Genomic DNA, 113680 nt, shown 5'->3' on the forward strand with positions numbered 1-113680 from the left:
GGGGGGGCGGGGGGGGGGGGGGGCCGCCCGGGGGGGGGGGGCGCGCCGGCGGGCCCCCCCCCCCCCCCCCCCCCCCCCGGGGGGGGGGGGCGGCGCGCCCGCCCCCCCCCCCCCCCCCCCCCCCACCGCCGTAGTCTGGATTCCTACCGAAGAACCCCACGTCAGGGCCGCTCCAGAGCCGCAGCGCCCACCGCACCGCCTGCCCGTACGAGGAGCCGCACCTCCATGGCCGAACACCCCGCCTACCCGGTAGGCCTCCGCCTCGCCGGCCGTCGTGTCGTCGTCCTCGGCGGTGGCCAGGTGGCCCAGCGCCGGCTCCCCGCGCTCATCGCGGCGGGCGCCGACATCCACCTCGTCTCCCCGCACGCGACCCCGTCCGTCGAGGCGATGGCCGACGCGGGCGAGATCACCTGGACCAGGCGCCCCTACGAGGAGGGCGACCTCGCCGACGCCTGGTACGCGCTGATCGCCACCAGCGACCCGCGGGCCAGTGCCGAGGCCTCGGCCGAGGCCGAGCGCCTGCGCGTCTGGTGCGTCCGCGCGGACGACGCCGACGCGGCGACCGCGTGGACCCCGGCCACCGGCCACAGCGAGGGCGTGACCGTCGCCGTCCTCACCACCGACGCCAAGGGCCGCGATCCCCGCCACACCGCCGCGATCCGCGACGCCGTGGTCGAGGGCCTGCGCGACGGCACGCTCGTCGCGCCGCACCACCGCACCCGTACCCCCGGAGTCGCCCTCGTCGGCGGAGGCCCCGGCGACCCCGACCTGATCACCGTCCGCGGACGCCGGCTGCTGGCCGAGGCCGACGTGGTCATCGCCGACCGTCTTGGCCCCCGCGACCTGCTCGCCGAACTCCCGCCGCACGTCGAGGTGATCGACGCGGCGAAGATCCCCTACGGCCGGTTCATGGCCCAGGAGGCCATCAACAACGCCCTCGTCGAGCACGCGAAGCAGGGCAAGTCCGTCGTCCGTCTGAAGGGCGGCGACCCGTTCGTCTTCGGCCGCGGGATGGAGGAGGCCCAGGCGCTCGCCGAGGCGGGCATCGCCTGCACGATCGTCCCCGGCATCTCCAGCTCGATCTCGGTGCCGGGCGCCGCCGGAATCCCGGTCACCCACCGGGGTGTCGCCCACGAGTTCACCGTGGTCAGCGGTCATGTCGCCCCGGACGACGAGCGCTCCCTCGTCGACTGGCCCGCCCTCGCCAAGCTGCGCGGCACCCTCGTCGTCCTCATGGGCGTCGACAAGATCGGCAAGATCGCCGACACCCTCGTGGCGCACGGCAAGCCGGCCGACACCCCCGTCGCCCTCGTCCAGGAGGGAACGACCGCCGCGCAGCGCCGCGTCGACGCCACCCTGGCCACCGTCGCCGACACCGTGCGCGCCGAGGACGTGCGGCCGCCCGCCGTCATCGTCATCGGCGAGGTCGTCGACGTCGGCTCCGGACTTCCCGAGTAACCCCGGGTAACCCAACCCGTTCCCAGCCGTTGGCACCGCACCCAGGACAAGGCAGTATCACCCTGTGGCCGATCTCATCACCGTCGAGAACCCCGACGACCCGCGTCTGCGCGACTACACGGGCCTGACCGACGTGGAACTGCGCCGCAAGCGCGAACCCGCCGAGGGCCTGTTCATCGCCGAGGGCGAGAAGGTCATCAGACGGGCCAAGGACGCCGGCTACGAGATGCGCTCGATGCTGCTGTCCGCCAAGTGGGTCGACGTCATGCGCGACGTCATCGACGAACTCCCGGCACCCGTCTACGCGGTCAGCCCGGAGCTCGCCGAGCAGGTCACCGGCTATCACGTGCACCGAGGAGCGCTGGCCTCCATGCAGCGCAAGCCGCTGCCCACGGCGGAGGAACTGCTGCGGTCCGCGCGCCGGGTCGTCGTCATGGAGTCGGTCAACGACCACACCAACATCGGCGCCATCTTCCGCTCCGCCGCCGCGCTCGGCATGGACGCGGTCCTGCTCTCCCCGGACTGCGCCGACCCCCTCTACCGCCGCTCGGTGAAGGTCTCGATGGGCGCCGTCTTCTCGGTCCCGTACGCCCGTCTCGACACCTGGCCCAAGGGCCTGGAGTCGGTGCGCGACGCCGGGTTCAACCTGCTCGCCCTCACCCCGGACGAGAAGGCCAGGTCCCTGGACGAGGCCGCCCCGCACACGATGGACCGGGTCGCGCTGATGCTCGGCGCGGAGGGCGACGGTCTGTCCACCCGGGCCCTGATGGCGGCCGACGAATGGGTCCGCATCCCGATGGCCCACGGCGTCGACTCCCTGAACGTCGGCGCGGCGGCCGCGGTCGCCTTCTACGCGGTGGCGACGGGCCGGCCCACGAGCTGAGAGCCGCACCCCCCGGGGGTGCCGTGCGAGGAGTGCCGTCCAAGCGGTGCCGTCCACGGGGTGTCGTCAGGACCGGACCGGATCAGGACCGGTCCGAACGGCACCCCTAGTCGTCGTGAAGCGCGCTTCCGTACGGACGGGCGGTCGCGGCGTCCGCCGCCAGGGCCCCGGACACCGGCTGTTCGCGGTGTACGCCGCCACGCGGGCCGTCGTCGAGTCCCCGGGAGGGACCCTGGCACCCCTGGGCCGCCGCGATCCCCAGCGCGACCAGCAGCGTCACCACCACGAACACGAAGAGCCGCTGACGCAGCAGCCGCGGATTGGCGGGCCGCCGGCCGGTGCCGGTGGTGCGCGGACCGGGGCGTCCGGCGCCGCTGCGCGGGGCGGGACGGCTCCCGGAGCGTCCCGTGTTGCGGACGGGCGCCGGACGCGACCCCGACCGCGAGCCGCCGTTCGTCCCGCCGGTGCGCGGCGAAGGAGCGGTCCCCCGCGGGGGAGGAGTGGTGCCCCGTGGCGGGGGAGTGGTCCCCGGCCGCCGCTGGGTGCGCTGCTCGGCGTACTGCTCGGCCAGGCGTCCCGTCGGCCGGTCCGGGTCCGAGCGCGGCGCGGGCGGCCGCGTGTCCACCATGCCCTGGGCCTCGCGGGCCGCGATCTCCTTGAGCCGCAGCGACAGTTGGAGGGTGCTGGGCCGCTCCTCCGGGTCCTTGGCCAGGCAGGCCCGGACGAGCGGGGCGAGCGCGTCCGGAACGCCGTGCAGATGCGGCTCCTCGTGCACCACGCGGTAGAGCATCACCTCGGAACTGCCCTGACCGAAGGGTGAGTCCTGGGTCGCCGCGTACGCGAGGGTCGCCCCGAGCGCGAACACGTCCGTGGCCGGGGTGACGGCGATGCCGCGCACCTGCTCCGGCGCCAGGAAGCCCGGGGAGCCGACCGCCGTGCCGACGTGCGTGAGGGTGCTCGCGCCGGTCGCCCACGCGATGCCGAAGTCGATGATCCGCGGTCCCTTCGGGGACAGCAGGATGTTGGACGGCTTGAGGTCACGGTGAACCACCCCGGCCTCGTGCACCGCGACCAGCCCCTCGGAGAGGGCGGCACCGACCGCGGCCACGTCGGCGGCCGACAGCGGCCCCTCCTCGGCGACCTTGTCGTGCAGGGACGGGCCGGGCACGTACTGCGTGGCGAACCACGGACGGTCCGCCTCCAGGTCGGCGGCGACGAGCCGTGCCGTGCAGCCGCCCCTGATCCTGCGTGCCGCCGAGACCTCGCGCGCGAACCGGGAACGGAACTCCTGATCCTCCGCCAGATCAGGCCGGATCACCTTCAGTGCGACCCGCTGACCCCGCCGGTCGGAGCCCAGGTAGACAACACCCATACCCCCCGCGCCGAGCCGTCGGTGAAGCCTGAACGAGCCGACGACACGCGGGTCCTCGCGCCTCAGGCGCATCATCGCCATGTCCATCCCCGCTGCCCGGTCCGTTTGACGAGCCACAGCTTACGTTTCCGCGGCCGGGTGCGCGCAGAGGCCGCGCCCTCTCGTCCCGATCGATTGTCAGTGCCGGGTGGGAAACTTGAGAGGTGGTCAGGGAGCGTGCGAACAGTGCCTCCTTGACCTGCCCTTGATCCCAACCGTCCATCGTCGAAGGGGGATTGAGCCCGTGAGGGGTGACCGCGTGGAGATAGTCGTGGACGCAGGGGACACGACGCGTACGTACGAGGTGGTGGCGAGCAGGGCGGGTCGCCGGGTGGAGACGGCGGTGCGCCGAGGTGTGGTGGAAGTGAGCGAAGTCACTCGAAACGGAACAGTGGTACGGACCGCCCGCTTCATGGCGACTCGGGTGCTGGCACTCGTCGAGCAGCCGGTTCCCCGGGAGGACAGCTCGGAACAGTAGGGGCACATCGGGCGTCCCCTCCGGGAAGACCCTGAGACCTGGGTCCGCGTCTCCACCCACGGTAGTACTCAGCAGGTCACAGCTCATCCTCCGGGAGGCCCGGCAATCGGTACGAGGGCATGACGACCCTTCGTCGTCGCGCGCCTAGATTTGAGGTCAAGCGGCGGGTGCAGCACTCGTCCCCCGAGGTCAGACACCCGCCGCTGCCAGGCACAACAGAATCTCGGTCAGGAGAGGGACCATGGCCCACACGGCACCGCGGACGGAGCTCCGCACGCAGGGACGCAAGGCGTACGCCGCCGCGTTCGGCACGCGCCAGGGCCGGCGCCACCCCTTGGTGGCGACAGCGATGGTCCTTCCCCTGGCGGCCCTGCTCGTGGTCGTCTTCGGCGGCTGGGACGCGGTGGTCACACAGGCGTCGTCCGTGGGCGTGATGCTGGGGCGCTGAGCGGCGCCCCAGGCCCGGAAGAGCGGTCCGGGCGGGGACATCCGGCCATGAAACCCCGTGGGGACGGGGGTGCGGCGGACGGCAGGAAGATGCCCGCGCAGCTGGGGAGCTGCGCGGGCATCTCTTTGTCCCCGCTCGCCGCCCGACCCCCCTTGGGCAGCGGCGAACGACGCCGAGTCGGAGAATCCCCGCACCCCACCGATGACGGACAGGCCCCGACGCGCGGCCGCGCACGAGGCCCGGAACCTTCGAGGGAGCACGAAGAGCCGGCGAAGCTCCGGCGCCGCGGAACCCTCCCCTTCAAGCCGCACGCGCCTTGGCCCGCCGGCCCGCCGGCCTGTTGAGCCCGGGTCGCCTCGCTCGCTCGCACGCTCCGCCCGCTGGCCCCGCTGGGCCCGGTCGTTCTGCCGGGCCCGCCTGCCCGCTCGCCCCGGCCGACAAGGGCGCCCCGCCTCGGTGTCATCCGATCCGGACGACCGGCCGGGGCCCGGTGTCGGGGAGCCGGTTCGGGTGGTTACCCTCACCGGCAGGTGCCCGGGGTGGATGTCGTACGGGCCCGTCGTCCAGCTCAGGGGGATCCGTGACCGTACTCGGCCTGCCGGCCGCGCTCGGTGGTGCGGCGCGCGGCGCGGCGCACCACCCGGTGGCCGCCGTGCCCGGTCCCCGCGGAGCCTGTTCCTGCGGCGCCGAGGACACACTCCTCGCGGACCGCGACGACGGCACCGTGGTCCGCCACGGCGGCATCGTCGCCAAGGCCCACGCCCCGGACACGGAACCCGGCGCGCTCGCCCTCCGCGTCTCCGCGGCGGCGCGCCTCCCCGGCATCCTCCTGCCGCCGGCCGCCCCGGCCCCCGCCGACCTCCTCGGCCGCCGGGTGACCCTCTGGCCCTACGGCGCTCCCGTCGACCCCGACGCACCCGACGCGGCCCCCTGGGAGGCGGCCGCGACCCTGCTGGCCGGGCTGCACCGGGCCCCGGCTCCGGACGGGCTGCCGCCCATGCGCGGCCCCGTCAAGGCCGCCCGGGCGATCGCCCGGATGCGCGCGGCCGGCCCGCACCCGGCCGCCGCCCCGGTCCTGCGGGCCTGGGCCGCGCTGCCCGGCTGGGCGCGGGCCGAGGCCCCGATGCCGGACTCCACGACCCTGTGCCACGGCGACCTGCACCTCGGCCAGCTCGTGCGCCACCCCGCCCCGGACGGCCCCTGGCTCCTCATCGACGTCGACGACCTGGGCGTCGGCACCCCGGCCTGGGACCTGGCTCGCCCCGCCGCCTGGTACGCCTGCGGGCTGCTGCCGCCCGACGCGTGGTTCCGCTTCCTGGCCGCCTACCGGGCCGCGGGTGGCCCCGCCGTCCCCGCCGACGGCGATCCCTGGCCCGCCCTGGACGTCGCTGCCCGCGCCCTCACCGTGCAGACCGCCGCCATCGCGGTCGCCAAATCCGTTGCCGCGGGACGGCCGTTGGACGAGGTGCAGCAGGCCGTCGTCGACGCCTGTGACCGAATGGGTTCCGTCCCACCCGAGTTGACCCGAGGATTCGCGACGTAGGCTGCAACCGACCGAAGCCGGGCGGTGTCTGTCCTGGCGGAAGCAGTACCGACCGGCGAGGAGTTGAGCCGAGCATGCAGTGTCCGAAATGTCATGCGCCGATGCACACGTACAACCGCAATGGCGTCCAGATCGAGCAGTGCAGCGGCTGCCGCGGCATCTTTCTCGACTACGGCGAGCTGGAGGCGCTGACCCGCGTGGAGTCGCAGTGGTCCCAGCCCGCGCCGCCGCCCCAGGGCGCCCCGCAGGCGTACCCGTCCGCGCCGGCCCCCGCCTGGGGTGCCCCGCAGCACGGCGGCCACGGCGGTCACTACGGCGGCCACGGCGGTCACCACCGTCACAAGAGCTTCGGCCACATGCTCTTCTCCTCCTGAACGCCCGAAGGGGCCCCGTCCGAGTGGCGGGGCCCCTTCGGCGTGTCGGGACCCGCGTGGGTCAGGTCACACCGGACCGGGGCGGGTGGACCGGGGCACGTGGACCGGAGCACGACGAAGCCCCCGGTCGCCGATACGACCGGGGGCTTGCTTGTGCGCGATACTGGGATTGAACCAGTGACCTCTTCCGTGTCAGGGAAGCGCTCTCCCGCTGAGCTAATCGCGCAGGTCACGCGACCGAAGCCACGCTTGCTGCTGGTACTGCGTGCGCGATACTGGGATTGAACCAGTGACCTCTTCCGTGTCAGGGAAGCGCTCTCCCGCTGAGCTAATCGCGCGGGGATCCTCGCGGATCGAGTCCTTGCGGACCAGTGGACGATACTGGGATTGAACCAGTGACCTCTTCCGTGTCAGGGAAGCGCTCTCCCGCTGAGCTAATCGTCCTTGGAGGTGGAGACGGGATTTGAACCCGTGTAGACGGCTTTGCAGGCCGTTGCCTCGCCTCTCGGCCACTCCACCAGGAGTGCGGGGGTTCGGGAAGATCCCCCACGTTCCTGCGAGCGGACGACCAGGTTCGAACTGGCGACCTCAACCTTGGCAAGGTTGCGCTCTACCAACTGAGCTACGTCCGCTTGTCGTTTCCGTTTCGCTTGCGCGTCCCGGCGACGAGTTGAACTCTAGCGGATTCCCGGGCCAGCACAAAAACGCGTTTGTGCAGCGTGCTGCGGTCTGTCCCCCCGAGGACATGGCCAGGGCACTCGTGGGACACCCGCCCTAGACTCGTCTGCGTGCTCGACCTCCCTCCTCTCGCCCGCTTCGGCGGCCTCGTAGCGACCGGTCTCCTCGATGTCACCAGCGATCCCGCGGCCCTCGACTCGACCGGCTTCTGGGCCGTCGCGGCCGACTTCGAAGGCCGCCTGACCTGCGCCCGCTTCCGCGACGTACGAGAGGAGCCGGTCCCCGCCCCGGTGCCCGGACGGTGGCACGGCCCGGCGGCCGGCGACTGGACGTCGTCCCTCGACCACACCGCGTACACCGCCGGTGTGCGCCGCATCCGGGAGCACATCGCGGCCGGCGAGGTCTATCAGGCGAACCTCTGCCGCGTGCTCTCCGCGCCCGTCCCGGCCGACGCCGACGTCGACGCGCTCACCGCCCTCCTGGCCCGCGGCAACCCGGCACCGTACGCGGGAACGATCCGGCTGCCGGAACACGGCGTCGAGATAGCCACCGCCTCCCCGGAACTGTTCGTCCGCCGCGCGGGCCGCAGCGTCGAGTCGGGGCCGATCAAGGGCACCGGACGCACCGAGGCGGACCTCCTGGACAAGGACTACGCCGAGAACGTGATGATCGTGGACCTCGTCCGCAACGACATCGGCCAGGTCTGCGCCACCGGCACCGTGACCGTGCCCGACCTGTGCGTCGTCGAGAAGCACCCGGGGCTCGTGCACCTCGTCTCGACGGTCGCCGGCGAGCTGCGCGAGGACGCCGGCTGGCCCGAGCTCCTCGCCGCGGCCTTCCCGCCCGGCTCCGTCACCGGCGCTCCGAAGTCCAGCGCCCTGCGGATCATCGACGCCCTGGAGACCGCGCCGCGCGGCCCCTACTGCGGAGGCATCGGCTGGGTCGACGCCGACCGGGGCACCGGAGAGCTGGCCGTGGGCATCCGCACGTTCTGGATCGACCGCGCCGACGGCGCCCTGCGCTTCGGCACGGGGGCCGGGATCACCTGGGGGTCCGACCCCGAGGGGGAGTGGCGGGAGACCGAGCTGAAGGCGTCCCGGCTGCTCGCGGTAGCGTCGGGAACGTACGACGCGGGTGACGGGACCCTCACCGACTGACCTGATCCGGGGACGGCGCGGGGACCGGGGCCGGAACACCGTGCCGGCGACACACCCGGCACTTCACATGCGAGGTAGGACCAGTGAAGCTTTGGCTCGACGGCGGGCTGCAGGACATCGAGGCCGCCCGCGTCTCCGTCTTCGACCACGGACTGACCGTGGGTGACGGCATCTTCGAGACCGTGAAGGCGGTCGACGGCCGGCCCTTCGCGCTGACCCGCCACCTCGACCGGCTGGCCCGCTCGGCGCGCGGCCTCGGTCTGCCCGAGCCCGACGCCGACGAGGTGCGCCGCGCCTGCGCCGCCGTCCTCGAGGCCAACCCGATGCCGCTCGGCCGGCTCCGCATCACCTACACCGGTGGTCACGGCCCGCTCGGCTCCGACCGCGGAGAGCACGGTCCCACCCTCGTCGTCGCGCTCGGCGGCTCCTCCCCGCGCCCCGACTCCACGGCCGTCGTCACCGTCCCCTGGACCCGCAACGAGCGCGGCGCCCTGACCGGCCTGAAGACCACCTCGTACGCCGAGAACGTCGTCGCCCTGGCCCGCGCGCGGGAACACGGCGCGTCCGAGGCGCTGTTCGCCAACACGGTGGGCCAACTCTGCGAGGGCACCGGGTCGAACGTCTTCGTCGTCCTCGACGGTGAGATCCACACCCCGCCGGTCGCCTCCGGCTGCCTCGCCGGCATCACCCGCGCCCTCACGGTCGAATGGACCGGTGCCAAGGAGACCGACCTGCCGCTGGACGTCCTGGAGCGCGCCGACGAGATCTTCCTGACCTCCACGCTGCGCGACGTGCAGGCCGTGCACCGGGTCGACGCCCGTGAACTGCCGGGCGCGCCGGGCCCGGTGACGGCCAAGGCGATGCGCGTCTTCGACGAGCGGGCCGCGGACGACCTCGACCCCTGACCGTCCCCCGAGGGCCATCTGCCGCCGGTCGCCGGGCACTTCGGCCGAGCCGGCCGGCGGGTCCTCCGGCCGACGGGTCTTCCTGCCTGCGGCGGCCGGGCGACCGTACGGCCGTGGCCCGGTAATTCGGCTGACGAGGCGGTCGTGAGCGGGTACAACACCCCTGATGACGACGACCCTGCGGCCGACCGAGCCGCTCCATCGCGCCGCCGACGGGACCCGCTCACGCCGCTACCAGGTGTGCGTGAACAGCCGTCCCGTCGGCCGGGTACACCTCGCCACGGAACCCGGCTCGGGACCGCCCGCCGCCCGGATCCACGAGCTGAGCATCGACGAGCCGGACCGGGGCCGCGGCCGCGGCACCGTGGCCGCGCTGGCGGCCGAGGAGGTCGCGCGCGGATGGGGCTGCCGGCAGATCGTGGTGACCGTTCCCGGTGACGCCACGGGGGCCCTGGAGCTGACCAGGGTGCTCGGTTACGTCCTGCGCAACCGGATCATGGAGAAGGCGCCCGACGACTCCGCGCTCGTCCTGCCCCCGGGAAGCGCCGACCGTCCCATGACGCGGGACGAGTACGAGATCTGGGACCGAGCGGGCAGAGCGCGGTACGCCGAGGACTGGATCCGGCGGGGGCTGCCGGAGGCCGAGGCGCTCGCCAAGGCGGACCGCGACTTCGGCGGCGCACTGCCGCAGGGCCCGGCCACCGCGAACATGTGGCTGAGCGTCCTGGAGCACGAGGGCGTCCCCGTGGGCGAACTCTGGCTGGGGCGCCGGGGCGGACAGGCCTTCATCTACGACGTCGGGGTCCGCGCCGACCAGCGCGGACGCGGACACGGCCGGACGCTCATGCGGCTCGCCGAGGCCAGGGCGAAGGCCGCCGGAATGAACCGCATCGGGCTCAACGTCTTCGCGGGCAACACCCCGGCCGAGCGGCTCTACGAGTCGCTCGGCTACGAGACGACGGCCTACCACCTGTACAAGACGCTGCTCTAGGCCGGGCGAGGCCCTGTTCCGGGACTGGCTGCGCCGGGCGGGGCTCTGTCCGGGACTGGCTGGGCGCGGTGGAGTTCTGGGCGGGGCCGGTTCGGGTCAGGAGGAGGTGCCGTCCCGGCCAGGGGCATGTGCTCTCCTGGCCAGGAACGGGACCGTCCGGGGTCCAGGGGCAGGCCCTGTCCCCGGCAAGGAAAGCCTGGTCCGGGGCGGGTGAGGTTTCGTCGGGGCCGGCAGGTTTCGGGCCGGGCCCTGCTGCGGACGGGTCGGTGTCAGGCCTGTTCGGCGAGCAGCCGGTCGGCGATCTCCTCGATCCGCTCGCGCAGCCCGTCCTGGCTCTTGCCGCCGTCCAGACGCTCACCGCCGATGACGTACGTCGGGGTGCCGGTGACCCCGATGGCCTTGCCCTCGGCCTGGTCCGCGTCGACGATCAGGATGTGCCGCCCGTCGATCAGGGCCGTGTCGAACTCCTCGGCGTCCAGGCCGAGTTCCCGGGCGACCTCGACGAGGAACCCTTCGCCCCCGCGGTCCAGCTCCTCGACGCGGCCGAGTACGGCCTCCACGTACGGCCAGGCGCGGCCCTGCTCGGCGGCCTCCTCCGCAGCCTGCGCGGCGGCGAAGGCGTGCTTGTGCTTCTCCAGGGGGAAGTGCCGCAGCCGCAGGTCCAGACGGTCGCCGTAGCGGGCGCGCAGCGCGCTCAGGTCGGTGAGGGCGTCACGGCAGTCGGGGCACTGCAGTTCGCACCACACGTCCAGCACGACGGGGGCCGGGCGCGCGGCGGAGGAGCCGGAGAAGTCGTTCATGGATCCAGTCTCCCAGTCCGCCGGAGGGGAGGCGCCACCGGCGGTCCGGACAGGGGGAGGCTCCACCGGGACCTGAGGAGGACGTGACCCCGAGATGTCCCTGAGGTCTGCCCGGACCGTGGCATACCGGGCACGGTGCGGTGCAGGATGGGAGGGAAGAGGTACACGCCGCACCGAGCCCTGCCTGGAGGACCGGAATGATCGCAGAGACCGTCTGCTCCGCCGTCTCCGTAGCCGGCCTCGGCATCGCCGCGGTGACGGCCTACCGCAAGCGTTTCCTGGCGGCCGCGCGCATCGCCGCCTACTCCCTGGTGCCGCTCGGCCTGGTCATGACCGGAGTGGTCGGCTGGCTGTCCGACACCGCCTTCAGCCCGACCGCCTGGGCCGGTTTCGTGGTCCTCGGCGGCGCCTGGGCGCTGTTCATGATCACCCGTGCCGTGGAGCGGCGCGGCGGCGGGACCCGGAAGGAACGCAGGGCGGCCAAGGCCGCCGCGCAGCGTGAGGCGGCGGCGCCCACGGCCTCGGCCCCGTCGCTCGGCCCCGGTGCCGGGCCCGGTTCCCGGCCGGCGTCGGCACCACGGGCGACGGGCTCCGGGGACGACTTCAGCGACATCGAGGCGATCCTGAAGAAGCACGGCATATGACCGGCAGAAGCGACACAAGATCACAAGGGTGACGCAGGGAACGCGCGGAACCGTTCACGTTCGGGCGCGGCCGTCACATCATCCAGCGAACTCCCGTATATTCCGGGCGTGTTGATCGCGAAGCGGGTGCTCTCTGCGTCATCATCGCCCGCGAGATGCTGGACACAACAACGAGCGACACCGCTGCTCCGCCCGAGGAGCGGCGCGGTTGTCTCTTCGCGCTCTCCCAGCCGCCGCTGATGATCTTCCTTGCGGTGATCGGCTGTCTGCTGCTCATGGCTTCGCTGCACGACCTGCTGCTGCTCTGAGCTGTACACGGAGCCCCTGGCGTCACCCGCCGAGGGCTCCGTCAGTCCGACAGTCCGGCCAGGGGGCGCATGCCTCTTCGCGCGCCGGGTTCGTGTGCCGGCGCGGTCCGGTCAGCTCGCGGCTTCCTTGCGGCGTGCCCGGTAGGCGGCCACGTGGAGGCGGTTCCCGCAGGTCCTGCTGTCGCAGTAGCGGCGGGAGCGGTTGCGGGAGAGGTCCACGAAGGCGCGCCGGCAGTCCGGGGCCTCGCAGCGCCGCAGGCGTTCCTGCTCCCCGGCGACCACGAAGAAGGCGAGGGCCATCCCGCAGTCGGCCGCGAGGTGGTCGGCGACCGAGGCGCCCGGCGCGAAGTAGTGGACATGCCAGTCGTAGCCGTCGTGGTCCGTCAGCCGGGGCGTGGTGCCCGCGGCCGCGACCAGTTCGTTGATCAGCGAGGCGGCGGCCCGTGGATCGTCGGCGGCGAAGATCCTGGCGAACAGGTCGCGGACGTCCCGCACGGTGGCGAGATCACGCTCCGACAGCACCCCGACATCGCTGATGTCGTGCTTTCGTACGAAATCGGCGAGGGACGGCACGTCGGCGAGCCCGTCCGCCGTCTCGTCCTCCGGCGCGGTGTTCACCAGATCCACCACGGCGTCGAGTGCGCACCGGGTGTCGTGGGTGATCAGCACGTTTCGCTCCCTGGCCTGGGGGTCGGGCGAGGGCGCCCGCCCGATGCTGGCCGATCGTAGTGGCTTCCCGGCGCGACCGAGACGGGCGCGGGGCAGGAGCCTGTGCCTGGGAGGCGTGGGACGCGCGGCGGCGCCGCCACCGCGTACTTCCGCGGTGCCGACGCCGTCGCCTTCCCTATGCGGTTGTCTAGGCCCGAGCCGTCTCCCCGAGTGGACGGCGCCGGGCGGCTCTGTCGTGACGCGTCAGCTCTCGGCCAGGATGTGTGAGAGCTCCGTGTCGAGATCGAAGTGCCGGTGTTCCGTGCCGGGCGGCACGGCTGCGTCCGTTCGCTTCAGGAATGACTCCAGGGCCCGCGCGGGGGCTTCGAGCAGGGCTTCACCCTCCGGAGAGCTCAGGGCGATGCAGACGACGCCCTGGCCGTGGCTTCGGGACGGCCAGACTCGGACGTCGCCGGTACCGGTGGGCCGATGCAGGCCCTCGGCGAGGAGGTCGCGGGCGAACACCCACTCGACGGTTTCCTCGGCTCCGGTGTGGAAGGTGGCGTGCACGGCATAGGGATCGGCCGTGTCATACCGCAGTCCTGCGGGTACAGGCAGTGAGGACTCGCTCGACACAACGAGGCGCAGGTGCAGCTCGCAGCTGACCGTGGTGTTCATAAGCGCCAGGGCCTTTCGCTCAGTGTGCGCTCGGGGATTCGCACGTCGGCGAAATCGACATGCCACCTACGGTGCCGTTGTAAACCCCTCTGAGGGTTTTGCATGTCTTTATGTAACTCATCCGGCCGAGGGCGCGTTCTCCGGATAGGGCCATTCCGGTGACTGGTTTCTCTCGGGTAGGGTTTGGTCGTATGAATACGGGGAGTGACGAGGCGGGCGAAGTCGCCACGACGGGCGACGGGGCGGGCGATGAGCGAGCGCTCGGTTCGCGTGCGCCTCAATTCATCAAGGCTCGGCGTGCGCTGCACGTGAGCTGGCAGGTGGGTGTTTTCATCGTCGGGCTCGCGGTGGTCGCCGCGGGTGTGGTCATGCTGCCGTTGCCGGGGCCCGGGTGGCTGGTGATCTTCGGGGGCATGGCGATCTGGGCGACCGAGTTCGTCTGGGCGCAGCTCGTGCTCCGGTGGACGAAGCGCAAGGTCACGGAGGCCGCGCAGCGGGCGCTCGATCCCAAGGTCCGGCGTCGCAACATCATCCTCACCACGGTGGGGCTCGTGATCGTCGCCGTGCTGGTGGGGGTGTATCTGTGGAGGTTCGGGCTGGTGATGCCGTGGAACATCACTGAGTGACCGAGGCACCCCCTGACATGGGGTAATGTTCTTCCTGCGCCCGGGCGATTAGCTCAGCGGGAGAGCGCTTCGTTCACACCGAAGAGGTCACTGGTTCGAACCCAGTATCGCCCACACGTAGGAAAGACGGCTCCGGCCCACGACATCGTGGACCGGGGCCGTTTTCGTTGTTCGCGGTGCTGGTCGGGGTGGGTGCGGCTCCGGGTTCGGTCCGGTGGGTGGGTCGGGGCCGTGCCGGTGCATCAGGCCGTCGCTGTCGGGCGGAGAAGTGGCCGTTAGTGGCGACGGCCATCGATGTACCGGCACGTCCCCTCCCGCCGCATTCCGACTGCGGCTGCGCCGTGGTGGCCCGCCAGGCCCCCTCCATGCGTTGCCGGGTGCGGATGCGTCGTGGTGGCCCCAGGCCAGGCCGCGCCGCTGGATCCCGGCTGCGGGTGCGTCGTGGTGGCCTGCCCTTCGGCCCCTTCCGCCGGATCCCTGTTGCGGGTGCGCGTGCTGGATTCAACCCCGGCCGGCGAACGTCTCAGCCCCGGGCGGGGAAAGTTCCAACCCCGGCCGGGGAAAGTTCCAGCCCCGGCCGGGGAAAGTTTCAGCCCCTCCGGCGATTGAGGAGCGGGGTCTGGGGCGGAGCCCCAGGTGCGGGACGGGTAGGGGCGGAGGGGGCGAGAGGAGTCCCCGCGCTCACGCTCTGTTTCCGGCGGCTCCGCAGACACCCCGTCAGCACCCTTCACGGGAGTACGTTTTCGGCCGCGTCGGCGGATCGTTCCGGCTGGCAGGGAGTGTTCGGCGGGCCGACCGTGCGGGGCCCGACCTGCGTACTCCTGTGCGAATAGGTCGGAAGGCGTGCGGCGGCCGGCGTGACGGGATGAGAGCGCCCGGCGGCGATTCCTGTCCGAATCATTGACGCGCTCGGAGCGCCTCCGTACCTTGTGCCAGCAAGCGCTTACTTGAAACGATTCATGCAGGCGGTGGCGACAGTGCGGGGAGGCCTGGCAGTGGGGAACAACGGGAGTGTCGAGAGGCGGACGGTGCTCAGGGCGGCCGGAGCCTCGGTGGCCGCGCTGGGGCTGGCCGCGACGACGGGCTGCGGTGGAGGCGAAGGCGGCGCCGGGGACGGGACGGTGACGATCCGTTACGCGTGGTGGGGTGCGGACGAGCGGGCGAAGCGGATCAACCGGTCCGTCGCGCTCTTCGAGAAGAAGTATCCGAAGATCAAGGTGCAGACGGACTTCCAGGATTATGCGGCCTTCTGGGAGAAGTTCCAGACACAGGCCGCCGGCGGAAATCCGCCGGACGTATTCCAGAACGCCGTCGGATTTCTGCGGAAGTACGACAAGCGAGGGATCCTGCTTGACCTCAAGTCCCAGATAGACGCCGGAAATCTCAGCCTGAAAGGCTTCCGCGCCGGAGTCGAGAAGGTCGGTCAGGTCGACGGAAAGCAGCTCGGAATTCCCGTCGGATCCAACACCATGTCACTTGTCATAGACGAGAAGGTGTTCGAGAAGGCGGGCGTCACGCCGAAGCAGGGCTGGACCTGGGACGAGTACTTCGCCGCGCTCAAGAGGATTCACGACACGCAGAAGGTGGCGGGCGACACCGGCTACTTCGCCATCATGTACCTGTACGACCTCTACCTCCGGCAGAACGGCAAGGCGTTCTTCACCGAGGACGGACTCGGTTTCGACGAGGCCGATCTGACGGAGTGGTGGACCGACGGCTACAACCGTGTGAAGGCCGGCATCATCACCGATCCCAAGCGGGTCGAACAGGACAAGCCCAAGTCCTCCCTCTCGGCGGGTCACGCGGCCTCCGAGTTCACGTGGGACAACTTCACGGTCCGTTATACGGCCGAGGGTGACAGCAGTTACGGTCTGGCGCCGATCCCGACGACCGACGGCAAACAGACCGGCCAGTACCTCGCCTCGCTGATGCTCAGTGCTTCCGCGCGTACCGAACATCCCAAGGAGGTGGCTCAGTTCATCGATTTCATGGTCCACGACCCCGAGGTCGGCAAGATCATGGGATACGACCGCGGGATCCTCGCCACCACGGGGCAGTTCGAGGCGTTCCGGCCCTCCGACGCCCCCAGCAAGGCCATCGCGCGGTACGAGCAGGACGTCGCCGCGGCCGGCGTGCTGGGCACCATCACCCCGCACCCGGCAGGTGCGGACACCGTCGAAGCCGCCTTCCTGCGCATCGGCGGCGACATGTCGCAGGGCACCACCAAGGTCTCCGACGCGGTGAAGCAGTTCTTCTCCGAGGCGAAGTCCGCCCTCGCCGTCTGATGGGAACCGCCGTGACGCTCGTCAAGGACTCCCCGCCCGACGCGCCCCGACTGCGCGTCGCGGCCCCCGGCGCCGCCGGGCGGCGGCGACGCGGGGAGCATCTCGCCGGCTTTCTCTTCATGTCGCCGTGGATCGCGGGCTTCCTGTTCCTGACCGCCGGCCCGATGGCCGCCTCCCTCTACTTCGCGTTCACCGACTACAACCTCTTCGACGCGCCACGGTGGATCGGCTTCGACAACTTCACGACTATGTTCGACGACCCCCGGTGGCGGAAGTCCGTCGAAGTGACGGCCAGGTACGTCGTCATCGGGACGCCGCTCAAACTGCTGCTGGCGCTCGGGGTTGCCCTGCTCCTCGCGCAGAGCCGCCGCGGCCAGGCCTTCTACCGGGCCGCGTTCTACGCCCCGTCGCTGATCGGCGCGAGTGTCTCGGTCGGCTTCGTCTGGCGGGCGCTGTTCTCGGACGACGCCGTCGTGGACCGTACGCAGTCCTTCCTCGGCTTCTCCCCGGGAGGCTGGGTCGGTGACCCGGGCCGGGTTCTCTACAGCCTGGTGGCGCTCACCGTCTGGCAGTTCGGTGCCCCCATGGTCATCTTCCTGGCCGGGCTCAAACAGGTGCCGAGGGAGCTGTACGAGGCGGCAGAGGTGGACGGCGCGGGACCGCTGCGCAGGTTCTGGAGCATCACGCTGCCCATGATCTCCCCGGTCCTGTTCTTCAACGTGCTCCTGGAGACCATCCACTCGTTCCAGATCTTCGGTTCGGCGTACGTGGTCTCCAACACCACCTGCGGACCGGCCGACGCCACGCTCGTCTACACCTGCTACCTCTACCAGAAGGGCTTCAAGGAGTCCCAGATGGGTTTCGCCTCCGCCATGGCCTGGATGCTGCTCCTCGCCGTCGCCCTGGTGACGGCCGTCCTCTTCTGGTCCCAGAAGCGCTGGGTGCACTACGCGGAGGACGCCCGATGAGCGGCGTCACCGGCCGGCCGGCCGGCTCCACGGCGGCCCGGGGACGCGTACGGACACCGGGGCGGGGACGCGCCGGCTCGCTCGCCTGGCACGGCGGGGCCCTGCTGATCCTCGCGGTCGTCCTCTACCCCGTGCTCTGGGTCCTCGGCGCCTCCTTCAAGCCCGGCCGCGAGATCATCGGCAGCCTGGAGCTGTTCCCGGCCCGCCCGATCCTCGCCAACTTCAAGGGGCTGGCCGACGGCATCGCCGACATCTCGATCGCCACCTTCTTCCAGAACTCGCTCTTCTACGCCCTCGGTTCCGTCGCCGGCATCCTGATCTCCTGCTCGCTGACCGCGTACGCCTTCGCCAGGATCCGCTTCGCCGGGCGCAACGTGCTGTTCTCGCTGATGATCGGCACGCTCCTGCTCCCGTACCACGTGCTGCTCATCCCGCAGTACGTGATGTTCCAGAAGGCGGGGCTGGTCAACACCTACGTGCCGCTGCTGATCGGCAAGTACCTGGCCACCGAGGCGTTCTTCGTCTTCCTCATGGTGCAGTTCATGCGGAACCTGCCGCGCGAACTGGACGAGGCGGCGCGGCTCGACGGCTGCGGGCATCCGCGGATCTACTGGTCGATCGTGCTGCCGCTGTGCCGCCCGGCCCTCATCACCAGCGCCATCTTCACGTTCATCAACGCCTGGAACGACTTCATGGGCCCGCTGATCTACCTCAACGAGCCCGGCAAGTACACGGTCTCGCTCGGCATGATGATGTTCCGCGACCAGGAGGGGGTCGCGAACTACGGCGGCATGATCGCGATGTCCCTGGTGGCGCTGCTGCCCGTGCTCCTCTTCTTCCTCGCCTTCCAGCGCCATCTGATCGACGGTATGGCGACCTCGGGACTGAAGGGGTGAGCGTGATCGTTTCGCAGTCGCGGGCCCGTGACAGGGCGAAAGCCCGCCGGGCACCCCGTGAGTCCGTCCTCGCCGAGCCGTTCGCCCTCTTCGCGGAGTGTCTGCTGACCGGCGTGTGGATCGCGGTGGCCTCGCTGCCGCTCGTGACCGTTCCCGCCGCGTTCGCGGCCGGGGCGCGGCACCTTCGCCGCCGCACGGCTCATGTGGGCGGCGGACGGCGGGAGTTCGTGGCCGACTTCCGGGCGGCCCTGCGGGGCGGCTGGCTCGTCGGGGTCGCCGGATGGGCCGGGGCGGGCGCGGTCTGGGTGGACGTCCAGGCCGCACGTGCCGGAATCCCCGGAGGTCCGCTCGTGGGGGCCGTCGGGCTCCTCGCCCTGATCGGGGGAGCCGTCGCGGGACTGCGCGCGGCCGCGGCCTGGGAGCCGGGAGCCGCCTGGCGCGGGCTGCTCGCGGCCGCCGGCCGCCGGACCGTCCTCGATCCCGCCGGGTCCTTCCTGCTCGTCGGCGGGATGGCCGTGGTGGTCTGCTCCGCCGTGCTCGTCGCGCCGCTGGCGGTGCCCGTCCTCGGGGCGGTGGCCGCGGCGGCCGTCTCCGTCGAGGAGCGTCACCGCCGGCGCCGCTGACCTGGTACCTCCGCGGGCCGGAGCGTGAAGCGCCGGGCCCCGTTCCGCCGCACCCTCATGACTGTCATGCCCCTGACATTCCGTATGGAGAGGAAAGGCCATGTCGCCCATTCCCCGCAGGTCGCTTCTCAAGGCGGCCGCCGTCGCCGGAGCCGCCACGCAGTTCAGCTGGGCCCTCGGAACCCCGAACGCGCAGGCCGAGCCCGGAGCGGAGGCCGCCGACGCGGACCCCGTGAGCCTCGACTGGCTGGAAGACGGCGGCCTTGGTGCCGCCCCCGGCTCCACCGTCGGCGTGCCCTGGCCCAGGGGTGCCCACCGGCCCGACCAGACCTTCGCGCTCACGGCCGCCGACGGTACGGCCGTCCCCGTGCAGTCCTGGCCCCTCGCCCACTGGCCGGACGGCTCCCTCAAGTGGACCGCCCACGCGATGAGTTCGGACACGGGCCCGCTCACGCTGACCGCGGGGGAGGCAGCCGCGCCCGAGCGGAGGGTCAGCGTCACCACGAGCGGCGGAGCCGTGTCCGTCTCGACCGGGGTCATCACCGCGAAGCTCGGCAAAAGCGGCTCCGCGCTGGTCAGGTCCGTGACGCGCGGCACGACCGAGATCGCGAGGAACGGCCGTCTCGTCCTCATCCGCCGGCCGGAGATCGAGGACGGCGACCAGGGTGCCGTGAAGTCCGAGCGCTTCGAGAGCGTGATCTCCGCGACCGAGGTCGAACAGGACGGCCCGGTGCGGGCCGTCGTCCGTATCGACGGCAAGCACCGCAAGGGCGACCGCAGTTGGCTGCCCTTCTCGGTCCGTCTGTACTTCTACGCGGGCGCCGACTCCTTCCGCATGGTGCACACGATCACCTTCGACGGGAAGCAGGAACCCGGCAGGAGCAGCGGCGACTTCGTGGGCGGGCTCGGCGTCCGCTTCACCGTGCCGATGCGGGACGCCGCCTACGACCGGCACATCCGCGTCGGCGGCGACGGCACGGGCCTGCTCCGTGAGGCCGTCCAGGGCGTCACCGGACTGCGCCGCGACCCCGGAGCCGCCGTCCAGACGGCCCAGTTCGCCGGCGAGAAGCTGGCCGACCCGTCCACCTGGGACCAGCGGGTCACCACCCGGCTCCCGTACATCCCCCGATGGGGCGACTACACCCTCTCCCAGCTCTCCGCCGACGGCTTCACCCTGCGCAAGCGCACCGGGAAGGGGCACGGCTGGATCGCCGCGGGCGGCGGCCGGCGCGCCTCGGGCTTCGGCTACGTCGGCGGGCCGAGCGGCGGATTCTCCTTCGGGCTGCGGGACTTCTGGGAGAAGTTCCCCGCCCAGCTCGACATCCGCGACGCCCACACCGACGCGGCCGAGGTCACCCTCTGGCTCTGGTCGCCCGAGGCGCAGCCCATGGACCTGCGCTTCTACCACGACGGCATGGGCCAGGACACGTACGCGGAACAGCTCGAAGGCCTCAACATCACCTATGAGGACTACGAGCCGGGCTTCGGAACCCCGTACGGCATCGCCCGCACCTCCGAACTGCTCTTCTGGGCCAACGAGTCGACACCCACGCCCGAGCGGCTCGCCGAACAGATCGACGCCGTCCGCGTGCTGCCGCAACTCGTCGCCCCGCCCCGGCAGTTGATCAAGGCGAAGGTGTTCGGCCCGGGCCTCTACTCCGAACCCGACCGCTCGACACCCGCCAAGGCGAGGATCGAGGACCACCTCGACTTCCTCTTCACCTACTACAAGGACCAGGTGGAGATGCGCCGTTGGTACGGGTTCTGGGACTACGGCGACATCATGCACTCCTACGACCCGGTCAGGCACCAGTGGCGCTACGACGTCGGCGGCTACGCCTGGGACAACTCCGAACTGTCGCCCGACCTGTGGCTGTGGTTCGCCTATCTGCGCAGCGGCCGCGCGGACATCTTCCGCTTCGCCGAGGCGATGACCCGGCACACCGGCGAGGTCGACGTCTACCACCTCGGCCGATGGGCCGGCCTCGGCACCCGGCACGGGGTGCAGCACTACGCCGACAGCGCCAAGCAGCAGCGCATCGCCAACACCACCTACCGGCGCTACTACTACTTCCTCACCGCCGACGAGCGGGTCGGCGACCTCATGCACGCCAACGTCGACTCCGACGAGACCTTCCTCGCCCTGGACCCGCTGCGCAAGATCCGCACCGAGCCGTACACCCCCGACCGGCACGCGCTGTCGATCGGATTCGGCACCGACTGGAGCGGGCTCGTCTCGGCGTGGCTGACCGAGTGGGAGCGCAAGGGCCCGAAGTGGGAGAAGGCGAGGGCCAGGGTGCTGTCGACGATGGAGACGATCGCTGCGCAGCCCAACGGATTCGTCCAGGGCTCCGGTCTGTACGACCTCGACACCGGCCGGTTCGCCGTCGCGGACGCCCCGGTCGTCGGCGTCTCGCACCTGTCCGCCGTCTTCGGTCTGAACGAACTGTGCGCCGAACTCATCGATCTCGTCGACATGCCCGCCTTCAAGGAGGCGTACCTCGACTACTGCCGCTACTTCAACGCCACCAAGGCCGAGCAGGCGGCCCGCTACGGCGGCAACTTCGGCACCCTGCTGCTCTTCCAGGGCCATTCGCGCCTCGACGCGTACGCCGCCGTCCAGACGGGCGACGACCGCCTCGCCACCCGCGCCTGGGCCAAGTTCTACAACTCCGACGGCTACACCGAGTCCTCGCCCTGGAAGACGGAGAAGGTCGGCGGCCCGGTCACCTTGGTGCCGGGCACCGAGGCCGACTGGGTCTACACGAACGACACTGCGCTCTACGGCCTCGCCGCCATCGAGAACCTGGCACTCCTCGGGGACCGGATGCCCTCCTGACCGGTCCCCGAGGAACGCGCGACAGGCCCTAGCGCATCCTCCCCAGCACCTCCCGCACCCGCCGCGCGTCGCGGATCCGCTGCTCGTACGTGGCACCGAGCGCGAGCAGCAGCAGACCGGCGAGTGCGGGAGGTGTCCAGCGGGGGAGCGCGTCCACCACCTGCACGATGTACGGGGCGAGTTCGTGCAGCGCGTCCAGGACGAGCACCGCGCCGCCCAGCACCAGCGGAGCCTGGAGCCGGTGCCGGACACCCAGCAGGGTGACCGCGAGAGCCGCCGCGCCCAGCAGCAGCGGACGCGGCCACTGTCCGTCGCCCCACACCGCGAACAGGCTCGGCACGAGCGTCACGGACAGGCCCGGCGCGTACGCCGTCCACGAGGACACCGAGGTGTCCGAGCGGCGCCTGAACGCGCCCAGGAGCAGTGCCGGAACGGTCACCGGCAGGGTGTACGCCTCCGGGGCGCCGGCGCCCCAGGACGCGAGCCGCACCCAGGACGCCAGCACGAACAGGGCGACGGCCGCGTGTCCGACGGGGCGCCGGTCCTCACGTACTGCCGTGCCCGCGGCGATCACCCCGCACAGGGCCAGGACCGTGGCCAGCAGGGCCGGTTCGGCCACCGCGAGCGCGACGGCGAGCAGCCCGGCGAGGGCGCCGGCGACCTCGATCGACACGGTCGTCGGCACGTCCTCGGCGCGCGCGGCGAGCAGCGCGGCGGCCACGGGCACGAGCAGCACGAGCAGCGCCGTGTGCTCGGGCCGCAGGCCGAGGGAGGCGCCGGCCGCGCAGGCGAGGGCCGAGGCGTATGCGAGTGCCGCGGGCGCCGTCACCGGACGGAGACCGGGCCGCAGGCAGGCCGCCGCGAACAGGGCGGTCAGCGCGGCCAGCACCGTCAGGGTCGCGCCCTCGGAGGCCAGCGCGAGGAAGGCGAGACTCAGAGAAGTGAGCAGGGAGAGCACCAGTGCCGTCAGCCGGTGACCGGTCCGGCGGGCGTATGCGAGCAGGGCCGCCGTGACGAGTCCGTGGACGGACAGCGCGGCGGCGTAGGGGAGTTCGAGGGTCGCCGGGAGGACGAACACCGTCGCCCACGCCAGGGTCAGCGCGGCGGCCAGGGCGTGCGGACGCCAGGCGGCGGCGCGGACGGCCACCACCAGCACCGCGGCGACGAGTGCGAGCACGAGCGGCGCCGTGACCGCGTCGGCCGGCCAGGGCAGACCGTCGGTCACCGCGTCCCGCGCGTCGGCCGGAGCACCGGACCAGGCGGAGCCCGCCCGGCCGGCCGGTCCCAGCAGGGTGATCGCGACCACGGGCAGCGCCCAGGCCACGGCGAGCGCCCCCACGCAGCCGGAGGCCAGGGCGATCCCGCGGCGCACCGGCCCGGGAAGGCCCGCTCCGGCGACGGCGAGAAGGACGATGGCGCACACCAGATGACCGGGGACCGTCCACTCGTCGGGCAGGGACGTGCGCAGCAGCCCGCCGAACGCGACGACGGCGGTCAGCCCCCCGGCCGCCGCCACACCCGTCGCGGTGTGCGTGCCGAAGCCCGGCTTCGGGGCGGCCCATGCCGCCGTCAGCGCGATCGCGGCGGCGAGGAGGAGGAGCGCCGCCGCACGGGCGGCGGCGCTCGGGCCGGCGGACGTCCAGGACAGCCAGCCGGCCGCGAAGGTGCCCCAGCCGCCCAGACCGTACGCGCCGACGGCGGCCACGGCACGGACGGAGCGCACGGGCACGCGCACGGCGAGCGCCGTGTCGAGCGCCGCCGTGACCAGCAGGGCGGCCGTGACGGCGTGGGCGCCCGCGGAGGCGGCCACCGCCCACAGCAGCAGCGGCAACTGCGCGGCGGCCACGGCGGCGGGCAGCGGCAGCCGCAGCGAGGGAAGCGCACCGGGGCCGGCCGTCCGCGGCGGCGCGCCCAGCGCGAGTCCGTACGCCGTCCACACCGCGGCCAGCGCCGCCGAGGCGAGCGCCGCGTAACCGGCGCCGTCCGTGCCGGGGAGCGCCACCGCGTACAGCGCGTACGCGTCCAGGACCGTCAGGACGAGGCCGATGCCCGCCAGCGCCTCGGCCGTCGAGCGCAGCCCGCGCCCCAGCAGAGGCACGGGAGCACCGAGCGCGGCCAGCGTCACGGCGCCGAGCACCAGCGACCGTCCCGTGATCCCCATGTGCCCCCACCCGACCAGGGTGAACGCGATGGCGGCGACGGCCAGCAGGATGCCGCCGAGGAGCAGGAGCGCGTTCTGCACCCCGGGTGCGGTGGTCTCGGGGCGCCGGGCCCCGGGTGCCGGGGACGCGGTCCGTACGGGCGCCGCCTGGAGCGCGTGGACCAGCCAGGCACGGCGGTTCAGCAACACGGCGCGGCGCGCGTCGAGTTGCCGCAACTCGGTGTCCAGGAGCCGCAACTCGTCGGCCGGGGACGGGATCTGGGTCATGGTTCGGAGTGTGGTCCCCGTCACGCCCGCGGACATGAGCGCACGTACTCACGCCGTACTCAGATCCGCGGACACGCGCCGCGGGTACTTCCGGCGGACCCGGCGCCGTGGGCACACTCGGTCCATGGACTGGACCCACTACCGCTTCCACACCGCGTGGGAGCTGCCCGCGCCGCCGGCGGACGTCTACGCCGTCCTGGAGGAGGCCGGTAGCTACCCGCGCTGGTGGCCCCAGGTCCGCGAGGTGACCCCCGTCGACGAGGACGGCGGCGTCATCCGGATCCGCTCGGTCCTGCCGTACGACATCACCATCACCGCCCGCGCCGCGCGCCGGGACCCGGCGGCGGGCGTCCTGGAGATCGGCATGTCGGGTGACCTCGACGGCTGGGCACGCTGGACCTTCACCGCGGCCGGAACGGGAACCCGCGCACGGTACGACCAGGAAGTGCACATCACCACGCCCCTGCTGCGGCGGCTCGCCGTGCCGGGACGCCCCTTCTTCCGCGCCAACCACGCCCTGATGATGCGCGCGGGAGAGCGCGGACTGAGGGCTCACCTCACAACGGTTTGAACCGCACCCGCCGGGACCTGTATTGTTCAGTCCGTTCCCGGGCGATTAGCTCAGTGGGAGAGCGCTTCGTTCACACCGAAGAGGTCACTGGTTCGAACCCAGTATCGCCCACCCGGAGAAGACCGGTCCGTCTGCAGACGGACCGGTTTTTCGTTTCCCCGACACCATCGCGCCAGGTCGGGCCGCACCCGGTCAGGCCGCCGCCGGCAGGTCCGGGCGCAGCGGCCACGCCGGATCCACCGCCTCCGGCGAACCGCTGCGCGCGAACCAGGCCTGCAGCCCGCGCGCCTGCGCCGCGTGCCACACCGCCTGGAGCGTGTGCAGCTCGGACGGCGACAGCCGCTCCAGACGGGCCGCGAAGCGGCGCCCCACCGCGCGGACGACCTCCATCGAGGCCAGCGCGTCGGCCGCCGCGTCGTGCGCGCCCTCCAGCGGCACCTCGTAGTGCGCGCACAGATCGGTCAGGGTGCGGCGGCCCTTCCTGTACCGGTCCAGATGCTTGTCGAGGACACGGGGGTCGAGCACGCGCAGCGACGCCGACTCGAACCAGCGGTCGAGGGACGAGGCCCGATGCCTGCGCAACTCCCGGTCCAGCAGCGTCAGATCGAACGGGGCGTTCATCACCACCAGCGGCCGGCCCGCCGCGGCCTGTTCACTCAGCTCCCGCGCTATCTCCTCCATCACGGGCGACGGCCAGCGGCCGTTGCGCTGCAGATGTTCGTCCGTGAGCCCGTGCACCGCCGTCGCCCCCGCGGGCACCGGCACTCCCGGGTTCACCAGCCATCGGGTGACCCGCGGACGGGCACCCGGGGCGTCCTGGACGACGACGGCGGCCGACACGATCCTGTCGGTCTCGACGTCCACGCCCGTGGTCTCCGTGTCGAACGCGGCCAAAGGGCCCTCGTACCAGCACGTCATACGTACACAACTCCTCGTTCACCCACGGCAGCTGACGCACCGTCTTCTGCCCGTTTGGTGATACCCGGCCCGTTTGCGCCGTACGCCGGAAGGAGACAACAGAGGTACGGGTCTTTGCAGTTCAGCGACCCGTCGCGGGGATACATCACGCCTGGAAGGCTGTTGGACTCATGGCACTCGCGCAGCCCGAACGGGGCGGGCTGCTGCCCCAGCGGACGGCACCCCATCGCGGATCGCTCGCCACCACCGCCTGCATGGAGACCTTGCAGGTGGGCTACCTGCACGCGGTCGCGGCGGCCGCGGGCTGTTCGCTGTCCCAGCCGTTTCCCGACAACGGCATCGACTGGCACGTCAGCCACAGCGCCCCCGGGCACACGGTCGACGACGAAGTCACCATCAAAGTGCAGCTCAAGTGCACGTACCAGATCCCGCCCAACCCGCCGGGGCCCGCCTTCTCCTTCACGCTCGACAACGAGCACCTGGCGAAGCTCGCGCGCACCCCGGTCTCGGTGCACAAGATCCTGGTCGTGATGCTCGTGCCCAGATCCCAGGACGACTGGCTGCGCGCCAGCCACGACCGGCTCGACCTGCGGCACTGCTGCTACTGGATCAACCTCGCCGGACACGCCATCACGGGCCGGCGCCGGACCACCGTCCGGATCCCCACGGCCCGGATCTTCGACGACCGGGCCCTGTGCGAGATCATGACGCGGGTCGGGACGGGAGGCAGACCATGACACACCGCCCCATCGACGCAGTGCTCCGGCCGGTCAGGCCCCACCCCGCCGAAGCCTTCTGGAACGACCCGCCGGCCCCGGACCAGGTGGACCCTGCCGTGCTCGGCGCGCTGCTGCGGCGGCACGGCTGGCAGCGCCGCGGGGGAGCGGCCGGGCGGTACGGCAGATGGACCCCACCCGGGCCCGGGGGCGGCGGCATCAGCCTGCTGGTGCCGGAGAACCGGGCCTTCCCCGACAGCGACGACCTCCTCGGCGAGGCCCTCGTCGCGCTCTCCCGCAGCGGCTCCCCGGCCGCGCGGGACGTCCTCGTCGCCCTCGCCGTGCCCAGCGACGAGATCCGCTGGTGGCGGGACGTGCCGACCGGTCCCGTGGGCGCGGCGCCCTGGACCGTCGAGGAGCAGACACGCGGTGCCGCCCGCCGGATGCTGCTCGCCGGGGCGCTCGCCGCACGCGCGCGTGCCGGCTACTACGGCGCCCGGCACCGCAGGGCGGCCACCGCCTCCCTGGAGAACGTCCTGGTCGGCGCGGAACCCGGCGGCCGCGGCCTCACCGCCTTCGTGCCCGTCACCTCCGGCCGGCCCATCGCCGTACGCCTGCACGAGGCGCTGTGCGCGGCCCGCGAGGCCGTCGACTACCAGCGGGCCACCGGCGGCATGGACGCCTTCGACGCCGCCGTGGAGGCGGGCGTCAGCCATGAACTGACGGAAGCCCTGGTGGCCCTCGTCCGCGGAACCGAGGGTGCCCGCGTCACCGTGGAGTGGTCACCCGCCGCGGGCGTCCCCGAGGGCGGCGCGAACCCCGCCGAGCCCGTCGAGTTCTCGCCCGGCGACCTGCCCGTGCTGCGCGAGGCCGGGGCTCGCTACCTGCGGGAGGAGCCGTCCGTGCCGGTGCGGCTGACCGGTGCCGTGGTCCGGATGCGCAGGTCGGGTCCGCGCGGGGCGGGCACGGTACGGCTGCGGGTCATCGCGGGTGCCGACGTCCCGCACGTGCGGGCGACCCTCGACGAGGAGGCGTACCGGATCGCGGGCCAGGCCCATCTGGTGGGACTGCCGGTGCGGCTGCACGGCCGCCTGGAGAGCCGCGGCGGCTTCCGCAGGCTCACGGACGCCACCGGTGTCGTACCCGTCCAGGTGGACGAGGCCGAACGGGACCGGCTGATGAAGTCGCTCCAGGAGAACCTGGACTTCTTCGAGGAGGCGTGCAGCGAGGACTGAGGCACGCGTACGGGTGGGACCGGGGCGCGCCCGAGGGGTGGCCCGGGCGTATGTGACGGGTGGACCGGGCGCGCTCGAGGGGCGGACCGGGCGTGCCTGCGGCGGGGGCCCGGGACGCTGACCGGGCTGGTGTCGGGGCAGGGCCGGGGCGCTCTGTCCACAACCGTTTCGCGGAGGGGACCCCGGGCTCGGTAGGATTCGGGGCATTGCCATGCCATCCCGTATGTGGTGTGGAGCCCCTTCAGTCAGGAGAGACCGGTGTCAGACGTCCGTGTGATCATCCAACGCGATTCCGAGCGGGAAGAGCGCGTGGTGACGACGGGCACTACGGCCGCCGACCTCTTCACCGGCGAGCGCACCGTCGTCGCGGCCCGTGTCGCGGGCGAGCTGAAGGACCTCGCGTACGAGGTGAAGGACGGCGAGGAGGTCGAGCCGGTCGAGATCTCCTCCGAGGACGGCCTGAACATCCTGCGCCACTCCACCGCGCACGTCATGGCCCAGGCCGTGCAGGAGCTCTTCCCCGAGGCCAAGCTGGGCATCGGCCCGCCGGTCAAGGACGGCTTCTACTACGACTTCGACGTGGAGAAGCCCTTCACGCCCGAGGACCTCAAGGCCGTCGAGAAGAAGATGCAGGAGATCCAGCGGCGCGGGCAGCGCTTCTCCCGCCGCGTCGTCACCGACGAGGACGCCCGCGAGGAGCTCGCCGCCGAGCCGTACAAGCTGGAGCTCATCGGCATCAAGGGCTCCGCGTCCTCGGACGACGGCGCGGACGTCGAGGTGGGCGGCGGCGAGCTGACCATCTACGACAACCTCGACGCCAAGACCGGCGAGCTGTGCTGGAAGGACCTCTGCCGCGGTCCCCACCTGCCCACCACCCGCAACATCCCGGCGTTCAAGCTGATGCGCAACGCCGCCGCGTACTGGCGCGGCAGCGAGAAGAACCCGATGCTCCAGCGCATCTACGGCACCGCCTGGCCCTCCAAGGAGGAGCTGAAGGCCCACCTCGACTTCCTCGCCGAGGCCGAGAAGCGCGACCACCGCAAGCTGGGCAACGAGCTGGACCTGTTCTCCATCCCGGACCAGATCGGCTCCGGCCTCGCCGTCTTCCACCCCAAGGGCGGCATCATCCGCCGGGTCATGGAGGACTACTCGCGCCGTCGGCACGAGGAGGAGGGCTACGAGTTCGTCTACACCCCGCACGCCACCAAGGGGAAGCTCTTCGAGACCTCGGGCCACCTGGACTGGTACGCCGACGGCATGTACCCGCCCATGCAGCTCGACGAGGGCGTGGACTACTACCTCAAGCCCATGAACTGCCCGATGCACAACCTGATCTTCGACGCGCGCGGCCGCTCGTACCGCGAACTGCCGCTGCGCCTGTTCGAGTTCGGCACCGTGTACCGCTACGAGAAGTCGGGCGTCGTGCACGGCCTGACCCGTGCCCGGGGCTTCACACAGGACGACGCGCACATCTACTGCACCAAGGAGCAGATGGCGGACGAGCTCGACAAGACGCTCACCTTCGTCTTGAACCTCCTGCGCGACTACGGCCTCACCGACTTCTACCTGGAGCTGTCCACCAAGGACCCGGAGAAGTTCGTCGGCTCGGACGAGATCTGGGAAGAGGCCACCGAGACGCTGCGCCAGGTCGCCGAGAAGCAGGGCCTCCCGCTGGTCCCGGACCCGGGCGGCGCCGCCTTCTACGGTCCGAAGATCTCCGTGCAGGCCAAGGACGCCATCGGCCGGACCTGGCAGATGTCGACCGTGCAGCTCGACTTCAACCTGCCCGAGCGCTTCGACCTCGAGTACACCGGCCCCGACGGTTCCAAGCAGCGCCCGGTCATGATCCACCGCGCGCTCTTCGGCTCCATCGAGCGCTTCTTCGCCGTGCTCCTGGAGCACTACGCGGGCGCGTTCCCGGCGTGGCTGGCGCCCGTCCAGGCGATCGGCATCCCGATCGGCGACGCGCACGTGGAGTACCTGCAGAAGTTCGCCGCCGAGGCCAAGAAGCAGGGGCTGCGCGTAGAGGTCGACGCGTCCTCGGACCGGATGCAGAAGAAGATCCGCAACGCGCAGAAGCAGAAGGTGCCCTTCATGGTCATCGCGGGCGACGAGGACATGGCGGCCGGCGCCGTCTCCTTCCGCTACCGCGACGGCTCCCAGGAGAACGGCATCCCCCTCGCAGAGGCCATCGCCAAGATCGCGAAGGTAGTCGAGGAGCGCGCCCAGATCTGATCCGGCCGACTCCGATCGGGCAGCTCCGGTTCACCGGCTCCGGTCGGATGAGGCCGGCGCGGCTCGGCCGGGACACCAGCCCCCGGGAAGCTCAGCTTCCCGGGGGCTTCTCGTCGCCCTCGCGAGAGAACCGCTGGAGCAGCCACGAGGAGAACGACCCCGTCACGGCGCCGAGCAGCCCCAGACCGCACGCCATCATGGCGACCGCGATCGTGCGCCCTCGCGGCGTCACCGGCGTCACATCCCCGTACCCGACCGTCGCGAGCGTGGACGCGGCCCACCACACCGAGTCGCCGAAGGTGACGATCGTCGCGTGCGGCGCCCGGTACTCGGCCTGGTAGACGGCGAGGGCGCCCGAGAAGCCGAGCAGCAGGACCGAGATGCTCGCGTAGAAGATCACCCGCGCGTACAGCGGGAGCCGGGGCTCTCCGCGGCGCCGCAGCACGGAGTCGTAGAGCTTGACGACCCGCAGCGGCCGCAGCAGTGGCAGCACGAGCACCACGGTGTCCAGCACATGACGCCGGACGAACCGCCGGCCCTGTCCGCTCAGCCGCCAGCGCACCAGGTAGTCGGCGAGGAACACGCTCCAGACGGCCATGACCAACGCGAAGCAGGCCTCGCGTACGTCCTCGGGCAGACCGTGCCCCAGGACGTGCACGGCGTACCCGGCGAGGAACAGCAGCGACCCGATCGCCAGAGGTACCTCCGTGCGGCGCTCCCAGCGGGTCATCGGGCTGTCGTCGTCCATGGCCACAGCTTGGCCGCAGGCGCCTTTGCCCGGTACCCGCCGACACGCCGCGAACGGGCGAAGCAATATGCTGCAACACATGACGAGTGAGCCGGAGCAGCAGATCGGAGTGGGAACGCAGGACGCGTTCCAGCGCCTTTGGACGCCCCACCGGATGGCTTACATCCAGGGCGAGAACAAGCCCACCGGCCCGGGGGCCGACGACGGTTGTCCGTTCTGCTCGATACCGGCCAAGTCCGACGAGGACGGGCTGATCGTGAGGCGCGGGGAGCACGTGTACGCGGTGCTCAACCTCTACCCGTACAACGGCGGGCACCTCATGGTCGTGCCCTACCGGCACGTCGCCGACTACACGGACCTCACGGGGCCCGAGACCGCCGAACTCGGCGAGCTGACCAAGCAGGCCATGACCGCCCTGCGCACGGCCTCCGGCGCGCACGGCTTCAACATCGGCATGAACCAGGGAACGGTCGCGGGCGCCGGCATCGCCGCCCACCTGCACCAGCACATCGTGCCCCGCTGGGGCGGCGACACGAATTTCATGCCGGTCGTCGGCCACACCAAGGTCCTGCCGCAGCTGCTCGCGGACACCCGCAAGATGCTCGCGGACGCCTGGCCCACCGCTTAGCCGGTCCGGGGCGCCTCACGGGGCGCCCCGTCCGGCCCGCCCGCCGCGCGGTTCCGTACGGGACGCGCCATGAGGCGCCCGGCGCGAGGGACCCGGCGCGAGGCGTCCGGCTACGCGTCGTACACGTCGGCCTTGCGCGGTGAGGGATCCTGCACCGCCGTGCTGAGGAACGCCGAGCGGTTGCCGAACTTCTCCGTGTCGACGCCGTTCTCCTGGAGGACCTTGATCGCCGCCGAGTGCACCACGCGCAGTACGGGCGTCGCGGCCCGCAGCGCGTCGTCCGCCATGAAACGGTGCCGCCACGGCTGATCGGCCCAGGCGTGCCGCAGCCCGAAGGGCTCGGGCAGCCCCACGCTTCCGCCGAGCCAGTTCAGCAGCGGCGGATACCAGGTGAGCGGGGCCCGGGCCGCGAGCCGCACGACCTCGTCCGCGGTGACCAGCGGCAGACTCACCTTGCGGGTCTCCCAGAACTTGACGGTCTTCGCGACCTCCTTCGTGGGAGCCTCCGGCTTGCTGGTGAAGAGCGGGTTCACCGGTCCCAGCGCGTGCCCGGTCACCTCGATGCGCAGCGTCTGGTGCAGCACGGTCACCGTGATCATCATCGTGATGATCAACTGGCCGTCCCAGAGCGTCCACTGGACTCCGAGATAGTGCCGGTCACCGCTGCCGAACTGCTGCTTGTTGCAGATGTCCTGCACGGCGTGCGTCTTGATCGTGTACGCCTCGACATCCGTGCCGCCCGGCCGGGACACCGCGGTCGCCTTCTCGCCGATCGGGGTGACGATCCAGTGCTTTATCGAAGGCGCCGGAAAACCACCGGTGTTGAGCGGGCCGCGCTCCAGCATGCGCAACTGGTCGTGGATGTTGCGGATCACGTCCCAGCTCCGGAACGGATGGATCTCCTTCTTCTCGTCCAGCGCCACCAGGTCCTCGGCGAGCTGCCAGCTCCCCCAGCGGGTGCCCATGCCCAATATGCCCTTGGGGCCCGCGTAGAAGACCGAGTTGGACTGCTGCTCCGCGGTGAGCCGGGCGAGCGACTGGCGCAGTTGCTCCGCCGCCGTCTCACCGGGGCTGCCGGGGACCGCCTCGGGAATCTTGGCGCCGATGCCGCCGCCCGACAGCAGGCTGTCCCAGCGCTCCCGCAGATCCTTGGCCGTGCCCTCGCAGATCCGCTTCGCCCACAGCCAGCCCACGACCGGGAGGACCACCGCGGCGCGCGCGTACCAGGCCCAGAAGCCGGTGAACGGCATGCGGACGAGGAAGAGCACGGCCAGGGCGCCGACGGCGAACAGGAGCGTGGTGCCGAGCGCGGAGCCCCGCTTGTCCGTGCGCTTGGAGATCTGCGTGCGGATCTGGAAGGCCATCAGCCACACCAGCAGTCCGGGCAGGACCAGCAGCCCGCAGAGCACCATCACGGCGGAGAGCCAATTGTCGCGCTCCCGGCGGATGTTGGTGGCCGCGAGACAGTGCTCCACGACGACCTGCGGCTCGGTGCCGAACGACTGGATCAGCGGAGCGCGGCCCGCGCCCAGCATGCGGGCCGCGACGGCGCCCGCGAAGGCCTCGCCGAGATTCGGCGCGAACAGCTTGATCCGGCCCGCCTTGACCGTGGACTGGTGCCATTCGTTGTCGGCCTTGAGGATCTCCTCGATCGGGCTGTCGCGGTACGCAGCCGAGGCCAGGGCGAACGTCGCCGCCGTCTGTCCCGCGGAGCCCGTGAGCGGCACCTGCGCCCCGGGAGTGAAATCGAAACCGTCGAACGCCACTTCCGCCCCCATCGCCGCCGCACCCGCTCCTGCGGCCTTCCCGACTTCGGTGCCCCGCACACCTGTTGATCAGGTCTTCGTCTTGATCGGTTCTCAGAGTATCGGCCGCGGCCGACATTCGTCGGCGGACGGCCGAAGCCGCCCACCGACGGATGAAACCCCCGCGAAGTGCCCGGAGCGTCCCGGCTCTCAGATACCCGCCTCCTGCTCCACTCAGGTACCGGCCTCCTGCTCCTCTCAGGTACCGGCCCCCTGCTCCTCTCAGGTACCGGCCTCCTGCTCCCGAAGCCGCTCGGCGATGTGCTGCGGCATGGGTTCGTGCCGTGCGTAGGACCGGTCGAAGCGCGCGGTGCCGTGCGAGACGGACCGCAGATCGACGGCGTACCGCCCGATCTCGATCTCCGGCACCTCGGCACGTACGAGCGTGCGCCCGCCGGCCGCCTGCTCGGTGCCGACCACCCGGCCCCGCCGTCCCGACAGGTCGCTCATCACCGGGCCCACGTAGTCGTCGCCGACGAGGACGGTCACCTCCGCCACCGGCTCCAGGAGATGGATCGTGGCCTCCCGGGCCGCCTCGCGCAGCGCGAGCGCGCCCGCCGTCTGGAAGGCGGCGTCGGAGGAGTCCACCGAGTGCGCCTTGCCGTCCCGCAGCGTGACGCGCACGTCGATGAGCGGATAGCCGGCGACCACGCCCTTGGCCGCCTGGGCGCGCACCCCCTTCTCGACGGAGGGGATGAACTGCCGGGGCACGGCTCCTCCCACGACCTTGTCCACGAACTCGATGCCCGAGCCGTTCGGCAGCGGCTCGACCTCGATCTCGCAGATCGCGAACTGGCCGTGTCCGCCGGACTGCTTGACATGGCGGCCGCGCCCGGTCGACGGGCCGGCGAACGTCTCGCGCAGGGACACCTTGTGCGGGACCACGTCGACCTGCACGCCGTAGCGGTTGCGCAGCCGTTCCAGGGCGACGTCCGCGTGCGCCTCGCCGAGGCACCACAGCACGACCTGATGGGTGTTCTGGTTCTGTTCCAGACGCATCGTGGGGTCCTCGGCCACCAGCCGGCCGAGCCCCTGGGAGAGCTTGTCCTCGTCCGCCTTGCTGTGCGCCTCGATGGCGAGCGGGAGCAGCGGGTCGGGCATCTGCCACGGCTCCATCAGCAGCGGGTCGTCCTTGGCCGAAAGGGTGTCCCCCGTCTCGGCCCGGCCCAGCTTCGCCACACTGGCCAGGTCGCCCGCGATGCAGTGGGTGAGGGCGCGCTGCTGTTTGCCGAACGGCGCGGACAGGGCGCCGATGCGTTCGTCGACGTCGTGGTCCTCGTGCCCGCGGTCGGTCAGCCCGTGCCCGGAGACGTGCACCGTCGCGTCGGGGCGCAGGGTCCCGGAGAAGACGCGGACCAGGGAGACCCGGCCCACGTACGGGTCGGACGCGGTCTTCACGACCTCCGCGACCAGCGGGCCGTCCGGGTCGCAGGCCGCCACCTCCCGGGGTGCGCCCTCCGGTGTGGTCACGGCGGGCGCCGGGCGCTCCAGCGGGGTGGGGAAGCCGCCCGTGATCAGTTCGAGGAGTTCGACCGTGCCGAGGCCCTGCCGGGCTCCCTCGGCGGCGGGCGCGGCGGCCAGCACGGGGAAGAAGCTCCCGCGGGCCACGGCCCGTTCCAGGTCCTGCACGAGTGTCTTGAGGTCGATCTCCTCGCCGCCGAGGTAGCGGTCCATGAGCGTCTCGTCCTCGCTCTCGGCGATGATCCCCTCGATCAGCCGGTTGCGGGCCGTCTCGATGAGCGGCTGTTCCCCGGGCCCCGGATCCGCCTCCTTGCGCTCCCCGGACGAGTAGTCGAACAACTGCTGCGTGAGCAGGCCGATCAGGCCGGTGACGGGCGCGTGCCCGTCCGGACCCGCGGCGCCGTGCAGCGGCAGGTAGAGCGGCAGTACGGCGTCGGGGTCGTCCCCGCCGAACGCCTGCGCGCAGGTCGCGGTCATCTCCTCGAAGTCCGAGCGGGCCGATTCGAGATGGGTGACCACGATGGCCCGCGGCATCCCGACGGCCGCGCACTCCTCCCACAGCATCCGGGTCGAGCCGTCCACCCCGTCCGCTGCCGAGACGACGAAGAGGGCCGCGTCCGCCGCTCGCAGACCGGCCCTCAGCTCGCCGACGAAGTCGGCGTATCCGGGGGTGTCGATGAGGTTGATCTTGAACCCGTCCCAGTCGACGGGTACCAGGGAGAGCTGCACCGAACGCTGCTGCCGGTGCTCGATCTCGTCGTAGTCCGAGACGGTGCCGCCGTCCTCCACGCGGCCCGCCCGGTTCACCGCTCCCGCCGTCAGCGCGAGAGCTTCCACCAATGTCGTCTTGCCCGATCCGCTGTGGCCGACCAGCACCACATTCCGTACGGACGCGGGGTGGTCGGCCGCCGTAGCCCTGCCGGCGGCTCCGGGGTGTGCGTTCGCCTTGTCGCCCATGGCCTTGCCTCCCGTGCACGGTGAGGTCTCATTGGGCGCGGGACATGCCGGGGCCGCGTGCGGCGGCTCCGGTGACGCCCGCGGTCCTTCGAGCTTTGCACTCGCGTCACGGTGCGTCCATACAGAGGACGCGATCGCGCCGGGACGCGGGCGGCACGGGGCCGGGACACGGGGCGCGGGTGCCCGGCCATCGCACAAGCGCTCGCGTGGCTACGATGGGCCAGCCGACGGCCAGCAGGGGCCGCCCGCGACACCGACCCCTCGGGAAGGCCATGCTGAACAAGTACGCGCGTGCATTCTTCACGCGTGTCCTCACACCGTTCGCCGCGTTTCTCGTCCGCCGGGGGGTGAGCCCCGACACGGTCACCCTCCTGGGCACGGCCGGAGTCATGGCGGGCGCGCTGGTCTTCTTCCCCCGGGGAGAGTTCTTCTGGGGAACGATCGTCATCACCCTCTTCGTGTTCTCCGACCTGGTCGACGGGAACATGGCGCGCCAGCTCGGCCGCTCCAGCCGCTGGGGCGCCTTCCTGGACTCCACGCTCGACCGGGTCGCCGACGGCGCGATCTTCGGCGGCTTCGCGCTCTGGTACGCGGGCAACGGCGACGACAACGTCCTGTGCGCCGTGTCGATCTTCTGTCTCGCCAGCGGCCAGGTCGTCTCGTACACCAAGGCCCGCGGTGAGTCGATCGGCCTGCCGGTCGCGGTCAACGGTCTCGTCGAGCGAGCGGAGCGGCTGGTGATCTCCCTGGTCGCCGCCGGTCTGGCCGGTCTGCACACGTTCGGCGTGCCCGGCATCCAGGTGCTGCTGCCCATCGCGCTGTGGATCGTCGCCGTCGGCAGCCTCGTCACGCTGATCCAGCGTGTCGTCACCGTGCGCCGGGAGGCCGCCGAGGCGGACGCCGACGTCGCCGCGCAGAGCACCGAGGCCACCTCGTGACCAGCCTGCGCGACAGGCTGGTCGACGGCGCGTACGCCGCGGGCTGGAGCGTCGTCAAGAAGCTTCCCGAGCCGGTCGCCGCGGGCCTCGGCCGCACGATCGCGGACATCGCCTGGAAGCGGCGCGGCAAGGGGGTCCAGCGCCTGGAGAGCAACTACGCGCGCGTGGTGCCCGACGCGACGCCCGAGCGGCTCGCGGAGCTCTCCCGGGCCGGCATGCGCTCGTACCTGCGCTACTGGATGGAGTCGTTCCGGCTTCCCGCCTGGAGCGAGGAGCGGGTGACGAACGGGTTCGATCCCAAGGACGTGCACTACCTCACCGACGGGATCGCCTCCGACCGGGGCGTCATCCTGGCCCTTCCGCACATGGCGAACTGGGATCTCGCGGGCGCCTGGGTCACCACCGGGCTGAGGACGCCGTTCACGACCGTCGCCGAGCGCCTCAAGCCCGAATCGCTGTACGACCGTTTCGTCGCCTATCGCGAGGGCCTCGGCATGGAGGTGCTGCCGCACAGCGGGGGCGCCGCGTTCGGCACGCTGGCCCGGCGTCTGCGCGACGGCGGGCTGATCTGCCTGGTCGCCGAGCGGGACCTGTCCGCGTCGGGCGTCGAGGTGGAGTTCTTCGGTGAGACGACCCGGATGCCCGCGGGACCGGCCCTGCTCGCGCAGCAGACCGGCGCCCTCCTCCTGCCCGTGACGCTCTGGTACGACGACTCTCCCGTGATGCGCGGCCGGGTCCATCCGCCGGTCGAGGTACCCCTGTCAGGCAGCCGGCCCGAGAAGACGTCTGTCATGACACAGGCGCTGGCCGACGCCTTCGCCGACGGCATCGCCGAGCACCCGGAGGACTGGCACATGTTGCAGCGGCTGTGGCTCAAGGACCTCGACGCCGGGAAGGCTCCCCGTGAGGGGTCCGGCGCGCAGGATCCCGAGAAGAGGGCTTCGTGAGGATCGGCATCGTCTGCCCGTACTCCTGGGACGTGCCGGGCGGCGTCCAGTTCCACATCCGCGACCTGGCCGAACATCTCATCGGTCTGGGGCACGAGGTCTCCGTCCTCGCCCCCGCGGACGACGACACACCCCTGCCCCCGTACGTCGTCTCGGCGGGCCGCGCGGTCCCGGTCCCGTACAACGGCTCGGTGGCGCGGCTGAACTTCGGCTTCCTGTCCGCGGCCCGGGTACGGCGCTGGCTGCACGACGGCACCTTCGACGTGGTCCACATCCACGAGCCGTCCTCGCCGTCGCTCGGCCTGCTCACGTGCTGGGCGGCGCAGGGGCCGATCGTGGCGACCTTCCACACCTCGAACCCGCGTTCCAGGGCGATGGTCGCCGCGTACTCGATCCTCCAGGCCGCCCTGGAGAAGATCAGCGCGCGCATCGCCGTGAGCGAGTACGCCCGGCGCACCCTGGTCGAGCACCTGGGCGGCGACGCCGTCGTCATCCCGAACGGCGTCGACGTCGACTTCTTCGCCCGCGCCAAGCCCAAGCCCGAGTGGCAGGGCGACACCATCGGGTTCATCGGCCGCATCGACGAGCCCCGCAAGGGTCTGCCGGTGCTCATGAAGGCCCTGCCCGCGATCCTGGCCGAGCGTCCCCAGACCCGGCTGCTGGTCGCCGGGCGCGGCGACGAGAAGGAGGCCGTGGAGTCGCTGCCCGCCGAGATGCGCTCACGCGTCGAGTTCCTCGGCATGGTCAGCGACGAGGACAAGGCCCGCTTCCTGCGCAGCGTCGACCTGTACATCGCGCCCAACACCGGCGGCGAGAGCTTCGGGATCATCCTGGTCGAGGCGATGTCCGCCGGGGCGCCCGTGCTCGCCGCGGACCTCGACGCGTTCGCCCAGGTCCTCGATCAGGGCGCGGCGGGCGAGCTGTTCGCCAACGAGGACGCGGACGACCTGGCCGCCGCCGCGCTGCGGCTGCTCGCCGACCCGGACCGCCGGGCCGCCCTGCGCGCGCGGGGGAGCGAACACGTGCGGCGCTTCGACTGGTCGACGGTCGGTGCGGACATCCTGTCCGTGTACGAGACGGTGGCGGACGGCGCCGCCGCCGTGGCCACGGACGAACGCACGGGCCTGCGCGCCCGCTTCGGCCTGGCCCGGGACTGACGCCCACCGGGCCGACGCGACCAGGGCCCGCGGCGAGCCGGGGTTTCCGGTGAACGGGGGCCTTCGGTGAACGGGTGTCTCCAGTGAACCGGGGCCTTCGGTGGGCCAGGGGCTGTGGTGAGCCGGGGTCTCCGATGGACCGGAGTCTCTGGTGAACCAGGGTCCCCGGTGGATCGGGGCTTCGGGGGGACCGGGACTTCCGGGGCGTGGAGCCCGGAGGCATCGGCTTCGGCCTGGCCTGACCCACCCCGGCTCGGTCCCGGCCGGCCTCGGTCCAGGCCCACGCCGCCCCGTCCCGGCCGACCCCCGCCCCGGTCCCACCCGGCTCGTGTGCGGCTCCAGGGGTGGCTCGCCCTGTGCGTGGGCCCCGGTGGGGTGGTGATCGGCACGGGTAGCCTTGCCGCCCGTGACCGCAACCCTGATCTGGATCCTCGTCGGCCTCGTCGCGATCGGCCTCTACCTGAGCTGGACCGCCGGGCGTCTCGACCGGCTGCACGCCCGCATCGACGCCGCCCGCGCCGCGCTCGACGCGCAGTTGCTGCGCCGCGCCTCCGTGGCACAGGAACTGGCCACCTCCGGGGTGCTCGACCCGGCCGCCTCGATCGTGCTCTACGAAGCGGCGCACGCGGCGCGCCAGGCCGAGGAGGAGCAGCGCGAGGTGGCCGAGAGCGAGCTGAGCCAGGCCCTGCGGGCGGTGTTCGGGGAGACCCAGCAGGTCGAGGCGGTGCGCGAGGTGCCCGGTGGCGAGGAGGCGGCCGGCGAGCTGGCCCAGGCCGTGCGCCGGGTACCGATGGCGCGGCGCTTCCACAACGACGCCGTACGCGCCGCCCGCGCCCTGCGCCGGCACCGCAAGGTCCGCTGGTTCCGCCTCGCGGGCCACGCCCCGTTCCCCATGGCCTTCGAGATGGACGACGAGCCCCCGACGGCCCTGGCGGACCGCCCGACGAACTGACGTCCACGGGCGGGCGGAAGGATGTCCACAGGTGGACGGAAGCAAAACGATCCACCGCCTCCTCATTGGCCCTTGCAGTGGCCTGGTCACCTCGCGTTTCCTCAGAGCTGCAGAAATCCTCTTTCCCCGAGTGAGGTCAACCCGTGTCCAGCACCCTCCCCAACTCCGCCGAGACCACCGCCATCGGCACCGCCCGCGTCAAGCGCGGCATGGCCGAGCAGCTCAAGGGCGGCGTGATCATGGACGTGGTCAACGCCGAGCAGGCGAAGATCGCCGAGGACGCCGGCGCCGTGGCCGTCATGGCCCTGGAGCGGGTCCCCGCCGACATCCGCAAGGACGGCGGAGTCGCCCGGATGTCGGACCCGAACATGATCGAGGAGATCATCGAGGCGGTCTCCATCCCCGTGATGGCCAAGTCCCGCATCGGCCACTTCGTCGAGGCCCAGGTCCTGCAGTCCCTCGGCGTCGACTACATCGACGAGTCCGAGGTCCTCACCCCGGCCGACGAGGTCAACCACTCCGACAAGTTCGCGTTCACCACCCCCTTCGTGTGCGGCGCCACCAACCTGGGCGAGGCCCTGCGCCGCATCGCCGAGGGCGCGGCCATGATCCGCTCCAAGGGCGAGGCCGGCACCGGCAACGTCGTCGAGGCCGTCCGCCACCTGCGCCAGATCAAGAACGAGATCGCCCGCCTGCGCGGCTTCGACAACAACGAGCTGTACGCCGCCGCCAAGGACCTGCGCGCCCCGTACGAGCTCGTCAAGGAGGTCGCCGAGCTCGGCAAGCTGCCGGTCGTGCTGTTCTCCGCCGGTGGTGTCGCCACCCCCGCCGACGCCGCGCTCATGCGCCAGCTCGGCGCCGAGGGCGTCTTCGTCGGCTCCGGCATCTTCAAGTCCGGCGACCCGGCCAAGCGCGCCGCCGCCATCGTGAAGGCCACCACCTTCTACGACGACCCGAAGATCATCGCGGACGCTTCCCGCAACCTCGGCGAGGCCATGGTCGGCATCAACTGCGACACCCTCCCCGAGACCGAGCGCTACGCCAACCGCGGCTGGTAACCACATGAGCACTCCTGTCATCGGTGTCCTGGCCCTCCAGGGCGACGTACGGGAACACCTCATCGCCCTGGCCGCGGCGGACGCCGTGGCCAGGCCGGTGAGGCGCCCCGAGGAGCTCGCCGAGATCGACGGTCTGGTGATCCCCGGCGGCGAGTCCACCACCATCTCCAAGCTGGCGGTCCTCTTCGGAGTGATGGAGCCGCTGCGCGCGCGGGTCCGCGACGGCATGCCCGTCTACGGCACCTGCGCGGGCATGATCATGCTCGCCGACAAGATCCTCGACCCGCGCTCGGGCCAGGAGACCATCGGCGGCATCGACATGATCGTGCGCCGCAACGCCTTCGGACGGCAGAACGAGTCCTTCGAGGCGGCGGTCGACGTCAAGGGCGTCGAGGGCGATCCTGTAGAGGGCGTCTTCATCCGCGCACCCTGGGTCGAGTCCGTGGGTGCCGAGGCCGAGGTGATCGCCGAGCACGGCGGCCACATCGTCGCGGTACGCCAGGGGAACGCGCTCGCCACGTCGTTCCACCCGGAGCTGACCGGCGACCACCGTGTGCACGGCCTGTTCGTCGACATGGTCAGGGCGAACCGGACAGCGGCGTCCTAGTAGGATCTGGGGGTCCCCTCAGGCTCCGCGAGCCCGGGGGAGTTCGTCCAGGTTGGGTTACGCGAAGGAGACAGGCAGATGTCCGGCCACTCTAAATGGGCTACGACGAAGCACAAGAAGGCCGTGATCGACGCCAAGCGCGGCAAGCTCTTCGCGAAGATGATCAAGAACATCGAGGTCGCCGCCCGTACCGGCGGCGCCGACGTGTCCGGCAACCCGACGCTGTTCGACGCCATCCAGAAGGCGAAGAAGAGCTCGGTCCCGAACAAGAACATCGACTCCGCGGTCAAGCGCGGCGCCGGTCTCGAAGCCGGTGGCGCCGACTACGAGACGATCATGTACGAGGGTTACGGCCCGAACGGTGTCGCGGTGCTCATCGAGTGCCTCACCGACAACCGCAACCGCGCCGCCTCCGACGTGCGGGTCGCCATGACCCGCAACGGCGGCAGCATGGCCGACCCGGGCTCCGTGTCGTACCTCTTCAACCGCAAGGGCGTCATCGTCGTCCCCAAGGGCGAGCTGACCGAGGACGACGTCCTCGGTGCCGTGCTCGACGCGGGCGCCGAGGAGGTCAACGACCTCGGCGAGAGCTTCGAGGTCCTCTCCGAGGCCACCGACCTGGTCGCGGTGCGCACCGCGCTCCAGGGCGCCGGCATCGACTACGACTCCGCCGACGCCAACTTCGTCCCGACCATGCAGGTCGAGCTCGACGAAGAGGGCGCCCGGAAGATCTTCAAGCTGATCGACGCGCTCGAGGACAGCGACGACGTGCAGAACGTCTTCGCCAACTTCGACGTCAGCGACGAGGTCATGGAGAAGGTCGACGCCTGACCGAGGGCATGCCCCGAACGACGGGCCGACGGGACACCCCCGTCGGCCCGTCGTTCTGTCAGTGGCACCCGATAGCCTGCACGAACTGGGGAGACCCCCAGCGGTGAGCGGTGAGATCGAAGGAGGGCCCGGGTGCGGGTGCTGGGTGTTGACCCCGGGCTGACCCGGTGCGGTGTCGGGGTGGTCGAAGGAGTCGCCGGGCGGCCCCTGACCATGCGCGGCGTCGGCGTCGTGCGCACCCCCGCGGACGCCGAGCTCGGCCTGCGCCTGGTCGCCGTCGAGCAGGGCATCGAGCAGTGGCTCGACGAGTACGAACCCGAGTACGTCGCCGTGGAGCGTGTCTTCAGCCAGCACAACGTCCGCACGGTGATGGGCACCGCCCAGGCCAGCGCGGTCGCCATGCTCTGCGCGGCCCGCCGCGGCATCCCCGTCGCGCTGCACACCCCGAGCGAGGTCAAGGCCGCCGTCACCGGCAGCGGCCGAGCGGACAAGGCCCAGGTCGGCGCGATGGTCACCCGCCTGCTCCGGCTCGCCGAACCCCCCAAGCCCGCCGACGCGGCCGACGCCCTCGCGCTCGCCATCTGTCACATCTGGCGCGCCCCGGCCCAGAACAGACTCCAGCAGGCCGCCGCGCGCACCGGGCCCGACCGGGCCGTCGCGCAGAACAGAATCCAGCGGGCCGCGGCCGCGCACGCCCGGAAACCAGCATCGAAAGGCCGTACCGCATGATCGCCTTCGTCAGCGGCCCGGTCGCCGCCCTCGCCCCCGACTCCGCGGTCGTCGAGGTCGGCGGCATCGGCATCTCCGTCCAGTGCACGCCGGGCACGCTCGCCGGGCTCCGCACCGGACAGCCGGCCAAGCTCGCCACCTCCCTCGTCGTCCGCGAGGACTCCCTCACGCTGTACGGCTTCGCCGACGACGACGAACGCCAGGTCTTCGAACTGCTCCAGACGGCGAGCGGGGTCGGCCCGCGCCTCGCCCAGGCGATGCTCGCCGTGCACACCCCCGACGCCCTGCGCCGCGCCGTGTCCACCGGCGACGAGAAGGCCCTCATCGCCGTCCCCGGCATCGGCAAGAAGGGCGCCCAGAAGCTCCTGCTGGAGCTGAAGGACCGGCTCGGCGAACCGCTCGGCCCCGGCGGCCCGGCCATCGGCACGGCGGTCACCGCGAGCTGGCGCGACCAGCTCCACGCGGCGCTCGTCGGCCTCGGGTACGCGACCCGCGAGGCCGACGAGGCGGTCGCGGCCGTCGCCCCGCAGGCCGAGGCCGCCGAGGGAACCCCGCAGGTCGGCCAGCTCCTGCGCGCCGCGCTGCAGACCCTGAACCGAGCCCGCTGAACGGCCCCGGCCCCCGGGCCGGGCGCGCGCCCCGGTGCGGGCCGCGCCGGGCGCACCGCCGACCGCCCCACCACCACGAGACCGCGAGGCACCACCGATGAACTGGGACGACACGACAGACGAAGCCGCCGAGGGGCTCGTCGGACCCGCCGCGGAGCGGCTGGTGCGCTCGGTCGCCGACGGCGAGGACCAGGCCGTCGAGGCCGCGCTGCGCCCCAAGGACCTGGACGAGTTCATCGGCCAGGAGAAGGTGCGCGAGCAGCTCGACCTGGTGCTGCGCGCCGCCCGCGCGCGGGGCGCCACCGCCGACCACGTCCTGCTCTCCGGCGCCCCCGGCCTCGGCAAGACCACGCTGTCCATGATCATCGCGGCCGAGATGGGCGCCCCCATCCGCATCACCAGCGGCCCCGCCATCCAGCACGCCGGAGACCTCGCCGCGATCCTCTCCTCCCTCCAGGAGGGCGAGGTCCTCTTCCTCGACGAGATCCACCGCATGTCCCGGCCCGCCGAGGAGATGCTGTACATGGCGATGGAGGACTTCCGCGTCGACGTCATCGTCGGCAAGGGCCCCGGCGCCACCGCCATCCCGCTGGAGCTGCCCCCGTTCACCCTGGTCGGCGCCACCACCCGCGCGGGACTGCTGCCCCCGCCGCTGCGCGACCGCTTCGGCTTCACCGCGCACATGGAGTTCTACGAACCCGCCGAGCTGGAGCGGGTCGTCCACCGCTCCGCCGGCCTCCTGGACGTCGAGATCGGCGCCGAGGGCGCCGCGGAGATCGCCGGCCGCTCCCGCGGCACGCCCCGCATCGCCAACCGCCTGCTGCGCCGTGTCCGCGACTACGCGCAGGTCAGGGCGGACGGGATCATCACCCGTGACATCGCGGCTGCGGCCCTGAAGGTCTACGAGGTGGACGCCCGCGGTCTCGACCGGCTCGACCGCGGGGTTCTCGAGGCCCTGCTCAAGCTTTTCGGCGGTGGCCCTGTCGGATTGTCCACACTTGCTGTCGCTGTGGGGGAGGAGCGTGAGACCGTGGAGGAGGTCGCCGAGCCCTTCCTCGTACGGGAGGGACTCCTCGCCCGCACTCCCCGTGGCCGGGTGGCGACACCCGCGGCATGGGCACATCTCGGCCTCACACCGCCCCGCCGGTCAGCCGGCGGAAACGGACAAGAGGACCTGTTCGGGGCGTGACGGCGTGCGTACGCACCGGGGCAGGAACCCCGGTGCCATGCTGAGCGTTGTTCCCTGAGTGCGGACTCGCTTAGACTCCGCCGATGCCGCCCTTGTCGACGGCAGACACCCCCCATACATACCCCCATCCAGCAGGCCGCTCACCTGGTGCGGTCGAAGAAGGAAGTTCCGACCCGTGAGTCTCGTGACCCTCCTCCCGTTCATCGTGCTCATCGGGGCCATGTTCCTGATGACCCGGTCGGCCAAGAAGAAGCAGCAGCAGGCGGCTTCCATGCGCAACGAGCTGCAGCCCGGCTCCGGCGTGCGCACGATCGGCGGTATGTACGCCACCGTCAAGGAGGTCAACGAGGACACGGTTCTCCTCGACGCCGCCCCGGGTGTCGACCTGCTCTTCGCCAAGAACGCGATCGGCGCCGTCCTCACGGACGACGAGTACAACCGCATCGTCCACGGCATCGAGCACGACCTGAAGGCCGACGGCACCGTCGTGCCGGACGACGCCTCCTCCCTCACCGAGACCGACGAGCCCGCCGCCGACGCCTCTTCCGACGCCTCCGACGACAAGCCCCTCGACCTCGGCAAGAAGGACCTGGCCGACAAGCCGGCCGAAGCGTCGGTCGAGGCCAAGGCCGACGAGGCCGGCACCGACGAGGCGGAGTCGAAGAAGACCGACGGCGGGACCGAAGCGAAGTAGTCACGAACCGGGAGCACGGCGCGATCCGCTCGCGCCCCACACCTCCCGGGACGTGCTGTTCTCGCACGGAGTCCCGACACCATGGCATGGCCGTCCACGCGCTCACCCGGCGCAGGGCGGCCCGAGAGGGAGTACGAGAAGGTGGCAGCACCGAAGAAGGGCCGGAGCGCGAGCGCCCAGAGCAGGCCGGGGCGCTCGCTGGCCCTGATCCTGATCGCCATCGCGGCGCTCACCGGAGGGATGTTCGCCTCCGGCAACACCACTCCGCGTCTCGGCATCGATCTCGCCGGCGGCACGAGCATCACGCTCACGGCGAAGAACGAGCCGGGCCAGCCCAACGCGATCAACAAGACCAACATGGACACCGCGGTCGACATCATGAACCGCCGTGTCAACGGTCTCGGTGTCTCCGAGGCCGAGGTTCAGACCCAGGGTTCCGACAACATCATTGTCAACATCCCCAAGGGCACGAACTCTCAGCAGGCCCGCCAGCAGGTCGGCACCACCGCCAAGCTCTACTTCCGCCCCGTGCTGACCACGGACGTCTCCGGAGCGGCGGCCTCGTCCAGCCCGTCGCCGAGCGCGTCCAGCAGCCCCTCGGGCAAGGCCGGGGACAAGGCGACCTCGTCCTCCTCGTCCTCCCCGACGCCGTCGGCCTCCGCCACCACCCAGGGCCGCGCGGTCAGTGACGCCCTGAAGGCGGACTCCTCGCCGTCCGCGAGCGCCTCCACCAGCGCCTCGCCCTCCGCGAGCGCCAGCGTGGACCCCGCGACCGCCAAGCTCCAGGCCCAGTACGAAGCGCTCGACTGCACCGACAAGGCCGTCCGCGCCAAGGCCGGTTCCGGCGCCAAGCCGACCGAGCCGACCGTGGCCTGTGGCCAGGACAAGAACTCCTCCGGCCAGTGGCAGAAGTACATCCTCGGCCCGGCCGAGGTCGCCGGCACGGACATCAAGAAGGCCGGAGCGGTCTTCGACACGCAGAGCGGTGCGGGCTGGAAGGTCACCATGGACTTCACGTCCGGTGGCTCCAAGAAGTTCGCCTCCATCACCGGCAAGCTCGCGCAGAACCAGCCGCCGCAGAACCAGTTCGCGATCGTCCTCGACGGCCAGGTCGTCTCCGACCCCTCCGTGGCCCAGTCGCTGAGCGGCAGCGCCGAGATCTCCGGCAGCTTCACCCAGACCGAGGCCCAGGACCTGGCCAACATGCTGAAGTACGGCGCCCTGCCGCTCAGCTTCAAGGAGTCCAGCGTCACCACGGTCACCGCCGCGCTCGGTGGTGAGCAGCTGCACGCCGGTCTGATCGCGGGCGCCATCGGCCTCGCGCTGGTCATCATCTACCTGGTGATCTACTACCGGGGTCTGTCGGTCATCGCGATCGCCTCCCTGGGCGTCTCGGCGATCCTCACCTACGTGCTCATGGCGCTGCTCGGCCCGGCCATCGGCTTCGCGCTGAACCTCCCGGCCGTCTGCGGCGCGATCGTGGCGATCGGTATCACGGCGGACTCGTTCATCGTCTTCTTCGAACGCATCCGTGACGAGATCCGCGAGGGCCGCACCCTGCGTCCGGCCGTCGAGCGTGCCTGGCCGCGTGCCCGGCGCACCATCCTGGTCTCCGACTTCGTGTCGTTCCTCGCCGCTGCGGTGCTCTTCATCGTCACCGTCGGCAAGGTCCAGGGCTTCGCGTTCACCCTCGGTCTGACCACGGTGCTCGACGTCGTCGTCGTGTTCTTCTTCACCAAGCCGCTGATGACCATCCTCGCCCGCAAGAAGTTCTTCGCGGAGGGGCACCGCTGGTCCGGCCTCGACCCGAAGCGACTGGGCGCCAAGCCGCCGCTGCGCCGCACCCGTCGCGCGTCCGCCCCCGTCGACACGAAGGAGGCGTGAGATGTCGAAACTCGGCACCCTCGGCGCCCGGCTCCACCGCGGCGAGATCGGCTACGACTTCGTCGGCAAGCGCAAGATCTGGTACGGCATCTCGATCCTGATCACCATCACGGCCATCCTCGGCCTGACGGTGCGCGGCCTGAACATGGGCATCGAGTTCCAGGGCGGCGCCGTCTTCACCACAACCGGGAAGAGCACCGTCTCGGTGAGCCAGGCCGAGACGTTCGCGGAGGAGGCCTCCGGCCACGACGCGGTCGTCCAGGGGCTCGGCAAGGGCGGCCTGCGCATCCAGATCGCCGGCATCGACACCGACAAGTCCGACGCGATCAAGGAAAAGCTCGCCGCGGACCTGAAGGTCAACCCCGAGCAGATCAACGCCGACCTGGTCGGCCCGAGCTGGGGTGACCAGATCGCCAACAAGGCCTGGGAGGGCCTGGCGATCTTCATGGTCCTCGTCGTGATCTACCTGGCGATCGCCTTCGAGTGGCGCATGGCCATCGCGGCCCTGGTCGCGCTGATCCACGACATCACCATCACGGTCGGCATCTACGCCCTGGTCGGCTTCGAGGTCACCCCGGGCACCGTGATCGGTCTGCTCACGATCCTCGGTTACTCGCTCTACGACACGGTCGTCGTCTTCGACAGCCTCAAGGAGCAGACGAAGGACATCACCAAGCAGACCCGCTACACCTACAGCGACGTCGCCGACCGCTCGATCAACAGCACCCTGGTGCGTTCCATCAACACCACGGTGGTCGCGCTGCTCCCGGTCGCCGGCCTGCTGTTCATCGGCGGCGGTGTGCTCGGCGCCGGCATGCTCAACGACATCTCGCTGTCGCTGTTCGTGGGCCTCGCGGCCGGCGCGTACTCCTCGATCTTCATCGCCACGCCGCTCGTCGCCGACCTCAAGGAGCGCGAGCCGGAGATGAAGGCCCTGCGCAAGCGGGTCCTCGCCAAGCGCGCCCAGGCGGCCGCCAAGGGCGAGTCCCTGGAGCCGCAGGCCGCCGGGCCGGCGTACGAGGACGACGAGACGGACGACGCCACCCCGGCGGTCGTCGGTCCCCGCAACCAGCCCGCGTCCCGCGCCCGCGGCCGCGGCCGTCCCTCGGGGAAGCGCCGATGACCGGCATCGAGGAGCTGCTGACCAGCCGTATCCGTGACGTGGCCGACTACCCGGAGCCGGGCGTGATGTTCAAGGACATCACCCCGCTCCTGGCCGACCCGGCCGCGTTCGGCGCCCTGACCGGTGCCCTGGCGGACATCGCCGTCCGCACGAGCGCCACCAAGATCGTCGGCCTGGAGGCCCGCGGCTTCATCCTCGGAGCCCCGGTCGCCGTCCACGCCGGGATCGGCTTCATCCCCGTGCGTAAGGCGGGCAAGCTCCCCGGAGCGACCCTGTCGCAGGCGTACGACCTGGAGTACGGCTCCGCCGAGATCGAGGTGCACGCCGAGGACCTGAACGCGGCCGACCGCGTCCTCGTCGTCGACGACGTCCTCGCCACCGGCGGCACCGCCGAGGCCTCGCTCCAGCTCATCCGCAGGGCGGGCGCCGCGGTCGCGGGCGTCGCCGTGCTGATGGAGCTCGGCTTCCTGGGCGGCCGCGGCCGTCTGGAGCCGGCCCTCGCGGGGGCTCCCCTGGAGGCGCTGCTGACGGTCTGAGGACCGCGTGCGGCACCCGGGGCCACGCCCTGGCAAGGCCCCCGAAAGGCCTGAGGCACCCGTAGGACACCCTGGAGGCGGGCCCGGAGGAATCCGGTGCCCGCCTCCGGCGTTCTCCTTGTACGAGGCCGCCCGCGGCGGCCGACAGCGAGTCCGGCACGAAGGATCGCTACCATGGGGTTTCCGGAGCCTGACCGGGGGACCCGGATCGCGCACGAGGAGCCCTCTTGCCAGACGAGGCCCAGCCACTCGCCCCCAGCGCGGAACGCCTGGGGCGAACCGCCGCCACTCAGCCCGAGCCCGCCTCGGGCGCCGCGGAGAAGCCCGCACGGAACGCAGCGAGCGGGCAGGTCGAGCACGCCCAGTCCGCGCCCGACGGGACGGCGGCCGAGGCGTCGCGCCCCAAACCGGCCGCGCCCGAGCGCCCCGCGAACACCCCGGCGGTCCGGCCCGCGGCGGCGCAGCCCAGCCGCTCCGGTGGCTCCTCCAACCGCGTCCGGGCCCGCCTCGCCCGTCTCGGCGTCCAGCGCTCCAACCCGTACAACCCGGTCCTGGAACCGCTGCTACGGATAGTGCGCAGCAACGACCCCAAGATCGAGACGTCCACGCTCCGGCAGATCGAGAAGGCCTACCAGGTCGCCGAGCGCTGGCACCGGGGCCAGAAGCGCAAGAGCGGCGACCCGTACATCACGCACCCGCTCGCCGTCACCACCATCCTCGCCGAGCTGGGCATGGACCCGGCGACGCTCATGGCGGGCCTCCTGCACGACACGGTCGAGGACACCGAGTACGGCCTCGACCAGCTGCGCCGCGACTTCGGCGACTCCGTCGGCCTCCTCGTCGACGGCGTCACCAAGCTGGACAAGGTCAAGTTCGGCGAGGCCGCCCAGGCCGAGACCGTGCGCAAGATGGTCGTCGCCATGGCCAAGGACCCCCGCGTCCTGGTCATCAAGCTCGCCGACCGCCTGCACAACATGCGCACCATGCGGTATCTCAAGCGTGAGAAGCAGGAGAAGAAGGCGCGCGAGACCCTGGAGATCTACGCGCCGCTCGCCCACCGCCTGGGCATGAACACCATCAAGTGGGAGCTGGAGGACCTCGCCTTCGCGATCCTCTACCCCAAGATGTACGACGAGATCGTGCGCCTGGTCGCCGAGCGCGCTCCCAAGCGCGACGAGTACCTCGCCATAGTGACGGACGAGGTCCAGTCCGACCTGCGCGCGGCCCGTATCAAGGCGACCGTCACCGGCCGCCCGAAGCACTACTACAGCGTCTACCAGAAGATGATCGTCCGCGGCCGTGACTTCGCGGAGATCTACGACCTGGTGGGCATCCGCGTCCTCGTGGACACCGTCCGCGACTGCTACGCGGCACTCGGCACCGTGCACGCGCGATGGAACCCGGTCCCCGGCCGGTTCAAGGACTACATCGCGATGCCGAAGTTCAACATGTACCAGTCGCTGCACACGACGGTCATCGGCCCCAACGGCAAGCCCGTCGAACTCCAGATCCGTACGTTCGACATGCACCGCCGCGCCGAGTACGGCATCGCCGCGCACTGGAAGTACAAGCAGGAGACCGTCGCCGGGTCCTCCAAGATCCGCACCGACGTGCCCCGGGCGGCCAAGGGAAGCGCCGGCCAGGACACCGTCAACGACATGGCGTGGCTGCGCCAGCTCCTGGACTGGCAGAAGGAGACCGAGGACCCCAGCGAGTTCCTGGAGTCCCTGCGCTTCGACCTCTCGCGCAACGAGGTCTTCGTCTTCACGCCCAAGGGCGACGTCATAGCGCTTCCGGCCGGTGCGACACCGGTGGACTTCGCGTACGCGGTCCACACGGAGGTCGGCCACCGGACCATAGGAGCACGGGTCAACGGACGGCTCGTGCCGCTGGAGTCCACCCTGGACAACGGCGACCTGGTGGAGGTCTTCACCTCCAAGGCGGCCGGCGCGGGCCCCTCCCGCGACTGGCTCGGCTTCGTGAAGTCGCCGCGGGCCCGCAACAAGATCCGCGCGTGGTTCTCCAAGGAGCGCCGCGACGAGGCGATCGAGCACGGCAAGGACGCCATCGCCCGCGCGATGCGCAAGCAGAACCTGCCCATCCAGCGGATCCTCACCGGCGACTCCCTGGTCACCCTCGCGCACGAGATGCGCTACCCGGACATCTCGTCGCTGTACGCGGCGATCGGCGAGGGCCATGTCACCGCCCAGAGCGTCGTCCAGAAGCTCGTGCAGGCGCTCGGCGGCGAGGAGGCGGCCACCGAGGAGATCGACGAGGCCGTACCGCCCGCGCGGGGCCGCGGCCGCAAGCGGCGCAGCAACAACGACCCCGGTGTGGTCGTCAAGGGCGTCGACGACGTCTGGGTCAAGCTGGCCCGCTGCTGCACGCCGGTGCCGGGCGACCCGATCATCGGATTCGTCACCCGCGGCAGCGGCGTCTCGGTCCACCGCAGCGACTGCGTGAACGTCGACTCGCTCTCGCGCGAACCCGAGCGCATCCTCGAGGTCGAGTGGGCGCCCACCCAGTCCTCGGTCTTCCTGGTCGCCATACAGGTCGAGGCACTGGACCGGTCCCGGCTGCTGTCGGACGTCACCCGCGTGCTGTCCGACCAGCACGTCAACATCCTGTCCGCGGCCGTCCAGACCTCCCGCGACCGTGTCGCCACCTCCCGGTTCACCTTCGAGATGGGCGACCCCAAGCACCTGGGACACGTCCTGAAGGCCGTACGGGGCGTCGAGGGCGTCTACGACGTGTACCGCGTGACCTCGGCCCGCAGACCCTCCGACTCCTGACGCCCGCCGTCCGCCCGGCCACCGCGGCCGGGCGGACGCACGGAACGGACGGTCGCACGGCCACAGTGGCCGGGCGGCGGCGCGGACGGACGGCTGAAACACGCGAAGGGGCTCCCGTACGGTGCGTACGGGAGCCCCTTCGCGTGGGCGCGGCGGGTATCAGCCGCCGAACTCCTGAAGACCCTTCAGAGCCTGGTCCAGCAGCGCCTGACGGCCGTCCAGCTCCTTCTGGAGCTTGTCGGCCCTGGCGTTGTTGCCACCGGAGCGCGCCGTCTCGATCTGGCCCTTGAGCTTGTCGACGGCGGCCTGGAGCTGACCGGTCAGACCCTCGGCACGCGCGCGTGCCTCAGGGTTCGTCCGGCGCCACTCGGTCTCCTCCGACTCCTGGAGGGCCCGCTCCACCGCGTGCATCCGGCCCTCGACCTTCGGGCGGGCGTCACGCGGCACGTGGCCGATGGCCTCCCAGCGCTCGTTGATGGAACGGAAGGCCGCACGGGCCGCCTTCAGATCCTGCACCGGGACGAGCTTCTCGGCCTCCTCGGCCAGCTCCTCCTTGAGCTTGAGGTTCTCCGTCTGCTCCGCGTCGCGCTCGGCGAACACCGAGCTGCGCGCCGCGAAGAAGACGTCCTGGGCGCCGCGGAAGCGGTTCCACAGGTCGTCCTCGTGCTCGCGCTGGGCGCGGCCCGCGGCCTTCCAGTCCGCCATCAGCTCGCGGTAGCGAGCCGCCGTCGGGCCCCAGTCCGCCGAGCCGGACAGCGACTCGGCCTCGGCGACCAGCTTCTCCTTGGTCTTACGGGCCTCCTCGCGCTGCGCGTCCAGCGACGCGAAGTGCGCCTTGCGCCGCTTGGAGAACGCCGAGCGGGCGTGCGAGAAGCGGTGCCACAGCTCGTCGTCCGACTTGCGGTCGAGTCGCGGCAGCCCCTTCCAGGTGTCCACCAGCGCGCGCAGCCGCTCGCCGGCCGCCCGCCACTGGTCGCTCTGCGCCAGCTCCTCGGCCTCGACGACCAGCGCCTCCTTGGCGTGCCGTGCCTCGTCGGACTGCTTGGCCCGCTGGACCTTGCGTTCCTCACGGCGCGCGTCGACGGTCTCCACGAGCTTGTCCAGCCGCACCTTGAGCGCGTCCAGATCACCGACCGCGTGGTGGGCGTCCACCTGCTCGCGGATGTGATCGATGGCGGTCTGGGCGTCCTTCGCCGACAGGTCGGTGGTCTTCACTCGCTTTTCGAGGAGGCCGATCTCGACAACCAGGCCTTCGTACTTGCGCTCGAAGTAGGCCAGCGCCTCATCAGGGGTGCCTGCCTGCCAGGAGCCGACGACCTGCTCGCCGTCGGCCGTACGCACGTACACGGTCCCCGTCTCGTCGACGCGGCCCCACGGGTCGCTGCTCACAGCGCCTCCTCCACATGATGCCTGTGGGGGGCTTCGGAGCCCCCTGGCATCGTCCACAGTTTCGTCACGGCCAACATAGGCGACCGGCGGGGCGGCTGTCCGCATCCCGCGCGACCGAAATTCAGCAGCTGACGGTCAGGATTTCGTCACGGTCAGCTTGTTGACGACGACGGTCGCGTTCGGTGCGCCGTCGCCCTGGCCCGTGCTCTCACCGGCCGCCGCGATCTTCTTCAGTACGGTCATGCCCGACTTGGAAATAGTTCCGAACGGTGTGTAGCTGGGCGGAAGCTGACTGTCCTGGTACACGAGGAAGAACTGGCTGCCGCCGGTGTGCTTCTGCCCGGTGTTCGCCATGGCGATCGTGCCCGCCGGGTACACGTTGCCCTTGAGCGTCTTGTCCTTCAGATTCTCGTCCGGAATCGTGTAGCCGGGACCGCCGGAGCCCTGGGCCGTCGGGTCGCCGCACTGCAGGACGTAGATCCCGTTGGTGGTGAGGCGGTGGCACTTCGTGTGGTCGAAGTAGCCCTTGCCGGCGAGGAAGGCGAACGAGTTCACCGTGTGCGGGGCGGCGGCCGCCTTCAGAGCGATGTCGATGTCGCCGCACGTCGTCGCCATCTTCATGGAGTAGGCGGCGGACTTGTCGATGGTGACCGCCGGCTCCTTCTTCCATGTGAGCGACTTCACGGCGCCCTCGGCGGGCTTCTCGCACGGATCGGGCGCCTTGCTCGTCGGCGCCGCGCTGGGCGTCGCCTCGGCGCCCGCGTTGGTCTTCTTGCCGTCGCTCTTGAAGACCCCGGTCGCGTACGCCGTGGCACCGCCCGCGACCACCACGCCCACGACCGCCGCGATCACCGCGTTGCGGGTCTGGGTCCTCCGTCGAGCGGATGTGCGGCGCTGCTGCTGTCGCAAGAACTTCTCCCGGGCGAGCTGACGCCGCCGCTGTTCCTGGCTGACCACCGGAGTTCTCCTCGTGCGTCTCGTACGTCGAGTGGGACGCGAGCGTCGCCTGAGCCGACCGCCTGCGTGTGCCCCGTACCGTATATGGGTTCGCTGAGGAATCGGCAGCGCCGGTAGGCTCTGATCCACAGCCGCCCGCCCGTACGCCACTCGCGCGTACGCCACCACGAAGGACGATCGTGCTCATTGCCGGGTTCCCCGCAGGGGCCTGGGGGACCAACTGTTACCTGGTCGCCCCCGCCGCGGGTGAGGAGTGCGTGATCATCGACCCGGGCCATCAGGCCGCCCAGGGAGTCGAGGACGCGCTCAAGAAACATCGGCTCAAGCCCGTCGCTGTCGTCCTCACCCATGGACACATCGACCACGTCGCCTCGGTCGTCCCGGTGTGCGGAGCGCATGACGTTCCGGCCTGGATCCACCCCGAGGACCGGTTCATGATGAGCGACCCGGAGAAGGCGCTCGGGCGGTCCATCGGAATGCCGCTGATGGGCGAGCTGACCGTGGGGGAGCCCGACGACGTGCGGACGCTGACCGACGGCGCGGAGCTGAAGCTGGCGGGCCTCGATCTCTCCGTCGCGCACGCGCCCGGCCATACGAAGGGGTCGGTGACGTTCCGGATGCCCGAGAGCGCGGACATCCCGTCCGTGTTCTTCTCCGGGGATCTGCTCTTCGCCGGCTCCATCGGACGCACCGACCTTCCGGGCGGCGACATGGACGAGATGCTCGACTCGCTGGGCCGTGTGTGCCTGCCGCTCGACGACTCGACCGTGGTGCTGTCCGGCCACGGCCCCCAGACGACCATCGGCCAGGAGCGCGCCACCAACCCGTATCTGCGGCAGGTGGCGGCGAACCGCCGGGAACGCGGGGCGGACCCGACCTCCGCTCCACGACGAGGAATGTGACAAGACTTCCGTGAGCACCTTCAGGGCCCCCAAGGGCACGTACGACCTCATTCCGCCGGACAGCGCCAAGTACCTCGCGGTCCGCGAGGCCATCGCGGCCCCGCTGCGCAACTCCGGCTACGGCTACATCGAGACGCCCGGTTTCGAGAACGTCGAGCTGTTCGCCCGCGGTGTCGGTGAGTCCACCGACATCGTGACCAAGGAGATGTACGCCTTCGAGACCAAGGGCGGCGACAGGCTTGCGCTGCGCCCCGAGGGCACCGCCTCCGTCCTGCGCGCCGCGCTGGAGGCCAACCTGCACAAGGCGGGCAACCTCCCCGTCAAGCTCTGGTACTCGGGCTCGTACTACCGCTACGAGCGTCCCCAGAAGGGCCGTTACCGCCACTTCTCCCAGGTGGGCGCCGAGGCGATCGGAGCCGAGGACCCGGCGCTCGACGCCGAGCTGATCATCCTGGCGGACCAGGCGTACCGGTCACTGGGCCTGCGGAACTTCCGCATCCTGCTCAACAGCCTGGGTGACAAGGAGTGCCGTCCCGTCTACCGGGCCGCGCTCCAGGACTTCCTGCGCGGCCTGGACCTCGACGAGGAGACGCTGCGCCGCGCGGAGATCAACCCGCTGCGGGTGCTCGACGACAAGCGCGAGGACGTCCAGAAGCAGCTCGGCGGGGCGCCGCTGCTGCGCGACTACCTGTGCGACGCGTGCAAGGCGTACCACGAGGAGGTGCGCGACCTGATCACGGCCGCCGGCGTCTCCTTCGAGGACGACCCGAAGCTGGTGCGCGGTCTGGACTACTACACGCGCACGACCTTCGAGTTCGTGCACGACGGTCTCGGCTCCCAGTCCGCCGTGGGCGGCGGTGGCCGCTACGACGGGCTGTCCGAGATGATCGGCGGTCCCGCGCTGCCGTCCGTCGGCTGGGCGCTGGGCGTCGACCGTACGGTGCTGGCGCTGGAGGCGGAGGGCGTGGAGCTCGAAATCCCGGCGTCCACCAGTGTGTTCGCGGTGCCGCTCGGTGAGGAGGCCCGCCGGATGCTCTTCGGCGTGGTGACCGAACTGCGCCGGGCCGGTGTCGCCGCCGACTTCTCGTACGGCGCGAAGGGCCTCAAGGGCGCGATGAAGAACGCGAACCGCAGCGGTGCCCGCTTCACGGTCGTCGCCGGTGAGCGTGATCTCGCCGAGGGCGTCGTGCAGCTCAAGGACATGGAGTCCGGGGAGCAGACGGCGGTCGCGGCCGACGCGATCGTGTCCGAACTGCGTTCGCGCCTGGGCTGACCCGGTCTCTCCCGCCCCGGTGGGCCTCCCACCGGGGCGGGGGTGCCGGCCGTCCGCGTTCCGCGGACCGGCCCCGCGCCCGGACCCGGCGCCGCGCGCCGGCGCCCTGGGGCCTCAGTCCAGCAGCCCGTGGCGCATGGCGCTCGTCACCGCGGCCGTCCGGTCGTCGACCCCGAGTTTCCCGAAGGCCCGCAGCAGATGGGTCTTCACGGTGGACTCGCCTATGAACAGGCGGCGGCCGATCTCCGCGTTCGTGCAGCCCTCCGCCACCAGGCGCAGCACCGCCCGCTCGCGCTCCGACAGCCGTGGCCGTTCCGGCCGGGCGCGCAGCTGGTCCACCAGACGGGCCGCGACCGAGGGGGCCAGGACGGTCTCGCCCCGCGCCGCGGCGCGGACCGAGTCGGCCAGCTGGCCGCGCGGAAGATCCTTGAGCAGATAGCCCGCCGCGCCCGCCTCCACGGCGCGCAGGATGTCACGGTCGGTCTCGTACGTCGTGAGCACGATCACCCGGCACGGCAGCGCGGCCTCGGCCATCCGCACGATCGAGTCGACCCCGTCACCGCCCGGCATCCGCAGGTCCATCAGCACGATGTCGGGCCGGAGTTCGGCCGCGAGAGCCTCCGCCTGCGGACCGCTGGACGCGTCGGCCACCACCTCCAGGTCGGGCTCGGCGCTGAGCATCGCGCGCAGCCCCTCCCGTACGACGGGATGGTCGTCGGCCAGGACGATCCGGATCACCGGGTCTCACTCCTCGGGGTCGCGGGGACGGGCAGCGTCACCGTCACGGTCGTTCCGTCGCCCGGCGCGCTGCGGATCGAAGCGGTGCCGCCCGCCTCGGCGGCCCGGGCGCGCAGCCCCGCCAGACCGTACCCGTCGACCGGCGTGGCGGGGTCGAATCCGCGGCCGTCGTCGCGCACCGACAGCGCCAGCGAGTCGGCGGCGTACGCGAGGCCGACCGTGACGGCGGGTGAACTCCCGGCGTGCTTGCGGGCGTTGGCCAGAGCTTCCTGGCAGGAGCGGAGGATCACCACCTCGGGTCCTGCGGGCAGCGGGCGCACCGGGCCGGTCACGGCGATGCTCGCGTCGTGCCGGGCGGCCAGCCGCCGCAGCGCGTCGGGCAGGGTGGCGCCGTCCAGATCGGCGGGCGTGCCGCCGGTGACGAGGGCCCGTGCCTCGGCGAGGTTCTGCCGGGCGGTCTCGTCCATGAGGGCCAGATGGCGGCGGGCCTGCGGCAGATCGTGGTCGAGTTCGGCCTCGACGGCCTGGACCAGCATCAGGAGGCTGGTGAAACCCTGCGCGAGGGTGTCGTGGATCTCCCTGGAGAACCGTTCGCGTTCGGACAGCGCGCCGTGCATGGCCGAGAGCCGGGCGATCTCGTGCCGGCTGGCGTCCAACTCGGTGATGAGCTCCGCCCGTTCGCGGCTCTGTTCCATGATGCGGATGATCCAGCTCCCCAGAGCCGCCGAGAACACGAGCGTGACCGCCGCGAAGACCGAGTTGAAGAACAGGACCTGACCGGCGGGCCGCCACAGCAGGGCCCAGCCCGCCACCGGAGCGATGTTGATGACGGTCGAGGCGGTCAGGGCCCGGCGCAGCCGCAGCCCGATGAAGCACTGCGGGATGAGCGCGAAGGTCATCAGCCGGGTCTCGCCGACCAGCACGCCCGGCGGCAGGAACAGCAGGACCGCGCCCGCGATGTAACCGAGGGCGCGGCGCTCGTCGGGGACCTCGGCCGTGAGGACGGGACGTCCGACCAGCAGGTACCAGGGGATCAGCAGCAGGAGCAGCGCGCCCGCCGCGAGCCGGACGTGCCACCCCGGGTGCGCCGTGCCGAGCACGAACACCAGGGTGGCCACCCACACGACGGCGAAGTACCCGTCCCAGAGCCGGAACGAGAGCTCCCAGGTGTCCGCCGCCCGGGCCCCGCCCGGCACCGGACCGTGCAGGGCCCCGCCCGGCACCGGGGCGCGGCGCGCGGCCGGACTCGTCATCCGTCGCGCCGGTTCTTCCAGCGGAAGGTCAGCAGGCACAGCAGCAATCCTCCGACGCACCACGCCCCGAGCACCAGCGCGATCCGCCCGAACTCCCAGTCGCCCGCCTGCTCCAGGACCTTCGCGGAATCGGGCAGGAACACCCCGCGCAGCCCCTGGCACATCCACTTGAGGGGGAACAGCGCGCCGATGTTCAGCATCCAGTCCGGAATGGTGTCGATGGCGATGTAGACACCGGAGATGAACTGGAGGACGAGGAAGGGCAGGACGACCACCGAGGTGGCGCTCTTGCCCGACTTCGGGACCGAGCTGATCGCGATGCCGAGCAGGGCGCAGGCCGTGAGGCCCAGGACGAAGATCCAGCCGAAGTCCGCCCACTTGCCGGGATCCGAGGGCAGGTCGACGTCGTACAGCGTGGTGCCGACGGTGAGCAGGATCGCCGTCTCCAGGGCGCCGGTCACCAGGACCAGCCATATCTTGCCGAAGAAGTACGCGGCCGGCGGCATCGGCGTGCCGCGCAGCCGGCGCAGCACCTTCTCGTCCCGTTCGATCGCGATGGAGATGCCGAGGGACTGGAAGCTCGTCGACATGATGCCCGCGGCCATCATCGCGGGGACGTAGAGCTGGGAGGCGGTGATGCCCGCGCCCTTCACGTCGTTGCTGAAGATCGACGCGAACAGGAACAGGAAGACGACGGGGAAGGCGAAGGTGAACACCACCTGGTCGCGCTGGCGGAAGAACTGCCTCAGCTCCAGGCTCCCGCGGCGCAGCCCGAGTCCCCAGGCGCCGGGCAGCCGGCCGGACGCGTCCCTCGTGCCCTGCCGTACGTCGGTCGTGGTCATCGCGCGTCCTCCAGGCCGGTCAGTCGCAGATAGACGTCCTCCAGGGTGGGGCGGCTCACCCGCAGCCCCGGGATCTCCCCGTCGAAACGGCGGGTGAGCTCGGCGACCGTCTTCGTGGGGGTGTCCGTGCGCTCGCTGCGCGGGCTGCCGTCGGCCTCCGTCCAGGCGACCGTGGCCTCGCTGCCGAACCGCTCGCGCAGCGCCGCCGGTTCGCCCTCGGCGACGATCCTGCCCCGGGCGACGACCGCGAGCCGGTCCGCGAGGGCTTCGGCCTCCTCCAGGTAGTGCGTGGTCAGCAGGATGGTCGTGCCCTCGTCGGCCAGTCTGCGGATCAGCTCCCAGAACTGCCGTCGCGCCGCCGGGTCGAAGCCCGTGGTCGGCTCGTCCAGGAGGAGCAGTTCGGGCCCGCCGATCACCCCGAGGGCCTCGTCGAGCCGGCGGCGCTGACCGCCCGAGAGCGACTTGATGCGGCTGCCCGCCTTCGCCTCGAGACCGACCAGACCGATGACTTCCCCGGGATCACGGGGATTCGGGTAATAACGGGCGAAATGCCGCACGGTCTCCTCCACCGTCAACTCGGCGGGCGCGGATTCGTCCTGCCAGACGATTCCGACGCGTGAACGCCACGCGCGCGTGCCCGTCGCCGGGTCCGAGCCGAGCACCGAGACCTCGCCCGCGTCCCGTCGCCGGTTGCCCTGGAGGATCTCCACGGTGGTGCTCTTGCCCGCTCCGTTCGGTCCGAGCAGGCCGAACACCTCGCCCTGCCGGATGCCCAGATCGATACCGTCGACCGCGGTCACGTCCCCGTACTGCTTGCGCAGCCCCCGTACGTCCACCGCGAGCCGGTCCGCGTGTGTAGTCATGGGGACGAGCCTCTCCCCGAACCGAACCTTCCGGGGCGACCGTGCGTACCTTCTTATGTCCACCGAACGATGGACAGCCGGGCGGGTGCGGCACAATGAGCCTGCCCCCAGGCCCCTTCGAAGCTACGGAAACGGCGTGATGAACAAGACGACAGTCAAGGACGTCCCGACCGGTCAGGAACGCCCCGCCGCCGCCTCGCCGCGGACGGCCGGCGGCAGCCGCGCCCTCGCGGTGCTGCTGGTGATCACGGGCGCGGCCGGTCTCCTTGCCGCGTGGGTCATCACGATCGACAAGTTCAAGCTGCTGGAGAACCCGAACTTCGTACCGGGCTGCAGCCTGAACCCGGTCGTCTCCTGCGGCAACATCATGAAGAGCGAGCAGGCCTCGGCCTTCGGCTTCCCGAACCCCATGCTCGGGCTCGTCGCCTATGGCATGGTGATCTGCGTCGGCATGAGCCTGCTGGCCCGTGCGACGTTCCCGCGCTGGTACTGGCTGACCTTCAACGCGGGCACGCTCTTCGGCGTCGCGTTCTGCACCTGGCTCCAGTTCCAGTCGCTGTACCGGATCAACTCGCTCTGCCTGTGGTGCAGCCTGGCCTGGGTCGCCACGATCATCATGTTCTGGTACGTGACCTCGTTCAACGTCCGCAACGGCTTCCTGCCCGCCCCGGGCTGGGCGAAGAGCTTCTTCGGCGAGTTCACCTGGGTCCTGCCGACGCTGCACATCGGGATCATCGGCATGCTGATCCTGACCCGCTGGTGGGACTTCTGGACGAGCTGACCGTCCCGGGGGGATTGTCGGTGCGGTGACATAGGGTTCCTGACGTGGAGCCCGACCTGTTCACCGCCGCCGCGGAAGACCGCCAGGAGAAGGACCCGTCCAGCAGCCCCCTGGCCGTACGGATGCGCCCCCGCACCCTCGACGAGGTCGTGGGGCAGCAGCATCTGCTGAAGCCGGGCTCGCCCCTGCGCAGACTGGTCTCGCAGGCCGGCGGCGGCCCGGCCGGACCGTCCTCGGTGATCCTGTGGGGCCCGCCGGGCACCGGCAAGACGACCCTCGCGTACGTGGTCTCCAAGGCCACCGACAAACGCTTCGTGGAACTCTCCGCGATCACCGCGGGCGTCAAGGAGGTGCGCGCGGTCATCGACGGCGCCCGCCGCGCCGCGGGCGGCTACGGCAAGGAGACGGTCCTCTTCCTGGACGAGATCCACCGCTTCAGCAAGGCCCAGCAGGACTCCCTGCTCCCGGCGGTGGAGAACCGCTGGGTGACCCTGATCGCCGCGACCACCGAGAACCCGTACTTCTCGGTGATCTCGCCGCTGCTCTCCCGCTCCCTCCTGCTGACCCTCGAACCGCTCACCGACGACGACCTGCGCGGCCTGCTGCGCCGGGCGCTGGCCTCGGAGCGCGGTCTCAGGGACTCCGTGGCCCTGCCCGGCGACAGCGAGGACCATCTGCTGCGCATCGCCGGCGGTGACGCCCGCCGTGCCCTGACCGCCCTGGAGGCCGCCGCCGGTGCGGCGCTGGACAAGGGCGAGCCGGAGATCACCCTCCAGACGCTGGAGGCGACGGTCGACCGCGCCGCCGTGAAGTACGACCGCGACGGCGACCAGCACTACGACGTGGCGAGCGCGCTCATCAAGTCCATCCGCGGCTCCGACGTGGACGCCGCCCTGCACTACCTGGCCCGGATGATCGAGGCGGGCGAGGACCCCCGCTTCATCGCCCGCCGGCTGATGATCTCCGCCAGCGAGGACATCGGCCTCGCCGACCCGAACGCCCTGCCGATAGCCGTGGCCGCCGCCCAGGCCGTCGCGATGATCGGCTTCCCGGAGGCCGCGCTCACCCTCAGCCACGCCACCATCGCCCTCGCGCTGGCCCCGAAGTCCAACGCCGCCACGACCGCCATCGGCGCCGCCCTGGAGGACGTGCGCAAGGGACACGCGGGTCCGGTGCCGGCCCATCTGCGCGACGGGCACTACAAGGGCGCGGCCAAGCTCGGGCACGCCCAGGGGTACGTGTATCCGCACGACCTGCCCGAGGGCATCGCGGCCCAGCAGTACGCCCCCGAGGAGCTCGCGGACCGGGAGTACTACACCCCGACCCGGCACGGCGCCGAGGCGCGGTACGCCGACGCGGTGGAGTGGACCAGGAAGCGCCTCGGTAGAGGGCGCTCCTGAGCACCCTGTACGATGACTCGAAGCACTGCGTCCCGTGTCCGGCTCCGGCCGGCACCACCAGAACGGGACAAGCAGTCGGAGCCCCCGCCTCCACGGGGGGATTCCAGGAGCGTCGCGCACCGTCGAAGGTGTCGCGGGCAACCCACCACCACCCGGATCTCCGGGACCGGTCGGTGGGTCACTCGCGTGCTGCACGTATGTGCCCAGACCCAGGAGCGGCTGCCCGCCCCGTCCACGTGGATCTCCACGACGGCGAGGAGGGTTTCCCGGGCTGCGGATTGCGACCTCCCCTAACCCTGGTGAAGCCGTATTCGCATCAGAAACATGAGGTGTTTGGTTCATGGCGAACCAGTCCCGCCCCAAGGTCAAGAAGTCGCGTGCGCTCGGTATCGCGCTGACCCCGAAGGCTGTCAAGTACTTCGAGGCCCGCCCCTACCCGCCGGGTGAGCACGGCCGTGGCCGCAAGCAGAACTCGGACTACAAGGTCCGTCTGCTGGAGAAGCAGCGTCTGCGCGCGCAGTACGACGTGTCCGAGCGTCAGCTCGTCCGCGCCTACGAGCGTGCCTCCAAGGTCCAGGGCAAGACCGGTGAGGCCCTGATCATCGAGCTGGAGCGTCGTCTCGACGCGCTGGTCCTGCGTTCGGGCATCGCCCGCACGATCTACCAGGCCCGCCAGATGGTCGTTCACGGCCACATCGAGGTCAACGGCCAGAAGGTCGACAAGCCCTCGTTCCGCGTCCGTCCCGACGACGTCGTGATGGTCCGCGAGCGCAGCCGCAGCAAGACGCTGTTCGAGGTTTCCCGCGCCGGTGGCTTCGCCCCCGACGGCGAGACCCCGCGCTACCTCCAGGTGAACCTCGCCGCCCTGGCCTTCCGCCTGGACCGCGAGCCGAACCGCAAGGAGATCCCGGTGATCTGCGACGAGCAGCTCGTCGTCGAGTACTACGCCCGCTGATCTTCTTACAGCGGACGCGGTACCACCCAAGCGTCGGCGTCAGCCCGTCGTCTCCCCGCCCTTCGAGGTGGGCGAGACGGCGGGCTTTCGCACGTCCGGGGGCAGCCTGCGCGGCGAGGGCACCGCCCCGAGCTGCGGCACCCCGGCACCGCCCAGCGCCCGGGCGACCGCCGCGTCCTGCCCGAGCAGCGCACCGGCCCGTACGCACTCCTCGTACCGCTCGTCGCCCAGCTCCTGCCGGGAAAGGGCCGCACAGCGCTCGTGCGGCGCGTTGTAGTACGCCGAGCCGAACAGCGGCAGGCCCACCGACGGCCACATCCGCGACGCCGCGCCCTGGAGCACCGCGGCCTCGGCCGGATCGCCCTCCACCACCGTCACCAGCGCGAGCAGCTCCACCGCGAGCACGGCGCCGAGCAGATCGTGGAAGCCGTGCGCGATACCGAGGCCCTGCTCCAGCAGTCCGCGCGCCCGCGTCTGATCGCCCTCGGCCTGGGCCTGGTAGGCGAGGACGTACAGCGCGTACGCCAGCGCCCAGCGCTCCCCGTGGTCCTCGCAGACGCCGCGGACGTCCTCGCACAGCCTCACCGCGCCCGGCATGTCGCCCTGGAAGGCGAGCGCCATCGCCAGTTCGATCTGGCCCATCAGTACGTTGCTGTTGAGCTCGCCGATCTCGTGATAGCGGTCCAGCGCCGAGCGCAGCAGCTTCTCGGCGCGCGCCATGTCGTCCGTGACCAGGGCCAGGCAGCCGGTGCGATGCTCGGCGTACGCGACCGCGACGGCGTTCTCGCAGCGCTCCGCCTCGTCGCGGCACTCCTGGAGCGCGGACAGCGCGGGCACCGAGTCCCCCTGGAGGACCGCCACATAGCCGAGCACCCACAGGGCCTTCAGCCGTGACTGGTCACGGTCGCCGTCGAGTTCGACACTGCGCTCCAGCCAGTGCCGGCCCTCGGAGAGCCGGCCGCAGCCGACCCAGTAGAACCACAGGGCGCCGGCCAGATACTGGCCCAGATGCGCGTCGTCGGGTTCGCCGAGCGAATACTCCAGCGCGCACCGCAGGTTCGGCAGCTCCGTCTCGACGCGCACCGCCACCTCGGCCTGCCGCGGCGAGAACCAGTCCAGCTCGCACCAGGTGACCAGTCCCATGTACCAGTCGCGGTGGCGTCTGCGCAGCCGCTCGGCGTCGCCCGTGGCCGTCAGCCAGTGCGCGCCGTAGGCCCGGACCGTGTCCAGCATCCGGTAGCGCACGCCGGCCGCCGTCTCCTCGCGCGAGAGCACCGACTGGGCGAGCAGTTCGCCGAGCACGTCCAGGACGTCGTCGGCGTGCAGTCCGTCCCCGCTGCACACGTACTCCGCGGCTTCCAGGTCGAACTGCCCGGCGAACACCGAGAGGCGTGCCCACAGCAGCCGCTCTTCCGGTGTGCACAGCTCGTGACTCCAGCCGATCGCCGTCCGCAGGGTCTGGTGCCGCGGCGGCGCGTCGCGCACCCCGCCGGTCAGCAGCCGGAACCGGTCCTCCAGCCGGGCGAGCAACTGCGCGGGGGAGAGGGCGCCGACGCGTCCCGCCGCCAGTTCCAGCGCCAGCGGGATCCCGTCCAGCCGCCGGCACAGCTCCCGGACGTCGGCGCCGTTGCCCTCGTCCAGCGCGAAGCCGGGCACCCGGGCCGCCGCCCGGTCCGCGAACAGCTCCACCGCCTCCGTCTCGGCCAGCGGAGCCAGCGGGAACACCCGCTCGCCCGCGATGCCCAGCGGCCTGCGGCCCACGGCCAGCACCCGCAGTCCCGGCGCCCGCCGCAGCAACTCGCCCACGAGCGAGGCGCTCTCGTCGACCAGGTGCTCGAAGCCGTCCAGGACGAGCAGGAGACGGTGCCCGGCGACGTGGTCGAGCAGCACCCGGCGCGGCGGCTTCGCCGTGTGGTCCGTCAGGCCGAGGGCCTCGGCCACGGCGTACTCGACGAGTGCCGGGTCGTGCACCGCGGACAGGTCCACGTGCCACACCCCGTCGCACGGCTCCGTCCCCGCCGCCGCGTGCGTGGCGAGGCGGGTCTTGCCGACGCCTCCCATGCCGGTCACGGTGACCAGGCGGACCGCGTCCAGCGCCTCGGCCAGCCGCGCGAGCTCGGCGGAACGCCCCACGAACGCGTCGAGTTCCAGTGGCAGATTGCCGGGTGCGGCAGGACCGGAGTGTCGGGCGGGGTGAGAACGCTGCATGAGATACGGAGCGTACTGACCCGTTAGCGCTCCGTACAATCGGTTCCCGCAACTCCACACTCCGGAGCGGATAAATGCGGTACGGAGCCCCGGCCCCGGCGCGATAGGCTCGGGTGACGACTTTTCGATGTTCAGGCACACAGTCAGGGAGCGGGTGCACAGTGTCCGGTGGTGAGGTGGCCGGGATCCTGGTGGCCGTCTTCTGGGCGATCCTGGTCTCCTTCCTCGCCGTCGCGCTGGTGAGGCTGGCCCAGACGCTCAGGGCGACCACCAAGCTCGTGGCGGACGTGACCGACCAGGCCGTCCCGCTCCTTGCGGACGCCTCGGCGGCGGTGCGCTCCGCGCAGACGCAGATCGACCGGGTCGACGCCATCGCGTCCGACGTCCAGGAGGTCACGTCCAACGCCTCGGCGCTGTCGACGACCGTCGCCTCCACGTTCGGCGGCCCGCTGGTCAAGGTCGCGGCGTTCGGGTACGGCGTGCGCCGGGCCATCGGAGGCCGTCGAGACAATGTGCCCGACAAAGCGTCCCGGCGTACCGTGATCGTGGGCCGCACCGTCCCGTCCACGCGGCGGGGAAAGCGGAAGAAGGACTGACGCAGCGATGTTCCGCCGTACGTTCTGGTTCACCGCGGGCGCAGCCGCGGGTGTATGGGCCACCACCAAGGTCAACCGCAAGCTCAGGCAGCTCACCCCCGAGAGCCTCGCGGCGCAGGCCGCGAACAAGGCGATCGACGCGGGCAACCGCCTCAAGGAGTTCGCGCTCGACGTCCGCGACGGGATGGCCCAGCGAGAGGCCGAACTCGGCGAGGTGCTCGGTCTGAACGCGGACCCGGATCCCGAACTGCCGCCCCAGCGCCGTATCGCCGCGATCGGCGGCGGCGAGCGGTCCGGCAGCAACAAGCAGATCAAGTACATCGACAACACGACGTACACGTACAACCGGAATGAGGACCACTGATGGAGTCGGCTGAAATCCGCCGCCGCTGGTTGAGCTTCTACGAGGAGCGCGGTCACACCGTCGTCCCTTCGGCGTCGCTCATCGCGGACGACCCGACTCTGCTCCTGGTCCCCGCCGGCATGGTCCCCTTCAAGCCGTACTTCCTCGGTGAGGTCAAGGCCCCCTGGGCCCGCGCCACCAGCGTGCAGAAGTGCGTGCGCACGCCCGACATCGAAGAGGTCGGCAAGACCACGCGCCACGGCACGTTCTTCCAGATGTGCGGCAACTTCTCCTTCGGCGACTACTTCAAGGAAGGGGCCATCACCTACGCCTGGGAGCTGCTCACCTCGCCCCAGGACAAGGGCGGTTACGGCCTCGACCCCGAGCGCCTGTGGATCACGGTCTACCTCGACGACGACGAGGCCGAGACCATCTGGCGCGACAAGATCGGTGTCCCGGCCGAGCGCATCCAGCGTCTGGGCAAGAAGGACAACTACTGGTCCATGGGTGTCCCGGGCCCCTGCGGTCCGTGTTCCGAGATCAACTACGACCGTGGCCCCGAGTTCGGCGTCGAGGGCGGCCCGGCCGTCAACGACGAGCGCTACGTGGAGATCTGGAACCTGGTCTTCATGCAGTACGAGCGCGGCGAGGGCATCTCGAAGGACGACTTCGAGATCCTCGGCGAGCTGCCCAGCAAGAACATCGACACCGGCCTCGGTCTCGAGCGCCTCGCCATGATTCTGCAGGGCGTGCAGAACATGTACGAGATCGACACCTCCATGGCCGTCATCAAGAAGGCCACCGAGCTGACGGGTGTCGAGTACGGCGCCGCCCACGCCTCGGACGTGTCGCTGCGTGTGGTCACCGACCACATGCGCACCTCCGTCATGCTCATCGGCGACGGTGTGAGCCCCGGCAACGAGGGCCGTGGCTACGTGCTGCGCCGCATCATGCGCCGCGCCATCCGCAACATGCGCCTGCTCGGCGCCACCGGACCGGTCGTCAAGGACCTCATCGACGTCGTGATCGGCATGATGGGCCAGCAGTACCCGGACCTGGTCACCGACCGCCAGCGGATCGAGACCGTGGCCCTCGCCGAGGAGGCCGCCTTCCTCAAGACGCTGAAGGCCGGCACGAACATCCTCGACACGGCCATCACCGACACCAAGGAGTCCGGCGGCACGGTCCTCGCCGGCGACAAGGCCTTCCTCCTCCACGACACGTGGGGCTTCCCGATCGACCTCACCCTCGAAATGGCCGCCGAACAGGGCCTGTCGGTGGACGAGGACGGCTTCCGCCGTCTGATGAAGGAACAGCGGGACAAGGCCAAGGCCGACGCCCGCGCCAAGAAGTCCGGCCACGCCGATCTCGGCGCCTACCGGCAGATCGCCGACGCCGCCGGAGAGACCGACTTCGTCGGCTACGACGGCACCGAGGCCGAGTCGACGATCGTCGGCATCCTCGTGGACGGCGTCTCCTCCCCGGCCGCCACCGAGGGCGACGAGGTCGAGATCGTCCTCGACCGCACCCCCTTCTACGCCGAGGGCGGCGGCCAGATCGGTGACACCGGCCGCATCCGGGTCGACTCCGGCGCGATCATCGAGATCCGCGACTGCCAGAAGCCCGTCCCCGGCGTGTACGTCCACAAGGGCGTCGTCCAGGTCGGCGAGGCCACCGTCGGCGCCAAGGCCCAGGCCACCATCGACGTCCGCCGTCGCAAGGCCATCGCCCGCGCCCACTCGGCCACGCACCTGACCCACCAGGCGCTGCGCGACGCCCTCGGCCCGACGGCCGCCCAGGCCGGTTCCGAGAACCAGCCCGGCCGCTTCCGCTTCGACTTCGGCTCCCCGTCCGCCGTCCCGACGGCCGTGATGACGGACGTCGAGCAGCAGATCAACGAGGTGCTGGCCCGCGACCTGGACGTCCAGGCCGAGGTCATGAGCATCGACGAGGCCAAGAAGCAGGGCGCCATCGCCGAGTTCGGCGAGAAGTACGGCGAGCGCGTCCGCGTCGTGACCATCGGCGACTTCTCCAAGGAGCTGTGCGGCGGCACGCACGTGCACAACACCGCCCAGCTCGGCCTGGTGAAGCTGCTCGGCGAGTCGTCCATCGGCTCCGGCGTGCGGCGCATCGAGGCCCTGGTCGGCGTCGACGCGTACAACTTCCTGGCCCGTGAGCACACGGTCGTCGCCCAGCTCCAGGAGCTGGTGAAGGGCCGTCCGGAGGAGCTTCCGGAGAAGGTCTCCGCCATGCTCGGCAAGCTGAAGGACGCCGAGAAGGAGATCGAGAGGTTCCGCGCGGAGAAGGTCCTCCAGGCCGCCGCTGGTCTCGTCGAGTCCGCCCAGGACGTGAACGGCGTGGCCCTGGTGACCGGTCAGGTCCCGGACGGCACGGGCGCCGACGACCTGCGCAAGCTGGTCCTCGACGTGCGCGGCCGCATCCAGGGCGGACGGGCCGCCGTCGTGGCCCTGTTCACCGTCGTCGGCGGCAAGCCCCTGACGGTCATCGCCACCAACGAAGCCGCCCGCGAGCGCGGCCTGAAGGCCGGCGAGCTGGTCCGCGGCGCCGCCAAGACCCTCGGGGGCGGCGGCGGCGGCAAGCCGGACGTCGCCCAGGGCGGCGGCCAGAACGCCGCCGCCGTCGGCGAGGCCATCGACGCGGTCCGGCGCCTCGTCGCCGAGACGGCGAAGTAAGGGCTCGCGGACATGCGCAGAGGACGTCGGCTCGCGATCGACGTCGGGGACGCCCGGATCGGGGTCGCCTCGTGCGACCCCGACGGGATCCTCGCGACGCCGGTGGAGACGGTCCCGGGACGTGACGTCCCGGCCGCCCACCGCCGGCTGCGGCAGCTCGTCGAGGAGTACGAGCCGATCGAGGTCGTCGTCGGGCTCCCTCGCTCCCTCAAGGGGGGCGAGGGCCCTGCCGCGGCCAAGGTCCGCGCCTTCGCCCAGGAGCTCGCGGAAGGGATTGCTCCTGTTCCGGTTCGGCTCGTGGATGAGAGGATGACGACGGTCACGGCCAGTCAGGGCTTGCGCGCCTCGGGCGTGAAGTCGAAGAAGGGCCGGTCGGTGATCGACCAGGCGGCAGCCGTCGTGATCCTTCAGCAGGCCCTGGAATCCGAACGGGTGTCAGGCAAGTCGCCCGGCGAGGGCGTCGAAGTGGTCATGTGATCGCGATACGGTAACGTTCCGCCCGATGCGGTGGTGTTCGAACAGCCGTCGCACAGTAAGAGGCGGACGGGAGCCGGGCCAGACGAGCCGGCCGCTGCCGGCTCGCGGCTCGTAGGGGATCGATGACTGAGTATGGCCGGGGCCCTGGCTCCGAACCGTGGCATCCGGAGGACCCGTTGTACGGGGACGGCGGATGGGGCGGGCAGGCCGCCGACGGCCAGTCCGCCTACGACGGCGGCCAGCAGCAGCACTATCCGCAGCAGCAGGGCGACTGGGGCCAGGGTCAGCAGTACCAGGGCCAGCAGCAGTACCCGGCACAGGGCCAGCACGGGCAGTACCCCGGCCAGCAGCAGTACCAGGGCCAGCAGTTCCAGGGCCCGCAGCAGTACCCCGGTCAGCAGCAGTACCCGGGGCAGGGCCAGCAGCAGTACCAGGGGCAGCAGCAGTACGACGGTCAGGGCGGGCAGTACCCCGGTCAGGGGCAGCAGCAGTACCCGGGGCAGGGGCACCAGCAGTACGACGGCCAGGGCGCGCAGTACCCCGGTCAGGGGCAGCAGCAGTACGCCGACAGCGGTACGGGCGCGCAGCGGCAGGTGCCGTACGCGGCCGACCCCTCCGACCCCTACGCGGGCCAGTACGCGGCCGAGCAGCCGGACTCCTACACCACGCCCGACGCCTATCCGCCGCCCGAGCCGCCGGCCCGGCGCCGTGCCGAGCCCGAACCCGAGCCGGACTGGGACCCGGGACCGGACCAGGGCGAGCACGCCTTCTTCGCCGGTGACGACGATGACGACGACTTCGACGAGGACGACGACCCCAAGAAGCGCCGGGGCCGCGGAGACCGCAAGGAGCAGCGGGGCGGCGGCAAGGAGCGCGGCGGCAAGGGCAAGAAGCGCCGCAGCGGCTGCGCGTGCCTGGTGGTCGTCATGGTCTTCGGCGGCGGTCTCGCCGGAGCCGGCTATTTCGGCTACGACTATTACCAGAATCGTTTCGGCGCACCCCCGGACTTCTCGGGCGAGGGCTCGGGACAGGTCTCCGTCGAGATCGGGAAGGGCGAGGGCGGTTACGTCATCGGCCAGAAACTCAAGGCCGCCGGTGTCGTCAAGAGCGTGGACGCGTTCGTGTCCGCCCAGGCGGAGAATCCCAAGGGCAAGTCGATTCAGGCCGGCGCCTACATCCTGCGCAAGGAGATGTCGGCCAAGAGCGCTGTCGAGCTGATGCTCGACCCCAAGAGCCAGAACAATGTGACCGTGCCGCCCGGTGCGCGCAATTCCCAGGTGTACAAAGCCATCGACACGAAGCTCGGGCTCGCCAAGGGCACGACGAGTGCCGTCGCGAAGAAGAAGTACAAGACCCTCGGGCTGCCGAGCTGGGCGAACACCAACAAGGACATAAAGGACCCCTTGGAGGGGTTCCTCTACCCGCTCACGTATCCCGCCGCCAAGGGCATGAAGCCCGAGGCGGTGCTGAAGAGCATGGTCGCGCAGGCCAACAAGAAGTACACGGCGTTGGGTCTGGTGGCGAAGGCGAAGACGCTCAAGCTCGACAACCCCCTTCAGGTGGTCACGGTCGCGAGCCTGGTCCAGGCCGAGGGCAAGACGCACGACGACTACCGCAAGATGGCCGAGGTCGTCTACAACCGCCTGAAGAGCACCAACACCGAGACCAATCAGAAGCTGCAGTTCGACTCGACCTTCAATTACCTGAAGGGCCAGAGCGAGATCAATATCGGCGAGTCCGAGATCAACAGCAATCCGGACCCGTACAACACGTATTACCACCGGGGTCTGCCGCCCGGTCCGATCGGCAATCCGGGCGACGACGCCTTCCGGGCGGTGTTCAACCCCACGAAGGACGGCTGGATGTATTTCGTGGCGACCGACGGTCAGAACAACACGGAATTCGCCAAGACGCTGGCCCAGTTCGAGAAACTGAAGGACAAGTTCAATGCCAGCTCGGGCAACTGACGCACGCCGGGCGGCCGTGCTCGGTTCACCGATCGCGCACTCCCTCTCGCCGGTGCTGCACCGCGCCGCGTACCGGGAACTGGGCCTCGGCGCGTGGACGTACGACCGCTTCGAGGTCGACGAGGAGTCGCTGGCCGCCTTCGTCGGGGGCCTCGGACCGGAGTGGGCCGGGCTGTCGCTGACGATGCCGCTCAAGCGGGCCGTCATGCCGCTGCTCGACGAGATCAGCGAGACGGCCGCCTCCGTCGAGGCGGTCAACACCGTCGTGTTCACCGAGGACGGGCGCCGCGTCGGCGACAACACCGACATCCCCGGGATGGTCGCCGCCCTGCGCGAGCGGGGGATCGAGCAGGTCGACTCGGCCGCCGTCCTCGGCGCCGGCGCCACCGCCTCCTCCGCGCTGGCCGCCCTCGCGCGGATCTGCACGGGTGAGGTCGTCGCGTACGTCCGGAGCCGGGAGCGGGCCGCCGAGATGCGGCAGTGGGGCGAGCGCCTGGGCATCGAGGTGCGCACCGAGGACTGGGCCGACGCCGGACAGGCGCTGCACGCGCCGCTGGTGATCGCCACGACTCCGGCCGGGACCACGGACGCGCTGGCCGCCGCCGTCCCGGGCCGGCCCACGACCCTCTTCGACGTGCTGTACGACCCCTGGCCGACCGACCTCGCGGCGCGCTGGTCCGCGTACGGCGGAGCCGTGGTCGGCGGACTCGACCTGCTCGTGCACCAGGCGGTGCTCCAGGTGGAGCAGATGACCGGGCGGCACCCGGCCCCCGTCGGTGCCATGAGAAAAGCGGGGGAACATGCGCTCGCTTCCCGTAAGATCCGCTGAGTTCCGCACGGGGCGGAGCACGGGGTTGGGGGAGTCAGGTACATGACCAGCGTGTCCACCGGGGTGCCACTGGCGTCCGGCAAGGGTGAGATCTTCGAGCTCGTCCTGAAGTTCATGCCCGACTGGGTGCAGATCGCGGTGCTCGTGCTGATCGTGGCCGCCGTCCTCGGCTCGTGGACCCTGAAGCTCATACGCAAGATCCGGTACTGGCGTGCCGTGCGGGCGGGTGTTCCCGTGCACGCCGCGGCGCAGTACGGTCAGGGCCGCGGAGCGGACTACCTGGGCGCCTACGCCCCGCAGAGCCGGCCCGACGAGCCCGCGCAGACCCCGGCCCCCGCCCCGGCCCCCGCCCCGGCCCCCGCCGGGCGGAGCGGCGCCGACTTCCTCGGCAGCTACGCGCCGGGGCAGGGGCAGGACGGGGCCCGCTGAACCCGTCGTCCGCGTCCGTCTGTCCCGTCTGATGGACCTGCGGCCGGTTTCCTCCCCCGGACGTGAAAGGATCGGACCCGGCGGGCCAGGGCCGCGCACCCGGTCGCGCCGTCGCCGTACGCGAGCACACGTGTACGCAGCAGCAGTACCAGGGCGCGAGGATGAGGAGCACCGTTGAGCAGGTTGCGCTGGCTGACCGCGGGGGAGTCCCACGGACCCGCACTTGTCGCGACGCTGGAGGGCCTTCCCGCCGGCGTGCCGATCACCACGGAGCTGGTGGCGGACCACCTCGCCCGGCGGCGCCTGGGCTATGGACGCGGTGCCCGGATGAAGTTCGAGCGTGACGAGGTCACCTTCCTCGGCGGCGTCCGGCACGGCCTCAGCCTCGGCTCCCCGGTCGCGATCATGGTCGGCAACACCGAATGGCCCAAGTGGGACCAGGTCATGGCGGCCGACCCGGTGAGCCAGGAGATCCTCGACGGTCTCGCCCGCAACGCCCCGCTGACCCGTCCGCGGCCCGGCCACGCCGACCTCGCCGGCATGCAGAAGTACGGCTTCGACGAGGCCCGGCCGATCCTGGAGCGCGCCTCCGCCCGCGAGACCGCGGCCCGCGTCGCACTCGGCGCCGTCGCCCGTTCGTACCTGAAGGAGACGGCGGGGATCGAGATCGTCTCCCACGTCGTGGAACTCTGCTCCGTCAAGGCTCCGAAGGGCGTGTACCCCACCCCCGCCGACGTCGACCGCCTCGACGCCGACCCGCTGCGCTGCCTCGACGCCGACGCCTCGAAGGCGATGGTGGCCGAGGTCGACCAGGCCCACAAGGACGGTGACACCCTCGGCGGTGTCGTCGAGGTGCTCGCGTACGGCGTTCCCGTGGGCCTCGGCTCGCACGTGCACTGGGACCGCAAGCTGGACGCCCGTCTCGCCGGCGCCCTGATGGGCATCCAGGCGATCAAGGGCGTCGAGATCGGCGACGGCTTCGAGCTGGCCCGGGTGCCCGGCTCCCAGGCCCACGACGAGATCGTCGGCACGCCCGAGGGCATCAGGCGGACGTCGGGCCGCGCCGGCGGCACCGAGGGCGGTCTGACCACCGGCGAGCTGCTGCGCGTCCGTGCCGCGATGAAGCCGATCGCCACCGTGCCGCGCGCGCTGGCCACCGTCGACGTCGCCACCGGCGAGGCCGCCAAGGCCCACCACCAGCGCTCCGACGTCTCCGCCGTGCCTGCCGCCGGCATCGTCGCCGAGGCCATGGTCGCCCTCGTCCTCGCGGACGCGGTCGCCGAGAAGTTCGGCGGCGACTCCGTCACCGAGACCCGCCGGAACGTCCGGTCGTACCTCGAGAACCTGGCCATCCGGTGACCGCCCCACGGCTGGTCCTGGTCGGGCCGATGGGGGTCGGGAAGTCCACGGTGGGCGCGCTCGTCGCCCAGCGCCTCGGCTGCGCCTACCGGGACACGGACGACGACATCGTGGCCGCCGAGGGCCGCACCGTCGCGGACATCTTCGTCGACGAGGGCGAACCCGTCTTCCGCGCGATCGAGAAGCGGGCGGTGCGGGCGGCACTCGCCGAGCACGACGGTGTGCTGGCCCTGGGCGGCGGTTCCGTCCTCGACGCCGACACCCGCGCGCTGCTCGCCGGCCACCAGGTCGTCTACCTCTCCATGGACGTCGAGGAGGCCGTGCAGCGCACCGGCCTGAACGCCGCCCGGCCGCTGCTCGCCGTCAACCCCCGCAAGCAGTGGCGCGAGCTGATGGAGGCACGCCGCCACCTGTACGCCGAAGTCGCCCGCGCGGTCGTGGCGACCGACGGCCGCACCCCCGATGAGGTCGCCCAGGCGGTCCTCGACGCACTGGAGTTGAAGGAAGCATGAGCGAGGCAGTGACCCGTGTCCAGGTCGGCGGGACCGCGGGCACCGACCCCTACGAGGTCCTGATCGGCCGTCAGCTCCTCGGTGAACTCGGCGGGTTGATCGGCGACAAGGCCAAGCGGGTCGCCGTGATCCACCCCGAGGCGCTCGCCGACACCGGTGAGGCACTGCGCGCCGACCTGGCGGAGCAGGGCTTCGAGGCCGTCGCCATCCAGGTGCCGAACGCCGAGGAGGCCAAGACCGCCGAGGTCGCCGCCTACTGCTGGAAGGCGCTCGGCCAGTCCGGCTTCACCCGCACCGACGTCATCGTCGGCGTCGGCGGCGGCGCCACCACCGACCTCGCCGGTTTCGTGGCCGCCACCTGGCTGCGCGGGGTCCGCTGGATCGCCGTCCCCACCACCGTGCTCGCCATGGTGGACGCGGCGGTCGGCGGCAAGACCGGCATCAACACCGCCGAGGGCAAGAACCTCGTCGGCGCCTTCCACCCGCCCGCCGGCGTGCTGTGCGACCTCGCCGCGCTCGACTCGCTGCCGGTCAACGACTACGTCTCCGGGCTCGCGGAGATCATCAAGGCCGGTTTCATCGCCGACCCGGTGATCCTCGAACTCATCGAGTCGGACCCCGAGGCGGCCCGCACGCCCGCCGGACCGCACACCGCCGAGCTGATCGAGCGTTCCATCAGGGTCAAGGCCGAGGTCGTCTCCGGTGACCTCAAGGAGTCGGGGCTGCGCGAGATCCTCAACTACGGTCACACGCTGGCCCACGCCATCGAGAAGAACGAGCGCTACAAGTGGCGGCACGGCGCCGCCGTCTCCGTCGGCATGCACTTCGCCGCCGAACTCGGCCGTCTCGCGGGCCGGCTGGACGACGCGACCGCCGACCGGCACCGCACGATCCTGGAGGCCGTCGGTCTCCCGCTGAGCTACCGCTACGACCAGTGGCCGAAGCTCGTGGAGAACATGAAGGTCGACAAGAAGTCCCGGGGCGACCTGCTGCGCTTCATCGTCCTCGACGGACTGGCCAAGCCGACGGTCCTGGAGGGCCCGGATCCGGCCGTCCTGCTCGCCGCGTACGGCGAGGTCGGCGAGTAACGAACGGCGCCCGCCGGGGCCGTATGGCCCGAAGGGCACCTGCTCAGCCCGTTCTGTCTCTCCTCACCGGGCACTTCGCACGGTCCCCGGCCGTTCACACAACGACGGCCGGGGAAGGTACCGTTCGGTAGCGACGGGACCGGGTCCCGTCGCTACGCGCACATCGCCTGTACGAGACGGAGTGGCACCGGATGCAGCACGCAGTGGGGGCTCCGCTGCCGCCGCCCCACCAGCCGGGGCAAGGGCCGGCCGCCGGATGGGCGCCGGCCGGACAGTACCCGGGGCAGCAGGGCCCGGCGCCCGCTCCGGGCTTCGCCGGAGCGCCGGTGCCGCCCGGCGCCCCGCCCGCCCAGGCGCCGCAGCATCACCTGCCACCGCATCAGATGCCCCCGCAGCACCCGTCGGCGCAGCCGCCGCCGCACCCGCAGGCGCCGCCCACGCCGGACACCACCGGCCATGTGCAGCTGCCTCCGGGCGTCTCGGTCACCATGCCGAGCCCGCCGCCCGCGGCGGGCGCGCCCGACCCGTCGGCGACCACGCTCGCGGTCCTGCTCATCGGCCCCGCGGGCGCCGGGAAGACCAGCGTCGCCAAGTACTGGGCGGACCACCGCCGGGTGCCGACGGCCCACATCAGCCTCGACGACGTACGCGAATGGGTGCGCTCGGGCTTCGCCGACCCCCAGTCGGGGTGGAACGACCATTCCGAGGCGCAGTACCGCCTCGCCCGCCGCACCTGCGGCTTCGCCGCCCGCAACTTCCTGGCCAACGGCATCTCGTGCATCCTGGACGACGCCGTCTTCCCGGACCGGCCGGTCGTCGGCCTCGGCGGCTGGAAGCGGCACGTGGGTCCCGGTCTGCTGCCGGTCGTGCTCCTGCCGGGCCTGGAAGTGGTCCTGGAGCGCAACGCGGAGCGCTCGGGCAACCGCAGGCTCAGCGACGAGGAGGTCGCGCGCATCCACGGCCGCATGGCGGGCTGGTACGGCTCGGGGCTCCCGATCATCGACAACTCCCAGCTCGACGTGGCGGCCACGGCCCGCGTCCTGGACGACGTCCTGGCCCGCTCGATCGCCAGCCCGCCGCAGTGGTGAAAGGGTTCGGCGCGCGTCGGTGCTGACGGGGTCCGCCTCGCTGCACAGAGGAAACGGTTCGGCCGTCGTCGGTGCCGTACGGGGCCGGTGCGCGGCCGGTGCGGAGCCGACAGGGTTCGCCTCGCGGCGCAGGGGAAACGGTTCGGCCGTCGTCGGTGCCGTACGGGGCCGACGCGCGGCGGTTGGTGCGGAAAGGACCGGCCCGCTCTCGCCGCTCGGCGGTTGGTGTGGAAAGGACCGTCCCGCCTCGCCGTTGGCGGTTGGTGCGGAGAGGACCGCCCGCTCTCGCCGCCCGGCGGTCACAGTCGTCCGTCCGGGTGCCGGGCTACCCGTCCGGCCCTCTGAACCGGCGACATCCGGCCACCGCTCGTAGGCTCGGTTCATGCCAGAGGTGTACGCGACCCGCAGAGAGCGGCTCCGGGAGCGCTGTACGGCGAGCGGCAGCGCCGCGGCGCTCGTCACCCGTCCCGCCAACGTGAGGTATCTCGCCGGCGCCGCGCCGCTCGGCGCGGTGCTGCTGCTCGGCAGCGACGAGGACATGCTGCTGTGCGCAGGCCCGCCGTCCGGCGAGGCCATGGAAGGGCGCCCCGACGAGGCGCTGGAGATCCGGGTGCTGCCCCGCGCCGGAGGCGATCCGGCCGTGGCCGCCGCCGGGCTGGCGGCCGATCAGGGCGCCGAGTCGCTCGCGGTCGAGGAACACCACCTGACCGTGACCCGGCACCGCGCCCTCGGCTCGGTCGCGCCGCGGCTGCTCCTGGCCGATCTCGGCGGCGCGGTGGAACAGCTCCGCGTGATCAAGGACGAGGAGGAGATCTCCGCCCTGCGGATCGGCGCGGAGATCGCCGACCAGGCGCTCGGTGAACTCCTCGAATCCATTCTCGTGGGCCGCACGGAACGCCATCTCGCCCTGGAACTGGAGCGCCGGCTCGTCGACCACGGTGCCGACGGGCCCGCCTTCGCGACCTCGGTCGGCACCGGCCCGAACTCGGGGCGCCGCGGCCACCGGCCCAGCGACCGGCGTGTCGAGGAGGGCGACTTCCTCTCCGTCTGTCTCGGCGCCACCTACCGCGGCTACCGCTGTGAGATCGGTCGTACGTTCGTGATCGGCACCTCGCCCGCCGACTGGCAGATCGACCTCTACGACCTCGTCTTCGCCGCCCAGCGCGCCGGCCGGGAGGCGCTGGCACCCGGCGCCGCCTACCGGGACGTGGACCGCGCGGCCCGCCAGGTACTGGACTCCGGAGGCCATACCGAAGGGCTTCCGCCCCTGACGGGGCACGGTGTCGGGCTCGAAATCGACGAGGACCCGCAGCTTGCCCCCGCGGCCATGGGTAAACTGGACGCTTGCGTGCCGGTCACCGTCGAACCGGGGGTCCACCTCCCGGGCCGGGGCGGTGTCAGGATCGATGACACGCTCGTCGTACGCCCTGAGGCGGACGGCGGACCCGAGCTACTCACCATCACGACCAAGGAACTGCTCGCGCTCTAGCCTCCGGGCCACGCGCGTGCGCCGGGGTCGTCCACGTCAGTCCAGGAGATTCCGCAACCGTGGCTTCCACGAACGACCTCAAGAACGGCCTGGTGCTCAAGCTCGACGGAGGCCAGCTCTGGTCCGTCGTCGAGTTCCAGCACGTCAAGCCCGGCAAGGGCCCGGCCTTCGTGCGCACCAAGCTGAAGAACGTGCTCTCCGGCAAGGTCGTCGACAAGACGTTCAACGCCGGCGTCAAGGTCGAGACGGCCACGATCGACAAGCGCGACATGCAGTTCTCGTACATGGACGGCGAGTACTTCGTCTTCATGGACATGGAGACCTACGACCAGCTCATGGTCGACCGCAAGGCCGTCGCCGACGCCGCCAACTTCCTGATCGAGGGCTTCACCGCCACCGTCGCCCAGCACGAGGGCGAGGTGCTCTTCGTCGAGCTGCCGGCCGCCGTCGAGCTGGTCGTCCAGGAGACCGAGCCGGGCGTCCAGGGCGACCGCTCCACCGGTGGCACCAAGCCCGCCACCCTGGAGACCGGTCACCAGATCCAGGTCCCGCTCTTCATCACCACCGGTGAGAAGATCAAGGTCGACACCCGCACCAGCGACTACCTCGGCCGGGTGAACAGCTAACCGTGGCTGCCCGCAACACGGCCCGCAAGCGCGCCTTCCAGATCCTCTTCGAGGGCGACCAGCGCGGTGTGGACGTCCTGACGGTCCTCGCGGACTGGATCCGGCACTCCCGGTCCGACACCCGGCAGCCGCCGGTCAGCGAATACACGATGGAACTGGTCGAGGGCTACGCCGGCAAGGCGCGGCGGATCGACGAGCTCATCGCGCAGTACGCCGTGGGCTGGACGCTGGACAGGATGCCGGTCGTCGACCGCAACATCCTGCGCCTCGGTGCCTACGAGCTGATCTGGGTCGACGAGACCCCGGACGCCGTGGTGCTCGACGAGGCGGTGCAGCTCGCCAAGGAGTTCTCCACGGACGAGTCGCCCTCGTTCGTGAACGGCCTGCTGGGCCGGCTCAAGGACCTGAAGCCGTCGCTCCGCCGCGACGAGGACTGACCGGCAGCGACAGCCGCCGTAGCCGGTACGTCCCCCGAGGGGACGTACGGAACACGCCGGAGGGCCCGCAGCGACCGCGCTGCGGGCCCTCCGGCGTATCCGTGTCCACGAGGCCGCGGACACGCCTGAGCGCCCGCGCAGCGGACTCCTCAGGCCCGCGGAAAGCCGCCGGGGGTGGCCGGAACCATCGAGTTCCGGCCACCCCCGGCGGCACGTTTCTGCTGAGCTGCCCTAAGGGATTCAGCCCTCGTCGTGGGCGACCGCGCGGCGCGCGTCCGCGTCCAGGACGCCCCAGCTGATGAGCTGCTCGGTCAGGACCGAGGGGGACTGGTCGTAGATCACTGCGAGGGTGCGCAGGTCGTCCTGGCGGATCGACAGCACCTTGCCGTTGTAGTCGCCGCGCTGCGACTGGATCGTCGCGGCGTAGCGCTGCAGCGGGCCCGCCTTCTCGGCCGGCACGTGGGCGAGCCGCTCGAGGTCGAGGACCAGCTTCGGCGGCGGCTCGGCGGCCCCGCCCGGAGTGGTGCCCGGCAGCAGTTCCTGCACCGGAACCCCGTAGAAGTCCGCCAGCTCGGCAAGACGCTGTACGGTGACGGCGCGGTCGCCGCGCTCGTACGAACCGACCACGACCGCCTTCCAGCGGCCCTGCGACTTCTCCTCCACGCCGTGGAGGGAAAGGCCCTGCTGGGTGCGGATGGCGCGGAGCTTGGCCCCGAGCTGTTTGGCGTATTCGCTGGACATATAGCTCCCCGGACGCTGTATCAACGTGCGGCTCCGCCGCGCGGCTGGTGACTCACTGTGAGGTTACGCAGCGTTACTCTCCCCCGTCAAGCCGAAGGATTTTCGACCGCTCCGGTGCGGGTGTCACCGGGGGTGGCTCAAACCGATGTGATCAGCCGCGTTGCCGGGCTGGTACCGTAGATGGCGCAAATCCGACGTCCTTTAATGATCCGTCCCGTGAGGCGGAGAAGGAGGTCCGTTTCCCATGGACACCCAGCACGACAAGCAGCACGACGAAGCCGATGCGCGGCCCGTTCTGGAGGCGCCCGACATCGCGCGGGTCCTGACCCGCATCGCCCACGAGATCGTCGAACGCGCCAAGGGCGCCGACGACGTGGTGCTCCTCGGCATCCCGACCCGGGGTGTCTTCCTGGCCCGCAGACTGGCCGACAAGCTCGAAGAGATCACCGACCGCAAGATCCCGGTCGGATCCCTCGACATCACGATGTACCGCGACGACCTGCGCATGCACCCGCCGCGCGCGCTGGCCCGCACCGAGATCCCCGGTGACGGCATCGACGGCCGCCTCGTCGTCCTCGTCGACGACGTGCTCTTCTCCGGCCGCACCATTCGCGCCGCGCTCGACGCGCTGAACGACATCGGGCGCCCGCGCGCCGTGCAGCTCGCCGTCCTCGTCGACCGCGGCCACCGCGAACTGCCCATCCGCGCCGACTACGTCGGCAAGAACCTCCCCACGTCGTTGCGGGAGGCGGTCAAGGTCCAGCTCGCCGAGGAGGACGGTCGCGACACCGTGCTGCTCGGTGCCAAGCGGACCTCCCCGGGCGAGCCCCGGTAGCACTCCGGCCCACGCCGTGACGTGCGCCCCGGCGCACCCGCATGCCCGAATCCTGACTGAACTTCCTTACGGAGCCTGACAGATGCAGCGTCATCTCATCTCGGCCGCCGACCTCACCCGCGACGACGCCGTCCTGATCCTCGACACCGCCGAGGAGATGGCCCGGGTCGCCGACCGGCCGATCAAGAAGCTGCCGACCCTGCGCGGCCGCACCGTCGTCAACCTCTTCTTCGAGGACTCGACCCGCACCCGGATCTCCTTCGAGGCCGCCGAGAAGCGCCTCTCCGCGGACGTCATCAACTTCACCGCCAAGGGGTCGAGCGTCTCCAAGGGCGAGTCCCTCAAGGACACCGCCCAGACCCTGGAGGCGATGGGCGTCGACGCCGTCGTCATCCGGCACGGCGCCTCCGGAGCCCCCTACCGGCTCGCCACCTCCGGCTGGATCGACGCCGCCGTCATCAACGCGGGCGACGGCACCCACCAGCACCCCACGCAGGCCCTGCTCGACGCCTTCACCATGCGCCGCCGGCTCGTCGGCCGGGACGCCGGGCTCGGCCAGGACCTGTCCGGCAAGCGCATCACGATCGTCGGCGACGTCCTGCACAGCCGCGTCGCCCGCTCCAACGTCGACCTGCTGCACACCCTCGGCGCCGAGGTCACCCTCGTCGCGCCGCCCACCCTGGTGCCGGTCGGCGTCGAGAACTGGCCCTGCGAGATCTCCTACGACCTCGACAGCACCCTCTCCAAGTCCGACGCCGTGATGATGCTGCGCGTGCAGCGCGAGCGGATGAACGCGGCGTTCTTCCCGACCGAGCGCGAGTACTCGCGTCGCTACGGGCTCGACGGCGACCGCATGGCGAGAATGCCGGAGCACGCCATCGTGATGCACCCCGGCCCGATGGTCCGCGGCATGGAGATCACCGCCGAGGTCGCCGACTCCGAGCGCTGCACCGTCGTCGAGCAGGTCGCCAACGGTGTCTCCATCCGCATGGCCGTCCTGTACCTGCTCCTGGGCGGCAACGAGCCCGCCGTCACCCACACCCGTACCGAGGAGAAGTAAGACCATGAGCAAGATCCTTATCCGTGGTGCGCGGGTGCTCGGCGGCGAGCCGCAGGACGTCCTGATCGACGGCGAGGTCGTCGAGGCCGTCGGCACCGGTCTCGCCGCCGAGGGCGCGGAGGTCGTCGAGGCCGACGGCAAGGTGCTGCTGCCGGGCCTGGTCGACCTGCACACGCATCTGCGCGAGCCGGGCCGCGAGGACTCCGAGACCGTGCTGACCGGCACCCGGGCGGCGGCGAGCGGCGGCTTCACGGCCGTGTTCGCCATGGCCAACACCTTCCCGGTCGCCGACACCGCCGGTGTGGTCGAGCAGGTCTACCGGCTCGGGCAGGAGCACGGCTACTGCGACGTGCAGCCCATCGGCGCCGTCACCGTCGGCCTGGAGGGCAAGAAGCTCGCCGAACTCGGTGCGATGCACGAGTCCGCGGCCGGCGTCACGGTCTTCTCCGACGACGGCAAGTGCGTCGACGACGCGGTGATCATGCGCCGCGCGCTGGAGTACGTGAAGGCCTTCGGCGGCGTCGTCGCCCAGCACGCCCAGGAGCCCCGCCTCACCGAGGGCGCCCAGATGAACGAGGGCGTCGTCTCCGCCGAGCTCGGACTCGGCGGCTGGCCCGCGGTGGCCGAGGAGTCGATCATCGCCCGGGACGTCCTGCTCGCCGAGCACGTCGGCTCGCGCGTCCACATCTGCCACCTGTCGACCGCCGGCAGCGTCGAGATCGTCCGCTGGGCCAAGTCCCGCGGCATCGACGTCACCGCCGAGGTCACCCCGCACCACCTGCTCCTCACGGACGAACTGGTGCGCTCGTACAACCCGGTCTACAAGGTCAACCCGCCGCTGCGCACCGAGCGGGACGTCATGGCGCTGCGCGAGGCGCTGGCCGACGGCACGATCGACATCGTCGCCACCGACCACGCGCCGCACCCGCACGAGGACAAGGACTGCGAGTGGGCGGCCGCGGCGATGGGCATGGTCGGTCTGGAGACCGCGCTGTCCGTCGTCCAGCAGACGATGGTCGAGACCGGACTGCTCGACTGGGCCGGCGTCGCCGACCGCATGTCCGTCAAGCCCGCCGCGATCGGCCGGGCCACCGGCCACGGACGCCCCGTCTCGGCAGGTGAGCCCGCGAACCTCACGCTCGTCGACACGGCATACCGTGGGACCGTGGACCCCGCTGGCTTCGCCTCGCGCAGCCGCAACACCCCCTACGAGGGCCGTGAGCTGCCGGGCCGGGTCACCCACACCTGGCTGCGGGGCAAGGCCACCCTCGTCGACGGGAAGCTCGCGTGACACCTCACCTCTCCATCGCCGCCGCCCAGAAGTCCGCGGAAGTGACCGACTGGTCCGCCCGGATCGGCTGGCTCGTCGGCCTCGCCCTCTTCGTCGCGCTCGTCTACTGGCTGATGCGCGAGGGCTGGAAGTGGCGGGGCACCCTCCAGGGCGACCTGCCCGAGCTGCCCACCGCGCCGGAAGACCCGGGCCCGGCCAGACTGAGCATGAGCGGCCGCTACCACGGCTCCACCACCGCCGGACAGTGGCTCGACCGCATCGTGGCGCACGGCCTGGGCACCCGCAGCCGGGCCGAGCTCACTCTGACGGACGCGGGACTGGACGTCGTACGCCCCGGAGCGGACGACTTCTTCATCCCGGCCGCCCAGCTCCGCGAGGCCCGGCTCGACAAGGGCATCGCGGGCAAGGTCCTCACCGAGGGCGGACTCCTCGTCGTGACCTGGGCGCACGGCGACCGGCTCCTCGACTCCGGGTTCCGCTCGGACCGCGCGGCCGAGCACAACGAATGGGCCGACACCCTGAACGACATGATCAACAAGACGGAAACGGAAGGCGCACGATGACGACCTCCACTCAGGGGAACGCCTCACAGAAGGAAAAGGCGCTTCCCGCCGTACTCGTCCTGGAGGACGGCCGGGTCTTCCGCGGCCGCTCCTACGGGGCCGTGGGGGAGACCTTCGGCGAAGCGGTGTTCTCCACCGGCATGACCGGCTACCAGGAGACCCTCACCGACCCGTCCTACCACCGCCAGGTCGTCGTGATGACCGCCCCGCACGTCGGCAACACCGGCGTCAACGACGAGGACCCCGAGTCGAAGCGGATCTGGGTCGCCGGATACGTCGTCCGCGACCCCGCGCGCGTGTCCTCCAACTGGCGCGCCCGCCGCTCGCTCGACGAGGAACTGCGCGACCAGGGTGTCGTCGGCATCAGCGGCATCGACACCCGCGCCCTGACCCGCCACCTGCGGGAGCGCGGCGCCATGCGCGTCGGCATCTTCTCCGGCAACGCGCTGCCCGACGCGGGCACCATGCTCGCCCAGGTGCGCCAGGCGCCCGAGATGAAGGGCGCGGACCTCGCCGCCGAGGTCGCCACCAAGGAGGCGTACGTCGTCCCCGCGATCGGTGAGAAGAAGTTCACCGTCGCCGCCGTCGACCTGGGCATCAAGGGCATGACCCCGCACCGGATGGCCGAACGCGGCATCGAGGTGCACGTGCTGCCCGCCACGGCCACCGCCGAGGACATCTACGCGGTGAACCCCGACGGCGTGTTCTTCTCCAACGGCCCGGGCGACCCGGCCACCGCCGACGGTCCCGTCGCGGTCATGCGGGAGGTGCTCGCCCGGAAGACCCCGCTCTTCGGCATCTGCTTCGGCAACCAGATCCTCGGCCGCGCCCTCGGCTTCGGCACGTACAAGCTGAAGTACGGCCACCGCGGCATCAACCAGCCCGTGCAGGACCGTACGACCGGCAAGGTCGAGGTCACCGCGCACAACCACGGCTTCGCCGTCGACGCCCCGCTCGACAAGGTCTCCGAGACCCCCTACGGCCGCGTCGAGGTCTCCCACGTCTGCCTCAACGACAACGTGGTGGAGGGCCTCCAGCTGCTCGACCAGCCGGCCTTCAGCGTCCAGTACCACCCCGAAGCGGCGGCAGGACCGCACGACGCCGCCTACCTGTTCGACCGCTTCACGTCTTTGATGAACACAGTCCCGATGGAGGGCCAGCGTGCCTAAGCGCACCGATATCCAGTCCGTCCTGGTCATCGGCTCCGGCCCGATCGTCATCGGCCAGGCCGCCGAGTTCGACTACTCCGGCACCCAGGCGTGCCGCGTCCTGCGCGCCGAGGGCCTGCGGGTCGTCCTCGTCAACTCCAACCCGGCGACGATCATGACCGACCCGGAGATCGCCGACGCCACCTACGTCGAGCCGATCACCCCCGAGTTCGTCGAGAAGATCATCGCCAAGGAGCGGCCCGACGTCCTGCTGCCCACCCTGGGCGGCCAGACGGCCCTCAACACCGCGATCTCCATGCACGAGAACGGTGTCCTGGAGAAGTACGGCGTCGAGCTCATCGGCGCCAACGTCGAGGCCATCAACAAGGGCGAGGACCGCGACCTGTTCAAGGGCGTCGTCGAGGCCGTGCGCCAGAAGATCGGCCACGGCGAGTCCGCCCGCTCGGTCATCTGCCACTCCATGGACGACGTCCTCAAGGGCGTCGACACGCTCGGTGGCTACCCCGTCGTCGTGCGCCCCTCCTTCACCATGGGCGGCGCCGGCTCCGGCTTCGCCCACGACGAGGACGAGCTGCGCCGCATCGCAGGCCAAGGACTCACGCTCTCCCCGACCACCGAGGTGCTCCTGGAGGAGTCCATCCTCGGCTGGAAGGAGTACGAGCTGGAGCTGATGCGCGACAAGAACGACAACGTCGTGGTCGTCTGCTCCATCGAGAACTTCGACCCGATGGGCGTCCACACCGGCGACTCCATCACCGTCGCCCCGGCCATGACCCTGACCGACCGCGAGTACCAGCGGCTGCGCGACATCGGCATCGCGATCATCCGCGAGGTCGGCGTCGACACCGGCGGCTGCAACATCCAGTTCGCGGTCAACCCCGACGACGGCCGCATCATCGTCATCGAGATGAACCCGCGCGTCTCGCGGTCCTCGGCCCTCGCCTCCAAGGCGACCGGCTTCCCCATCGCCAAGATCGCGGCCAAGCTCGCCGTCGGCTACACGCTCGACGAGATCCCGAACGACATCACCGAGAAGACCCCGGCCTCCTTCGAGCCGACCCTCGACTACGTCGTCGTGAAGGCCCCGCGCTTCGCCTTCGAGAAGTTCCCCTCCGCCGACTCCACCCTGACGACCACCATGAAGTCGGTCGGCGAGGCCATGGCGATCGGCCGCAACTTCACCGAGGCGCTGCAGAAGGCGCTGCGCTCGCTGGAGAAGAAGGGCAGCCAGTTCACCTTCGTGGGCGAACCCGGCGACAAGGCCGAGCTGCTGCGCGAGGCCGTCCGCCCCACCGACGGCCGCATCAACGCCGTCATGCAGGCCATCCGCGCGGGCGCCACGCCCGAGGAGGTCTTCGAGTCCACGAAGATCGACCCGTGGTTCGTCGACCAGCTCTTCCTGATCAAGGAGACCGCGGACGAGCTGGCCGCCGCCGACAAGCTCTACCCCGAGCTGCTGGCCGAGGCCAAGCGGCACGGCTTCTCCGACGCCCAGATCGCCGAGATCCGCGGGCTGCGCGAGGACGTCGTCCGCGAGGTGCGGCACGCGCTGGGCGTGCGCCCGGTCTACAAGACGGTCGACACCTGCGCCGCCGAGTTCGCCGCGAAGACGCCGTACTTCTACTCCTCCTACGACGAGGAGACCGAGGTCGCTCCGCGCGAGAAGCCCGCGGTGATCATCCTGGGCTCCGGCCCGAACCGCATCGGCCAGGGCATCGAGTTCGACTACTCCTGCGTCCACGCCTCCTTCGCGCTCAGCGACGCCGGCTACGAGACCGTGATGGTCAACTGCAACCCCGAGACCGTCTCCACGGACTACGACACCTCCGACCGCCTGTACTTCGAGCCGCTGACGCTGGAGGACGTGCTGGAGATCGTCCACGCGGAGCAGCAGGCCGGCCCGGTCGCCGGTGTCGTCGTCCAGCTCGGCGGCCAGACCCCGCTCGGCCTGTCGCAGGCGCTCAAGGACAACGGCGTGCCGATCGTGGGCACCTCGCCCGAGGCGATCCACGCCGCCGAGGACCGCGGCGCCTTCGGACGGGTCCTCGCCGAGGCCGGCCTGCCGGCCCCCAAGCACGGCACCGCCACCACCTTCGCCGAGGCCAAGGCCATCGCCGACGAGATCGGCTACCCCGTCCTCGTCCGGCCCTCGTACGTCCTCGGCGGACGCGGCATGGAGATCGTCTACGACGAGACCCGGCTGTCCTCGTACATCGCCGAGTCGACCGAGATCAGCCCGTCCCGGCCGGTCCTCGTCGACCGGTTCCTGGACGACGCGATCGAGATCGACGTCGACGCGCTGTACGACGGCGAGGAGCTCTACCTCGGCGGCGTCATGGAGCACATCGAGGAGGCCGGCATCCACTCCGGCGACTCGGCGTGCGCCCTGCCCCCGATCACCCTCGGCGGGTTCGACATCAAGCGGCTGCGCGCCTCGACCGAGGCCATTGCCAAGGGCGTCGGCGTGCGCGGCCTGATCAACATCCAGTTCGCGATGGCCGGCGACATCCTCTACGTCCTGGAGGCCAACCCGCGTGCCTCGCGCACGGTCCCCTTCACCTCGAAGGCGACCGCGGTGCCGCTCGCGAAGGCCGCCGCCCGCATCTCGCTGGGCGCGACCGTCGCCGAACTGCGTGCCGAGGGCCTGCTCCCGGCCAACGGCGACGGCGGCACCCTGCCGCTCGACGCGCCGATCTCCGTCAAGGAGGCCGTCATGCCGTGGTCGCGCTTCCGCGACATCCACGGACGCGGCGTCGACACGGTGCTCGGCCCGGAGATGCGCTCCACCGGCGAGGTCATGGGGATCGACTCCGTCTTCGGCACGGCGTACGCCAAGTCGCAGGCCGGCGCGTACGGCCCGCTGCCCACCAAGGGCCGCGCCTTCATCTCGGTCGCCAACCGCGACAAGCGCTCGATGATCTTCCCGGCGCGTGAACTCGTCGCCCACGGCTTCGAGCTGATGGCCACCTCCGGCACGGCCGAGGTGCTCAAGCGCAACGGCATCCACGCCACGATCGTGCGCAAGCAGAGCGAGGGCGAGGGCCCGAACGGCGAGAAGACCATCGTCCAGCTCATCCACGACGGCGAGGTCGACCTCATCGTCAACACGCCGTACGGCACCGGCGGCCGCCTCGACGGCTACGAGATCCGCACGGCGGCCGTGGCCCGCTCGGTCCCGTGCCTGACGACGGTGCAGGCGCTCGCCGCCGCCGTCCAGGGCATCGACGCGCTCAACCACGGAGACGTGGGCGTGCGCTCGCTCCAGGAACACGCCGAGCATCTGACCGCGGCGCGCGACTAGCGGCCCCCAGGGGGACACCGGAAACGGTGTCCCCCTCTTCATGAGCCCCCGCCCCTTCCAGAGGCGCCCCTCACCGCGCTCCTCTAAGGACACGATCATGTACAAGCTGTTCTTCGACCTCGTCTTCAAGCGGATGGACCCGGAGCAGGCCCACCACCTCGCCTTCCGTTGGATCCGGCTCGTCGCCCGCGTCCCCGTCCTGCGCACCTTCGTCGCCGCCGTGCTCGCCCCCCGCCACGAGGAGCTGCGCACCGAGGCGTTCGGCCTGCGCATGCACGGGCCCTTCGGCCTCGCGGCGGGCTTCGACAAGAACGCCGTGGCCATCGACGGCATGTCGATGCTCGGCTTCGACCACATCGAGATCGGCACGGTCACCGGCGAGCCGCAGCCCGGCAACCCCAGGAAGCGGCTGTTCCGCCTCGTGCCGGACCGCGCGCTGATCAACCGCATGGGATTCAACAACGAGGGCTCCGCGGCCGTCTCCGAGCGCCTGGCGGCCCGTACGCCCGTGTTCAGGACCGTCGTGGGCGTCAACATCGGCAAGACCAAGGTCGTCCCCGAGGAAGAGGCCGTCGGCGACTACGTGAAGTCGACCGAGCGCCTCGCCCGGCACGCCGACTACCTCGTCGTCAACGTGTCGTCCCCCAACACCCCCGGCCTGCGCAACCTCCAGGCCACCGAGGCGCTGCGGCCGCTGCTCAGCGCCGTGCGCGAGGCCGCCGACCGCTCCGTCACGGGCCGGCGCGTCCCGCTGCTCGTCAAGATCGCGCCCGATCTCGCCGACGAGGACGTCGACGCGGTCGCCGACCTCGCCGTCGAGCTCGGCCTGGACGGGATCATCGCCACGAACACGACCATCGCGCGCGAGGGGCTCGGGCTGACGTCCGACCCCTCCGTGGTGAAGGAGACCGGCGGACTGTCCGGCGCGCCCCTGAAGGCACGCTCCCTGGAGGTCCTCAGGCGCCTCTACGCGCGCGTGGGCGACCGGATCACCCTGGTGGGCGTCGGCGGCGTCGAGAACGCCGAGGACGCCTGGCAGCGCATCCTGGCCGGCGCCACGCTGGTCCAGGGCTACAGCGCCTTCATCTACGAGGGTCCCTTCTGGGGCCGCGCCATCCACAAGGGGCTCGCCGCCCGCCTGCGGACGAGCCCGTACGCCACCCTCGCCGACGCGGTCGGCGCCGACGTGAGGAAGCCCGCATGACCCTGGAAGCCTTCGGCGCACGCCTTCGCCGTGCCATGGACGAGCGCGGTCCCCTGTGCGTGGGCATCGACCCGCACGCCTCCCTGCTCGCCGACTGGGGACTCGCCGACGACATCGCGGGCCTGGAGCGCTTCAGCCGTACGGTCGTCGAGGCGCTCGCCGAGCGCGTCGCCGTCCTCAAGCCGCAGAGCGCGTTCTTCGAGCGCTTCGGCTCGCGCGGGATCGCCGTCCTGGAGAAGTCCGTCGAACAGGCGCGGGCGGCCGGCGCGCTGGTCGTGATGGACGCCAAGCGCGGCGACATCGGCTCGACCATGGCCGCGTACGCCGAGACCTTCCTGCGCAAGGACGCGCCGCTGTTCTCGGACGCGCTCACGGTGTCGCCGTATCTCGGCTACGGCTCGCTGAAGCCCGCGGTGGAGCTGGCGCGCGAGAGCGGGGCCGGGCTCTTCGTCCTCGCGCTCACCTCCAACCCGGAGGGCGGCGAGGTGCAGCACGCCGTCCGCGCGGACGGGCGCAACGTCGGAGCGACGATGCTCGCGCACCTGGCCGCCGAGAACGCGGACGAGAGGCCGCTCGGCTCCTTCGGGGCGGTCGTCGGAGCGACCCTCGGCGATCTCTCCTCCTACGACCTGGAGATCAACGGCCCGCTCCTCGCGCCCGGCATCGGTGCCCAGGGGGCGACCGCGGCGGATCTCGCGGGTGTCTTCGGGGCCGCGGTGCGCAACGTCGTCCCGAACGTGAGCCGGGGTGTCCTGCGTCACGGTCCCGACGTCATGGCCCTGCGGGAGTCGGCCGAGGGGTTCGCGGAGGAGATCAGGGCGGCCGTCGCGGCCGCCTGAGCGTTCCGACAGCCGTTCGAGAGCCCTCCGGCGAGTGCGTTCGGGAGTCCCCGAGTCTGGATACACCCTCAAATCCGGGGAGGAATGTCGTAAATGTCGGGCTCCAGGGAGGCTGACCAGGACTTTTCCTTCGTTCTCGCTGACTCCGGCGCACTTGCCCGCTAGTCTCCGACGAGTGGGAGCACCTCCCGGGCCGTCAAGGCAGCAGGGAGAACGGGCGAGCGTGTTGCCCAAAGCTCCCAGGTGTGGGGCGACTAGGTTCCTCACCGGTCCGTATCCGACAGTTCGACATCCGAGGTGACGTAGGCGTGGCTCTTCCGCCCCTTACCCCTGAACAGCGCGCAGCCGCGCTCGAAAAGGCCGCCGCGGCTCGCCGGGAGCGGGCCGAGGTCAAGAATCGACTCAAGCACTCCGGCGCCTCTCTTCATGAGGTCATCAAGCAGGGCCAGGAGAACGACGTCATCGGCAAGATGAAGGTCTCCGCTCTCCTGGAGTCCCTGCCGGGCGTGGGCAAGGTCCGCGCCAAGCAGATCATGGAGCGACTCGGGATCTCCGAGAGCCGCCGCGTCCGCGGTCTCGGCTCGAACCAGATCGCCTCTTTGGAGCGCGAGTTCGGCGGTTCCGGCGCCTGAGTCCTGGACACACCGGGATTGCTGGAATAATCGCTGCATGGCTGCAACACCCCGGGGGACGTCCCCCGTACCCCCGGACGTACGTCCGCGGCTGACCGTGCTCTCCGGCCCCTCGGGGGTCGGCAAGAGCACGGTCGTCGCTCATATGCGCAAGGCGCACCCCGAGCTCTGGCTCTCGGTGTCGGCGACGACGCGCAAGCCGCGCCCCGGCGAGAAGCACGGAGTCCACTACTTCTTCGTCTCCGACGACGAGATGGACAAGCTGATCGCCAACGGCGAGCTCCTGGAATGGGCCGAATTCGCCGGCAACCGCTACGGCACTCCGCGTGCCGCGGTCACGGAGCACCTGGAGTCGGGCAAGCCGGTCCTCCTGGAGATCGACCTCCAGGGGGCCCGGCAGGTCCGCGAGTCCATGCGGGACGCGCTGCTCGTGTTCCTGGCCCCGCCCTCCTGGGAGGAGCTGGTGCGCAGGCTCACCGGTCGTGGCACCGAACCGCCCGAGGTGATCGAGCGCCGCCTGGAGGCGGCCAAGGTCGAACTCGCCGCCGAGCCGGAGTTCGATGTCACCCTGGTCAACACCTCCGTCGAGGACGTGGCGCGCGAGCTGCTAGCCTTGGTGGAAGTTGTTTGATCTTTCAGGTCAATTTCCACCTTTCGGAAGGCAGAGCGTGTCCTCTTCCATCACTGCTCCCGAGGGCATCATCAACCCTCCGATCGACGAGCTCCTCGAGGCCACCGACTCGAAGTACAGCCTCGTGATCTACGCGGCCAAGCGCGCCCGCCAGATCAACGCGTACTACTCGCAGCTCGGCGAGGGCCTCCTCGAGTACGTCGGTCCGCTCGTCGACACCCACGTCCACGAGAAGCCGCTGTCGATCGCCCTGCGCGAGATCAACGCGGGTCTGCTGACCTCCGAGGCCGTCGAGGGCCCCGCTCAGTAGTCGTAACAAACGCTCATCCCAGGCCCGGCGGCGCGACTGCCGGGCCTGTGGTGTGTCATGGAGTCGTACGTTTCCGAGCCCGGGGAGAGACGGTGTCCAAGCCGAAGGTCGTTCTGGGGGTCAGCGGTGGCATCGCCGCGTACAAGGCCTGTGAGCTGCTGCGACGACTGACCGAGTCGGGTCACGACGTACGGGTGGTGCCCACCGCCTCCGCGCTGAACTTCGTCGGCGCCGCCACGTGGTCCGCGCTCTCGGGGCACCCCGTGTCCACCGAGGTCTGGTCGGACGTCCACGAGGTCCCGCACGTCCGCATCGGGCAGCACGCCGACCTCGTGGTGGTCGCCCCCGCGACCGCCGACATGCTCGCGAAGGCCGCCCACGGGCTGGCCGACGACCTCCTCACCAACACCCTGCTCACCGCCCGCTGTCCGGTCCTCTTCGCGCCGGCCATGCACACGGAGATGTGGGAGCACCCGGCCACCCAGGAGAACGTGGCGACCCTGCGGCGCCGCGGCGCCGTCGTCATCGAACCGGCCGTGGGGCGCCTGACCGGCGTCGACACCGGCAAGGGGCGGCTGCCCGACCCGGGGGAGATCTTCGAGGTCTGCCGCCGTGTGCTCGCGCGCGGTGTCACCGAACCGGATCTCGCCGGACGGCACGTCGTCGTCAGCGCCGGCGGCACCCGTGAGCCCCTCGACCCGGTCCGCTTCCTCGGCAACCGTTCCTCCGGCAAGCAGGGGTACGCCCTCGCCCGCACCGCCGCCGCGCGCGGCGCCAGGGTCACCCTGATCGCCGCCAACACGGGTCTGCCGGACCCGGCCGGTGTCGACGTGATCCAGGTCGGCACGGCCCTCCAGATGCGTGAGGCCGTGCTCAAGGCGGCCTCGGACGCCGACGCGCTGGTGATGGCGGCCGCGGTGGCGGACTTCCGCCCCCAGGCATACGCGGCCGGGAAGATCAAGAAGCAGGATGACATGGAACCGGAGCCGATCGTTCTGGTCCGCAATCCGGACATCCTCGCGGAGGTCTCCGCGGACCGCGCGCGCCCCGGCCAGGTCGTGGTCGGATTCGCCGCCGAGACCGACGACGTCCTGGCCAACGGACGGACGAAGCTGCGGCGCAAGGGCTGCGATCTCCTGGTGGTGAACGAGGTGGGGGAGCGCAAGACCTTCGGTTCCGAGGAGAACGAGGCCGTGGTGCTCGGAGCCGACGGGAGTGAGACCCCGGTGCCTCACGGACCCAAGGAAGCCTTGGCCGAGACCGTGTGGGACCTGGTGACACGCCGACTGGCGTAAGACCACCCCTGTCACTCCCATCACACAAATTGCGCAAATTCGGGCGTGGCGACCCTGGCGGAGAGTAGTGACGATGGCGCAGAATGCCCGTGCCGCAGGTCACAGGCCTTCCGAGAGGCGAGACAGGGGTCCCGCGGCCGAGTGCGACCGATAAACTGTTCTCGGACGACGCCGGGCGCAGCCCCCGGCCGTCCACCAATGATCAGCCAGCAGCCGCTGCAACCACAGGGAGCGTTGTGTCCCGTCGCCTGTTCACCTCGGAGTCCGTGACCGAGGGTCACCCCGACAAGATCGCTGACCAGATCAGCGACACCATTCTCGATGCCCTTCTGCGCGAGGACCCGACGTCCCGGGTCGCCGTGGAGACGCTCATCACCACCGGCCTGGTGCACGTGGCCGGTGAGGTCACGACCAAGGCGTACGCGCCGATCGCCCAGCTCGTCCGCGAAAAGATCCTGGAGATCGGCTACGACTCGTCGAAGAAGGGCTTCGACGGAGCGTCCTGCGGCGTGTCGGTGTCGATCGGTTCCCAGTCCCCGGACATCGCGCAGGGTGTCGACACGGCGTACGAGTCCCGCGTCGAGGGTGACGAGGACGAGCTCGACCGGCAGGGTGCGGGCGACCAGGGCCTGATGTTCGGGTACGCCACCGACGAGACCCCGAACCTGATGCCGCTCCCGATCCACCTCGCGCACCGGCTCTCGCGCCGGCTGTCCGACGTCCGCAAGAACGGGACCATCCCGTACCTGCGCCCCGACGGCAAGACCCAGGTCACCATCGAGTACGACGGCGACAAGGCGGTCCGTCTGGACACCGTGGTCGTGTCCTCGCAGCACGCCTCGGACATCGACCTGGACTCCCTGCTCGCTCCCGACATCCGCGAGTTCGTGGTGGAGCCGGAGCTGAAGGCCCTCCTGGACGACGGCATCAAGCTGGAGACCGAGGGCTACCGCCTGCTGGTGAACCCGACCGGCCGCTTCGAGATCGGCGGCCCGATGGGCGACGCCGGCCTCACCGGCCGCAAGATCATCATCGACACGTACGGCGGCATGGCCCGCCACGGCGGCGGCGCCTTCTCCGGCAAGGACCCGTCCAAGGTCGACCGCTCCGCCGCCTACGCGATGCGCTGGGTCGCGAAGAACGTCGTCGCCGCGGGTCTCGCGTCGCGCTGCGAGGTCCAGGTCGCCTACGCGATCGGCAAGGCCGAGCCGGTGGGCCTGTTCGTCGAGACCTTCGGCACCGCCAAGGTGGACGCCGAGAAGATCGAGACCGCCATCACGGACGTCTTCGACCTCCGTCCGGCGGCCATCATCCGCGACCTCGACCTGCTCCGCCCGATCTACTCGCAGACCGCCGCCTACGGCCACTTCGGCCGCGAGCTGCCCGACTTCACGTGGGAGCGGACGGACCGGGTGGACGCGCTGCGCAAGGCCGCGGGCCTGTAGTCCGCGAGGACATCGTCACGGCGTGAGGCCCGGCACCCCTTGAGGTGCCGGGCCTCACGGCTGCCCGTCCCGCCCGCGGGGGCGGTGTCCGGGCCCCACCAGTGTCCCGAGAGCGTGTGCCGGGGGCTTCCGTACCGGCCGCGGAAATGCGCTGGCCCGGGCCGGACCGGAGTCCGTACGCTGATGATCTCCCGGTGCGAAGGCCGCGGTTACTTCGGTGGAGTGCGCCCATGGCGTGCGGTGAATCTGGAACGCGTACCGCTGCCGTCCTGATCTCGGGAGACTCCACGCCGCCCGTCCGGTGCGACGGCCTCGGATACTTCCGGGTGATGTCCCCTCGCAGGTTCGAATCCTGCTGCCGGTCCCCGACCGGTATGGCCGAGCGGCCCATGGCAGAAGCGTCTTCACGGCGTTCGCGATCCGCGGCCGGCCTGATCTCGGGCGGGCGGCGCTGTCAGTGCGGTCTGGTAGGAATACTGCTGTGAGCAGCGCGAACGGGGGATCCGACGACAGCGCGGGCGGCGCGCAGGACGCACCGCCCGAGCAGCTTGCGCTGATCCGGGAGGCCGTGCGGCAGGCCAAGGCACCGAAGGCCAAGCCCCGGACCTGGCGGGGTGCCCCGCTGGCGAAGAACCTGCCCGTCGCACGGGTGCTCGTCGACAAGGGCGTGCTGCACCTCGACCGCTACTTCGACTACGCCGTGCCCGAGGACCTGGACGAGGCCGCGCAGCCGGGCGTGCGGGTCCGGGTCCGCTTCGGCGCCGGCGGACGCAACGTGCGCGAGGGCCGGCGCGAGGGCGGCGGTCTCATCGACGGATATCTCGTCGAGCGGGTCGCCGAGTCCGACTACTCCGGGCCGCTGGCCGCCCTCGCCCAGGTCGTCTCGCCCGAACCCGTCCTGGGACCCGAACTGCTGGGTCTGGCCCGGGCCGTCGCCGACCGGTACGCGGGATCGCTGGCCGACGTGCTCCAGCTCGCCGTGCCGCCCCGGCACGCCCGTGCCGAGGCGCGGGAGTCGCCCGCGCCCCCGCCGCCGCCCGCCGCACCCGATCCCGGGAGCTGGCGGCGGTACGGACGCGGGGCGGACTTCCTGGCCTCGCTCGCCTCCGGCGGCGCCCCGCGTGCCGTGTGGACGGCGCTGCCCGGCCCCGAGTGGGCCGAGGAGATCGCCCGTGCGGTGCAGGCGACGCTCGCCTCCGGGCGCGGCGCGCTCGTCGTCGTACCGGCGGGCCGGCCCGCCTCCCGCGTCGACGCGGCCCTCAAGGCCCTGCTGGGAGAGGGGCAGCACACCGTGCTGACCGCCGACGCCGGACCGGAGCGCCGCTACCGCGACTGGCTCGCCGTTCGGCGCGGGTCCGTCCGCGCGGTGGTCGGCACCCGGGCCGCCATGTTCGCGCCCGTACGGAACCTGGGCCTGGTCGTCGTCTGGGACGACGGCGACGAGGCGCACAGCGACGACAACGCTCCCTTCCCGCATGTCCGGGAAGTGCTGGAGCTGCGCGCCTCGCGTGACAAGTGCGGCTTCCTGCTGGGGAGCTGGACCTGCACGGTGGAGGCGGCGCAACTGGTCGAGAGCGGCTGGGCGCTGCCGCTCGCCGCCGACCGGGAACAGGTGCGCGCCGCCGCGCCGCTCGTGCGGACCGTCTCGGACGGTGATCTCGCCCGCGACGAGGCGGCGCGGGCCGCCCGGCTCCCGAGCCTCGCCTGGCAGGCCGTCAGGGAGGGGCTGAAGCAGGGTCCCGTGCTGGTCCAGGTGCCCCGGCGGGGCTATGTGCCCCGGATGGCCTGTGCGCGGTGCCGGGAGCCCGCGCGGTGCCGGCACTGCGCGGGGCCGTTGGAGGCGCAGGACGCCCAGGAGCTGCGCTGCGGCTGGTGCGGGCGGGACGAGAGGGCCTGGCACTGCCAGGAGTGCGGCGGGTTCCGGCTGCGGGCGCAGGTCGTCGGCGCCCGGCGGACCGCCGAGGAGCTGGGGCGGGCGTTCCCGGCCGTGCCGGTGCGCACGTCCGGGCGGGAGCAGGTGCTGGACACGGTGTCCGCGACGCCCGCCCTGGTGGTCAGCACGCCGGGGGCCGAACCGGTCGCCGAGGGCGGGTACGCGGCGGCCCTGCTGCTCGACGGCTGGGCCATGCTCGGGCGGCCCGATCTGCGGGCCGGCGAGGACGCGTTGCGCCGGTGGACGGCGGCCGCCGCGCTGGTCCGTCCGCAGGCGGCGGGAGGCACGGTCGTGGTCGTGGCGGAACCGACCCTGCGGCCCGTGCAGGCGCTCGTGCGGTGGGACCCGGTCGGGCACGCGGTGCGTGAACTCGCCGAGCGGGCCGAGCTGGGCTTTCCGCCCGTGTCCCGGATGGCGGCGGTGTCCGGGGCGCCGGAGGCGCTCGCCGGGTTCCTCGCGGCGGCCGAACTGCCGCGTGACGCCGAGGTACTGGGGCCCGTACCGCTTCCGGCCGGTGAGGCTGGGCGGCCACGGCGGCCCGGGGGACCGCCTCCCGGGGAACCCGGGGAGCGGGTGCTCGTCCGGGTGCCGCCGGGCAGTGGCGCCGCGCTGGCGGCCGCGCTGAAGAGTGCCCAGGCGGCGCGCATGGCCCGCGGGGGCGGTGAGCCCGTACGCATCCGGATCGATCCGGCGGACATCGGGTGAGGTGCGGCCGGTCTCGGGTGAGGTCTGGCCTGGGGGTGAGGTCCGGCCTGTGCGGGGTGAGGTTGTCATGGGACTGCCCCCCGGGGCCCGGTGCCGGGAGGCAGTTGGCGTCTGCGGGGTCGGTCAGCCGTTGCGCGGGCCCGGGAAGGCCGTGGGCCTCGCTTCGTCGCGGAGCGTCGGGCTGCCGGCCGTCGGCTGGGTCGGCATGGAGCGGGCGGCGGGGACGGTCGGCACCGAGGGGATCGTGGTGTTGACGGTGACCGGGCGTGTGTCGGCCGCCGTCTCCGTGGCGCGCTCCGCCTCGGCGGCGGCCTGGGCGGCGGCGCGGCGGGCGCCGTAACGCCGGTGCACCGCCTGCTTGGTGACCCCGAGGGCCGAGCCCACCGCGTCCCAGGAGAAGCCGAGGGAGCGGTCGAAGTCCACCGCGGCGGTGACCAGTGTCTCGACGCTGTCCCGCAGTTCCTGGGCGAGGCGGACGGTCGGGGCGGGAGCGCGTCCGTACACGACGAAGCCCGTGGAGGGGCCGGCGCGGCGCGGGCGGTAGACGTTGCCCAACTGGGCGGTGAGCGTGCGCAGTGCGTCCACCTGCCGACGGACCCGCTCGATGTCCCGCACCAGCAAGTGCAGGCTGGCCCGAGCCTGGGCGTCGTGGGTTGCATGGTCGGCCATGAACAAGCCTCTCGAACCGGCGTTGAAAGGGATCGGGCCGCTGGTCCGCGGCCCACGGTGGTCAACTCTTTCTTGACCAACGCGTGGACGGGTGAGTGGTCACGGGTGCAAGGGCGCAAGAGCATATGAACGGGGCGCGTCCCGGGAAGTACGCCCCCCGCCGTGCGATGTCCGCGCCCCGGGCGCCGCCGGCCGGACACCGCCACCTGCGCGGACGGTCGCCCCGCACTCCGGCGGACGGCCGCCCGCACTCCGTACACGCCCTGGGCCATGGGCCCCCGGAGAACTCCCGAGCCCCATGGCCCAGGGCGGCATAGACTGGTGCGCTGCCCCGTGCTTCGCCGGTACCGGCACGCGCGCGGGGGATGGAAGTGCTCCCGCCCGAGAGGCCAACCGCCACCCATGAAGCTCGTCTTCGCAGGCACCCCCGAGGTCGCCGTTCCCGCCCTGGACGCCCTGATCGCCTCCGGGCGGCACGAGGTGGCCGCCGTCGTGACCCGGCCGGACGCGCCGGCCGGACGCGGGCGACGGCTCGTCGCGAGTCCGGTCGCCGAGCGGGCGGAGCAGGCCGGGATCGAGGTGCTCAAGCCCGCGAAGCCCCGGGACGAGGAGTTCCTGGCCCGGCTGCGGGAGATCGGCCCGGACTGCTGTCCCGTCGTCGCGTACGGGGCCCTGCTGCCCCGGGTCGCCCTCGACATCCCCGCCCAGGGCTGGGTCAACCTGCACTTCTCGCTGCTGCCGGCCTGGCGCGGCGCCGCCCCCGTGCAGCACGCGATCATGGCCGGCGACGAGATCACCGGCGCCTCCACCTTCCTGATCGAGGAGGGGCTCGACTCCGGGCCGGTGTACGGGACCGTCACCGAGGAGATCCGGCCCACCGACACCAGCGGGGACCTGCTCACGCGGCTCGCCTTCGCCGGGTCCGGACTGCTCGCCGCGACGATGGACGGCATCGAGGACGGCACGCTCAAGGCCGTACCGCAGCCCGCGGACGGCATCAGCACGGCGTCCAAGATCACCGTCGAGAACGCCCACATCGACTGGGCCGCCCCGGCGCTGCGCGTCGACCGCGTGGTGCGCGGGTGCACCCCCGCCCCCGGCGCCTGGACCGTCTTCCGCGGCGAGCGCCTCAAGCTCATCCACGTCGCGACGGTGCCCGACCGTACGGACCTCGCCCCGGGCGAGCTGTCCGTCGCCAAGAACAACGTGTACGTGGGCACCGGGTCGTACGCCGTCGAACTGCTCTGGGTGCAGGCCCAGGGCAAGAAGCCGATGCGCGCCGCGGACTGGGCCCGCGGTGTGCGGATTCCCTCCGGGGAGCGTCTCGGGGTCTGAACCGGCCCGAGGCCGGGCAGGCCCCGGCCGCCTGGGGCGCCGCGGGAGCCGGTGAGCCCGCGGGCGCCCACCCGGAGACCGGAGCAGGCCCGCCCGGCGCGTGCCGCGAGGTCCGGCGCGGCTTCGGCCCGGTTTTGCGCCGGGAGCGGCCTCACCGGCGCCGAAGCACCCTCGCCGGGCTGTCGTGGGCGTCCCCGGCCGAGTGGCTGGGCGCGTACGTCCTGAGCCCCGCGGCGTACGCTGATAGACGCATCTTTTTCCTGGATCCGGAGCACCTTTTTCGTGAGTGAGCAGCCCCGTCGGCCGCAGAAGACCGGCAAGCCCTACCGCCGCCCCCAGAAGGACCCGGTCCGCATGCTCGCCTTCGAGGCGCTGCGGGCCGTCGACGAGCGGGACGCGTACGCGAACCTCGTCCTGCCTCCGCTGCTGCGCAAGGCGAAACAGAAGGGCGACTTCGACGCACGGGACGCCGCGCTCGCCACCGAGCTGGTGTACGGCACGCTGCGCCGCCAGGGGACGTACGACGCCGTCATCTCGGCCTGTGTCGACCGGCCGCTGCGGGAGGTCGACCCGCCGGTCCTCGACGTGCTCAGCCTCGGTGTCCATCAGCTGCTCGGCACCCGCATCCCGACGCACGCGGCCGTCTCCGCCTCGGTCGAGCTGGCCCGGGTGGTGCTCGGCGACGGGCGCGCCAAGTTCGTGAACGCCGTGCTGCGCAAGGTCGCCCGGCAGGATCTCGACGCCTGGCTGGAGCAGGTCGCGCCGCCCTACGACGAGGACCCCGAGGACCACCTCGCCGTCGTGCACTCCCACCCGCGCTGGGTCGTCTCCGCGCTGTGGGACTCCCTGGGCGGCGGCCGGGCCGGTATCGAGGATCTGCTGGAGGCCGACAACGAACGGCCCGAGGTGACCCTCGTCGCCCGCCCCGGACGCTCCACCGCCGACGAACTCCTCGACGCCCTCGACGAGGACGCGGCGCTGCCCGGCCGCTGGTCCCCGTACGCCGTGCGGCTCACCGAGGGCGGTGAGCCGGGCGCCGTGGACGCCGTGCGCGAGGGCCGTGCCGGTGTCCAGGACGAGGGCAGCCAGCTCGTGGCGATCGCCCTGGCGAACGCCCCGCTCGACGGGCCCGACCGGGTCTGGCTGGACGGCTGCGCCGGACCCGGCGGCAAGGCCGCGATGCTGGCCGGTCTCGCCGCCCGGCGGGGAGCGACGCTGCTCGCCTCGGAGAAGCAGCCGCACCGCGCGGGGCTCGTCGCCAAGGCACTCGCCGGGAACCCCGGCCCGTACCAGGTCATCGCCGCCGACGGCACCCGCCCGCCGTGGCGGCCCGGCACGTTCGACCGGGTGCTCATGGACGTGCCCTGCACGGGCCTGGGCGCGCTGCGCCGCCGTCCCGAGGCCCGCTGGCGGCGCCGCCCCGAGGATCTGGACGGCTTCGGGCCGCTCCAGCGCGGACTGCTGCGCACGGCGCTCGCGTCGGTGCGGGTCGGCGGTGTCGTCGGCTACGCGACCTGCTCGCCGCACCTCGCGGAGACCCGCGCGGTTGTCGACGACGTCCTCAAGCACTTCGAGGACGGCTCCGCCGAACTGCTCGACGCCCGCCCGCTGCTGCCCGGCGTGCCCGCGCTCGGGGACGGTCCCGACGTCCAGCTCTGGCCGCACCTGCACGGCACGGACGCGATGTACCTGGCCCTGATCCGCCGGACCGCCTGACCGCTGCCGCCACCGGCGGCCCCTCCCGAACGGCCGCCCTCGGCCGGACCGGCGGCAGCCGCCTACCCGGGCGGCTGCCCCGGCTTTCCGGGCTCCGGGTCCGGGGAACCACCGCTCGCGCCGGGCGCCTGGTCCCCGCCGGGTGTCCCGGTGTCTCCGGACGTCCCCGAGTCGCCGGGATGCGCCGGCGTGCCGGGGTTCGCCGACGTGCCGGACCCGCCGGGATGCGGGGACGTGACGGCACCCGCGGAGGCCTCGGGTGCCCCGGGTTCCTGCCGCTGCCCCGTCCAGGAGGGCCGGGCTCCGCCGTGGCCGCCGTCCTCGTGCGCCAGCCGGTGTGGCCACCACACCTTCGGGCCGACGTCGAGGAAGAGCGAGGTGACCAGCACCGAGCGCACCACGAAGGTGTCCAGGAGCACGCCGAGCGCGACCGCGAAGCCGATCTCCGCGAACCCCACGATCGGCAGGGTGCCCAGGGCCGCGAACGTGCCCGCGAGGACCAGACCGGCCGAGGTGATCACCGCCCCGGTGGTGGCCAGACCCGTCACCACGCCCTGCCGGGTGCCATGACGGATCGCCTCCTCGCGGATGCGCGTGGTCAGGAAGATGTTGTAGTCGATGCCGAGCGCCACCAGGAACACGAAGACGAACAGCGGGAAGGCGACGTCCTCGCCCGCGTAGTCGAAGACGTGCCGGAAGGCCAGCGCGCTCACGCCGAGCGCGGTCGCCAGCGACAGCACCACGGTCCCGATCAGCAGGAGCGGGGCGACCAGTGCGCGCAGCAGGACGCTCAGCACCAGCAGGACCACCACTAGGACGAGCGGGATGACCAGATAGTTGTCGTGCGTCTGGGCCTTCTCCATGTCCAGCAGGGCCGCCGTACCGCCGCCCACCTTGGCGTCCGCGCCCGGCACCGCGTGCACCGCGTCGCGGACCCGCTCCACGGTGTCCTTCGCCGCCGTGCTGTCGGCCGGGGCGCGGGTGGTCGCCTCGAACAGCACCTTGCCGTCGTGCACGGGAGCGGTGCCCGGTGGCACCCCGATACTCGACGTGACCACGCCCGGGTCCGCCGCCACGGCCTCGCCGACCTGTCTGCCCTGGGCCGTGTTGGACACGATGACCAGGGGATCGCCGTCGCCGGCGGGGAAGTACTGCGCCGAGACCTCCTGGCCGACGATCGAGTCCGGTTTCCCGGTGAACTGGTCGGCGTTGGGGATGCCCGCGGCGCGGAGCTGGATCAGGCCGAGGGACAGCAGCCCGAGGGCCAGCGCCGTGGCCACCCAGAACGTCCGGGGGCGGCGGGAGATCCGCGAGCCCATGTGCGCCCAGACGCCGCTCCTGGTCGGGTCGGCCGAGCCGAGGTGCGGGACGGCCGGCCAGAAGATCCAGCGCCCGAAGACCAGCAGCAGGGCGGGGAAGAGCGTCAGCATGGCGAGCAGGCCGACGGCCACGCCGATCGCCGCGACCGGGCCGAGACCTCGCGTCGAGTTCATCTCGGCGACCAGGAGCACGAGCATGCTCAGGACGACCGTCGCGCCCGAGGCGAGGATGGCGGGCCCGGCCCGGTTCATGGCGAGCGTCATGGCCTCGTGCCGGTCCTCGTGGCGGCGCAGTTCCTCGCGATATCGGGCGACCAGCAGCAGCGCGTAGTCGGTCCCCGCTCCGAACACGAGCACGGTCAGGATGCCCGCGCTCTGCCCGTTGACGGTCAGACCGGCGTGTTTCGCCAGCAGATAGATCAGTGCCTGGGCCGTGAACAGGGCGACGACCACGCCGAGCAGGGGGACGAACAGCAGGATCGGGCTGCGGAAGGTGATCAGCAGCATCACGATGACGACGGCCATCGCGGCGTACAGGAGCGTCGAGTCGATGCCCTCGAAGGCCTTGGAGGAGTCGGCGGCCGTGCCGCCGGGCCCGGTGATGTGCACCGCGAGCCCGTCGCCGCCCTTGCCGACCTCGTCACGGATGGAGTCGACGGCCGGCGCGATCCGCTGCCAGCCCTGCGCGTCCATGGTGATGGGGACGTAGACCTGCGCCGCGCGCGGGTCCGGCTGCCGGTCGAAGACCGGGCCCCGGGTCTCCGCGCCCCGGATGCCGTGGTCACGCAGCGTCTTGAGCTGCCGCACGTCCTCGGAGATCTGACGCCTGTCCTGCACGGTCAGGCCGTCGGGGCGCGCGTAGACGACGACCGCGGGGATCTGTTCGGGCCGGAAGCCGTTCGAGATGTCGAGGACCTGGGTGGATTCGGCCGAGCCCGGCAGCCAGGACTGGGCGTCGTTGTCCTGCGCGTCGCCGAGCTTCGTTCCGAGGGGTGCCACGAAGAGGAGAACCAGCAGCCACAGGGCGAGAACCAGCCACTTGGACCGCCGGCCGCAGACGACTCCGATGGCGCCGCGCTTCCAGACGTCGAGCCGCTTCATGCCCACCCCCGAGACCGGACGCAGCACCGCTGGGCCGTCCAGAATGGCACGGCGGACCGTCCTGCGGCAGTCACGGGACGATCCAGGTCCGGACCGGGGCGGGCAACGGGCCCGGGGCATGGCAGTCTTGGGGCATGGCCGCGCAGATCAATCCCAGCATCCTGTCCGCCGACTTCGCCCGTCTTGCCGAGGAGGCAAAAGCGGTGGAAGGCGCGGACTGGCTCCATGTCGACGTCATGGACAACCATTTCGTACCGAACCTCACCCTCGGGGTGCCGGTCGTAGAGTCTTTGGCCCGTGCGACGGACACTCCGCTGGACTGCCATCTGATGATCGAGGACGCCGATCGGTGGGCGCCCCAGTACGTGGAAGCCGGTGCCGGCTCCGTCACCTTCCATGTGGAGGCGGCCGCCGCGCCCGTCCGGCTCGCCCGGGAGATCCGGGCCAAGGGGGCCCGCGCCTCCATGGCGCTCAAGCCGGCGACCCCCATCGAGCCGTACGAGGATCTGCTGCCCGAGCTCGACATGCTGCTGATCATGACCGTCGAGCCCGGATTCGGGGGCCAGGCCTTTCTTGACATCATGCTCCCCAAGATCCGCCGCACGCGCGAGTTGATCAGCAAGCACGGCCTGGAACTGTGGCTCCAGGTCGACGGCGGTGTCTCGGCCTCCACCATCGAGCGGTGCGCGGACGCGGGAGCCGACGTGTTCGTCGCCGGATCGGCCGTGTACGGGGCCGCGGACCCCGCCCAGGCGGTACGTGCACTGCGCACGCAGGCCGAGGAGGCGACCACCCGTGCGTCGTGGGCGTGCGGCCACTGAGCCAAGGGAACGTGAACGCCGCCCATCAGGGCGGATCAAGTGCGCCGGATCTGCAAGGATGAACGGCGAATCCAGAGTGTGAACAGCAGTGAGGAGATGGCCGTGTCGGGTATGTCGGCGGGCCGGTCAGCCATGCGGATGGGACCCGCTGAGCTGGTCCAGGCGGCGGCCATGGCCCGCCGCTTCTACCTCGAGGGCAAGTCCAAGATCCAGATCGCCGAGGAGTTCGGCGTCAGCCGCTTCAAGGTGGCCCGGGTCCTGGAGACCGCCCTCGAACGGGATCTCGTGAGGATCGAGATCCGCGTCCCCGCCGAGCTCGACGCGGAGCGCTCGGACGCGCTGCGTGCCCGGTACGGCCTGCGGCACGCCGTCGTCGTCGAGTCCCCGGCCGAGGCCGAGGAGTCGCCCGACCCGGAGAACCTCGGCGAGGTGGCCGCCGACCTGCTCGGCGAGCTGGTCAACGAGGGCGACGTGCTCGGCCTCGCCTGGGGCCGCTCCACGATCCACATGGCGGCGGCCCTGGACAGGCTCCCGCCGTGCACGGTGGTGCAGCTCACGGGCGTGTACGACGCAGGGACCGCCGAACGCGGCTCCGTCGAGGCCGTCCGGCGCGCCGCGCAGGTGTCGGGCGGCGACGCCCACCCCATCTACGCGCCGATGCTGCTGCCCGACGCGGCCACCGCGGCGGCGCTGCGCAACCAGACGGGGATCGCCCGCGCCTTCGAGTACTTCGACAAGGTGACGGTCGCCTGCGTGTCCATCGGCTCCTGGGAGCCCGGCATCTCCACGGTGCACGACATGCTCAGCGACGAGGAGCGCGCGCACTACGCGTCGCTCGGTGTCGCCGCCGAGATGTCCGCGCACCTCTTCGACGCCGAGGGCCGGCGGGTCGGGCGTGACCTGGGCGAGCGCTGCATCACGGTCGAGGCCGACCGGCTGCGCCGTATCCCCGAGGTCGTCGCCATAGCGGGCGGACACCGCAAGGCGGCCGCCATCGACGCGGTGCTGCGGTCCGGGCTGGTCACCAGCCTGGTCACGGACACCTCGGCCGCGGACGCGCTGATGACGGCGGGCCCAGCCCCGCGTCCGGCGCTGAACCGGGCGGACCCGGACGGGTCCTGACGACGGCGCCCAGCGCGCGCCGCGAGGGGACGGGCGTGGCAGCATCGACATCGATGCCGCCACGCCCGTCCCCTCGCGCGTTCCCGGGCCCGGCGACCACGACAACTCGTTCAAGGCGGTGCTGGGATGACGCACGGTCCGCTCGCTGTGGTGTGCCGTTCGGCCGGGTGGCAGGTCACCGAACTCGACCTCACCGGGGTGCTCGACAAGGGCGCCTTCATGTCGCGCTGCATCCGCGCCCTCGACCTGCCGGAGTGGTTCGGGCGGAACTGGGACGCGCTCGGCGACCTCCTGGGCGACCCCGACTGGGGACCGGCCAGTCCGGGCAGACTCATCGTGGTGACCGGCTGGCGCCCCTACGCGCGGGCACGTCCCGAGGAGTGGGAGATCGCGCAGGCGGTGCTGGCGACGGCCTCCGGCTACTACCAGGGCGCCGACGCGGCGCTCTCGGTCGTCCTCTCCCTTGGAGGATCCGACCAGTTGCCCCCTGACCAGCCTGGATGATCCGCCTGGGGACCGTGCGGCGGCCGGCATGGGACAATGAAGTACGTGCTCTTCCCCCTGGCTGACCTGTCCGGGGGCCACCTCTGATCGACTGGGATGTGCAGCACGTGCGTTTCCTCAACGACATCCAGCCCCCGTACGACCTGACGTACGACGACGTCTTCATGGTGCCCAGCCGCTCGGCCGTCGGCTCGCGTCAGGGAGTGGACCTCGCCTCCCCGGACGGTTCCGGCACCACGATCCCGCTCGTCGTCGCCAACATGACGGCGATCGCCGGCCGCCGGATGGCCGAGACCGTCGCCCGCCGCGGTGGCCTTGTCGTCATCCCGCAGGACATTCCGATCGAGGTCATCACCGAGGTCGTCGGCTGGGTCAAGGGCCGTCATCTGGTGCTCGACACCCCGATCGTCCTCGCGCCCCACCAGACCGTCGCCGACGCGCTGGCGCTGCTGCCCAAGCGCGCGCACAACGCGGGCGTCGTCGTCGACGAGGACGGCCGGCCCGTCGGCGTGGTCACCGACACCGACCTCACCGGCGTCGACCGCTTCACCCAGCTCTCCGAGGTCATGTCCAAGGACCTGCTGCTCCTGGACGCCGACATCGAGCCGCGCGAGGCGTTCAACCGGCTCGACGCCGCCAACCGCCGCTACGCCCCCGCCGTGGACGCGGACGGCAAGCTGGCCGGCATCCTGACCCGCAAGGGCGCCCTGCGCGCCACCCTGTACTCGCCCGCCACCGACGCGAACGGCAGGCTGCGCATCGCCGCCGCCGTCGGCATCAACGGCGACGTGGAGGGCAAGGCCAAGCAGCTGCTGGACGCGGGCGTCGACACGCTCGTCATCGACACGGCCCACGGCCACCAGGAGTCGATGATCAGCGCCGTCAGGACCGTGCGCGCGCTGGACCCGAAGGTGCCGATCGTCGCGGGCAACATCGTCGCCGCCGAGGGCGTCAAGGACCTGATCGACGCGGGCGCCGACATCATCAAGGTCGGCGTGGGCCCCGGCGCCATGTGCACCACCCGCATGATGACCGGCGTCGGCCGCCCGCAGTTCTCCGCCGTCCTGGAGTGCGCGGCCGAGGCGAAGAAGTACGGCAAGCGCGTATGGGCCGACGGCGGTGTCCGCCACCCCCGTGACGTCGCGATGGCGCTGGCCGCCGGCGCGTCCAACGTCATGATCGGCTCGTGGTTCGCCGGCACGTACGAGTCCCCGGGCGACCTGCACCAGGACGCGAGCGGACGCCTGTACAAGGAGTCGTTCGGCATGGCGTCCGCGCGTGCCGTCAAGAACCGCACCAGCGAGGAGTCCGCGTACGACCGGGCCCGCAAGGCGCTGTTCGAGGAGGGCATCTCCACCTCGCGGATGTTCCTCGACCCGTCCCGTCCGGGCGTCGAGGACCTGATCGACTCGATCATCGCGGGCGTCCGTTCCTCCTGCACCTACGCGGGCGCCAACTCCCTCGAGGAGTTCGCGCAGAAGGCGATCGTGGGCATCCAGAGCGCCGCCGGCTACGCCGAGGGCAAGCCGCTGCACGCGAGCTGGAGCTGATCCACCGCCGTTCCCGTACGGCCCCCGCTCCCCTTCCGGGAGCGGGGGCCGTACGCGCGCGAGGGCTTCCCCCAGTGGCCGGAAGTCGCCTCGCGCAACCATCGAAAAGGCCCGCGCAACGAACACGCGCCGGCCTGGGATGAACGCAACGATCTTGCGGAGATGCGCAAGGTTGCTGCATTACGCCCGGGAAGCCCGAACTCATAGGGTCGGGCGCTGTACACAGGCGTGGCGGGGACCCCGCTCGGCGGGTCCCGGCTGTCAGGGGTGCCGCCGGTCCCCGTCCTCTTCGACCGGCAGCGATGAAGGAGCGAGCGCGTGCTCGACCAAGGCGCACCCCCGCAGTCCCCTCCCACGTCCGCCCCGCCCGCCCCGGGTGTCGGCGCGCGCCTCATGCGCCGCAAGCCGGTGGAACGCCTGGTCCAGGAGGGCGGACACGGCGAGGGAGGCTCGCTGCGACGCTCCCTCGGCCTGTGGCAGCTCACCATGATCAGCATCGGTGCCACGCTCGGCACCGGCATCTTCGTGGTCCTCGGCGAGGCCGTCCCCAAGGCCGGGCCCGCGGTCACCCTGTCCTTCGTCATAGCAGGCCTCACGGCCCTCTTCTCCGCCCTGTCCTACGCGGAGCTGGCCGGCACCATCCCGGTCGCCGGATCCTCGTACTCGTACGCGTACGCAACGATGGGCGAGCTGATCGCCTGGATCTGCGGCTGGTGTCTGGTCCTGGAGTACGGCGTCTCGGTCGCGGCCGTCGCGGTCGGCTGGGGCGAGTACCTGAACGAGCTGCTCGACGGCACCATCGGCGTCACCATCCCGGACGCGCTCTCCGCGCCGCCCGGCGACGGGGGCATCTTCAACCTGCCCGCGCTCATCGTCGTCCTGCTCGCGATGGCGTTCCTGCTCGGCGGTGCGCGGGAGTCGGCCCGCGCCAACACCGTGATGGTGGCCGTGAAGATCGCCGCGCTGGTGCTGTTCTGCGCGATCGGCGTCCAGGGCCTGCGCTCCGGCAACTACGAGCACTTCATGCCGCTCGGCATGGCGGGCGTCAGCGCCGCCGGCGCCACCCTGTTCTTCTCCTACATCGGCTTCGACGCCGCCTCCACCGCCGGTGAGGAGGCCAAGGACCCGCAGCGCGACCTGCCGCGCGCGATCATGCTCTCGCTGGTCATCGTGACCGCCCTGTACGTCCTCGTCGCGGCCGTGGCCGTCGGCGCGAAGCCCTGGCGGCAGTTCAACGACTCCGAGGCCGCGCTCGCCGGGATCATGAAGGACGTCACGGGGCAGACCTTCTGGGGCACGCTGCTCGCGGCCTGCGCCGTCATCGCCATCGCCAGTGTCGTGCTGACCGTGCTCTACGGCCAGACCCGCATCCTGTTCGCGATGGCCCGCGACGGTCTCGTGCCCAAGGTGTTCGCCCGGGTCCACCCGAAGACCGGAACGCCGCGCGCCAACACGGTCATCGTCTCGCTGTTCTGCGGCGTCCTCGCCGCGGCGATCCCGCTCGGTCAGCTCGCCGACGCCACCAGCATCGGCACGCTGTTCGCCTTCGCGCTGGTCAACGTCGCCGTCGTGGTGCTGCGCCGGACGCGCCCGGCCATGCGCCGGACTTTCCGGGTCCCGCTCGCGCCGGTGCTGCCCGCGATCGGCTTCCTGCTGTGCGTGTGGATGATGGCCTCCCTCTCGGCCGTCACCTGGGTGGTCTTCGGCGTCTGGATGGCCGTCGGGCTCGTGTTCTACTTCAGTTACGGCTACCGCAAGTCCCGGATGGCGACCGCGGAAGCCGTCGCCGAGCAGCCGTAGGACCCGTAGCGGATCCTTCTCAGGAACCCCTCGCAGAAAAGTGAACCACCCGCAGTGCTGAACAATCTCGACGAACGCATCGTGCACGCCCTCGCCGAGGACGCCCGCCGTTCCTACGCGGACATCGGGCAACTGGTCGGCCTCTCCGCGCCCGCCGTGAAGCGGCGGGTCGACCGGCTGCGGGCCACCGGGGCCATCACCGGGTTCACCGTACGGGTGGACCCGGCGGCGCTCGGCTGGGAGACGGAGGGGTTCGTCGAGATCTACTGCCGCCGCAACACCTCGCCGGAGACCATCCAGCGGGGTCTGGAGCGGTACCAGGAAGTCGTGGCCGCCTCCACCGTCACCGGGGAGGCGGACGCGGTGGTCCAGGTGTTCGCCTCCGACATGCGGCACTTCGAGCGGGTGCTCGAACGGATTGCGGGGGAGCCGTTCGTGGAGCGGACGAAGTCCGTGCTGGTGCTGTCGCCCCTGCTGCGGAGGTTTTCCTCGGGGTCACCTACGTAGTCGGCGCCCCCACAAAGGCGTGCGCCCCAGGGGGTGGGGGTTCTCGCTCCCGGCGGGTGCGGGTGGGTCGTGGCTTGTCGCGCAGTTCCCCGCGCCCCTGACGGGGCGCTCCAGTGCCCGGTGTCGGACAGTGCCCGGCGTCGGACGGTGCCCGGTGCTCGGGCGGGTCCTTACTCCGCCGTTTTCCTTGCCAGGGCGTTGTTGTCGATCGAGTTGTGGACGCTGAAGCTCACCGCGTCCGAGCGGTAGCGGTCGTCGGACCATTCCACCGGGCGGCCCTCGCGGGTGGTGGTGACCCGGCGGACGCGCAGCAGGGGGCTGGTGCGGCGGACGCCGAGGAGGCCGGCGTCCTGGGCGCTCGCCGCGACGGCGTCGATGACGTGCTCGCCGTACGCGAAGACCAGACCGGTGTCCTCGAAGAGCCGCTGGGTGACGGAGGCGCAGTCGGGCTCGACGGCCGCGACGGCGGGGGAGATCCAGTCCGCGTACACCGTGCGCTCCAGCAGGACCGGTTCGCCGTCCAGGCCGCGGACCCGCAGCACGTGCAACACCGCTGTCCGTTCCCGGAGTTGGAGGCGGACGGCGTCCTCCGCCGTCGCCGGGCGGTACTCCTGGGCCACCACGTGTCCCGTCGCCTCGCGCCCCATCGCCCGCGCCCACTGGGCGAAGCTGCGCAGTTCGGCGAAGCTCTGGCTGCGACGGCCGGCGAGGACCACGCGCCGGGCGCCCTGACGTGACCCGATGAGCCCTTCGGCGGTCAGGGCCGCGACGGCCTGGCGGACCGTGCCGCGCGAGACGCCGTAGTGCGCCGCGAGGTCGGTCTCCGCCGGCAGCAGGCTGCCCACGGTGTACTCCTCGCGGTCGATCGCCCGCCGCAGCTCCTCGGCGATCTCCTCGTGTCGCGCCGTCATTCTTCCCCTCTGGTTCAGCCGCTGTGCACAGCCTGATCAGCCTAATCCACATCGGGCGGTGCTCCGCGTCGCCTGGAATTGTGCAGGGAATAGGGGCTTGTGGTTTCACCGACGTTCACGAACAGGACATCAACGGCGGGCCTACTGAGGCCAACTTGTTCAGACAAGTTCTCCGCTCATCCCACCCTCGTGCGTCACCCTGGAGAGACCGTGACCGTGTTCCTGCCGAGGACCGCCCTCCTCACCGGCGGCCTCGCCGTCGCCGCAGCGCTCACCCTGAGCGCCTGCGGCGCCGCTCCCGACGACAAGGCGACCACCGCCGACGGCAAGAGCGCGGCCACCGCGACCTCCGCCGCGGACTTCGGCGGTCTCGACGCCCTCACCGAGGCCGCGAAGAAGGAGGGCACGCTCCACGCGATCGCCCTGCCCCGCGACTGGGCCAACTACGGCGCCCTCATCGACGGCTTCACCAAGAAGTACGGCATCAAGATCCAGGTCGAGAGCCCCGACGGCTCCAGCCAGGACGAGATCAACGCCGTCACCTCGCGCAAGGGCCAGGACCGCGCCCCCGACGTCCTCGACCTCGGCAGCTCCTTCGCGCTGAGCGCGGCCCAGCAGGGTCTGCTCGCCCCGTACAAGGTGGCCGCCTTCGGCGACCTCCCCGAGGGCCAGAAGGACACCGCGGGCCGCTGGTTCAACGACTACGGGGGCTACATCTCCATCGGCTGCGACGCCAAGCGGGTCAAGGAGTGTCCGACGACCTTCAAGGACCTGCTCAAGCCGCAGTACAAGGGCCAGGTCGCGCTCAACGGCAACCCCACCAAGTCCGGTTCGGCGTTCGGCGGCGTCTACGCGGCCGCGCTGGCGAGCGGGGGCTCCTTCGACGACATCCAGCCCGGCCTCGACTTCTTCGCGAAGCTGAAGAAGAACGGCAACTACACGCCCGTCGAGTCGACCCCGGCCACCGTCGAGAAGGGCGAGACGCCCATCAGCATCGACTGGGACTACCTGAACGCCGGCTACGCCGACGAGTTCAAGGCCAAGGGCCTCGACTGGAAGGTGTCGGTCCCGGGCGACGGCCAGTTCTCCCAGTACTACTCCCAGGCCATCAACAAGGACGCCCCGCACCCGGCGGCCGCCCGCCTGTGGCAGGAGTACCTCTACAGCGCCGAGGGCCAGAACCTGTGGCTCAAGGGATACGCCCGGCCGGCGCTGATGACCGCGATGGAGAAGGCCGGCACGCTCGACGAGACCGCCGCCGCCAAGCTCCCCGCGGTCTCGGGCACCCCGAGCTTCCCGACCGAGGCCCAGCAGAGCAAGGCCAAGACCGTGCTCGCCCAGGGCTGGGGCAAGGCCGTCTCCGGATGACCACCGCTCTCTCGGAGGCCCCGGCCGACGTGGCGCCCGCCGCTGCCCACCCGCAGCGGCGGCGCCGCCGCGCCACCGGCCCGCTCGCCGTCCTCCCGCTGCTCGTCTTCGTGGCGGTCTCCTTCGGTGTCCCCGCGCTCGCCATGCTGAACGGCGCCTTCACCGTCAAGGACCCGGCCACCGGCGCGGGTTCGTACACGACGGCCAACCTGACCGGCTCGTTCCAGGGCGCCTACCTGACGGCGCTCGTGGGCAGCGTCAAGCTGTCCGCCGTCTCCGCCGGACTCGCCACCGTCCTCGGACTGCCGCTCGCCCAGGCCGTGGTGACCTCCCGCTTCCGCGCCCTGCGCGAGGCCGTGCTCACCGCCGCCGGCGTCCTCGCCAACTTCGGCGGCGTCCCGCTGGCCTTCGCCTTCGTCGCCACCCTCGGCAACTCCGGCGTACTCACCAGCCACTTGAGGCTCACCGAACACGGCTGGAACCTCTACAGCTTCTGGGGCCTGGTCGTCGTCTACCTGTACTTCCTGATTCCGCTCATGGTCCTCACCATCACGCCCGCCCTCGACGGACTGCGCTTCCAGTGGCGCGAGGCGGCGCGGAACAACGGCGCGACCTCCGTCCAGTACTGGCGGCACGTGGCCCTGCCCGTCCTCGCGCCCTCGCTCCTCGGCGGGCTCGTGCTCCTCTTCGGCAGCGCCTTCGCCGCGTACGCCACGGCCGCCGCCATGGTGGGCAGCGCGGTTCCGCTGGTCACCCTGCAGATCGCCGACGCCATCTCCGGCAACGTGCTGGTCGGCCAGGAGAACGTGGCGCTCGCCCTGAGCCTCGACATGGTCCTCGTCGCGGGCCTGGTCATGGCCGTGTACCTGCCCCTGCAACGACGGAGCGCGCGATGGCTCGCCTGAACCTGTGGCGCCGGGTGGTCCTCGCCCTCGCCGCGCTGTACTTCCTGGTGCCCATGGCCGCATCGGTGTTCTTCACTGTCGACGCGCCGGGACAGGGCGTCACCCCCGACGCGTACACCTCGATCGTGTCCGCCGACGGCTTCGTCCCCAGCCTGCTGCTCTCGCTGGAACTGGCCGCCGCGACCATCGCCGTGGTGCTGCTCCTGATGGTGCCGGCCACGGTCGCGCTGCGGCTCGGCTCGCCCCGGCTGCGGCCGGTCGTCGAGGTGGTGTGCTCACTGCCGCTCGTCGTCCCGCCGATCGCGTTCGTCGCCGGCATCTCCACCGTCCTCAAGTGGGGGCCCGAACACCTCTCGCGCACCCCGCTGTTCCAGACGTTCGTGGCGATCCAGGACCCGGGCTTCCCCGTCGTCCTCGTCCTCGCGTACGTCGTGATGGCGCTGCCCTTCGTGTACCGGGCCCTGGACGCGGGACTGCGGGCCGTCGACGTGCGCACGCTCGTCGAGGCCGCCCGGAGCTGCGGGGCGAGCATGCCGCAGGCGCTCGTACGGGCGGTGCTGCCCAATCTGCGCGGCGCGCTGCTCAACGCCTCCTTCCTCACCCTGGCCCTGGTGCTCGGTGAGTTCACGGTCGCCGCCCTGCTCGGCTACCAGCCCTTCGCCGTGTGGATCTACGGCGTCGGCGGCTCGCAGGCCCAGATGTCCGTCGCCGTCTCCGTGCTCAGCCTGTTCCTCACCTGGGCACTCCTTCTCGCGCTCGCCGTCCTCGGCGGCCGCTCCCGTACCGCTTCCGCCTCCCGGGGATGACCACATGACCCTCGCCACGCCCGACAAGGCCGCCACCGTCGAATTCCGCGGACTCAGGCGGGAGTTCGGTCCGACCGTCGCTCTCGACGGCCTCGACCTCACCGTCCGTCCCGGTGAACTGCTCGCGCTGCTCGGCCCCTCCGGCTGCGGCAAGACCACCGCGCTGCGCATGCTCGCCGGCTTCGAGCACCCCGACTCCGGCGAGGTGCTGGTCGACGGCCAGGACATCACCCGGGTCCCGGCCCACCGCCGCGACGCCGGGATGGTCTTCCAGTCGTACAGCCTCTTCCCGCATCTGAGCGCGCTGGACAACGTGGCCTTCGGGCTGCGGATGCGCAAGGTGCGTACGGCCGAACGCCGGTCCCGCGCGGCCGAGCTGCTCGATCTCGTGGGACTCGGGGACGAGGGCG

102 protein-coding genes and 7 tRNA genes (1 of these 109 running past the window's edge) are annotated in these 113680 nt (G+C 71.4%); 84 read left to right on the forward strand and 25 right to left on the reverse strand.

What is annotated here, in order from left to right; translation table 11 throughout:
- The first annotated feature begins 225 nt into the window (after positions 1 to 225).
- The gene (cobA, locus tag ACFYYF_RS21800) at positions 226 to 1458 is read left to right on the forward strand and encodes a uroporphyrinogen-III C-methyltransferase (RefSeq protein ID WP_388778089.1); all 1233 of its coding nucleotides are present in this window, start codon (positions 226 to 228) and stop codon (positions 1456 to 1458) included.
- Positions 1459 to 1522: 64 nt separating this feature from the next.
- Positions 1523 to 2341, forward strand: coding sequence for an RNA methyltransferase (locus ACFYYF_RS21805; RefSeq protein WP_361679266.1), 819 nt, complete (start codon positions 1523 to 1525; stop codon positions 2339 to 2341).
- Positions 2342 to 2447: 106 nt separating this feature from the next.
- Here ACFYYF_RS21805 and ACFYYF_RS21810 read toward each other — a convergent pair whose 3' ends face one another.
- A complete protein-coding gene (locus tag ACFYYF_RS21810) occupies positions 2448 to 3800 on the reverse strand; it encodes a serine/threonine-protein kinase (protein ID WP_388778093.1) in 1353 nt (450 codons plus the stop codon).
- 196 nt (positions 3801 to 3996) lie between these two features.
- On the opposite strand from ACFYYF_RS21810, the gene ACFYYF_RS21815 reads away from it, so the two are divergent.
- The 4 genes from ACFYYF_RS21815 to ACFYYF_RS21830 all read left to right on the forward strand — a co-directional run bounded on the left by ACFYYF_RS21815 (position 3997) and on the right by ACFYYF_RS21830 (position 6595).
- A complete protein-coding gene (locus ACFYYF_RS21815) occupies positions 3997 to 4230 on the forward strand; it encodes a hypothetical protein (protein ID WP_326788867.1) in 234 nt (77 codons plus the stop codon).
- Positions 4231 to 4471: 241 nt separating this feature from the next.
- Positions 4472 to 4678 carry a hypothetical protein gene (locus ACFYYF_RS21820; RefSeq protein WP_355773792.1) on the forward strand — a complete coding sequence of 69 codons (207 nt, stop codon included), beginning with the start codon at positions 4472 to 4474 and terminating at the stop codon, positions 4676 to 4678.
- A 580-nt stretch (positions 4679 to 5258) separates the two neighbouring features.
- On the forward strand, positions 5259 to 6221 hold the full coding sequence (locus tag ACFYYF_RS21825) for a phosphotransferase family protein (RefSeq protein WP_388778095.1): 963 nt from the start codon (positions 5259 to 5261) through the stop codon (positions 6219 to 6221).
- Positions 6222 to 6295: 74 nt separating this feature from the next.
- A complete protein-coding gene (locus ACFYYF_RS21830; RefSeq protein WP_361679261.1) occupies positions 6296 to 6595 on the forward strand; it encodes a zf-TFIIB domain-containing protein in 300 nt (99 codons plus the stop codon).
- A gap of 154 nt (positions 6596 to 6749) precedes the next feature.
- Here the strand turns inward: ACFYYF_RS21830 and ACFYYF_RS21835 are convergent.
- The 5 genes from ACFYYF_RS21835 to ACFYYF_RS21855 form a co-directional block, all read right to left on the reverse strand.
- Positions 6750 to 6821 (reverse strand) — tRNA-Val (locus ACFYYF_RS21835).
- A gap of 40 nt (positions 6822 to 6861) precedes the next feature.
- Positions 6862 to 6933: transfer RNA gene (locus ACFYYF_RS21840), tRNA-Val, on the reverse strand.
- 34 nt (positions 6934 to 6967) lie between these two features.
- Positions 6968 to 7039, reverse strand: a tRNA-Val gene (locus tag ACFYYF_RS21845).
- 1 nt (position 7040) lies between these two features.
- Positions 7041 to 7114: transfer RNA gene (locus ACFYYF_RS21850), tRNA-Cys, on the reverse strand.
- Between the two features lie 40 nt (positions 7115 to 7154).
- Positions 7155 to 7227, reverse strand: a tRNA-Gly gene (locus tag ACFYYF_RS21855).
- Positions 7228 to 7383: 156 nt separating this feature from the next.
- On the opposite strand from ACFYYF_RS21855, the gene ACFYYF_RS21860 reads away from it, so the two are divergent.
- From ACFYYF_RS21860 to ACFYYF_RS21870, 3 genes are all read left to right on the forward strand, one after another.
- Positions 7384 to 8430, forward strand: a complete 1047-nt coding sequence (locus tag ACFYYF_RS21860; protein WP_361679258.1) for a chorismate-binding protein — start codon at positions 7384 to 7386, stop codon at positions 8428 to 8430.
- 83 nt (positions 8431 to 8513) lie between these two features.
- A complete protein-coding gene (locus ACFYYF_RS21865; RefSeq protein WP_365486275.1) occupies positions 8514 to 9335 on the forward strand; it encodes an aminodeoxychorismate lyase in 822 nt (273 codons plus the stop codon).
- Positions 9336 to 9501: 166 nt separating this feature from the next.
- Positions 9502 to 10326, forward strand: coding sequence for a GNAT family N-acetyltransferase (locus ACFYYF_RS21870; protein WP_388778099.1), 825 nt, complete (start codon positions 9502 to 9504; stop codon positions 10324 to 10326).
- 269 nt (positions 10327 to 10595) lie between these two features.
- Here ACFYYF_RS21870 and ACFYYF_RS21875 read toward each other — a convergent pair whose 3' ends face one another.
- Positions 10596 to 11126: a DsbA family protein gene (locus tag ACFYYF_RS21875; protein ID WP_388778101.1), complete on the reverse strand. Its 531-nt coding sequence runs from the start codon at positions 11124 to 11126 to the stop codon at positions 10596 to 10598.
- A 197-nt stretch (positions 11127 to 11323) separates the two neighbouring features.
- On the opposite strand from ACFYYF_RS21875, the gene ACFYYF_RS21880 reads away from it, so the two are divergent.
- Both ACFYYF_RS21880 and ACFYYF_RS21885 read left to right on the forward strand, forming a co-directional pair.
- On the forward strand, positions 11324 to 11770 hold the full coding sequence (locus ACFYYF_RS21880) for a hypothetical protein (RefSeq protein ID WP_388778104.1): 447 nt from the start codon (positions 11324 to 11326) through the stop codon (positions 11768 to 11770).
- A gap of 155 nt (positions 11771 to 11925) precedes the next feature.
- Entirely contained in the window at positions 11926 to 12078 is a 153-nt protein-coding gene (locus ACFYYF_RS21885; RefSeq protein ID WP_167455603.1) for a hypothetical protein, read from the forward strand.
- A 111-nt stretch (positions 12079 to 12189) separates the two neighbouring features.
- On the opposite strand, the gene ACFYYF_RS21890 is transcribed toward ACFYYF_RS21885, so the two are convergent.
- Both ACFYYF_RS21890 and ACFYYF_RS21895 read right to left on the reverse strand, forming a co-directional pair.
- A complete protein-coding gene (locus ACFYYF_RS21890; protein ID WP_361679243.1) occupies positions 12190 to 12747 on the reverse strand; it encodes a CGNR zinc finger domain-containing protein in 558 nt (185 codons plus the stop codon).
- A 243-nt stretch (positions 12748 to 12990) separates the two neighbouring features.
- Positions 12991 to 13404, reverse strand: a complete 414-nt coding sequence (locus ACFYYF_RS21895; RefSeq protein ID WP_003959770.1) for an SsgA family sporulation/cell division regulator — start codon at positions 13402 to 13404, stop codon at positions 12991 to 12993.
- Between the two features lie 191 nt (positions 13405 to 13595).
- On the opposite strand from ACFYYF_RS21895, the gene ACFYYF_RS21900 reads away from it, so the two are divergent.
- The 7 genes from ACFYYF_RS21900 (at position 13596) to ACFYYF_RS21930 (ending at position 21641) form a co-directional block, all read left to right on the forward strand.
- The gene (locus tag ACFYYF_RS21900) at positions 13596 to 14030 is read left to right on the forward strand and encodes a TIGR02611 family protein (protein WP_388778108.1); all 435 of its coding nucleotides are present in this window, start codon (positions 13596 to 13598) and stop codon (positions 14028 to 14030) included.
- Positions 14031 to 14072: 42 nt separating this feature from the next.
- Positions 14073 to 14144, forward strand: a tRNA-Val gene (locus ACFYYF_RS21905).
- Positions 14145 to 14989: 845 nt separating this feature from the next.
- Complete coding sequence (locus ACFYYF_RS21910) at positions 14990 to 16315, forward strand: ABC transporter substrate-binding protein (RefSeq protein WP_388778432.1); 1326 nt, start codon at positions 14990 to 14992, stop codon at positions 16313 to 16315.
- A gap of 11 nt (positions 16316 to 16326) precedes the next feature.
- Positions 16327 to 17283, forward strand: a complete 957-nt coding sequence (locus tag ACFYYF_RS21915; RefSeq protein ID WP_388778111.1) for a carbohydrate ABC transporter permease — start codon at positions 16327 to 16329, stop codon at positions 17281 to 17283.
- A complete protein-coding gene (locus ACFYYF_RS21920) occupies positions 17280 to 18179 on the forward strand; it encodes a carbohydrate ABC transporter permease (protein WP_388778113.1) in 900 nt (299 codons plus the stop codon). The genes ACFYYF_RS21915 and ACFYYF_RS21920 overlap by 4 nt, the downstream gene beginning before the upstream one ends.
- A 2-nt stretch (positions 18180 to 18181) precedes the next feature.
- Positions 18182 to 18802: a hypothetical protein gene (locus tag ACFYYF_RS21925; protein ID WP_388778115.1), complete on the forward strand. Its 621-nt coding sequence runs from the start codon at positions 18182 to 18184 to the stop codon at positions 18800 to 18802.
- A gap of 100 nt (positions 18803 to 18902) precedes the next feature.
- On the forward strand, positions 18903 to 21641 hold the full coding sequence (locus ACFYYF_RS21930) for a Tat pathway signal sequence domain protein (RefSeq protein ID WP_388778118.1): 2739 nt from the start codon (positions 18903 to 18905) through the stop codon (positions 21639 to 21641).
- Positions 21642 to 21669: 28 nt separating this feature from the next.
- On the opposite strand, the gene ACFYYF_RS21935 is transcribed toward ACFYYF_RS21930, so the two are convergent.
- Positions 21670 to 24069, reverse strand: coding sequence for an SCO7613 C-terminal domain-containing membrane protein (locus ACFYYF_RS21935; protein WP_388778120.1), 2400 nt, complete (start codon positions 24067 to 24069; stop codon positions 21670 to 21672).
- Positions 24070 to 24193: 124 nt separating this feature from the next.
- On the opposite strand from ACFYYF_RS21935, the gene ACFYYF_RS21940 reads away from it, so the two are divergent.
- Positions 24194 to 24640, forward strand: a complete 447-nt coding sequence (locus ACFYYF_RS21940) for an SRPBCC family protein (protein WP_388778123.1) — start codon at positions 24194 to 24196, stop codon at positions 24638 to 24640.
- 39 nt (positions 24641 to 24679) lie between these two features.
- Positions 24680 to 24751, forward strand: a tRNA-Val gene (locus ACFYYF_RS21945).
- Between the two features lie 81 nt (positions 24752 to 24832).
- Here ACFYYF_RS21945 and ACFYYF_RS21950 read toward each other — a convergent pair.
- Entirely contained in the window at positions 24833 to 25558 is a 726-nt protein-coding gene (locus tag ACFYYF_RS21950) for a 3'-5' exonuclease (RefSeq protein WP_361679220.1), read from the reverse strand.
- 170 nt (positions 25559 to 25728) lie between these two features.
- Here ACFYYF_RS21950 and ACFYYF_RS21955 point away from each other — a divergent pair, with 170 nt between their 5' ends.
- From ACFYYF_RS21955 to thrS, 3 genes are all read left to right on the forward strand, one after another.
- Positions 25729 to 26295, forward strand: a complete 567-nt coding sequence (locus ACFYYF_RS21955; RefSeq protein WP_037621207.1) for a DUF4365 domain-containing protein — start codon at positions 25729 to 25731, stop codon at positions 26293 to 26295.
- A complete protein-coding gene (locus ACFYYF_RS21960; protein WP_388778126.1) occupies positions 26292 to 27509 on the forward strand; it encodes a hypothetical protein in 1218 nt (405 codons plus the stop codon). The genes ACFYYF_RS21955 and ACFYYF_RS21960 overlap by 4 nt, the downstream gene beginning before the upstream one ends.
- 258 nt (positions 27510 to 27767) lie before the next feature.
- On the forward strand, positions 27768 to 29744 hold the full coding sequence (gene thrS, locus ACFYYF_RS21965; RefSeq protein ID WP_361679214.1) for a threonine--tRNA ligase: 1977 nt from the start codon (positions 27768 to 27770) through the stop codon (positions 29742 to 29744).
- A gap of 91 nt (positions 29745 to 29835) precedes the next feature.
- Here the strand turns inward: thrS and ACFYYF_RS21970 are convergent, their stop codons facing one another.
- On the reverse strand, positions 29836 to 30492 hold the full coding sequence (locus ACFYYF_RS21970) for a potassium channel family protein (protein ID WP_388778130.1): 657 nt from the start codon (positions 30490 to 30492) through the stop codon (positions 29836 to 29838).
- 67 nt (positions 30493 to 30559) lie between these two features.
- Here ACFYYF_RS21970 and ACFYYF_RS21975 point away from each other — a divergent pair, with 67 nt between their 5' ends.
- Entirely contained in the window at positions 30560 to 31120 is a 561-nt protein-coding gene (locus tag ACFYYF_RS21975) for an HIT family protein (protein ID WP_388778133.1), read from the forward strand.
- A 110-nt stretch (positions 31121 to 31230) separates the two neighbouring features.
- Here ACFYYF_RS21975 and ACFYYF_RS21980 read toward each other — a convergent pair whose 3' ends face one another.
- Together ACFYYF_RS21980 and ACFYYF_RS21985 are read right to left on the reverse strand one after the other, a co-directional pair.
- A complete protein-coding gene (locus ACFYYF_RS21980) occupies positions 31231 to 32898 on the reverse strand; it encodes a hypothetical protein (protein WP_388778136.1) in 1668 nt (555 codons plus the stop codon).
- Between the two features lie 249 nt (positions 32899 to 33147).
- A complete protein-coding gene (locus ACFYYF_RS21985) occupies positions 33148 to 35343 on the reverse strand; it encodes an elongation factor G-like protein EF-G2 (protein ID WP_388778138.1) in 2196 nt (731 codons plus the stop codon).
- Positions 35344 to 35558: 215 nt separating this feature from the next.
- Here ACFYYF_RS21985 and pgsA point away from each other — a divergent pair, with 215 nt between their 5' ends.
- From pgsA to ACFYYF_RS22060, 15 genes are all read left to right on the forward strand, one after another.
- Entirely contained in the window at positions 35559 to 36281 is a 723-nt protein-coding gene (gene pgsA / locus ACFYYF_RS21990) for a phosphatidylinositol phosphate synthase (protein WP_388778141.1), read from the forward strand.
- Entirely contained in the window at positions 36278 to 37228 is a 951-nt protein-coding gene (locus ACFYYF_RS21995; RefSeq protein ID WP_388778143.1) for a phosphatidylinositol mannoside acyltransferase, read from the forward strand. Before pgsA ends, ACFYYF_RS21995 begins: the two co-directional genes overlap by 4 nt.
- Entirely contained in the window at positions 37225 to 38385 is a 1161-nt protein-coding gene (locus tag ACFYYF_RS22000; protein WP_361679196.1) for a glycosyltransferase family 4 protein, read from the forward strand. Before ACFYYF_RS21995 ends, ACFYYF_RS22000 begins: the two co-directional genes overlap by 4 nt.
- A gap of 406 nt (positions 38386 to 38791) precedes the next feature.
- The gene (locus ACFYYF_RS22005; RefSeq protein WP_361679193.1) at positions 38792 to 39337 is read left to right on the forward strand and encodes a hypothetical protein; all 546 of its coding nucleotides are present in this window, start codon (positions 38792 to 38794) and stop codon (positions 39335 to 39337) included.
- 143 nt (positions 39338 to 39480) lie between these two features.
- Complete coding sequence (pdxS, locus tag ACFYYF_RS22010; protein WP_388778147.1) at positions 39481 to 40395, forward strand: pyridoxal 5'-phosphate synthase lyase subunit PdxS; 915 nt, start codon at positions 39481 to 39483, stop codon at positions 40393 to 40395.
- 4 nt (positions 40396 to 40399) lie between these two features.
- Complete coding sequence (pdxT, locus tag ACFYYF_RS22015; protein WP_361679190.1) at positions 40400 to 41002, forward strand: pyridoxal 5'-phosphate synthase glutaminase subunit PdxT; 603 nt, start codon at positions 40400 to 40402, stop codon at positions 41000 to 41002.
- Between the two features lie 78 nt (positions 41003 to 41080).
- Complete coding sequence (locus tag ACFYYF_RS22020; protein WP_361679187.1) at positions 41081 to 41833, forward strand: YebC/PmpR family DNA-binding transcriptional regulator; 753 nt, start codon at positions 41081 to 41083, stop codon at positions 41831 to 41833.
- A gap of 132 nt (positions 41834 to 41965) precedes the next feature.
- Positions 41966 to 42562: a crossover junction endodeoxyribonuclease RuvC gene (ruvC, locus tag ACFYYF_RS22025; RefSeq protein ID WP_388778153.1), complete on the forward strand. Its 597-nt coding sequence runs from the start codon at positions 41966 to 41968 to the stop codon at positions 42560 to 42562.
- Complete coding sequence (gene ruvA / locus ACFYYF_RS22030) at positions 42559 to 43170, forward strand: Holliday junction branch migration protein RuvA (RefSeq protein ID WP_361679181.1); 612 nt, start codon at positions 42559 to 42561, stop codon at positions 43168 to 43170. The genes ruvC and ruvA overlap by 4 nt, the downstream gene beginning before the upstream one ends.
- 97 nt (positions 43171 to 43267) lie before the next feature.
- The gene (ruvB, locus tag ACFYYF_RS22035; RefSeq protein WP_361679178.1) at positions 43268 to 44359 is read left to right on the forward strand and encodes a Holliday junction branch migration DNA helicase RuvB; all 1092 of its coding nucleotides are present in this window, start codon (positions 43268 to 43270) and stop codon (positions 44357 to 44359) included.
- A gap of 175 nt (positions 44360 to 44534) precedes the next feature.
- A complete protein-coding gene (yajC, locus tag ACFYYF_RS22040) occupies positions 44535 to 45053 on the forward strand; it encodes a preprotein translocase subunit YajC (protein ID WP_361679175.1) in 519 nt (172 codons plus the stop codon).
- A 141-nt stretch (positions 45054 to 45194) separates the two neighbouring features.
- Positions 45195 to 46937, forward strand: coding sequence for a protein translocase subunit SecD (gene secD / locus ACFYYF_RS22045; protein WP_388778157.1), 1743 nt, complete (start codon positions 45195 to 45197; stop codon positions 46935 to 46937).
- A gap of 1 nt (position 46938) precedes the next feature.
- Complete coding sequence (gene secF, locus ACFYYF_RS22050; RefSeq protein ID WP_361679170.1) at positions 46939 to 48060, forward strand: protein translocase subunit SecF; 1122 nt, start codon at positions 46939 to 46941, stop codon at positions 48058 to 48060.
- Positions 48057 to 48596 carry an adenine phosphoribosyltransferase gene (locus ACFYYF_RS22055; RefSeq protein WP_388778159.1) on the forward strand — a complete coding sequence of 180 codons (540 nt, stop codon included), beginning with the start codon at positions 48057 to 48059 and terminating at the stop codon, positions 48594 to 48596. Before secF ends, ACFYYF_RS22055 begins: the two co-directional genes overlap by 4 nt.
- Before the next feature lie 227 nt (positions 48597 to 48823).
- Positions 48824 to 51388 (forward strand): RelA/SpoT family protein, encoded by a 2565-nt coding sequence (locus ACFYYF_RS22060; protein WP_388778162.1) that lies wholly within the window; start codon positions 48824 to 48826, stop codon positions 51386 to 51388.
- A 159-nt stretch (positions 51389 to 51547) separates the two neighbouring features.
- Here the strand turns inward: ACFYYF_RS22060 and ACFYYF_RS22065 are convergent, their stop codons facing one another.
- Entirely contained in the window at positions 51548 to 52777 is a 1230-nt protein-coding gene (locus tag ACFYYF_RS22065) for a DUF349 domain-containing protein (RefSeq protein ID WP_361679164.1), read from the reverse strand.
- A gap of 135 nt (positions 52778 to 52912) precedes the next feature.
- Positions 52913 to 53734, reverse strand: coding sequence for a peptidylprolyl isomerase (locus ACFYYF_RS22070; RefSeq protein ID WP_365486223.1), 822 nt, complete (start codon positions 53732 to 53734; stop codon positions 52913 to 52915).
- Positions 53735 to 53913: 179 nt separating this feature from the next.
- Between ACFYYF_RS22070 and ACFYYF_RS22075 the strand changes: the two genes are divergently transcribed.
- Together ACFYYF_RS22075 and hisS are read left to right on the forward strand one after the other, a co-directional pair.
- Positions 53914 to 54636 (forward strand): MBL fold metallo-hydrolase, encoded by a 723-nt coding sequence (locus ACFYYF_RS22075; protein WP_361679158.1) that lies wholly within the window; start codon positions 53914 to 53916, stop codon positions 54634 to 54636.
- 10 nt (positions 54637 to 54646) lie between these two features.
- The gene (hisS, locus tag ACFYYF_RS22080; RefSeq protein ID WP_361679155.1) at positions 54647 to 55909 is read left to right on the forward strand and encodes a histidine--tRNA ligase; all 1263 of its coding nucleotides are present in this window, start codon (positions 54647 to 54649) and stop codon (positions 55907 to 55909) included.
- Between the two features lie 114 nt (positions 55910 to 56023).
- Here hisS and ACFYYF_RS22085 read toward each other — a convergent pair whose 3' ends face one another.
- The 4 genes from ACFYYF_RS22085 to ACFYYF_RS22100 are packed head-to-tail and all read right to left on the reverse strand — an operon-like array spanning position 56024 to position 59605.
- Entirely contained in the window at positions 56024 to 56647 is a 624-nt protein-coding gene (locus ACFYYF_RS22085) for a response regulator (protein ID WP_388778167.1), read from the reverse strand.
- Positions 56644 to 57939, reverse strand: a complete 1296-nt coding sequence (locus ACFYYF_RS22090) for a sensor histidine kinase (protein ID WP_388778170.1) — start codon at positions 57937 to 57939, stop codon at positions 56644 to 56646. The genes ACFYYF_RS22085 and ACFYYF_RS22090 overlap by 4 nt, the downstream gene beginning before the upstream one ends.
- Positions 57897 to 58742, reverse strand: coding sequence for an ABC transporter permease (locus tag ACFYYF_RS22095; RefSeq protein ID WP_388778173.1), 846 nt, complete (start codon positions 58740 to 58742; stop codon positions 57897 to 57899). Before ACFYYF_RS22095 ends, ACFYYF_RS22090 begins: the two co-directional genes overlap by 43 nt.
- Positions 58739 to 59605 (reverse strand): ABC transporter ATP-binding protein, encoded by an 867-nt coding sequence (locus ACFYYF_RS22100; RefSeq protein WP_388778175.1) that lies wholly within the window; start codon positions 59603 to 59605, stop codon positions 58739 to 58741. The genes ACFYYF_RS22095 and ACFYYF_RS22100 overlap by 4 nt, the downstream gene beginning before the upstream one ends.
- 139 nt (positions 59606 to 59744) lie before the next feature.
- Between ACFYYF_RS22100 and ACFYYF_RS22105 the strand changes: the two genes are divergently transcribed.
- From ACFYYF_RS22105 to rpsD, 3 genes are all read left to right on the forward strand, one after another.
- Positions 59745 to 60386, forward strand: coding sequence for a vitamin K epoxide reductase family protein (locus tag ACFYYF_RS22105; protein WP_388778179.1), 642 nt, complete (start codon positions 59745 to 59747; stop codon positions 60384 to 60386).
- Positions 60387 to 60430: 44 nt separating this feature from the next.
- Entirely contained in the window at positions 60431 to 61786 is a 1356-nt protein-coding gene (locus ACFYYF_RS22110) for a replication-associated recombination protein A (protein ID WP_388778182.1), read from the forward strand.
- A gap of 340 nt (positions 61787 to 62126) precedes the next feature.
- Positions 62127 to 62741, forward strand: coding sequence for a 30S ribosomal protein S4 (gene rpsD, locus ACFYYF_RS22115; RefSeq protein WP_037621164.1), 615 nt, complete (start codon positions 62127 to 62129; stop codon positions 62739 to 62741).
- 39 nt (positions 62742 to 62780) lie between these two features.
- Here the strand turns inward: rpsD and ACFYYF_RS22120 are convergent, their stop codons facing one another.
- The gene (locus tag ACFYYF_RS22120; protein WP_388778185.1) at positions 62781 to 64949 is read right to left on the reverse strand and encodes an ATP-binding protein; all 2169 of its coding nucleotides are present in this window, start codon (positions 64947 to 64949) and stop codon (positions 62781 to 62783) included.
- A gap of 161 nt (positions 64950 to 65110) precedes the next feature.
- Between ACFYYF_RS22120 and ACFYYF_RS22125 the strand changes: the two genes are divergently transcribed.
- The 14 genes from ACFYYF_RS22125 to nusB all read left to right on the forward strand — a co-directional run bounded on the left by ACFYYF_RS22125 (position 65111) and on the right by nusB (position 78882).
- A complete protein-coding gene (locus tag ACFYYF_RS22125; protein ID WP_361679130.1) occupies positions 65111 to 65545 on the forward strand; it encodes a DUF948 domain-containing protein in 435 nt (144 codons plus the stop codon).
- 7 nt (positions 65546 to 65552) lie between these two features.
- Complete coding sequence (locus ACFYYF_RS22130) at positions 65553 to 65909, forward strand: DUF6167 family protein (RefSeq protein ID WP_388778187.1); 357 nt, start codon at positions 65553 to 65555, stop codon at positions 65907 to 65909.
- Positions 65909 to 68581, forward strand: coding sequence for an alanine--tRNA ligase (gene alaS, locus ACFYYF_RS22135; RefSeq protein ID WP_388778189.1), 2673 nt, complete (start codon positions 65909 to 65911; stop codon positions 68579 to 68581). Before ACFYYF_RS22130 ends, alaS begins: the two co-directional genes overlap by 1 nt.
- A gap of 12 nt (positions 68582 to 68593) precedes the next feature.
- The gene (gene ruvX / locus ACFYYF_RS22140; RefSeq protein WP_365486198.1) at positions 68594 to 69058 is read left to right on the forward strand and encodes a Holliday junction resolvase RuvX; all 465 of its coding nucleotides are present in this window, start codon (positions 68594 to 68596) and stop codon (positions 69056 to 69058) included.
- A 122-nt stretch (positions 69059 to 69180) separates the two neighbouring features.
- Entirely contained in the window at positions 69181 to 71025 is a 1845-nt protein-coding gene (gene mltG / locus ACFYYF_RS22145) for an endolytic transglycosylase MltG (protein WP_388778193.1), read from the forward strand.
- Positions 71006 to 71854: a shikimate dehydrogenase gene (locus tag ACFYYF_RS22150; RefSeq protein WP_388778196.1), complete on the forward strand. Its 849-nt coding sequence runs from the start codon at positions 71006 to 71008 to the stop codon at positions 71852 to 71854. Before mltG ends, ACFYYF_RS22150 begins: the two co-directional genes overlap by 20 nt.
- A 42-nt stretch (positions 71855 to 71896) precedes the next feature.
- The gene (locus ACFYYF_RS22155; RefSeq protein ID WP_388778199.1) at positions 71897 to 72283 is read left to right on the forward strand and encodes a hypothetical protein; all 387 of its coding nucleotides are present in this window, start codon (positions 71897 to 71899) and stop codon (positions 72281 to 72283) included.
- A gap of 174 nt (positions 72284 to 72457) precedes the next feature.
- Positions 72458 to 73642: a chorismate synthase gene (gene aroC / locus ACFYYF_RS22160; RefSeq protein ID WP_388778202.1), complete on the forward strand. Its 1185-nt coding sequence runs from the start codon at positions 72458 to 72460 to the stop codon at positions 73640 to 73642.
- A 29-nt stretch (positions 73643 to 73671) separates the two neighbouring features.
- Positions 73672 to 74154, forward strand: coding sequence for a shikimate kinase (locus ACFYYF_RS22165; protein ID WP_388778435.1), 483 nt, complete (start codon positions 73672 to 73674; stop codon positions 74152 to 74154).
- A complete protein-coding gene (gene aroB / locus ACFYYF_RS22170) occupies positions 74151 to 75242 on the forward strand; it encodes a 3-dehydroquinate synthase (protein WP_361679106.1) in 1092 nt (363 codons plus the stop codon). Before ACFYYF_RS22165 ends, aroB begins: the two co-directional genes overlap by 4 nt.
- A gap of 191 nt (positions 75243 to 75433) precedes the next feature.
- Positions 75434 to 76330 carry a Pro-rich N-terminal domain-containing protein gene (locus ACFYYF_RS22175; RefSeq protein WP_388778205.1) on the forward strand — a complete coding sequence of 299 codons (897 nt, stop codon included), beginning with the start codon at positions 75434 to 75436 and terminating at the stop codon, positions 76328 to 76330.
- A 382-nt stretch (positions 76331 to 76712) separates the two neighbouring features.
- Complete coding sequence (locus ACFYYF_RS22180) at positions 76713 to 77819, forward strand: aminopeptidase P family protein (protein WP_361679100.1); 1107 nt, start codon at positions 76713 to 76715, stop codon at positions 77817 to 77819.
- A 59-nt stretch (positions 77820 to 77878) separates the two neighbouring features.
- The gene (gene efp, locus ACFYYF_RS22185; RefSeq protein ID WP_351862521.1) at positions 77879 to 78445 is read left to right on the forward strand and encodes an elongation factor P; all 567 of its coding nucleotides are present in this window, start codon (positions 77879 to 77881) and stop codon (positions 78443 to 78445) included.
- Positions 78446 to 78447: 2 nt separating this feature from the next.
- Positions 78448 to 78882, forward strand: a complete 435-nt coding sequence (gene nusB, locus ACFYYF_RS22190) for a transcription antitermination factor NusB (protein WP_361679097.1) — start codon at positions 78448 to 78450, stop codon at positions 78880 to 78882.
- A gap of 240 nt (positions 78883 to 79122) precedes the next feature.
- Here the strand turns inward: nusB and bldD are convergent, their stop codons facing one another.
- Positions 79123 to 79623: a transcriptional regulator BldD gene (gene bldD / locus ACFYYF_RS22195; RefSeq protein ID WP_037621142.1), complete on the reverse strand. Its 501-nt coding sequence runs from the start codon at positions 79621 to 79623 to the stop codon at positions 79123 to 79125.
- A gap of 244 nt (positions 79624 to 79867) precedes the next feature.
- Here bldD and pyrR point away from each other — a divergent pair, with 244 nt between their 5' ends.
- The 14 genes from pyrR (at position 79868) to ACFYYF_RS22265 (ending at position 96836) form a co-directional block, all read left to right on the forward strand.
- The gene (pyrR, locus tag ACFYYF_RS22200) at positions 79868 to 80458 is read left to right on the forward strand and encodes a bifunctional pyr operon transcriptional regulator/uracil phosphoribosyltransferase PyrR (RefSeq protein WP_361693821.1); all 591 of its coding nucleotides are present in this window, start codon (positions 79868 to 79870) and stop codon (positions 80456 to 80458) included.
- Between the two features lie 82 nt (positions 80459 to 80540).
- The gene (locus ACFYYF_RS22205) at positions 80541 to 81518 is read left to right on the forward strand and encodes an aspartate carbamoyltransferase catalytic subunit (protein WP_382795698.1); all 978 of its coding nucleotides are present in this window, start codon (positions 80541 to 80543) and stop codon (positions 81516 to 81518) included.
- 4 nt (positions 81519 to 81522) lie between these two features.
- Positions 81523 to 82809: a dihydroorotase gene (locus ACFYYF_RS22210; RefSeq protein WP_388778212.1), complete on the forward strand. Its 1287-nt coding sequence runs from the start codon at positions 81523 to 81525 to the stop codon at positions 82807 to 82809.
- On the forward strand, positions 82806 to 83372 hold the full coding sequence (locus ACFYYF_RS22215; RefSeq protein ID WP_388778215.1) for a hypothetical protein: 567 nt from the start codon (positions 82806 to 82808) through the stop codon (positions 83370 to 83372). The genes ACFYYF_RS22210 and ACFYYF_RS22215 overlap by 4 nt, the downstream gene beginning before the upstream one ends.
- Positions 83369 to 84541 (forward strand): glutamine-hydrolyzing carbamoyl-phosphate synthase small subunit, encoded by a 1173-nt coding sequence (gene carA / locus ACFYYF_RS22220; RefSeq protein WP_361693828.1) that lies wholly within the window; start codon positions 83369 to 83371, stop codon positions 84539 to 84541. The genes ACFYYF_RS22215 and carA overlap by 4 nt, the downstream gene beginning before the upstream one ends.
- Positions 84534 to 87842: a carbamoyl-phosphate synthase large subunit gene (gene carB, locus ACFYYF_RS22225; protein ID WP_361693830.1), complete on the forward strand. Its 3309-nt coding sequence runs from the start codon at positions 84534 to 84536 to the stop codon at positions 87840 to 87842. Before carA ends, carB begins: the two co-directional genes overlap by 8 nt.
- Positions 87843 to 87939: 97 nt before the next feature.
- Positions 87940 to 89046, forward strand: coding sequence for a quinone-dependent dihydroorotate dehydrogenase (locus ACFYYF_RS22230; RefSeq protein ID WP_361693832.1), 1107 nt, complete (start codon positions 87940 to 87942; stop codon positions 89044 to 89046).
- Positions 89043 to 89885 (forward strand): orotidine-5'-phosphate decarboxylase, encoded by an 843-nt coding sequence (gene pyrF / locus ACFYYF_RS22235; RefSeq protein ID WP_388778219.1) that lies wholly within the window; start codon positions 89043 to 89045, stop codon positions 89883 to 89885. The genes ACFYYF_RS22230 and pyrF overlap by 4 nt, the downstream gene beginning before the upstream one ends.
- A gap of 308 nt (positions 89886 to 90193) precedes the next feature.
- Positions 90194 to 90517 carry an integration host factor gene (locus tag ACFYYF_RS22240; protein WP_016638838.1) on the forward strand — a complete coding sequence of 108 codons (324 nt, stop codon included), beginning with the start codon at positions 90194 to 90196 and terminating at the stop codon, positions 90515 to 90517.
- A 37-nt stretch (positions 90518 to 90554) separates the two neighbouring features.
- Positions 90555 to 91148 carry a guanylate kinase gene (gene gmk, locus ACFYYF_RS22245; RefSeq protein WP_361693837.1) on the forward strand — a complete coding sequence of 198 codons (594 nt, stop codon included), beginning with the start codon at positions 90555 to 90557 and terminating at the stop codon, positions 91146 to 91148.
- 37 nt (positions 91149 to 91185) lie between these two features.
- Positions 91186 to 91458, forward strand: a complete 273-nt coding sequence (gene rpoZ, locus ACFYYF_RS22250) for a DNA-directed RNA polymerase subunit omega (RefSeq protein WP_003982715.1) — start codon at positions 91186 to 91188, stop codon at positions 91456 to 91458.
- Between the two features lie 92 nt (positions 91459 to 91550).
- The gene (coaBC, locus tag ACFYYF_RS22255; RefSeq protein ID WP_388778224.1) at positions 91551 to 92753 is read left to right on the forward strand and encodes a bifunctional phosphopantothenoylcysteine decarboxylase/phosphopantothenate--cysteine ligase CoaBC; all 1203 of its coding nucleotides are present in this window, start codon (positions 91551 to 91553) and stop codon (positions 92751 to 92753) included.
- A gap of 236 nt (positions 92754 to 92989) precedes the next feature.
- A complete protein-coding gene (gene metK, locus ACFYYF_RS22260; RefSeq protein WP_388778227.1) occupies positions 92990 to 94198 on the forward strand; it encodes a methionine adenosyltransferase in 1209 nt (402 codons plus the stop codon).
- 481 nt (positions 94199 to 94679) lie between these two features.
- Complete coding sequence (locus tag ACFYYF_RS22265; RefSeq protein ID WP_361693843.1) at positions 94680 to 96836, forward strand: primosomal protein N'; 2157 nt, start codon at positions 94680 to 94682, stop codon at positions 96834 to 96836.
- A 123-nt stretch (positions 96837 to 96959) separates the two neighbouring features.
- Here the strand turns inward: ACFYYF_RS22265 and ACFYYF_RS22270 are convergent, their stop codons facing one another.
- On the reverse strand, positions 96960 to 97505 hold the full coding sequence (locus ACFYYF_RS22270; protein WP_365486159.1) for a hypothetical protein: 546 nt from the start codon (positions 97503 to 97505) through the stop codon (positions 96960 to 96962).
- A gap of 402 nt (positions 97506 to 97907) precedes the next feature.
- Here ACFYYF_RS22270 and fmt point away from each other — a divergent pair, with 402 nt between their 5' ends.
- Both fmt and ACFYYF_RS22280 read left to right on the forward strand, forming a co-directional pair.
- A complete protein-coding gene (gene fmt, locus ACFYYF_RS22275) occupies positions 97908 to 98840 on the forward strand; it encodes a methionyl-tRNA formyltransferase (RefSeq protein ID WP_361693847.1) in 933 nt (310 codons plus the stop codon).
- A gap of 282 nt (positions 98841 to 99122) precedes the next feature.
- Entirely contained in the window at positions 99123 to 100556 is a 1434-nt protein-coding gene (locus tag ACFYYF_RS22280) for an RsmB/NOP family class I SAM-dependent RNA methyltransferase (protein WP_388778232.1), read from the forward strand.
- Between the two features lie 62 nt (positions 100557 to 100618).
- Here the strand turns inward: ACFYYF_RS22280 and ACFYYF_RS22285 are convergent, their stop codons facing one another.
- The gene (locus ACFYYF_RS22285; RefSeq protein ID WP_388778235.1) at positions 100619 to 102976 is read right to left on the reverse strand and encodes an MMPL family transporter; all 2358 of its coding nucleotides are present in this window, start codon (positions 102974 to 102976) and stop codon (positions 100619 to 100621) included.
- 134 nt (positions 102977 to 103110) lie between these two features.
- On the opposite strand from ACFYYF_RS22285, the gene rpe reads away from it, so the two are divergent.
- The 6 genes from rpe (at position 103111) to ACFYYF_RS22315 (ending at position 109280) form a co-directional block, all read left to right on the forward strand.
- Positions 103111 to 103797 carry a ribulose-phosphate 3-epimerase gene (gene rpe, locus ACFYYF_RS22290; RefSeq protein WP_388778238.1) on the forward strand — a complete coding sequence of 229 codons (687 nt, stop codon included), beginning with the start codon at positions 103111 to 103113 and terminating at the stop codon, positions 103795 to 103797.
- A 78-nt stretch (positions 103798 to 103875) separates the two neighbouring features.
- Entirely contained in the window at positions 103876 to 104919 is a 1044-nt protein-coding gene (locus ACFYYF_RS22295; RefSeq protein ID WP_388778240.1) for a sugar-binding transcriptional regulator, read from the forward strand.
- Between the two features lie 126 nt (positions 104920 to 105045).
- Complete coding sequence (locus tag ACFYYF_RS22300; RefSeq protein ID WP_388778243.1) at positions 105046 to 105423, forward strand: barstar family protein; 378 nt, start codon at positions 105046 to 105048, stop codon at positions 105421 to 105423.
- A gap of 107 nt (positions 105424 to 105530) precedes the next feature.
- Positions 105531 to 106973, forward strand: a complete 1443-nt coding sequence (locus ACFYYF_RS22305; RefSeq protein WP_388778439.1) for a GuaB1 family IMP dehydrogenase-related protein — start codon at positions 105531 to 105533, stop codon at positions 106971 to 106973.
- A gap of 318 nt (positions 106974 to 107291) precedes the next feature.
- The gene (locus ACFYYF_RS22310; RefSeq protein WP_365486148.1) at positions 107292 to 108773 is read left to right on the forward strand and encodes an amino acid permease; all 1482 of its coding nucleotides are present in this window, start codon (positions 107292 to 107294) and stop codon (positions 108771 to 108773) included.
- Positions 108774 to 108827: 54 nt separating this feature from the next.
- Positions 108828 to 109280 carry an Lrp/AsnC family transcriptional regulator gene (locus ACFYYF_RS22315; protein WP_361693861.1) on the forward strand — a complete coding sequence of 151 codons (453 nt, stop codon included), beginning with the start codon at positions 108828 to 108830 and terminating at the stop codon, positions 109278 to 109280.
- Between the two features lie 170 nt (positions 109281 to 109450).
- On the opposite strand, the gene ACFYYF_RS22320 is transcribed toward ACFYYF_RS22315, so the two are convergent.
- On the reverse strand, positions 109451 to 110191 hold the full coding sequence (locus tag ACFYYF_RS22320; RefSeq protein ID WP_388778246.1) for a GntR family transcriptional regulator: 741 nt from the start codon (positions 110189 to 110191) through the stop codon (positions 109451 to 109453).
- A 210-nt stretch (positions 110192 to 110401) separates the two neighbouring features.
- On the opposite strand from ACFYYF_RS22320, the gene ACFYYF_RS22325 reads away from it, so the two are divergent.
- The 4 genes in view from ACFYYF_RS22325 to ACFYYF_RS22340 are tightly spaced (at most 4 nt apart) and all read left to right on the forward strand, a layout consistent with a single transcriptional unit that may run on beyond the window.
- Positions 110402 to 111559 (forward strand): extracellular solute-binding protein, encoded by a 1158-nt coding sequence (locus tag ACFYYF_RS22325; protein WP_361693865.1) that lies wholly within the window; start codon positions 110402 to 110404, stop codon positions 111557 to 111559.
- A complete protein-coding gene (locus tag ACFYYF_RS22330; protein ID WP_388778249.1) occupies positions 111556 to 112464 on the forward strand; it encodes an ABC transporter permease in 909 nt (302 codons plus the stop codon). The genes ACFYYF_RS22325 and ACFYYF_RS22330 overlap by 4 nt, the downstream gene beginning before the upstream one ends.
- The gene (locus tag ACFYYF_RS22335) at positions 112452 to 113270 is read left to right on the forward strand and encodes an ABC transporter permease (RefSeq protein WP_388778252.1); all 819 of its coding nucleotides are present in this window, start codon (positions 112452 to 112454) and stop codon (positions 113268 to 113270) included. Before ACFYYF_RS22330 ends, ACFYYF_RS22335 begins: the two co-directional genes overlap by 13 nt.
- A 4-nt stretch (positions 113271 to 113274) precedes the next feature.
- Positions 113275 to 113680, forward strand: partial view of an ABC transporter ATP-binding protein gene (locus ACFYYF_RS22340; protein ID WP_388778255.1) — the 5' end (the start) only. 656 nt of this gene lie beyond the right edge of the window; 406 of the gene's 1062 nt are visible here — the first part of the coding sequence; its start codon is at positions 113275 to 113277; the stop codon falls past the right edge of the window.

It is taken from the genome of Streptomyces sp. NPDC001914, assembly GCF_042891215.1.
Classification (GTDB): domain Bacteria; phylum Actinomycetota; class Actinomycetes; order Streptomycetales; family Streptomycetaceae; genus Streptomyces.

Excerpts from the sequence above, each read along its gene's own strand:
- cobA (WP_388778089.1), top strand. The coding sequence starts at position 226 with ATGGCCGAACACCCCGCCTACCCGGTAGGCCTCCGCCTCGCCGGCCGT.
- ACFYYF_RS21810 (WP_388778093.1), bottom strand. The coding sequence starts at position 3,800 with ATGGACATGGCGATGATGCGCCTGAGGCGCGAGGACCCGCGTGTCGTC.
- ACFYYF_RS21820 (WP_355773792.1), top strand. The coding sequence starts at position 4,472 with ATGGCCCACACGGCACCGCGGACGGAGCTCCGCACGCAGGGACGCAAG.
- ACFYYF_RS21830 (WP_361679261.1), top strand. The coding sequence starts at position 6,296 with ATGCAGTGTCCGAAATGTCATGCGCCGATGCACACGTACAACCGCAAT.
- ACFYYF_RS21870 (WP_388778099.1), top strand. The coding sequence starts at position 9,502 with ATGACGACGACCCTGCGGCCGACCGAGCCGCTCCATCGCGCCGCCGAC.
- ACFYYF_RS21875 (WP_388778101.1), bottom strand. The coding sequence starts at position 11,126 with ATGAACGACTTCTCCGGCTCCTCCGCCGCGCGCCCGGCCCCCGTCGTG.
- ACFYYF_RS21880 (WP_388778104.1), top strand. The coding sequence starts at position 11,324 with ATGATCGCAGAGACCGTCTGCTCCGCCGTCTCCGTAGCCGGCCTCGGC.
- ACFYYF_RS21885 (WP_167455603.1), top strand. The coding sequence starts at position 11,926 with ATGCTGGACACAACAACGAGCGACACCGCTGCTCCGCCCGAGGAGCGG.
- ACFYYF_RS21895 (WP_003959770.1), bottom strand. The coding sequence starts at position 13,404 with ATGAACACCACGGTCAGCTGCGAGCTGCACCTGCGCCTCGTTGTGTCG.
- ACFYYF_RS21900 (WP_388778108.1), top strand. The coding sequence starts at position 13,596 with ATGAATACGGGGAGTGACGAGGCGGGCGAAGTCGCCACGACGGGCGAC.
- ACFYYF_RS21910 (WP_388778432.1), top strand. The coding sequence starts at position 14,990 with ATGCAGGCGGTGGCGACAGTGCGGGGAGGCCTGGCAGTGGGGAACAAC.
- ACFYYF_RS21920 (WP_388778113.1), top strand. The coding sequence starts at position 17,280 with ATGAGCGGCGTCACCGGCCGGCCGGCCGGCTCCACGGCGGCCCGGGGA.
- ACFYYF_RS21930 (WP_388778118.1), top strand. The coding sequence starts at position 18,903 with ATGTCGCCCATTCCCCGCAGGTCGCTTCTCAAGGCGGCCGCCGTCGCC.
- ACFYYF_RS21935 (WP_388778120.1), bottom strand. The coding sequence starts at position 24,069 with ATGACCCAGATCCCGTCCCCGGCCGACGAGTTGCGGCTCCTGGACACC.
- ACFYYF_RS21940 (WP_388778123.1), top strand. The coding sequence starts at position 24,194 with ATGGACTGGACCCACTACCGCTTCCACACCGCGTGGGAGCTGCCCGCG.
- ACFYYF_RS21950 (WP_361679220.1), bottom strand. The coding sequence starts at position 25,558 with ATGACGTGCTGGTACGAGGGCCCTTTGGCCGCGTTCGACACGGAGACC.
- ACFYYF_RS21955 (WP_037621207.1), top strand. The coding sequence starts at position 25,729 with ATGGCACTCGCGCAGCCCGAACGGGGCGGGCTGCTGCCCCAGCGGACG.
- ACFYYF_RS21960 (WP_388778126.1), top strand. The coding sequence starts at position 26,292 with ATGACACACCGCCCCATCGACGCAGTGCTCCGGCCGGTCAGGCCCCAC.
- ACFYYF_RS21970 (WP_388778130.1), bottom strand. The coding sequence starts at position 30,492 with ATGGACGACGACAGCCCGATGACCCGCTGGGAGCGCCGCACGGAGGTA.
- ACFYYF_RS21975 (WP_388778133.1), top strand. The coding sequence starts at position 30,560 with ATGCTGCAACACATGACGAGTGAGCCGGAGCAGCAGATCGGAGTGGGA.
- ACFYYF_RS21980 (WP_388778136.1), bottom strand. The coding sequence starts at position 32,898 with ATGGGGGCGGAAGTGGCGTTCGACGGTTTCGATTTCACTCCCGGGGCG.
- ACFYYF_RS21985 (WP_388778138.1), bottom strand. The coding sequence starts at position 35,343 with ATGGGCGACAAGGCGAACGCACACCCCGGAGCCGCCGGCAGGGCTACG.
- pgsA (WP_388778141.1), top strand. The coding sequence starts at position 35,559 with ATGGGCCAGCCGACGGCCAGCAGGGGCCGCCCGCGACACCGACCCCTC.
- pdxT (WP_361679190.1), top strand. The coding sequence starts at position 40,400 with ATGAGCACTCCTGTCATCGGTGTCCTGGCCCTCCAGGGCGACGTACGG.
- ACFYYF_RS22020 (WP_361679187.1), top strand. The coding sequence starts at position 41,081 with ATGTCCGGCCACTCTAAATGGGCTACGACGAAGCACAAGAAGGCCGTG.
- ruvA (WP_361679181.1), top strand. The coding sequence starts at position 42,559 with ATGATCGCCTTCGTCAGCGGCCCGGTCGCCGCCCTCGCCCCCGACTCC.
- ruvB (WP_361679178.1), top strand. The coding sequence starts at position 43,268 with ATGAACTGGGACGACACGACAGACGAAGCCGCCGAGGGGCTCGTCGGA.
- secF (WP_361679170.1), top strand. The coding sequence starts at position 46,939 with ATGTCGAAACTCGGCACCCTCGGCGCCCGGCTCCACCGCGGCGAGATC.
- ACFYYF_RS22055 (WP_388778159.1), top strand. The coding sequence starts at position 48,057 with ATGACCGGCATCGAGGAGCTGCTGACCAGCCGTATCCGTGACGTGGCC.
- ACFYYF_RS22095 (WP_388778173.1), bottom strand. The coding sequence starts at position 58,742 with ATGACCACGACCGACGTACGGCAGGGCACGAGGGACGCGTCCGGCCGG.
- ACFYYF_RS22100 (WP_388778175.1), bottom strand. The coding sequence starts at position 59,605 with ATGACTACACACGCGGACCGGCTCGCGGTGGACGTACGGGGGCTGCGC.
- ACFYYF_RS22105 (WP_388778179.1), top strand. The coding sequence starts at position 59,745 with ATGAACAAGACGACAGTCAAGGACGTCCCGACCGGTCAGGAACGCCCC.
- rpsD (WP_037621164.1), top strand. The coding sequence starts at position 62,127 with ATGGCGAACCAGTCCCGCCCCAAGGTCAAGAAGTCGCGTGCGCTCGGT.
- ACFYYF_RS22120 (WP_388778185.1), bottom strand. The coding sequence starts at position 64,949 with ATGCAGCGTTCTCACCCCGCCCGACACTCCGGTCCTGCCGCACCCGGC.
- ACFYYF_RS22130 (WP_388778187.1), top strand. The coding sequence starts at position 65,553 with ATGTTCCGCCGTACGTTCTGGTTCACCGCGGGCGCAGCCGCGGGTGTA.
- alaS (WP_388778189.1), top strand. The coding sequence starts at position 65,909 with ATGGAGTCGGCTGAAATCCGCCGCCGCTGGTTGAGCTTCTACGAGGAG.
- ruvX (WP_365486198.1), top strand. The coding sequence starts at position 68,594 with ATGCGCAGAGGACGTCGGCTCGCGATCGACGTCGGGGACGCCCGGATC.
- mltG (WP_388778193.1), top strand. The coding sequence starts at position 69,181 with ATGACTGAGTATGGCCGGGGCCCTGGCTCCGAACCGTGGCATCCGGAG.
- ACFYYF_RS22150 (WP_388778196.1), top strand. The coding sequence starts at position 71,006 with ATGCCAGCTCGGGCAACTGACGCACGCCGGGCGGCCGTGCTCGGTTCA.
- ACFYYF_RS22155 (WP_388778199.1), top strand. The coding sequence starts at position 71,897 with ATGACCAGCGTGTCCACCGGGGTGCCACTGGCGTCCGGCAAGGGTGAG.
- ACFYYF_RS22165 (WP_388778435.1), top strand. The coding sequence starts at position 73,672 with ATGGGGGTCGGGAAGTCCACGGTGGGCGCGCTCGTCGCCCAGCGCCTC.
- aroB (WP_361679106.1), top strand. The coding sequence starts at position 74,151 with ATGAGCGAGGCAGTGACCCGTGTCCAGGTCGGCGGGACCGCGGGCACC.
- ACFYYF_RS22175 (WP_388778205.1), top strand. The coding sequence starts at position 75,434 with ATGCAGCACGCAGTGGGGGCTCCGCTGCCGCCGCCCCACCAGCCGGGG.
- ACFYYF_RS22180 (WP_361679100.1), top strand. The coding sequence starts at position 76,713 with ATGCCAGAGGTGTACGCGACCCGCAGAGAGCGGCTCCGGGAGCGCTGT.
- bldD (WP_037621142.1), bottom strand. The coding sequence starts at position 79,623 with ATGTCCAGCGAATACGCCAAACAGCTCGGGGCCAAGCTCCGCGCCATC.
- pyrR (WP_361693821.1), top strand. The coding sequence starts at position 79,868 with ATGGACACCCAGCACGACAAGCAGCACGACGAAGCCGATGCGCGGCCC.
- ACFYYF_RS22205 (WP_382795698.1), top strand. The coding sequence starts at position 80,541 with ATGCAGCGTCATCTCATCTCGGCCGCCGACCTCACCCGCGACGACGCC.
- ACFYYF_RS22210 (WP_388778212.1), top strand. The coding sequence starts at position 81,523 with ATGAGCAAGATCCTTATCCGTGGTGCGCGGGTGCTCGGCGGCGAGCCG.
- carA (WP_361693828.1), top strand. The coding sequence starts at position 83,369 with ATGACGACCTCCACTCAGGGGAACGCCTCACAGAAGGAAAAGGCGCTT.
- ACFYYF_RS22230 (WP_361693832.1), top strand. The coding sequence starts at position 87,940 with ATGTACAAGCTGTTCTTCGACCTCGTCTTCAAGCGGATGGACCCGGAG.
- pyrF (WP_388778219.1), top strand. The coding sequence starts at position 89,043 with ATGACCCTGGAAGCCTTCGGCGCACGCCTTCGCCGTGCCATGGACGAG.
- gmk (WP_361693837.1), top strand. The coding sequence starts at position 90,555 with ATGGCTGCAACACCCCGGGGGACGTCCCCCGTACCCCCGGACGTACGT.
- ACFYYF_RS22270 (WP_365486159.1), bottom strand. The coding sequence starts at position 97,505 with ATGGCCGACCATGCAACCCACGACGCCCAGGCTCGGGCCAGCCTGCAC.
- fmt (WP_361693847.1), top strand. The coding sequence starts at position 97,908 with ATGAAGCTCGTCTTCGCAGGCACCCCCGAGGTCGCCGTTCCCGCCCTG.
- ACFYYF_RS22285 (WP_388778235.1), bottom strand. The coding sequence starts at position 102,976 with ATGAAGCGGCTCGACGTCTGGAAGCGCGGCGCCATCGGAGTCGTCTGC.
- rpe (WP_388778238.1), top strand. The coding sequence starts at position 103,111 with ATGGCCGCGCAGATCAATCCCAGCATCCTGTCCGCCGACTTCGCCCGT.
- ACFYYF_RS22300 (WP_388778243.1), top strand. The coding sequence starts at position 105,046 with ATGACGCACGGTCCGCTCGCTGTGGTGTGCCGTTCGGCCGGGTGGCAG.
- ACFYYF_RS22320 (WP_388778246.1), bottom strand. The coding sequence starts at position 110,191 with ATGACGGCGCGACACGAGGAGATCGCCGAGGAGCTGCGGCGGGCGATC.
- ACFYYF_RS22330 (WP_388778249.1), top strand. The coding sequence starts at position 111,556 with ATGACCACCGCTCTCTCGGAGGCCCCGGCCGACGTGGCGCCCGCCGCT.
- ACFYYF_RS22335 (WP_388778252.1), top strand. The coding sequence starts at position 112,452 with ATGGCTCGCCTGAACCTGTGGCGCCGGGTGGTCCTCGCCCTCGCCGCG.